Below are 93,833 nucleotides of genomic sequence, written 5' to 3'. Positions count from 1 at the left end.
ACCACAGCCTCGGGGTAAGATGGCGCCCCCACTCCGGTTTCGACGAGGGGGACCCCGCAAACCGTACCGACCCGGCGCGGTGCCGGGACCGGGCCCGCCGCCCCGGTTTTCCACCGCTACTGGCGCCACACCCACTGCTGGTTGGCGCCGCCGTGGCAGTCCCAGATGTGGATCTGCTGGCCGTCGGCGGGGTTGTTCTCCGAGACGTCCAGGCAGCGGCCCGACTGCGGGTTGCGCAGGGCGGTCCCCTCCACCGCCCAGCTCTGGGCGCCGCTGCCGTTGCACGTCCAGAGCTGCGCCTTGGTGCCGTTGGCGGTGCCGCCGCCGGCCACGTCGAGGCACTTGCCCGAGGCCGGGTTGCGGATCGCCGACCCGGACCGGGCCCACTGCTGGGCGCCGCTGCCGTTGCAGGTCCACAGCTGGATCTTGGTGCCGTCGGCGGTGCCGGCGCCGTTCACGTCGAGGCACTTGCCGGCCAGGCCGGTGACCGGTCCGGCGGCGGCCTTGACGAGGCCGAACTCGTCCACATCGAAGAGTCCGGCGCCGGTGCCGGCGAAGGTCAGATACAGCGTGCGTACGCCGGAGGGCGCCCCGGTCAGCGAGGTGCTGACGTCGGCGAAGGTCGTCCAGCCGCCGGTGTTCGGCACCGCCACCGAGCCGAGCACCGGGCCGGTCGGCGAGTCGGTGCGGACCTGGATCGTGCCGCCCGGCCCGCCCGAGACGACCCGGGCCCGGAACGACGTGGCGCCGGTCAGGTCGACGCCGCCGTAGGACGCCCAGTCCCCGGGGTCGATGTAGCCGAGGGTCCGGCCGCCCATCGCGCCCGCCTTGTCGAACGGCTGGACACCGCTGGCGGTGGTGAACTGCTCCGCCTGAACCGAGGTCGATGGCGTATTAATACGCTTTATCCGGATGTTGCGGAAGCTCGCCGTGTCGTCGGCACCGTGGTTCTGGATGCCGATGTGGCCGGCGAGCGAGCGCGCGGCGATCGTGTTGGTGTAGTCGTTGATCTTCACGCCGTTGAGGAACACCTGAAGGTGCTCGCCCTCGACCCGGATCTCGTAGGTGTTCCACTCCCCCGGCGGGTTCAGGGCGGCGTCGCGGGCCGCGAGGTCGGCGGAGTGGAAGCCGTAGACCGAACCGGTGGTGTGGTCGGGCGTGTCGGTGGCGTCGATCTGGATCTCGTAGCCGTTGTCGACCGCCGACCACGGATCGGACGACGGCGGGAACCCGATGAAGACGCCGGAGTTGTCGTCGCCGTCGAGTCGCCAGTCGAGCTTCAGCGAGTAGTCGGTGAACTGCTCGGCCGAGTACCAGAGCAGGCCCATGCCGCCGGTCGACGTCAAGGCGCCGTCGGCGTTGGTGAACGACCCCGGCCCCGCCTGCGACCAGCCGCTCGTCGAGCCGTTGTAGAGCGGCGTGTAGCCGGTCTCCGGGCGGCAGTCGGCGTGCGAGCGGCCGGCCGCGTACCGGATGCCGCCCAGCAGCATCCGGCGGAACGCGGCGTCGGCGTAGGACTCGATCGTGTGCCCGCCGCCGGTGTAGAACGAGCGGCCCGAGTCCAGCGTCTTGCACCAGATGTGCGGGTGGTCGGCGCCCATGCCGCCGCCGGAGTACGTCGACTCGTCCAGGGTGGCCAGCACGTGCGCGCTGTCCCGCGGATTCGTCCGGAAGTTGTACCACTCGTCGGTGCGCGGCCAGGCCGAGGGCAGGTGGGCGGTCGCCGCATTGGCGCGGTCCTCCACCCGTACGGTCGCCGGTTGAATCGCCGGATGGGAGGCGAACCAGGCGCCGACCAGCTGACCGTAGAACGGCCAGTCGTACTCGGTGTCGGCGGCCGCGTGCACACCGGCGTAACCCCCACCACCGCGGATGTACGACTCGAACGCCGTCTGCTGGGCGGCGTCCAGCACGTCGCCGGTGGTGTTGAGGAAGACCACCGCCTCGTACTGCGCGAGATTGGCCGTGGTGAACACGGAGGAGTCCTCGGTGGCGGTCACCGTGAAGGCGTTCGCGGACCCGATCTCCCGTACCGCCTGGATGCCGGCGGCGATGGAGTCGTGCCGGAATCCGGCGGTCTTGCTGAAGACCAGCACGTCGTACGGCTGGTCGGCGGCGCGGGCCGGGGCCGGCGCCGCGAGGACGAGGAGGAGACCGAGCAGTGCGGCCAGCTTTCTCATGACATCGCCCACTTCTGGTTGGCGGCGCCGAGGCAGTCCCACAGGTGGATCTGCTGGCCGTCGTCGGACTTCACCTCGGAGACGTCGAGGCAGCGGCCCGACTGCGGGTTCCGGACCGTGCCGTCGGACTGGACGACCCAGTTCTGGGCGCCGGTGCCGTTGCAGGTGTAGAGCTGCACCTTGGTGCCGTTGGCGGTGCCGCCGCCGGCGATGTCCAGGCACTTGCCGGAGCTCGGGTTGCGCCACACCTGGCCGGCGACCGACCAGGTCTGCGCGCCGGTGCCGTTGCACGTCCACAGCTGGATCTTGGTGCCGTCCGCGGTACCGGCGCCGTTGACGTCGAGGCACTTGCCGGCGAAGCCGGTCACCCGGCCGGTGCCGGTGCCGCTGCCGCCGCCGGTGGTGAGGGTGAACGCGTCCACGTCGTAGAGCGCGCCCGCGCCGCCGGCGAAGGTCAGGTAGAGCGGGCCGGTGGTGGCCGGCGGGTTGGTGATCGTGCCGGACACGTCGGTGAAGACGTTCCACGCCCCGGTCACCGGGACGGTGGCGGAGCCGAGCACGGTCCCGGTCGGCGAGCCGGCCCGGATCTGGAGGGTGCCGCCGGCGCCGGCCGACGAGACGCGGGCCTTGAAGCCGGTGGCGTTGACCGGGTTGTACGGCTCGAAGCCGATCCAGTCGCCGTTCTCGATGTTGCCGACGGTCTTGCCGCCCTCGGCCTCCGGCTTGTCGAAGGTGGCGATGCCGGACGAGGTCTTGAAGTGCTCGGCCTGCCGGTGCCGCGGTTGCAGGGTGTGCTGCGTGTGCGTGGTCAGCCCGCCGGCGTCGGTGTACTCGGCGTCGAAGATCGCGAAGATGTTCGCCGCCGCGTCGTGCTCGCCGTCGACCGGGATCGTGATCGAGCCGGTGCAGCCGGTGGTCGAGGTGATCTGGTGCCCGTGCTGGTCGTGGCCGAGCACGTAGGTCATCTTGACCTTGGCGCAGTCGATCGCGCCGTCCTCCGGGTCGGTCACGGTGATCGCGTAGGGCACGGTGTCGCCGAAGCTGACCAACTGCCCGTTGAGCGGCGTACGGATGGTGACCGCCGGCGCCGTGTTGCCGACCCCGATCTGGACGCCGCCGCTGCCGGTCGCGCCCTGCGGGTCGGTGACGGTGAGCCGGACGTTGTACGTGCCGTTGGCCGCGAACGTGTGCGCCGGGTTGGCCGCGGTCGACGTGCCGCCGTCGCCGAAGTTCCACGCGTACGTCAGCGCGCCGCCCTCGGGATCGGCGGAGCCGGCCGACGAGAACGTGACGGTCAGCGGGGCCTGCCCGTTGACCGGGCTGGCGGTGACGACCGCGGTCGGGCTCTTGTTGCCGCCACCGACGTAGTCGTAGCGGTAGAGCGCCGAGTTGGCGTCGCCGTTGAAATACCCGGTGCCGTAGTCGAGGACGTAGAGCGCGCCGTCCGGGCCGAACGCCATGTCCATCACCTGCTTGCCGCTCCACGCGAAGTTCGAGATCTCGCCGGGCGACCCGTCGGCGTTCAGGTGGATCGGCTTGATCCAGCCGCGGCCGAACTCGCCGGCGAGGAAGTGCCCGTCGACCGACTGCGGGAACTTCGTGGTCGAGGTGCTGGCGGCGTTGTAGCGGTAGACCGGGCCGCCCATCGGCGACTCGGAGCCGCCGCCGAACTCGGGCGGGCTGCCGGCGTCACCGCCGTAGCGGATCCAGGCCGCGCGGGCGGGCGGCAGCTTGGTCAGGCCGGTGTTGCGGAACGAGTTGTTGGCCGGCCCGCCGGCGCAGTCGTACTTCGCGCCGGCCGTGCCGGCGGCGAAGTCCCATTCCGCGTACGTCTCGGCGGCGGTGTTGGTGCCGGTGCAGTACGGCCAGCCGTAGTTGCCGGCCGAGGTGACCCGGTTGAACTCGACCTGGCCGCCGGGGCCGCGCGCCGAGCCGGCGCCCGCGTCGGGGCCGTAGTCGCCGACGTAGACGATCCCGGTGGCCTTGTCGACGCTCATCCGGAACGGGTTGCGGAATCCCATCGCGTAGATCTCGGCGCGGGTGCTCGCGGTGCCGGGCGTGAAGAGGTTGCCGGACGGGATCCCGTACGAGCCGTCGGCGTTGACCTTGATTCTGAGGATCTTGCCGCGCAGGTCGTTGGTGTTGCCCGCCGAGCGCTGGGCGTCGAACGCGGGATTGCGGTTGGTGCGCTCGTCGAGCGGCGCGTACCCGTCGGACTGGAACGGGTTGCTGTCGTCCCCGGTGGACAGGTAGAGGTTGCCGGCGGCGTCGAAGTCGATGTCGCCGCCGACGTGGCAGCAGATGCCCCGGCTGGCCGGCACGTCGAGGATCGCCTTCTCCGCGCTGAGCTTCCAGTCGGCGGTGAGCGTGAAGCGGGACAGCCGGTTGACGCCGGACCAGGCCGAGAAGTCGGTGCCGGTGTCCGGGGAGTCGCCGGCCGGGGTGCTCAGCGGCGGGGCGTAGTAGAGGTAGATGAACCGGTTGGTGGCGAAGCCGGGGTCGACGCCGACGCCCTGCAGGCCCTCCTCGTCGTGGGTGTAGACGGCGAGCGTGCCGACCACGGCGGTGGCGCCGGCGGCGTCGGTGCGGCGCAGCGTGCCGTTGCGGGCGGTGTGCAGGACCGAGCGGTCGGGCAGCACGGCCAGGCTCATCGGCTCGCCCATCTCGGGCTCGCCCTTCGCGAGCGTCACCTGCTGGAACTCGGCGGGATCGAGGTCGTGCGCGAGCGCGCGGACGGGCGAGACGAGAACGAGGGCGGCGGCCACGAGGGCGGCTGCGCCGGTGGCGGGCATGCGGAGAGACATGAAGCGACCCCTTTGCTGACGAGTACGCCGGCATGCCGACGCGTGGCCGCGCGCCGGCATGCCATGAGCGGGGAAGCACCGCCGAGATCACCTCGGCGCAACACTGCGGTGTTGAATCTGGAACATAGGCGCTTCTGAATGAAGAGTCCAGATCTTCTGTCGTACTCGCCAAAACTTTTGTCGCATGGAGCAAAAGAGCGAAACTAGCTCCTCATCGGACCGCCCACCGCTGCGCGCCCGTCCCGTTGCACGTCCAGAGCTGCACCAGCGTGCCGTTGCCGGTGCCGCCCTGGTTGACGTCGACGCACTTGCCCGAGCCCGCGCCGACGATCGTGCCGTTCGCGTTGACCGTGAACCGCTGCGCGGCCGTGCCGTTGCAGGTCCACGCCTGCACCTTGGTGCCGTCGGCGGTGCCGTTGCCGTTCACGTCCAGGCACTTGGCGCCGTAGACGCGGAGCTCCCCGGCCGCGGTGCGGGTCCACTGCTGGTTGGCGCCGCCGTGGCAGTCCCAGATCAGCGCCTGGGCGCCGTCGGCGGTGCTGCCGCCGGAGATGTCGATGCAGCGGGTCGACTGCGGGTTGGACAGCAGGACCGCGGTCCCGACCGGCGGCGTGGTCACCGGTTGCAGGCTGCCCGGCACCGACTGGAGGGCGGCGAACCAGCGGGCCGCCATCTTGTCGTAGCCGGCGGCGCTCGGATGCACGCCGTCGGCCAGGTCGGCGGTGGTCAGCGCCGAGTGCATGTCGACCAGGTGGGTGCGCGGGCCCTTCTGCGCCACGATGCCGGGCAGGGCGGCGTTGAAGGTCTGCGTCTTCGTCTCGTTGGCGGCGTTGCTCGTCGGGATGATCTGGGCGACGAAGACCTCGGACGCCGGCGCCAGGGTCCGGATGTGGTCGATGAGCGCGGACAGCCGGGCCGGCGCGTTGGCGACGTCGTAGTTCTGGCCGATGTCGTTGGTGCCGATGTGCAGCAGGACGGTCCGCGGGCCGTACGCGCGGAGCCAGCCGACGATGTTGGCGTCCAGCTGGTCGATCCGCCAGCCCGAGTGGCCCTCGTGGTCGTGGTCGCCGAGGGCGGCCGGCCCGTTGAAGCCGGAGCCGACGAAGTCGGCCGCATAGCCCCCGGCCGCCATCCGCTGCCACAGGTTGAGCCGGTAGCCGCCGGGCACGTTGAACCCGTCGGTGATCGAGTCGCCGAGCGGCATGATCCGTACCCCGCCGTTCGACTCGGCGAGCACGGGAGGCGGGGTCGAGCCGAGGGCCAGGACGAGACCGACCCCGGCCGCGATCATCCATCTACGCATAGCGGTCCTTTCCCGAGTCAGCGGAACCATTTCTGGTTGGCGGCGCCGTTGCAGGTCCACAGGACGAGCGGGGTGCCGTTGGTGGTGCCGTGCGCGGACGCGTCGAGGCACTTGCCGGAGCCGACGCCGACGACCGAGCCGTCCGTGCCGACGGTCCACTGCTGGTTGCCGCCGCCGTTGCAGTCCCAGATGTCGACGACGGTGCCGTCCGCGGTGCCGCCGCCCACGGCGTCCAGGCATTTGCCGTCGAAGACGGTCAGCCGGCCGTTCGCGGTCGACGTCCATTCCTGATTGGAGCCGTTGTTGCAGTCCCACAGCGCCGGCCGGGTGCCGTTGGCCTGGTTGGCGGCCGGGACATCGACGCACCTGCCGGACTCCTGGCCCCGGAGGATACCGGCGGTGTCGCCGCGAGCCCACTTCTGGTTCGCGCCGCCGTTGCAGCCCCAGACCCCGATCGCGGAACCGTTGGCGGTCTGGTGGCCGGTGACGTCGAGGCACTGGCCGGTGCCGGCGCTGACCACGCTGCCGTCGGCGTTGACCGTCCACTGCTGGCCGGCGCCGCCGGTGCAGTCGCCGATCGCCGCGGTGGCGGCGTCCAGGCACTTGCCGAGGATCTGCAGCTGCCTGGCCGGCGTCAGGGTCCATTGCTGGTTGGCGCCGCCGGTGCAGTTCCAGAGCGCGGGCTTGGTGCCGTTCGCCGTGGACCCGCCGGGCAGGTCGGCGCAACGGCCGGACTCCAGGCCCTTCAGCACGCCGGTGAGGTTGCCGGCCGCGTTCGGGGTGACGCTCAGGTTGTCGAACTGGTCGGTCTGGTAACCGGCGACCCCGAAACCGACCTGACCCGAGGTGTACGAGGTGTCGGTGACCCGGCCGGCGACGGCGCCGTCGATCGTGGCGGTGATGTCGTTGCCGGCGAAGCCGAGCGCGATCGTGTGCCAGGTGTTCAGGCCGAGCGCGGGACGGCTGCCGGTGAGCAGCGTGGTCAGGATCCCGCCGCTGCTGTTCTTGGCGATCGACCACGCCCCGGTGTTGCTGATCCGCAGCTGGTACGCGGCCTGATGGCTCTGCGGCCGGTTCTGCGTGCCGGCCCGGCCGAGCAGCGTCACGGTGCCGGCCTGCTGCATGTCCACATCGGTGCTGACCGTGTAGTTGCTCCAGGCCGGGTCGCCGACCAGCGCGTACGCGTCGCTGTCGTCCTGCCAGTTGATCGGCTGGACCGGCGCGACCTGCTGGAGGCAGTTGCCGGACCGGCCGGCCGCGCAGGCCCGCACCTCGTAGGCGCCCTGCATGGTCTGCAGGTACCGGGCCATGCCGCGAACCGGGTAGCCGTCGTAGTTGTCGGTGTAGGGCAGGGCCAGAGTGCCGCTCGACGGACCGGCCGCCGTGCCCTTGCCCTGCCCGGTGGTCGTGGTGACGGTGTAGATGCGGTTCGGCTGCAACGTCAGCGCGTACCGGCCGCCGCTGACCGCGACGTCGGCCTGTTTGACGAACCAGTCGGCGGCGTTGGCCGAGCCCATGTCGGTGGCCCAGACATGCACGGTTCCGGTGCTCAGGCCGCCGGCGACGGTGACGTTCACGGTCTGCGCGGCGGTGCTGCCGCTGGTCTCGTAGATCGTCGAGTAGTCGCCGGTGCTGGGCGACCGCAGCGACACGTAGCTGCCGTTGGCCCGGTCGCCGCCGAGATAGCCGCTGGCCGAGCTGTTGAGGTAGCGCCAGCCGGGCTGGGTGAACTGCGCGTAATGCGCGTTGGCCCACAGGTTCTTGCCGACCCGGTAGGCCCCGGACCAGGGCGAGCCGGCGTCCATGAGGCCGACCGTGGCGTACGGCAGATTGGGGGTGATCGCCGCGATGAGCGGCCAGTTCATGTACCCGGATATCTCGGCGTCGAGGTAGCCGCGGTTGACGGTGCGGATGTACGGGACCACGCCGGCGTTGTCGTCCTGCGAGCCGAACTCGCTGGCCCATAAGGGTTTCCCGGAGTTGCGGGCGTTGGTCGTGGTCGAGCAGGAGTCGGCCGGCGACAGGTAGCCGCACACGTAATGGTTGCCGAGCACGCCGACCGCGTTCTTGAGGGCCGCGTCGCCGAACTCGTCGGCCATGCCCCAGCCGCTGTCGTCGCCGACGATCTGCACCGCGCCGTAGCCGGCCGCGTTCAGCGCGGTGCGCAGGTTCTTGTACCAGCCGCTGTCGTGGCCGCGCTCGTTCCAGCCGCCGAGGTAGCTGATCGTCAGGCCGTGCTGCTTGGCGCAGTTCAGCCAGGAGATGTCGTAGTCGATCATGTCCGGCGACCAGAAGCTGTGGTTGCCGATCCAGCCGGGCGCGGCCCACGGCAGGGCGACCAGCTTGATGTTCGGGTTGCGGGCCACGGCCTGCTCGCCCAGCCAGAACTCGTAGCCGACGTTGCAGTTGACGTCGCCCCGGACGTGCTCGTGCGAGGGCTCGGCGCCGTCGGTGGAGTTGGCGTCGCCCCCGATCTCGAGCTTGAGCAACTGCACCGCGGCGCCGTAGCCGGGCTTGAACAGGTAGTCGAGGATCTGCGAACGCTGGGCGGCCGGATAGTCGATCAGCAGCCGGGAATTGCCCCCGCCTCCGCTGATCGCGCCGACACCGTCGAAGGTGCGGCCGGTGATGCCGCCGTCCAGGGTGATCGTCGTGGTGGCGGCCGACGCCGGGGCGGCGACGGCGAAAGCCGCGATGAGGGAGAGGGTGATCAGGGTGAGCAGGCTTCGGAATCGATGCATGGGGAGCACTCCAACCCGTCGATACATCGACCATCACAGATGTACGGCGGGATGGCAACGTTGTCAGGACGGCCTGCCCGTTTGGACAGTCAGCGACGGGTGATGACGTGCTTGGGCCGGGTGCACTCGAGCACGGGGTGCTTCAGCTGCCGTAGATCGCATTAGCCTGGGGGCGTGTCGCGACGAGTCGCGTTGGCTCTGGGGTCCGGTGGCGCGCGGGGGTTCGCGCACATCGGCGTCATCGAGGTGCTCGCCGAGCGCGGCTTCGACGTCGTCGCGGTGGCCGGCTCCTCGATGGGCGCGCTGGTCGGCGGCGTGCTGGCGGCCGGCCGGCTGCCGGAGTTCACCCAGTGGGTGACCGGGCTCCGGCAGCGGGACGTGGTGCGGATGTTCGACCCCAAGTGGTCCGCGCCCGGCGTGATCACCGCCGACCGCCTGATCGACCACCTCGACGCCTTCCTCGCCGAGACGCTGATCGAGGATCTGCCGATCCCGTACACGGCGGTCGCCACCGACATCACCGCCCGGCGCGAGGTCTGGTTCCAGAGGGGCTCGCTGCGCGCCGCGATCCGGGCCTCGATCGCCATCCCGGGGCTGATCACCCCGGTGGTCGCCGACGGCCGGGTGCTGGCCGACGGCGGGCTGCTCAACCCGGTGCCGATCGAGCCGACCGCCGCGGTGCCGGCCGATCTGACCGTCGCGGTCTCGCTGCTGGGCCGGCGACCCGATCACGAGTCGGCCGCGCCGATCCGCACCGCGGCCCGTCCCACCGAGTGGCGGGCCCGGCTGCGGCACGCGATGCAGCGGCCCGACGGCCCGGCCGAGCCACGCCTGGCCGGCGTCATCGCCGACTCGCTCGACGCCATGCAGGACATGATCGCCCGCTACCGGATGGCGGGCCTGCCGCCCGACGTGCACATCGCGGTGCCGGTCACCGCCGGCGGCGTGCTGGAGTTCCACCGCGCCGCCGAGATGATCGCGCTCGGCCGCGACCTCGCCACCAAGGCACTGGACGACGCCGGCTAGGTCTTGCGCGCATCGCCCGACATCGATACGGTCGCAGGCGTCGAATTGTTCGGCAGCTTTACTAACAGTTCCGCCGCGGACATCCCCCAGGCCGGAGCGCGCCCGGCCGTCCCCTCGTCCGCCCGTAGTGGGCGGACGTGTCCCGGGAGGACACATGAACCGCAAACTCGTGACCGCGTTCGCCGCGCTCGGGCTGATCCCCACGGTCCTCACGGCCGCCCCGGCCCAGGCCGCCGGCCCGACCGCCGCCCAACTGCTCGCGAAGGTCAGCTCCTGCACGGTCGCCTCGAACGGCAAGTACGCCACCGACGACGGCAACTCGTCGACCGTCAACATCTGCAAGAAGGGGTCGGCCTATTTCTGGAAGGCCGACATGGACATCGACTGCGACGGCGTTCGCACGTCGAAGTGCAACGAGAACACCGACCCCTGGTACCAGGACCAGACCTCGTTCGAGACGTCGGGCGGCAACCCGTTCCAAGCCGACAAGACGCACTATTTCGTGATTCCGCTGCCGAGCTCCCGGTTCAATTATTCGAGCAAGGGCATCAAACCGGGCAGCGTTGCGGCGATCATCTACAACAACAAGGTCGTGTACGCGGTCTTCGCCGACGAGGGCCCGAGCAACATCATCGGTGAGGCGTCGTACGCGACCGCGCAGGCGCTCGGCATCAACCCCGACCCCGAGAACGGGGGCGTCGACTCCGGCGTGACCTACATCGTCTTCCCGGGCAGCGTTCCGAGCCCGGTCGAGTCGAACAGCGCGATCGACAGCAAGGGCGCCGCCGCCGCGACGGCGTTCGTCAACAGCTGATTTTTCCTCGAGGAGGGGCGTCGTGTTCAAACTGGTCATGAGCCTGCTGCTGGCGGCCACCACAAGCGCGGCCACCACAGGCGCGGCCACCGGTGCCGCCGGGGCGCCGCCGGCCGTGCACGGTTTCATCCGCGTGGATCAGGCCGGCTACGCGCCCGGCGAGGCCAAGCAGGCGTACCTGATGAGCACGGCGCCCGCCCCCGGCGCCCGATTCACCGTCCTCGACGCCGCCGGCCGGGCCGTGCTCTCGGGCCGGGCGGCGACGTCGAGCCGCGGCGCCTGGAACGCCGCCTACCCGGCCGCCTATCCGATCGACCTCAGCAAGCTCCACCGCCCCGGCACCTACCGGGTCCGCGTCGGCGGCATCGTCTCGCCCGCCTTCCCGGTGCGGGCGCGAAGCGACCTCTACGGCGAGATCCTCCGCGACGGCACGACGTTCTTCGGCACCCAGCGCGACATCGCGCACCGCAACGACGCGCACGCCACCGTCTACGCGACGCCGCACTTCGCCACCGAGGACGTCATCGCCGACGCCGACCTCACCCGGATCGGCGGCCCGGTCGACGTGGCCGGCGGCTGGTACGACGCCGGCGACTATCTCAAGATGACCCACACCACCGCGTACGGCGTCATCACCCTGCTCGCCGCCGCCCGGGCGATGGGTCCGGCCGCCCCGCGCGCCCTGCCCGCCGCGGCCCGCACCGGCGTCGACTGGCTCGGCAAGGCGTGGGACGAGCGCACCGCGACGCTGCACCTGCAGGTCGGCATCGGCTCGGGCAACGAGGCCGGCACGTTCACCGGCGACCACGACCTGTGGCGGCGGCCCGGAGCCGACGACCGCGACACCGACCCCGCCGACCGGTACGCCGCCGCGCACCGTCCGGTCTTCGACGCCGCCGCGCCCGGCGCGCCGATCAGCCCCAACCTGGCCGGCCGGGTCGCCGCCGCCTTCGCCCTGGCCGCCCAGCAGGACGCCGCCCGCGATCCCCGCCGCGCCCGGGCCGAGCTGCGCGCCGCCACCTCGCTCTACGCCCGGGCCGACGTCGCGAGCCCGCCCGACCCGCTGGTGACCGCGCTGCCCAACGAGTTCTACCCCGAGGACACCTGGCACGACGACATGGAGCTGGGCGCCACCGAGATCGCCCTCGCCCGGCACCGGCTCGGCCTCCCGGGCGGCCGCGCCTACGTCCGCGACGCCGCCGGTTACGCCCGCGGCTACCTCGCCGCCGAGACCGGCGACACCCTCAACCTGTACGACGTGAGCGCGCTCGCCCACGCCGACCTGATCACCGCTCTCTCCCAGATGGGCGGCGGGGACGGGATCCGCGGCCGTCTCGTCGACGACCTGAGACGCCAGGTGCGCACGGGCGCCGACCGCGCGGCCCGGGATCCGTTCCACGCCGGCGGCATCTACACCGACTTCGACGTCGCCTCGCACACGTTCGGCCTGATCGCCACCGAGGCGCTGTACCGGTCGGCGAGCGGCGACTCCGCGTACACCGCGTTCGCTACCCGCCAGCGCGACTGGCTGCTCGGCGCCAACGCGTGGGGAACCAGCTTCATGATCGGCGTCGGCTCGACCTTCCCGCGCTGTCCGCAACATCAAACAGCCAACCTGAGCGGTCGTACGCTGACCGGCGCCGTCGTGAACGGACCCAATGACCCGGAGCTGTTCGCCGACGGCCTCGGCGACCCGATGGACGAGATGGTCACCTGCCCGGCCGACGGCCAGGACCGCTACGCGGCGTTCACCGGCCACGGCAGCCGCTTCGTCGACGACGTGCGCGCCTGGCAGACCGACGAGCCGGCGCTGGACATGACCGGCAGCGCCGTCCTAGCCGCCGGCCTCCAGTCCGCCCGCCCCCGGTCCGCCCGCCCCCAGTCCGCCGGCCCTCATTTCGTCGGCGTCCGGTAGCCAGTCCCGGCCGGGCTCGTAGGAGAGCCAGCGGCGGGCCCGGCCGGTCTCGGCGAACGCGCGCAGCAGCGGGCCGAGCCGCGGATGCTCGCCGGTGTCCCGCCAGGCGGCCGACCACGCGTACAGCGGAGTCGGCTCGACCAGCGGGATCGAGCGCAGACCGGCGTGGTCGGGCAGCGGCGCGTCGGCCGGGAACAGCGTGAAGCCGGCCGGGTCGTCGCGCACGCCGCGGACGAGATGGTCGAGGCCCAGGTTCGGGCCGTCCCGGCGGCGGGCGATCCCGAACTCGTCGGCGAACCGCCGCAGGAAGTCGAGCCGGGTCAGCTCGGCCGGCGACCAGAGAACGCCGTCGCGCAGGTCGGCCGGGCGCACCTGGGCCGACCCGGCGGCCGGATGCGCCGCGCCTACCACCACATCGACGGGCTCCAGCCGTACGAGCCGCCTGGTGAGCCCGGCCTCTCCCCCAGCCGGCAGCGGATGCACCCGGCCGAACCCCACATCGGTCTCGCCCTTCTGCAGTGCCCTCGCGACCGAGGCCCAGTCCCGCCCCGGCGACGGCTCGAGGCGCACCGCGGCGAGCCCCTCCGCCGCCAGGGCCACCGTCCGCATCGGCGCGTAGAGATGCCCCCACGTCTCGATCCGCACCACCGGCCCGTCCCCGGCGACCAGCGCGAGCGCGCGCTCCCCCGCCGCCAGCGCCGCCCGGGCGCCGGGCAGGAACCGCTCCCCCGCGCCGGTGAGCCGGACCCCGCCCACGCGCTCGAACAGGCGCACCCCGAGCCCCGCCTCGAGGCGCGCGACCCGCTTGGACAGCGCCTGCTGGCTGGTGCCCAGCCGCTCGGCGGCCCGGCCGAAATGCCGGGCCTCGGCGGTCGCGACGAACGCACGCACCAGAGCGAGATCCAGGTCCACGCCGCTGACCATAGGCGACAACCGGTCGTTGTCGGGGCGGCGGCCCGGTTGTTGGACCGTCCGGGGCCGGGCCCGCTGTGCTGGTTCGCATGAAGGCATTCCTCCCGACGGGAGACCCCGCCGAACCGGTCCGGCTGGCCGAGGTGCCCGAGCCGGCGCCGCGACCGAACGAGGCACTGGTCCGGGTCGAGGCGTACTCGATCAACCGCGGCGAGACGTTCAAGCTGGAGCGACCGGCGCCCGGCGATCGGCCCGGCAAGGACATCGCGGGCCTGGTGCTCCAGCCGGCCGCCGACGGCAGCGGGCCGCCCGGCGTCGCCCGGGTGGTCGCCCATCCGGCGGCGGGCGGCTGGGCCGAGTACGCGGCGGTGCCGTCGGACGCCATGGCGGTGCTGCCCGACTCGGTCTCCGCCGTCCAGGCCGCGGCGCTGCCGCTGGCCGGGCTCACCGCGCTGCGGCTGCTGCGCGCGGCCGGCCCGCTGATCGGCCGGCGCGTGCTGCTGACCGGCGCGTCCGGCGGCGTCGGGCACTACGTGACGGAGCTGGCCACCGCGGCCGGCGCGCAGGTCACCGCCGTCACCCGGCTCGACCGGCTCGGCGCGGCCGAGGTCGTCCCCGACGTGGCCGACGCCCGCGGCCCGTTCGACGTCGTGCTCGAGTCGACCGGCGGCCAGGCCCTCCCGGTCGCCCTGGCCCGGCTCGCCCGGCGCGGCGCGCTCATCTGGTTCGGGCAGGCCAGCCGCACCCCGGTCACGCTCGACTTCTTCGACTTCTTCGCCGGCCCCGAGTCCGCGGTCATCCGCCACTTCCACTACCTCGACGCCGGCACCCGCATCGACGACGATCTCGCCACGCTCGTCCGGCTCACCGCCGAGGGCCGCCTGCACCCCGAGATCGGCCGCGTCACCGACTGGGCCGGCACCGCGACCGCCCTCACCGACCTGCGCGACCGCCGCATCCGCGGCAAGGCCGTCCTCACCCTCTCCGGACAGGCACCGTCATGACCACGCCCCGCGATGTCGTCATCCGCTACGTCGAGGCCGTCCGCGACGGCGACGCCGGCGTCATCAACGACAGCTTCGCGCCGGACGCCACCTGGCACTATCCCGGCGATCTGCCCACCTCCAAGGTGTGGCGGGGTCGCGACGCCATCGTCAACGACTTCCTCGGCGGCATGGGGACGGTCTTCGTCCCCGGCACCATGAAGATCGAGCTGATCAGCACGATCGCCGAGGGCGACCGGGTGGTGGCCGAGTGGACGGCCAAGGCACGCACCGTGCACGGCGCCGACTACGACAACCGCTGCATCGGCGTCTACACCGTCGAGAACGGCAGAATCACCGCGGTCATCGAGTACGCCGACACGCGGCACGTGGCCAGGACCCTGTTCCCGGGTTCCTGATCAGCTGCTCGTGGTCGCGGGCGGTCTGGTCGGCGTACGACACGGCGAACTCGGTCATCGCCTCGTCGAAGCGCCGGCCCTTGCCGACGTAGCCCGCGATCGCCATCGCGTCGCCGGTGCGCGCGTGCGACCGGGCGAGGACATGCGCGCACCGCTCGGCGAACGGCACCAGAACGGGCGCGATGAGCTCGGCGTTCGGGATCACCTTCATGTCGCGGAACTGGCGCACGTAGAAGTCGAACCCCCGCACGCTGGTCCAGCCGAGGAAGATGTCGCTCGCCGCCTGGATCTGCCGCTTGCCCCGGATCACCCGCTCGCCGTGGCCCGGGTAGGGGCTGGGCCCCAGGAACTCTTCGTAGACGGCCGGCCCGGCCTGCTTGATCTGCAGAAACAGCGGTTCCGTGCCGTTGCGCCCCAGCAGCAGCAACAGGTACACCTGCATGCCCACGCTGCCGACGCCGACGACCTGCCGCACCACGTCGACGAGCGTGAACCGGTCGAGCAGCCCACGCCGCTCGTAGGGCAGGCTGTCGTGATACGCCTGCAGCGTCTCGGTCGCGTGCTCGGCCGCCTCGGGCAGGTGCACCCGCAGCGGAGGCTCCTCGACGATCCGCAGCCGCCCGTCCACCACGTGCGTGAGCTTCCGCGCCGCGCCCGCGCTCGTGCGCCGCCGGGCCCGTTTCGCCAGTCGCGCCGACCGCTCCTCCTGCTCCTCGGGCCCGAACAGCTCGAGCAGCGCGTCGGCGGTGATGACGTCGTACCAGATGGCCAGCTCGTCGGCGGCAGAGTAGAACGCGATCCGTTCCCGGTACGCCTTGACCGCCCCTCTGACCGCGGCCACCCCGGCTCGCTCGTCGAGCCCGGCGTCCCGCGCGAGGACGACCAGGCTCGCCAGGAACCGTTTGACGTCCCACTCGAACGGCCCCCGCAGCGTCTCGTCGAAGTCCCGCAGATCGAACGAGAGCTGCCGCTCGGGCGTGGCCCACAGCCCGAAGTTCAGCACGTGCGCGTCCCCGCACAACTGCACGTCGATCCCCGTGTGCGGCGCCGCCCCGAGATCCGCCGCCATCACCGCCGCCGCCCCGCGGTAGTACGTCCACGGCGAGGCCGACATCCGCGCCAGCCGCATCGGCACAAGCTCCGCGACGCGGCTCTCGTTCTGAGCGAGCACGGTGCCGAGCGCATCGTGGCCCCGGGTCGCCGCATCCCACCGCCCCAGACGCCCCAGCGGCACCCGGTCGCGAGCGGCACGCCCGTTCGCGCGCCGCTCGCTCAGGGGTGTCGCCGACGCCGAGACCGACCGCAGAGAGGCCATCAGCCGAAGCTAGGTCCGATCCGTCCCCGCCACATCACCTGCGCCGGGTGAAGCGAGCCCGAGCCGATCGTCCCGCCGTGCCCTTCCTTGGGCCCACGCAGCGTCTCGTCAAAGTCCCGCCGCGGCGCGGTCGTAGCTCCTGGAGGACCCCGCCATCCGCTCCATCGGGATCGACACCAGCTCCGGAACCCGGCATCCAGGGATCCGCCCGCGCTGGGATCGTCGCGGAAGGCCGGCCCGTTGCGGACCGTCGCGCTGGACCGGGGCGGCTTCGCCCGCGCGCTGGGCGGTCCCGGCGGCACCACCCTGTTCATCACCGCCGCCGAGTGGCGGGGCATGACCGAGCCGGGGACGGTGACGCCGGGCAGCGGCCAGGTGCTCACCGTCGAGGTCGACGTGCCCGGCGCCGGGTGGCCGTGATGCGGGGTGCGTCGAAGTCGCGGTTGTCGATGACGATGTCGGCCTGCCCGGCGGGGTGGATCTCGGCCAGGTAGAGCTGTTCACCGGGGATGTAGTACGAGCGGTACCGCTCCGCCGCGGCCTCGGCCGAGTCCATCCACGCCTGATCCCGGATCGGGCCGCGGCGCAGCACGTCCGCCACCTCGATGTGCAGGTAGATGAGCAGGTCCCAGTGCGGCGCCAGGGCCGGCTTCTGCAGGAAACCGCCGTCGGCCACCAGGATCGCGTCGGGCGGGGCCATCTGGACGCCGGCGTCGATGGGTGAACGGCCGGCGAAATCCATGATCTGGGTGCGGAAACGACGGTCGCCGCCCGGGCCGAGGGGCGCCAGCAGGTGGTCGCGGATGGCGTCGACGTCGAACATCTCGTGGTAATAGCTTTCCGGCGAGCCGGGCGGGTATCGGGTACGCAGGTCGACGTGCCGCTTGAACTGGTCGATCATGACCCGCAGCACCGGCCGGGCCGTCCTTCCGCGCAGGGTCGCGGCCAGCTCGTCGGCCAGAGTCGTCTTGCCGGCGGCGGAGTGGCCGTCGATCCCCACGCGGGCCGGGTGGGGCAGGCTCAGCGCGAGGATCCGGTCGGCCAGGTCCCCGAGCACCTGACGGCGTTTCATGGACATCGGAAGATGATGACAGCCGGTGGAAGCTAGGATTAATCGATGAAGCGGACCCGGTCGTGACCTCGGCCAAGCGCGCCGGACGGCGGGTCACTCTGCAGGACGTGGCCGATCGCGTGGGGATCACGGCGGCGGCCTGTTCGATGGCGTTGCGCGACAGCGACCGGATCAGCCCGACGACCAAGGAGCAGGTGCGCGCGGTCGCGGCCGAGCTCGGCTACGTGGGCAGTTCGGCGGCGCGCGCCCTGCGGCGGCAGCGCGCGGGAGCGGTCGCGCTGATCGTGCCGACCACCTCGAAGCACGTGTTCGGGCACAGCTACTTCATGCACGTGCTCAGCGGCGTCACCTCGGTGGCCAACGACCATGACACGCAGGTTCTGATCGCCACCAACGCCGACGAGGCGCGCGGGCTCACGGCGTACGAGCGGGTGATGCGCTCGCACAGCGCCGACGGGGCGATTCTGACCAGCGCGGCGATCGAGGACGAGACCGTCGACCGGCTGGTGGCCAGCGGGCTGCCGCTCGTGCTGATCGGGAACTTTCCGCAGCTGCCGGCGGCGATCACGGTGGGGGTGGACGACCGGACGGCCTCGCGGCAGGCGACCGAGCACCTCATCGAGACGCACGGCCGGCGGCGGCTGCTGCACCTGACCGGGCCGCTCGACCATCAGACCGGCGTCGACCGGCGCGACGGGTTCCACGACGCGGTGGCCGCGCACGGCCTCACAGGCGATGCGGTGGAGCTGGAGGGGGACTTCAGCGAGGACGCCGGGCGCCGGCTGATCGGCGGGCGGGAGGACGCGTTCGACGGGATCGTGGCGGCCAACGACGACATGGCGTACGGCGCCCTGACCGCCCTGCGCGAGCGCGGGCGCGACGTGCCGGGTGACGTCGCGCTGATCGGCTTCGACGACTTCGGGCTGTCCCGGGTCACCACCCCGGCCATCTCGACGGTGGCGGTGCCCGCCGAGGAGATGGCCGCGGTGGCGACCGCTCGGCTGCTGGAGCTGGTCGACGGCCGCACGACGGGCTGGACCCGCCGGCAGATGGAGGTCAGCTTCCGATTCCGCGCCTCATGCGGATGCAATGATTGATCGGAGGACCGCGATGTCCAGCTTCGGCTTGCGGTCGGCGGTGACCAGCCCGTTCGCCTCCTGCATCGTGTCGGTGAGCTGGGTGTAACAGGTGCCGGCCAGCGACGGCGACGCCCGCAACGCGTCGTAGATCGCCCGCAGCTGGGCCTCGAACTCGGCCGGCGACGTGGCCTCGGAATAGCCCCACGACGAGGAGCCGGGCGCGTACTTGATGCCGCCGAACTCGGTCAGCATGAGCGGCGCCGAAGGGTCGGTCTCGCCGCGCACGCTCATCCGCCGCCCGGCCGGCCCGATACCGGTGCGGTCAAAGACAGACGAGTACCGCGACCGCAGGACCGCCGGATCCGCCGCATAGTCGTGCACCGTGAAGATGTCGGAGCCCGCGTGCTCCCAGCCGTCGTTGGAGATCACCGGCCGGGTCCCGTCGGCGGCCCGGGTCAGCTCGGCCAGCCCCCGCACGAAGGCGGCCTGCCGCGGGTCGTGCGCGATGTGCTGGACGCCCCAGCTCTCGTTGTGCGGCACCCAGGTGACGATCGACGGATGGGAGCGGTCGCGCTCGAGCACCTCGAGCCACTCGCGCGTGGTGCGCCCGAGGGCGACCGGCGAGAACTCGTACGCGGCCGGCGCCTCGCCCCACAGCAGCAGGCCGTGCCGGTCGGCCCAGTAGAGGAAGCGCGGGTCCTCGACCTTCTGGTGCACCCGGGCGGCGTTGAAGCCGAGGTCGAGGATGAGCCGCACCTCGTCCTCCAGCGCCTGCGGGCCCGGCGCCGCGAGGTGCGACTGCGGCCAGAATCCCTGGCTCAGCACCGATCGCAGGTAGAGCGGCCGGTCGTTGAGCAGGAACCGCCCGTCGGCCACCGCCACCGATCGCAGCCCGAGGTAGGAGGCCACCTCGTCGTCGCCGACCCGCACGGCCGCGTCGATCAGCGTCGGACGCTCCGGGCTCCAGAGCATTTCCTCGTACGCCTGCCCGTTGGCCAGCCCGGGGAGGGTGACCGTGGCAACCGCCCGCTGGGCGTCCACCGGAAACCGGATCGCCCCGAGCACGGTGTCCTCGTGCCGCAGCTCGATCTCGCACGACGTGCCCGGTAACGGCGGCCGGTTGAGCCCGATCTCGGCCCGCACGGCCGCGCCCGGCAGATCGGCCGTCCACTGCAGACTCTCGACCGCCACGGCGGCGGTCGCCTCGAGCCAGACCGGTTGCCAGATGCCGGTCGTGCGGTCGTACCAGATGACGTGCGCGTCCCGTTGCCAGTCCTGCTTGCCGCGCGGCTGAGCGACATCGGCGGCGCGGTCCTCCGCCCGTACCGTGATAACTTGATCTTGGTTTTCCTCCAGGAAGCCGTCGATGTCGAAGCCGAACGGGGTGTGCCCGCCCTCGTGGTCGCCCAGGTGCACGCCGTTGAGCCAGACCGTGCAGCGATAGTCGACCGCACCGAAGCGCAGCACCAGGCGCGGCCGCCGCGCGGCGTCGAAGCCGGCCGCCGCGATGTCGTCCCGCGTCAGATTCCGTTGGTACCACACGACATCGTGGAAGCCGGTGTCGCCGATCCCGGAGAGCGGCGACTCCGGCGGGAACGGCACGACGATGGTCCGGTCCCAGGTTTCCGGGAGCGATTCGCCGTACGAGAAACGCCATTCGCCGGAAAGATCGGTCCAGCGTTCCCGGATCAGTTGTGGCCGCGGCGGCGGCGCGGTCTGGCGCGAGGCTTGCATCATGCGCCGGCCTCCTTGCTGAACGCGGCGGCCGCCTCGGTGTCGGTGCGGAGCAGAGCGTTCCCGGACAGCCCGATCATCCCCATCCGGCGCAGGAACGGCGTCACGCCCTCGGCCACATCGGCGTACGTCTCGGCGGCCGGAGTCGCGGCCGATTCCGGGTCGAGCACGAACTCCTCGACGTTACGGCCGCCGGACGCGTAGGACCAATCGACGAAGTCGAGCAGCGGCCACCAGGTGTAGCCGCGAATGTCCAGGCCCTCGGCCCGCAGCCGCCGCACGGTGGCGATCGACTCCTCGGCCCAGCTCCGGCGGGTGGCCTCGTCGCCCTCGATGCTGGTCTCGGTGACCATCATCGGCACGCCGAACCGCCCGGCCGCGGTGCGCAGCGCCTCCTCGAGACCGCCGGTCCAGCGGTTGGCGGTGACCTGGCGGATCCGGCCGCCGGCCCGCTCGATGACCCGCGGCGTGAGGTCGGGGTAGTAGTTCACCCCGAGGACGTCGAGCGTGGGCGGATCGGCCCGGAAGCCGTCGAGGGCCGCCTCATGCGCGCCGTGCGAGACAAGCCACGTCCACAGGGGATGGTCGGCGGTGACCCGGCCGAGCAGCAGCTCGGTCGGCAGGTGACCGATTCCGGCGAGCAGCGCGGTGTGCTCGTCCAGCTCCCGGTCCCGGGTCTCGTAGAGGGTGGCGGCCTCGACGTGGACGATCACCGCGTCCGGGTTGGCGGCGCGGACCCCGGCGACCGTACGGCGGATGCCCTCGACGATCGACAGGGTGACCGTGACCCAGCCCGCCCAGCCGGTGAGGGCGGGCGGCCAGACGCCGCGCAGGCCGCAGAACGAGGCGGTGGTGAGCGGCTCGTTCAGCGGGGTGAGGTGGTCGACCAGGCCGCGGTAGCGAGCGGCGAACGCGGACGCGAAATCGGCGATGGCATCGGGGTAGCGCGGGTCGGCGAACGAGCCGTCCAGCCAGGTCGGGGTGCCGTAGTGCACGAGGTCGGCGATGACCGTGAGGCCCAGCTCGCGGGTGGCGTGCCCGAGCCGTTCGTCGAGCTCGGCCCAGTCGTAGACGCCGGGCGCCGGGCTGACGCGGGGCCAGCTCACGCCGTACCGCAGACCGGTCGCACCGAAGCGCGCGGCGGCCGCCATGTCCTCCCGCCAGTCGCGGTCGTGCCCGGTCAGGGCGTGCTCGTCGAGCCGGGCCATGGCCGAGCCGGCCGGCGGATAGACACAGGTGTCCTCGATCCCCACCAGGAAGCGGAGATCGTCGTGGTTCAGATATGGCACGTGGCGCTCATTTCAAACCGCTGGTCGAGATGCCGGCAACGAAGTAGCGCTGCGCGAGGAAGAAGGCGACCGCGATCGGTAGGAGGGAGATGACGGCGCCCGCGAGCAGCACCGCGTGGTCGGTGACGTGCTGGCCGCCGAAGAGGGCGAGACCGGCCGGCAGCGTCTGCATGTCCGGCGAGCTGCTGACCACCAGCGGCCACAGCAGGTCGTTCCAGAGGTTGGTGAAGTTGAGCAGGGCGACCGTGGCGATGGCCGGCTTGGCCAGCGGCAGGATGACCCGCCAGTAGATGCGGAAGTGCCCGGCGCCGTCGATGCGCGCGGCCTCGTCCAGCTCGCGCGGGATGCTCATGAAGAACTGCCGGAACAGGAAGATGCCGAACGCGCTGGTCGCCCGGGGGACGATCAGGCCCTGGTAGGTGTTGAGCCAGCCGAGGTGGAACAGCTCGACGAAGACCGGGATGAGGGTCACCTGGAACGGCACCATCAGCGTCACCAGCACCAGCCAGAACGCGACGTTGCGGCCGCGAAAATCGAGGCGGGCGAGGGCGTACGCGCACATGGAGTCGAAGAGAACGGTCAGCGCCGTGGTGATGCCGGCGAAGACCACGCTGTTGCCGAGCAGGCGCAGGAACGGCAGCTGGCTCCAGACGCCCCGGTACCCGTGCAGCGTCCACTGGTGCGGGATGAGGCCGGCCGGGTGGCCGAAGAGGTCCTGCTCGGTGCGGAACGAGCCGGCCACCGTCCAGATGATCGGCACCAGGGCCAGGACCAGGCCGATCCCGACGTAGACCCACTTGAGCGTCTTAGTCGGCATCGTCGTACCTGAAGATCCGTAGCTGGAAGACCGAGACGAGCACGACCACGATGAACAGCACCCACGAGGTGGCGGCCGCGTAGCCGGTCTCGTAGTTGGCGAACCCGTCCCGGTAGAGCTTGGTGACCAGGGTGTCGGTGTGGAACAGCGGTCCGCCGCCGGTCATCACGTAGACGAGGTCGAACAGCTGGAGCGACTGGATCGTGACGATGAACGTCACGAACAGCAGCGTCGGGCGCAGCGCGGGCAGGGTCACGTACCGCAGCAGTTGCAGTCTCTTGGCGCCGTCCAGCGCCGCCGCCTCGTAGTACTCGCCGGGGATCGCCTTGAGGCCGGCCACCAGCACGATCATCACGAAGCCGGCGTTCTTCCAGACGTTGACGAAGATGACGGTGGGCAGGGCCAGCGCGGTCGACTGAAGCCAGTTGACCGCGCCCAGCCCGAGCGCCCGGGTCACCCCGCCGACCAGGCCGATGTCCGGGTCGAGCAGGAACTTCCACACCATGCCGACCGTGGTCAGCGAGATGACCGTCGGGAAGAAGAACGCCGACCGGGTGGCCCGGCTGACGATGTTCTCGCTCTGCAGGGCCAGCGCCAGGCCGAGGCCGACCACGACCAGGACGGCCGTGCTCGCGACCGTGATGATCAGCGTGTTGCCGAGCGCCCGCTGGAACTGCTCGTCGTGCAACAGCTTGGTGTAGTTGCCGAGCCCGACCCACGGCTGCTCGGCGGCGCCGACCGTCCATTCGTGCAGGCTGTACCAGAGCGACTGGACGATCGGCCACAGAACGAAGACACCGAGGATGGCAAGGCTGGGGCCCATGAACATCCAGGGGCGAGCCTTTGTCACTTGCCGCAACCGGTGAGGTCGTCGATCTGCTTCGCGGCCGCCGCGGTCCCGCCGGCGACGTCGCCGTCCCGGGTGATCTTCTGGATCAGCGGCACGTACGCGTCGCCGTCGACCTTGGTCGCGTTCGGCACCTGCGGCAGGTAGAGCTTGGCGTTCGGCACCTGGCCGGCGAAGACGCTGACCGTGGGGTCGGCCTTGAGCGTGGCGTCGTCGGCGAGATCGGTGCGCAGCGGCGGGAAGCCGGTCGACGTCGAGAACTTCAGCTGCGCGGTCTTGCTGGTCCAGTACGCGAGGAACTCCTGCGCCTGTGCCGGGTGCTTGGTCTTGGCGCTCACCGCCAGCGGCGCGGTCGAGCCGAGCGTCACCGACTGGCCGCTCGCGCCGGCCGGGATGGCGGCGATGCCGAGGTCGATGCCGGCCGACTTGTAGCCGGGCGCCGCCCACGGGCCGTTGATCTCCATGGCCGCCTTTCCCGCCGAGAAGATCGAGTCGGCCTCGGCGCCGGTGAGCCCGACCGGCGAGATCTTCTTGTTCTTGACCAGGTCGACCCAGGGCTGAAGGCTGGCCACGCCCGCGGGCGTCGCGATCGTGCTGCAGTTGTCGCCGCCGACGATGTCGCCGCCGCTGAGCCACTGCAGGACCGGCCACATCGCGATGGTGTTGTTGTCGGCCAGCACCAGGCCGTAGTTGCCGCCGGTGGTGGCCTTGGCCGCGTCGGCCTGGAACTCGGCGACCGTGGCCGGCGGCGTGGCGAGCAGCTTCTTGTTGTAGTAGAGGCTGAGCGTCGCGTAGTTGGCCGGCACCGCGTACAGCTTGTCGTTGTAGGTGAACTCCTTGACCAGCGCCGGCGCGAACTGGTCAGTGTTGATCTTGTCGTCCCCGGCGCCGGTCGCGGTGAGCGCGAGGACCGAGTTGGTCTTCACGTACTGCGCGATCGCGTTCGGGTCGGAGCTCGGAGCGGCGATGTCCGGGCCCTGGCCGGTGAGCCAGGCCGACGGCAGCTTCTGCTGGATGGTGTCCCACGGCTGCACGGTCATCGTGACCTTGATGTCCGGGTGCGCCGCGTTGAAGTCCTTCACGATCTGCTCGTAGCCCGGCCGGTCGCCCCCGGTGAAGCCGGTCCACACGCTCAGGCTCACCGGTCCCGACCCGGAATCGCTGCCTCCGCCGCCGCACGCGCTCAGCAGCAGCCCGGTGGCCGCGGAGGCGGCCAGGGCGGCCAGGACTCGCTTGTTCTTCATGGCTCTCCTTCGGTGACAGCCCAGCACATTCTTCGCACGGCTCGGGGTACGAATCCGCACGTCACGTCTGCTTCATCGATTAAGCAATGTCTGCGCAGAGGTTACGCCTCGTCGTGTTCACGGTTCAAGACTTTGTTTCCGGCGCTTTGCGTTTGCCGTCCCGCCCGTCGGCGCGGCGGAGGCACCCAAGGTCATCACCGTCGACGCCGCCCAGGACCGCGGGCCGCTGACCAAGGCCGGTCTCGGCACGCCGTTCGGTGTCGCCGCGGTGCCGGACACCCCGGCCACCCTCGCCGCCGGGAGCCTCATCTCGCTCAGCCAGCACCAGAGCGCGCAGGGCGACTGTCGTACCCGACCTCCACCGAGGCGGTCGTGGCCAAGATGCGGGCCCCGGCGACGTGCCGGAGGCCCTGAACCGCTACTACCGGCCCCTGGAGAACGAGCTCGGCGTGCCGGGCCGGCCGCTGCCGCTGGTGGTCGAGGAGTACGGGCCGGGCAGCGGCGACCTCGAGGGCGTGCCCGGCACGATGGTCAAGCACTGGGCCGAGTTCGAACGGGCGGGCGTGCGCTGGGCGAGCACGGGCATCCACACCGATCCGGGCCTCCTCGGGAACACGCTGCGGCGGACCGCCACCGGCCTGAAACCCATGGCGACGTCGACGTCCGGGTGAACGACCTGCGCGACAAGCTCGGCGGCTCGGTGCGGGTGCGGCTCGAGCAGGCGGCCGAACTCACCGTCGACGAGGTGCGGGCGCTCCATTGGTCGGGCCCTGTGCTCTTCGAAATCCGCGGCCGGTCCCGGATGGCCCGGCCGGAGCCGGCCGGGCCACCGATCTCACGGGGTCAGGGTGATGGCGTACGCATCCGTGGCGTTCGTCCAGTTGACCGGCACGGTGATCGCGCCGCCGCTGACGGTCACGCGGCTGTTCGAGACCACCGTCGGGGCGCTCACGTACGCGTTCGTCGACGGCATGCGCTCGAGTAGCACGTTGACCGAACCGTTTGTCGGCAGCCAGGACGGGATGCCCGTGTAGCGGACGTCGATCGCGCCCTGGGCTCCCCCGGCCCTGGCGCCCAGGACGGCCAGCGACTTTCGGGCGCCGGAGTCCTGGAAGACGATGCCGTCGTGGCTGGCGCTTGCGGTGATCTTCGTGCGCTGGCCGGACTGGTCGGCGTAGCGCTTGTAGACCCACCACTGGCCCATCGGCTGGTTGGCGTTCGCGGTGACCAGCCAGCCGAACGTGTCGTAGAGCGACGGCGTCTGGCCCACCATTCCCCAGTTCGCGCGGGCGCCGTCGCAGTTGCAGCGCTCCAGGCGGGAGATGTACCAGGCCGACGGGCCGGGCTGCTGCTCGTCGCCGAAGGCGCCGTACTCGTTGACCGACGTGCCGCTGATCGTGATGCCGCGCGAGGAGAGCATGCCGGAGAGGTTGGCGGCGTCGGTCGCCGGGTCGCCGGGCAGGTCGTGCCAGCTGATGATGTTCGGCACCACGTTGTTGGCCTTCACGTAGTTGAGGTACGTGGTCCACCACGAGTTGGACGACGACGGCACCCCGGCGTAGCTCGGCCCCTCGATCACGGCGCCGGGGATGGCGGCCCGGACCATCTGGGTGCCGCGCCGGATCATCTCCAGGTACTGGCTCTGGGTACGGCCCCAGAAGAAGATGTTCGGCTCGTTCCACATGTCCCAGCGCACGTCGGAGCCGGTCATCCCGTTCGCCTTGGCGTCGGCGATCAGCTGGTTGACGAACGCCGTGTACTCGGTCCAGTTGCCGCTGTCGCCGGGCCAGCGCGGCACGTTGCAGACGCCGTCCGAGCCCCACATGCCGGACAGCAGCATGCTGAACCGGGCGCCGGTGGCGCGGGCCCGGGCGTAGTAGGCCTTGATGAAGTTCCACCGGGCCGCGTAGCCGCCGTTCACGTAGCCGCCGTTGGGGCAGCCGATCTGCGAGCCGCCGGCCCGCATGACCTTGACCTTGATCTGGCTCTGCAACGACGACGAGGGCGTCGCGCCGTTCTGCGAGATGCCGTAGATGAAGCCGGACGCGCGGTAGGTCGGCGTCCCGCCGTAGGCGGTCATGTCGACGGTCAGGGTCTCCACCGCGGCCAGGGCCGGCACCGCGGGCTGGGCGACGAGGGCGAGCACGATGAGCACGGGCACGGCGAGCAGCCGGCCCAACCGCTTCAGCATTTGCCAACTCCTTCGGGGGAACCGCACGTCGTGGGAGTTGGCCGGTTGTGCGGCCCGACGGAAAACTGTTTCCAACATTCAAGGAGGCATATCTATCGATGTCAAGGGGGCTACAGGGGAGCCATGAAGGAAACGCGCAGGAAACAAGTTTCCTGACGTAGGGTCGAGGCATGATCTTCGATGTGGACCGGGTGCGGGGAAGCTATCCCGCCCTCGCCGAGGGGTTCGTGCACTTCGACGGGGCCGGCGGCACCCAGCCGGCCGAGCCGGTGATCGGCGCGATCGCCCGGGCGATGCGGACGGCGGTGTCGAACCGCGGCAGCGCGCACGAGCCGGCCCGCCGCTCCGGGGAGATCGTCGCGGCGGCGCGCGCCGCGGTGGCGGACCTGGTCGGCGGCGATCCGGAGGGCGTGGTGTTCGGTCCCAGCGCCACGGCGCTGACCTACCTGGTGGCGCGCACGATGGCGCAGGGATGGGGGCCGGGCGACGAGGTGGTGCTGTCGCGGTTGGACCATGACGCCAACGTACGGCCGTGGGTGCAAGCGGCCGAGACGGCCGGAGCGACCGTACGGTGGGCGGATGTCGACCTCGCGACCGGTGAGCTGCCGGTGGCGCCATACCGCGGGCTGATCGGTGCGCGGACGCGGCTGGTGGCGGTGACCGCGGCCAGCAACGCCACCGGGACGATGCCGGCAGTCCGGGAGATCGCCGACCTGGCGCACGCGGCCGGCGCCCAGGTGTACGTGGACGGCGTGCACGCCACCGCGCACCGGCCGACCGACGTGCGGGCGCTCGGCGCCGACTTCTACGTGACCAGCGCGTACAAGTGGTCGGGCCCGCACTACGCCGCCGCCGTCGCCGATCCCGCCGTCTGGGCGCCGCTGCGCCCGGCCAAGCTGATCCCGTCGCCGGAGCGGGCGCCGGACCGGTTCGAGTACGGGACGCTGAGCTTCGAGCTGCTGGCCGGCATCACGGCCGCCGTCGACCACCTGGCCGCCCTCACCGACGCCCCGGGCGACCGCCGCGCCCGGCTGCTGGCGAGCATGGCCGCCGCCACCGACCACGAGAACCGGCTGCTCGACCGGCTGCTGACCGGGCTCGCCGCCCTCGACGGCGTGACGATCTGCCCGGCCGGCGCCGACCGCTGCCCGACGGTCTCGTTCCGCATGAGCGGGCAGGCGCCGGCCGAGACCGCCACCATCCTCGGCGAGCAGGGCATCTGCGTCTCGCACGGCGACTACTACGCGGTCGAGTACTTCGAGGCGGCCGGACTGCGGGCCGGTGGGGGCGCCGTCCGGGCCAGCCTCTACCACTACAACACCGCGGACGAGGTCGACCGCCTCCTTCAGGCGCTCGGCAAGATCTCGACGTAGCCGTCGGTCCCGTGCACCCGGATGCGCTGCCCGTCGGCGATCAGCCGGGTCGCGTCGGGGACGCCGACCACGGCCGGCAGGCCGTACTCACGGGCGATCACCGCGCCGTGGGTCATCGTGCCGCCGATCTCCGTCACCAGGCCCGTGATCGCGACGAACAGCGGTGACCAGCTCGGGTCGGTGTAGGCCGTGACCAGGATGTCGCCCGCCTCGAGGTCGGCCTCGGCCATGTCCAGGATGACCCGGGCCCGGCCCTCGACCGTGCCGGCCGAGACCGGCACGCCGATCAGGGCGCCGGCCGGCGCGTCGTCCCGGCGGTACGCCCCGGAGAGCGCCTCGCCCTCGGAGGTGAGCAGCCGGGGCGTCCGGAGCGCCTGGTTCGACCGGAACTCCTCCTTGCGCCGCCGGACCAGCTCGTCGTCGGACCGGCCCGCGCGTACGACCTCGTGCAGCTCGTGAAAGGTGAGGTAGAAGACGTCCTCGCGGTCGGCCAGCACGCCGGCCCGGACGAGACGATCGGCCTCGGCCAGCAGCGCCTGCTTGTAGACGAAGTAGCGGGCGATGATGTGGTACTTCGGGTATTCGCGGTAGCCGATGAAGGCCCGGAGACGGTCGATCTCGCGTACGGTCTCCTCGGCCTTGTGATCTCCGTCCGGAAGCGACCGCAGGCGTTCCAGGACCTCCTCGCGCTTCTTCTCCGCCTCCTGCCGGCCCTGCTCGAAGCGCCGCTCGCCGGCGCCGGCCGCGAAGAGCTTGATGTTGTCGAGGATCAGCGGCACCAGCGTGGCCGGCCGTTCGCTCCAGCGCGGCCGGGTGATGTCGATCTCCCCGACGCAGCGCATGCCGTACTTGTCGAGGTAGTTCCGGATGGCGTCGCTCGCGAAGGCCGGCAGCTCGTCGAGGAACCGGGAGTCCGTGGCATTCCGCAGGACCGCCACCACCTCGGGGTGCGGGCGGATCACGTCGGCGACGTCGAGCAGCGCCAGCCCCATCTCGGAGGTGATGTTGCCGGGGGCGGACAGGGTGAGCGTGTCGGCCGCGTTCTTCTCGCCCAGCCACTCCTCGAGATGATCGTTGAGCCACCAGGTGGCGCCCATCCCCGCCATGATCGCCTGAATCGTGAGCGGGTCGCTGAGCACCCGCTTGTGCTCCTGGAAGGCCCCGAGCAGGAAGTCGAAGAGCTCCGGCCCGGACTTGCCGGCGATGTCGCGCCGCAGGGCGGCGAGGGACGCCTCGCTGCGCTCGATCAGCTCGGTGACGATGGCCGGATCGTCGGCCATCGGCGCGCCACCCCCGTGCGGCGGCGCGGCGGCGGCCGCCGGAGCCTCCTTGACGAAGCCCCGGTCGAGAACCGTGGTCAGCGCGTCCAGGGTCAGCGGGTCGCCCCGGCCGATCATCTCGAGGAAGGCGGCGCGGCCGGGCGAGGTCAGTTGCCGGGTGGCGTCGACGAACAGCCGGCCGCCGGCCTCGAGCATCGGCGCCATCGCGGTCAGCTGCCACATCGAGAAGCCCAGCGGCCGCATCGCGTCGGTCATCATCTGCTGGTGGCCGACGGAGAGGTAGACGTGGTTCTCGTCGTCCTTCGCCTCGGGTACGGGGAACAGCGTGGTGATCGGGCGGCTCTGCACGATCGCGAAGTCGTCGCCGGTCAGGCACCACTCGATGTCCTGCGGCGTGCCGAAGTGCGCCTCGATCCGCCGTCCGAGCTCGACGAGCCGAACCACCTGGGCATCCGTCAGCGCCGGTTGCTCCCGCCGGTCGGGGCCGACCGGGACGGTCTCGGTGCCGCCGCCGGGCAGCGCGCGGACTTCGATCTGTTTGGCGGCGATCGCCCGGTCCACGATCTCGCCGTCGCGCACCGTGAAGACGTCCGGGTTGACCAGGCCGGAGACCAGGGCCTCGCCGAGCCCGAAGCCGGCGTCGACGGTGGCGACCCGCCGGTTGCCGGTGACCGGGTCGGCGGTGAACAGAATGCCGGACGCCCGCGGGACGACCATCCGCTGCACGACCACGGCCATGTGCACCTTGCGGTCGTCGAAGCCGTGGCGCAGCCGGTAGGTCACCGCCCGCTCGGTGAACAGCGACGCCCAGCAGCGCCGGGCGTGCTCGAGGACCGCCGCCACGCCGATGACGTTCAGGTAGGTGTCCTGCTGGCCGGCGAACGACGCGGTCGGCAGGTCCTCGGCGGTCGCGCTGGACCGGACGGCGTAGGCCACGCTCCCGTCGACCGCTTTCCCGACCGCGTCCGCGATGTCGGCGGGGATCGCGACGCCCTCGATGGCCCGCCGGATCTCGGCGCTCAGCGCGGCGATCGCCGCCCGGTCACCCGGATCGAGGCGCGCCAGCCGGTCCAGCCGACCGTCGATCCCGGGCGCCTCCGTCATGATCCGCCGGAAGGCGGCGGTCGACAGGCAAAATCCGGGCGGCACGCGTACGCCGGGAAGCCGCGCCAGCTCACCCAGGTGCGCGCCCTTGCCCCCCACGACCGCGACCTGCCCGTCCCCGACCTCTTGAAGATCCAACACATACTGCTCGCGCAAGGCGATCGCTCCCCCGATTTCCGCAGGTCGTGGCCCTTCGAGGGACGATTCTGCGCTATCACCCCGGTCTTGCCGCAAGCCACCCATTGCGTTATACCTTGGAAAGGGAGGGACACGGGGGACCATGCGGACGTGGCACTGGATGACCGCGGCCGCGCTCGGGCTGCTCGCCCTCGGGTGCGCCCAGCCCGGCGCGCGGGACGGCGACTCCGCGCCCCTTCCCTCCGACAGCCCGTCGTCCGCGGCCCCCGCCTTCTCGGCCCAGGCCGCGCCGCCCGACGACACCGCTCCGCACGAGGCCGAGAACAACGGCTGGAAGCAGCGGCACGAGCTCACCTACGACGAGAAGCAGACCGGCGACGCCCTCGCCGCCCGCATCCGCCCGAAGCTCACGGCGTTGCGCACGGCCGGCGACTTCGCGCCCGCGTCGACCCGGGCCGCCCTGCTCGCCCTCGGCCTGCGCCCGGACGACGTCGAGGTCACCGAGATGCGGACGCCGCCGGGCGCGGTCTACGCGGTGCGCTTCCCCGAGGCCGGCTGCGTGATCGGCGACGTGCGCCCCGACCGGGTCCTGGTCGAGGTGACCGGCACCGGCGCCGAGTTCGGCTGCCTCGAGCCGTACACGCACTAGTCATTACTCTGGTACCCATGACGATCTTCGACGTGACGGTTCCCGGCGGGACCGACCCCTCGGCTCAGCTCGGCCCCCAGCCCGGTGTCGCCACCCTGGTGGTGAACGTGGCGTCCAAGTGCGGGCTCACGCCGCAGTACAACGGCCTCGAGCGACTCCAGGAGCGGTACGCCGGCCGCGGGTTCACCGTCCTCGGCGTGCCGTGCAACCAGTTCGGCGGGCAGGAGCCGGGCACGGCCGACGAGATCGCCGAGTTCTGCTCGGCCACCTACGGCGTCACGTTCCCGCTGACCGAGAAGATCGAGGTCAACGGTGACGGTCGTCACCCGCTCTACGCCGAGCTGGTGACCGTGCCCGACGCCGAGGGCTACACCGGCGACATCCGCTGGAACTTCGAGAAGTTCCTGGTCGCGCCCGACGGCACGGTCGTGCGCTTCGGTCCCCGCACCGAGCCCGAGGACGAGTCGGTGGTCGCCGCGATCGAGGCCGCCCTCCCGGCCTGACGCCGCGCGTTTCAGCGCCACGTCAGCCTCCTTCCAGCCGCCGATGCCACCTTCCGCGAAGGGACGGCGGCCGCCCTCCGCGCGGCCGCCCGGCAACGGAAGGAAAACCCATGTACCGCAAGCTCGGCAGCGCCACCGGCGCGGCGCTGGCACTGGTCCTCGCCGCCCCGGCGGCCGCGGTCGCGGCCCCGCCGGCCGAATACACGATGAACCTCAGCAAGAGCTCGGCCACGGTGACGGCCGGCAACCAGGCGTCGACGCTGATCACCTTCAACGCCGGGCCGAAGATCGAGAACAAGCGGGTGAAGCTGAGCGCGACCGGCCTGCCCAGCGGCGTCACCGCGCTGTTCCTCCCGCCCAAGCCGGCGCTCATCGGCAGCTCGATCCTGTTCCTGCGGACCTCGTCGTCGACGCCGGTCGGCTCGGCGACGATCACCATCACCGCGATCACGATCAGCAGCGACCCGATCGGCACCTCGACCACGTTCGCCCTGAACGTGGCCGCCGGCTGACGAACGACGACTATGTGATCTGGTCGCCGACCAGGGCGAGGCACTGGATGGCGGCCAGACCGTAGAGCGCGGTGGTGTTGGTGGACACCCAGGTGGCGGCGTCGGTCGGGGTGAGCGTCGCATTCACGCGCCGGCTCGTCCAGGGCAGGTCGGGCGCGTAGCCGTCGCCGGTGGCGAAGTCGCGCCAGGCGCGGGCGGCCAGGGCGGCGTCGCCGAGCCGGACGGCGGCGTACGCGGTGAGCCGGGCGTGCCCCTGCTTGAGGATCAGATTGCCGAAGTCGGCGCCGCACTCGGCCGCCTGCTCCTGCTTGGTCGCGTTGAACAGGCGGCAGTACTGCAGCCAGGCCGCCTCGAACGCGGGCAGGCCGACCAGGTCGATCACCTCGGCGCAGATCTCCACCTGCCCGAACATGGCGCTCAGGTGGGACACGCTCACCGTCTTCGCGGTCACCGGCGCGAACCGGCCGGTGTCCAGGTCGTAGAGGCCGCTGCCGGTGACGAAGCCGTTCGGCATGGCGCCGATCGTCTCCATGGTGCCGACCAGCTTGGACCGGGCCAGGGCGGCCTTCGGTCCCCGGCGCTCCCACTCGGCCAGCCACGCGGCGGCCAGACCGCTCCAGTCGGTGCCGAGCCCGATCGACAGCGCGTGCGGGTCCGGCGTGTACGGCTCGGTGCGGATCTTGCGGATCGGATCGAGGACGAGGAACGTACGGTCGGAGTCGACCAGCTCGCTGAGCAGCTCGCCGGTGCGCTCGTCAGCGGTCAGGTAGTAGTACATCCGCCGGTAGACGGCGGTGCTGATCCGCTGCTGCTTGGCGCTGTCGGCCCAGTGCTGCACGCCGTGCCGGGTGCCGAGCCCGGCCCATTTACCCAGGTGGTAGACGTCGACCTCGCCGGTGTGCCGGGTCATCGCCTCGGCGAAACGGAAGATGTCGGCGCGGCCCGAGCGCAGGAACGCGTACCACAGCCACAGGTCGGGCGAGAGCTCCGAGTTGTCCCAGGCGTACCCGCCCACGTCGTAGCGCCAGACCAGGCGGTCCTCGTCGAAGGTGTGCATGATGTCGCCGTAGTTCCAGAACCCGTACCAGTGCCGCTGTTCGACCTGCTTCCGGTAGTAGGCGAACAGGAAGTCGAGGTGGTCCTCGATGACGGCCTTGACCGGGTGGCCGCGGTCGACGGGGGCGAACAGGCCGCCGAACACCCGCGCCCCGACGAGGTGCGCGACCGGGTTGATCAGCTGTGGCGGCGTGCGGACCTGGGCGGCCATCGCGCCGAGCCGGTCGGCGGACGGGGTGGCGGCCAGCGCCCACAGGGTGAGCTCACTGGTCCGCGCGATGCCGTAGGGCGTGCCGAAGCCGGGCTCGTAGTCCTCGTACGTGATGTTGAGGCCCTCGAGCTGCTCGGCGTACGTGTCCTGGCCCATGCCGTCGTGGTAGAACCGCATGTCCATCGGGCCGGCCGCCGGCGACCACAGCCAGACGGTGACCTCGGCCCGGTCGGTGTGCGCGCCGCGGATGTCGAGCTGGGTCGGGTGCCGCTGCCAGAAGTCGCGCAGGCCGAACGCGAGGCCGCCGCTGACCCCGCCGACGTAGCCGAGGCCGGGCGCCCGCCGGCCCTGGTCGACGGCTATCCACCCGTACCCCCGCCTGGTTCGCTTCTGCAGGGTGAAGCCCTCGGCCGAGAGCTGGCTCAGCGTGTAGTCGCCCCACTCGGGGATGTATTGCAGGCGGGTCGTGACGCGCTGATCCCAGGTGGCGGGGTCGGGGAGCCGGGCGCCGGCGATCTGCGCGGCGCGGACGGCCGGGCCGGGATCGCGGCGCAGGCCGGTGATGCCCTGGACCGCCTCGGCCAGCTGGCCGCCGTTCTCCCCGGCGAACCGGATGTGCCGGTCGTAGGCGGCGTCGCGCATCGGCACCGAGAACCGCACGCCGAGCCCGGCGATGAAATCGCGGGAGCCGTCGCGGTCGTGGACGAACGTGTGCATCATCCGGACGTTCTCGGCGCCGGCGTAGAAGTAGAGCCGCACGGTGAACGGCAGCCACGACGTGTGCCGGCCCTCGATGCGCACGACCGCCCGGACCGGCCCGCGCTGCTCGACGGTGACCCGGTGGATCTCGCTTTCCTGCCGCTCGCGCCGGGCCGCCTTCTCCTCGTCCTCCTCGATCCGCTCCTGGCGCAGGCTCACCAGCACCCCCTGCCGGGCGATCTCGGTGTCGCCCCGCCACAGATGGCTGATCAGCTCGCGCCCGCGACGAGGGATGCGGGCCCGGATCACCCCGGTGTCGACGTCGACGTGGTCCGGCCGGGTGGTGACCGTGACCGCGGTGGCCGGCCTCGCCGGAACGCCGGCGGCCAGCGTGTACGCCTCGGCCGGAACATCGGGGGCCACCGCGTGCGCGCTCCACTTCAAGGTTCCGTCCGGCCAGTACGCGAGGGGCCAGCTCTGCATCGGGACGGCGCCGCCGTCGGGGGCGGTGAGGCGGAAGCTCTGGTCGGCCGGGACGGCGCCCCGCGGCCAGGGCGTGCCCCAGGTCGAGGTCGCGGCCGCGCCCGGCGTTCCCTCGAGCCACGTCAGGGTCACGTCCGGTGTGACGCCGGCGCGCCGGGCCGGGAACGAGGACATCGAGATGGCGGCCGCGCCGGCGAGCACCTGTCGACGGTTCACTGTCACTCCTTCACCGATCCGATGAGTACGCCCTTGGCGAAGTGCTTCTGGAGGAACGGGTAGAACAGCAGGATCGGGACCGTCGCGATCACGATGACCGCGAACTTCACGCCCTGCTCGGGGAACGCGTAGCCCTGCAGCGTCTCCAGGACGTTGGCCGAGTCGGCGTCCGGCGCGGTGAGCTGGCGGATCAGCATCTGCAGCGTCCACTTCCGGCTGTCCGAGAGGTACAGCAGCGGCGACATGTAGTCGTTCCAGATGGCGACCGCGTAGAACAGCGAGAACGTCGCGATGACCGGCTTGGAGAGCGGCAGCACGATCCGCCGGAAGACCGTGAGATCGTTGGCGCCGTCGATCCGGGCGGCCTCCTCGAGGGCCTCGGGCAGCGCCTGGAAGAACGTCTTCACGATGATCAGGTAGAACGGGTTGATGGCCAGCGGCAGCACCAGCGCCCAGTAGCTGTCGAGCAGCCCGAGGTCGCGCACCACGAGGTAGGTCGGGATCATGCCGCCGCTGAAGACCAGCGTGAAGATGACCAGGTTGAGGACCAGGGTGCGGCCGGGCAGGTAGCTCTTCGAGAGCGGGTACGCCATGGTCAGCGTCAGCATCACCTGGATCACCGTGCCGACGGCCGTCACCAGGACGGTCACGAGCAGCGCCCGGACGAAGGTGTCGGTGGCGAAGATGTAGTCGTACGTGGTGGTCACGAACCGCTTCGGCCACAGGAAGAAGTGCCGCGAGGCGATCTCCGACTCCCCGGCGAACGACCCGGCCAGCACGTACAGCAGCGGCAGCACGGTGATCGCGCCGAGCCCGAGCAGGAAGATCGCGTTCAGAAAGTCGAAGAGTCGCGAAGACCTCATCAGTACAGCCCCCTCTCGCCGAGGCGCTTGGCCAGCCAGTTCGAGCCGAAGATGAGCAGCACGCCGATCACGCCCTTGAACAGGCCGACCGCGGTGGCGTAGCTGTAGCCGCCCTGGGTGATGCCGACCTGGTAGACGAACGTGTCGAAGACGTCGGCCACCGAGCGGTTCAGCGACGTCGTCATCAGCCAGATCTGCTCGAAGCCGGTGTCGAGCAGGTGGCCCGAGGTGAGGATGGCCATCACCACGATCGCCGGGCGGATCGCCGGCAGCGTGATGTGCCAGAACCGGCGCCACCGGCCGGCGCCGTCGACCCGGGCCGCCTCGTACAACTGGGTGTCGACGCCGGCCAGCGCGGCGAGGTAGACGATCGTTCCCCAGCCGGTCTGCTTCCACAGCGACTGGAGCACGATGATCGGCCGGAACCACTCCTCCTGGGCCACGTAGTCGACCGGCCGGCCGCCGGTGATGCCGTGGATGAACTGGGCGATCACCCCGTAGTCGACGGAGAACAGCAGGTACGTCAGCGACGCCACGATGGTCCAGGACAGGAAGTGCGGGATGTAGATCAGCGACTGGACCGAGCGCTTGACCACGCCCTGCCGCACCTCGTTGAGCAGCAGGGCGACCACGATCGGCGCCGGGAAGACGAACAGCAGGGTGAGCACGGCCAGCACCAGGGTGTTGACCATGAGCCGGCCGAAGTCGGGGCCGGTGAACAGCTCCTCGAAGTGTGCGAGCCCGACCCACGGGCTGCCCGCGTAACCCAGGAACGGCAGGTAGTCCTTGAAGGCGATGGTCAGCCCGTACATCGGCCAGTACTTGAAGATCAGGAAGTACGCGAGGCCGGGCGCGAGCATCAGGTAGAGCCAGCCGTGGCGCCGCCACCTCCGCCGCGCGACCGGTGGCGGCGGGGTGGCGGCGGGCGCCGTCCGGGGCGCCAGTTCGGTCGCCATTACTTCAGGAGGTCGTTGATCTCTTGCGTGATCTTGGTGCCGCCCCCGGCGTACCACCGCTGGATCTCGGCCTTCAGGCCGTCCTCGGTGATCGCGCCGGACAGGTACTTCACCCGTGCGTCCGGAATGATCTTGTCGAGGGTCGGGCCCTGGGCGATGGCGGTCGGCGCGATCACGCTCAGCGCCGGGTTGTGCACGGCGGTCTTGAGGTCCTCGTCCTCCATCGGCTTGCGCTGCTCGATCAGCTTGAACTTCGCCTCGTCGGCCGGCTTCAGCGGGTAGTAGCCGCCGTTGACGCTGTACCGGGTGCCGAGCTGGATGAAGGCGTTGCTCACGTCGTTCTGCAGAATCTTGGTCGGCGGGTCGTCGAGGCCGATCGGCACCGCGTAGTTGCCGTCGAGCTTGAAGTTGCGGCCCTCGATGCCGTTGGTGATCAGGATCGAGCCCTCCTTGCCCTCGAGCTTGTCGAGCACGGTCAGCAGCTGGTCGAGCTGCTCCTGGGTGCGCACCCGTTGCTTCGAGATGGCCAGCACGCTGTTGTAGCCGGTGAACGGGGAGGAGAACTTCTGACCGTCGGCCCGCTTCAGGTTCCCGACCATGAGGACCTTGTCGGCGTCCTTGGCGTTCTTCTCGCGGAACAGGTCGTAGAGCTGGGTGGCGCGCACGTCGACGTCGATGATGATCCCGCCCTTGCCCTGCACGAACGGGTCCATCCAGTTGCCGGTGTCCAGGGTCGCGAAGTCGGGGTTGACCAGCCCCTCGCCGACCCACTTCTTCAGCTCCTTCTCGGCGGCCAGGAACTCGGGGGTGTCGAAGCCGGGCACGTACCTGCCGTCGCGCAGTCCCCAGCCGTTGGGCGCGCCGAACCAGGTCTCGAACACGTCGTACGGGCTCGCGGACGCGTACTTGCCGGTCCACTTCGGGATGATCAGGCCGTACGTGTCCTTCTTGCCGTTGCCGTCGGGGTCCTGCTCGGTGAACGCCTTGGCGATCCGGTAGAGGTCGGGGACGGACTGCGGCTCGGGCAGGCCCACCTTCGCGAGCCAGTCCTTGCGGATCGAGATCGCGGAACGGAGCAGCGGGCGTACGCGATAGATGCCGTAGGTCTTGCCGTTGGTCATCGAGTTCTTGGCGGTCTGCGCGTCGAGCGGCTTGAGGTTCGGGTACTTGTCGAGCTTGCCGGTCAGATCCCAGAACGCGCCGGCCTCGGCGGTCTTCACGAACGACGGGGACTTCTCGTCGGCGACCATCACGTCCGGCAGGTTGTTGGACGCCAGCGTCACGTTCGACTTGTCGGGGTAGCTGGCGTCCGGCACCCAGGTGATGCTGAGCTTCTTGCCGATCAGCCCCTCGACCGCCTTCTGCAGCTCGCCGTCCGGGTTGGGCGCGGTGCCGAACAGCTTCGACATCACCGTGATGGTGTCGCCGGTGCCCTTGGCGTCGTCGCCACCGCACCCGGCGACGGTCAGCCCGGTGGTGAGGGCCAGCATGGCCGCCAGAATTCGTGTTCTCATGAGATCTGCTCCGCTCGTAGACGCGCCTCGTTCTCGGCGAAGAACCGCAGACACAGCCACGTGTCCAGCTGGATCCACCCGCCGACGGAGATCACCAGGGCCAGGAAGGGGTACGTCACGGTCGTCGTGACGACCGCCAGGAAGATCAGCAGCAGAAGTGCGGACGAAGCCGGCCGGGTGAGGGCGAACAGCGACGCCTTGGGGAGACACGCGTGCGCCGGCAGGTCGAAGTGGACGAGCATGGGCATCAGGTAGGCGGCGATGACCACGACCGCGGCCAGCGCCGCCAGCGTGGCCAGCCGCGGGACGGTGGCCCTGGGCCCGAGCGAGGCGAAGAAGAGATAGTCGCCGACCAGGAAAACGCTTACCCCGAGGGCCGAAAAAAAGAGGGTGGTGCCGCGCACGAACTGGCGGCGGTAGATGGCGGCGAATGCCGGGACGGACTGAAATGATTCACCCTGGGCGTGCCGCCGAGCCAGGGTGTACGCCGCGACGGTGGCCGGGCCGGCGCCCAGCACCACCCCGCCGAGCAGGGTGAAGGCAAGCCACAGCAGGTTGAGCCGGGTCGCCCAGAAGACCTCGTCGGCGACTTCGTACAGCCGGATGACGGCCTGCGAACTACGTCGTGGATGCACCGCGGCCACCTCGGGTCTCCAGCACGAAACGTGAGCGTGACCGTAACTTTGAAACGTATCGATGTCAACGTTCATCAATATGTTGCACGGAAGAATTGCCACATACCGGTTTTCACGCTCCGTGCTGCCGCTCGAGAACGTGCCAAAACCCGCGAGTAACAAGAAGAGTGAGCAAAATGATGGCCGTCACGTGCGCGTTCGCGTGGCGGCGGGTCGTAAGATCGGGGACCGTCCGGATCGAACACCGTCACTTTGAGTGAACTTCCTTCGCGTACGGGATGGGTATGTCAACGACATCGGGGTGGGAGCACGTCCCATGACGACTAGGCCGCTGCGGCCCGGTGACCCGCGACGACTCGGTGACTACCGCCTGCTGTCCCGGCTCGGCGAGGGTGGGATGGGCACCGTCTATCTCGGCCGCGACCCGGAGGGCCGGCCCGTCGCCGTGAAGGCGATCCGGCCCGAGCACGCCAACAACGCCGAGTTCCGCGCCCGGTTCCGCAGCGAGGTGGAGCGGGCCCGGCAGGTCCCGTCGTTCTGCACCGCCGCCGTCCTCGACGCCGATCCCGACGACGCGACCCCCTACCTGGTCGTCGAGTACGTGGAAGGCCCCAGCCTCCAGGACGTGGTCGAGGAGCGCGGCCCGATGTCCCCCGGCGACCTGCACAGCGTCGCGGTCGGGGTGGCGGCCGCGCTGACCGCGATCCACGGCGCCGGCGTCATCCACCGCGACCTGAAGCCGAGCAACGTGCTGCTGTCGCTCGGCCTGCCCAAGGTGATCGACTTCGGCATCGCCCGGGCGCTCGAGGCGACGACCAAGCACACCCGGCCCGGCCGCTGGGTCGGCACGGTCGACTACATGGCGCCCGAGCGGCTCGACCCCGACGTCGGCCCGGTCACGCCGGCGGCCGACATCTTCGCCTGGGGCGGCGTGATCGTCTTCGCCGGCACCGGGCGCAACCCGTTCCACGGCGACACGCCGGTGGCGACCGCCGCCCAGATCCTCACCAAGGCGCCCGAGCTGCGCGGGGTGCCCGAGTCGCTGGTCGCGCTGGTCGGCCGCGCCTTCGCCAAGGACCCCGGCGACCGGCCGGCCGCGCCCGAGCTGCTGCAACAGCTGCTCGCGGTGAAGGTTCCGCATGCCACCCAGCCCCGCCGCCGCGCCGCGGGGCGGTTCGACGCCCGCGACCTGCTCGAGCAGGTGATCGCCGAGGGGCCCAAGCCGGCGGCCGGTCGCGCGCCGTTCAGCGATCTCCTGCCGGCGGCCTCGCCGCCGCCGGTCGGCTCCGGGCCGCCTGCGTTCAACGACCTCCTGCCGCCCGCGTCGCCGCCGGCGGCCGCCTCCGGGCCGCCTGCGTTCAACGACCTCCTGCCGCCCGCGTCGCCGCCGCCGGTCAGCTCCGCGCCGCTGATCGGCTCCGCGCCGCTGATCGGCTCCGCGCCGCCGGTCTCGGGGCCGCCGGCGTTCAACGACCTGGTGGATGCCGCGCCGGCCGCCGGTCCGGTGCCGCGGCAGCGGGCCGGCTCCACGACGCGGCGGCGGGCCGGCTCCACCACCCGGCGGCGGGCCGATTCGTCGACGCGACGGACGGCCGCCAGCCCGAGCCGGGTCACCACGCGACGCCTGATCTACGCGGTGGGCGCCCTCATGGTGGCCTCCGTGGCCGCGGCGACCGTCGCCTACGCCCGCACCACCGGCGACGACCCCAAACCCCAGGCGACCCAGGCGGAGATCAAGGCCGCCCCCGCCACGACGACGGCGGCGACGACGACCCCGCGCGGGCCGTCCTTCTTCGATCCGCTGAGCGGCCCGGGCCGGTTCCGGGCGAGCTCGGCGGCGTCCGGCAGCTGCTCGTTCCAGAACGGCCGCCTGCAGGCCAACGTCAACGGCCGGTCGACGTACCAATGCCCGGGCCCGGACGACGCCTTCGCCGGAAACCAGTCCATCTCGGTCAAGGTCGAGCTGGCCAACGCACACGCCTGCGCGATGCTCTGGTTCCGGTACTCCGGCGACCGGGGCTACCAGCTGACCGCGTGCGCCGACCAGGTCGAGCTCGAGGAGCTGGACGGCGTCCTGCTCACCTCGCTGGGCAAGACGAGGTCGGTCACCCTGCAACCGGGCGCCGCGCACGAGCTCGCGGTCGTGATCGCCGACCAGCACGCCGCCGTCACCATCGACGGCAAGGATGCCGTACAGGGCGCCGTGACCGACCCCGACCTGGCCAAGGGCAAGATCCAGCTCGGCGTCACCAGCACCGGCTCGGCCTCGTCGGCCCAGGTGTCGTTCGCCGACCTCGACGCCCGCACCGGCTGACCGGCGGGTGGCGGATCGCGATCTCCGCTGCTAGTTTTCCGGTAGCCGTGCGAGAGACCGAGGAGGTGGTACCCGTGAACGTTTCGACATGGGTGCTCCCCTGCGGGGTCACGGCCGGGCGATAGGTCGTCCGGGAGCGCCGTTTCGAGCTCTCCCGAAAGGCACGACCATGATTTTCACTGCTGAACAACGCTTCGACGACGGCGTCCTCGAACGCAAGTTCACCCTCGGCGACGTTCCCGGCATCCTGTGGACGCCCGGCGAGGCCGCCGCACCGGCCCCGCTGATCCTGCTCGGCCACCCCGGCGGGCTGCCCCGGATGTACCCGCGGGTGGCGGCCCGGGCCCGGCACTCCGCGGCGGAGGGCTTCGCCGCGGCCACCATCGAGCTCCCCGGAAGCGGCGACCGGCCCCGGTCCCCCGCCGCCGAGGAGGCCCGCGCCGACCTGCAACGGGCGATCCGAGCCGGCGGCCCGGTCGACGACGAGATCGTCGACCGCCTCGTCCTCCCCCTGGTCGAGCAGTCTGTCCCGGAGTGGCAGGCCGCCCTCGACGCCCTCCTCGCGCTGCCCGAGATCGGCGGCCCGGTCGGCTACGCGGGCGGCGTGATCGCCATCGGCATCCGGCTGGCGGTGGTCGAGCCCCGCATCGCGGCCGCCGTGCTGTTCGCCGGGAGCTTCGTGCCGCGGGCCATGTTCGACGAGGCCCGGCAGATCAAGATCCCGCTGCAGGTCCTGCTGCAGTGGGACGACGAGGGCAACGACCGGCAGATGGCCCTGGACCTGTTCGACGCCCTCGGGCCGGAGGAGAAGACGCTGCACGCCAACATGGGCGGTCACACCGGCGTCCCGCCGTGGGAGGCGGACGCCGGAAACCGCTTCTTCGCGCGGCACCTGAGGTGATGCCGGGCGGCGAGCGGTGATCATGCCGCTCGCCGCCCGCACCCCTAGCGCAGGGTGTCGACGTCGATCACGAAGCGGTACCGGACGTCGGAGGCGAGCACCCGCTCGTACGCCTCGTTGACCTGGTCGGCGCCGATGACCTCGACCTCGGGGGCGATGCCGCGCTCGGCGCAGAAGTCGAGCATCTCCTGGGTCTCGGCGATGCTGCCGATGCCGGAGCCGGCGAACGAGCGACGGTTGCCGAACAGGGCGAACACCGGCACGGCCAGCGGCTGCGGCGGGGCGCCGACGCTGACCAGCGTGCCGTTCAGGCGAAGCAGGCCGAGGTGGGCGGCCATGTCGATGGGCGCGCTGACCGTGTTGATGATCAGGTCGAAACGGTTCTTGAGCGCCTCGAACGTGGCCGCGTCGCTGGTCGCGTGGTAGTCACCGCCGCCGAACGCGAGCCCGTCGTCCTTCTTGCTCAGCGTCTGCGACAGCACGGTGACCTCGGCGCCCATCGCGGCGGCGATCTTGACGGCCATGTGCCCGAGACCGCCCATGCCGACGACGGCGACCTTCTTGCCGGGTCCGGCGTTCCAGTGCGACAGGGGCGAATACGTGGTGATGCCGGCGCAGAGCAAGGGCGCTGCCTTCTCGTACGGGATGTTCTCCGGCACCCGCAGCACGAAGTCCTCGTCGACGACGACGTGGGTGGAGTAGCCGCCCTGCGTGATGGTGCCGTCCCGGTCGCGCGCGGCGTAGGTGCCGGTGTTGCCGGGGATGCAGTACTGCTCCTGCCCGGCCTCGCAGTTCTCGCAGTCCCGGCACGAGTTGACCATGCAGCCGACCCCGACCCGGTCCCCGACCGCGTGCTTGGTGACCTCGGCGCCGGCCTCGGCGACCCGGCCGACGATCTCGTGGCCGACGGTCAGCGGATAGCGCACCTTGCCCCACTCACCGCGGACGGTGTGGATGTCGGAGTGGCAGATCCCGGCGTACCGGATCTCGATGAGAACATCGCGCGGCCCGAGATCGCGCCGCTCGATCGTGGTGCGCACGAGCGGTTCGGTGGCCGAGGTCGCGGCGATGGCGTTGACGGTAAGAATGGTGTTCTCCTCAGTTGGCTCAGCCCGGAGATGTTCCCCGACCAGACCACCCGAACCCTCGGCGGGGGTTCCGGAAACCACCGCTACGGGAACGTGACGACGACCTTCTCCGCCGCGCCCGGGGTGGCGGCCAGCGACAACGCCCGGTCGACCTCGGCGAACGGCACCCGGTCGCTGACGATCTGGGCGTACGTCTCCCAGTGCTCGACGAGATCGCCGGTGACCTCGAAGATCTCGGTCGGGTAGCCCATCGCCAGCGCGATGGTCAGCTCGCTCGTGAGCAGCGCGCCGAAGTCGACGCTGACCGGCTTCTTGTGCACGGCCACGATGCTCAGCCGCGCGCCGTGCCGGGCGGTGCCGAGCACCGTCTCGATGACCGCCGGCACGCCGGCCGCGTCCAGGTACAGCTCGGTGCCGGGCCGCCCGCCGCGCGAGAAGTGCCGCGGCGCGACGCCGTGCAGTTCGCGCAGCCGGTCGGCCACGTCCTCCTCGGCCGAGTTGACCACCGCGTCGGCGCCGATGCGCATCGCCTTCTCCAGCCGGTTGGGAACCACGTCGACCACGACCACGTGGGCCGCGCCGCGCAGCTTGAGGCCGATGGTGGCGCCCAGCCCGATCGGCCCGGCCCCGAAGACGACCGCGGTCTGGCCGGCCCGCGGTTCGAGGCGGTTGACGGCGTGGGTGGCGACCGCCATCGGTTCGTTGAGGGCGGCCACCTCGTACGGGATGTGCTCCGGCACCGTGACCAGGTGGCGGCCGGCCTCGGCGTCCTTGACCAGGACGAACTCGGAGAGACCGCCCTGCGCCCCGCCGCTGCCGATGATCCCGTCCGAGGCGGCCATCGGGTTGAGCACCACCCGGTCGCCGACGGCGATGCCCGTGACCCCGGCGCCGACCGCCGCGATCTCCCCCGCCGGCTCGTGACCGAGCGGCGTGGCGCCCTGCCGAGGCGGAATCCCCCCGACGGCGATGTACATGCCGTCGGAACCGCAGATGCCGCAGGCACGCATCCGGACCAGCGCGTCGGCCGGCCCGACCCGCGGCTCGTCGACCTCGACGATCGCGGTGCGCCCTGGTCCGGTCACCATCACGGTCTTCATCGAGGTTCTCGCTTCCGCCGGGGGGATGCATCGTCGCGCAGGTCGCCATCCACGGGCAAGAAATCGAGCCGATCCTCATTATCCTATTGAGCCCATGGGATATGAGGGTTAGCGTCACGGCATGCTCTCATCGAAGGCCATGACTCGCCGCGCCGTGCTGACGACCGCGGTCGGCGCGAGCGCCGCCGCCGTGCTGGCTCCGGCGCCGGCCGGCGCCACCGCGCCCCGGACCGACACGCTGCTCGCGTGGTACGACCTCACCGCCGCCGCCATCGGGGTCATCACCGGCCCCCAGCAGGTGACCAACAGCCGTACCTGGGCCATCGCCTGGATCGCCGCCTGGCGCGCCGTGTCCGCCGTCCGGCCCGGCGCCGACGCCGAGCTCGCGCTGGCCGCCGCCGTCCACGAGACGCTGATCGGCACCAACCCGGCCGCCGCGCCGGTGCTCGACGACGCGCTCGCCACCACGCTGGCCCGGCTGCGCGTCCGGCGCCCGGAGCGAGCCGTCGCCGCCGGGGCCGAGGCTGCCCGCGCGGTGCTCGCCGAGCGCGCCGGCGACGGGCTCGACCTGGCCTCGGTCAACCGTCCGTTCACACCGCCGGTGGCCGCGCCCGGCGTGTGGCAGCCGACGCCGCCCGCCTTCGCCACCGCGGTCCAGGCCGGGCAGGGCGACGGGCGGCCGTTCCTGGTGCGCGATGTCGAGCCGCTGCAGCCGGGGCCGCCGCCGGCGATCGGCAGCGCCGTGTTCCTCCGGGACCTTGCCGAGTCGCGCGCGGTCGGCGCGGTGGACAGCGCCGTGCGTACGCCCCGGCAGACCGCCGTGGCCCGGTTCTGGTCGCAGACCTCGCTCAACGGCTTCACCGGGGCCCTGCGCACCGCCGTCGCGGACCGGCGCCCGCTCGACCGGCGGATCGCGCTCATCGCCCTGTTCCACGCCGCGACGATCGACGCGCAGATCACCACCTACCGGGCGAAGTACCAGTATCTGTTCTGGCGTCCGGTCACCGCGATCCGCACCGGCCCGGTCGCACCCGACCCGGCGTGGACCCCGCTGATCGCCACCCCCGCGCATCCCGAATATCCGTCCGGGCACACCACCTACGCGGGCGCGGCACAGGCCGTGCTCGAGCGGCTCGCCGGGCCGCCGCCGGCCGCGTTCGCGCTGACCAGCGCCGCGGCGAGCGACGTGACGCTGACCTACCGGCAGTGGTCGGAGCTGACCCGGTACAACATCGACGCCCGAGTCGGGGAGGGCGTGCATTTCCGCCACACCGACGAGGTGGGCGCGGCCGTCGGACGGCGAGCCGCCCTGGCCGCGCTCGCGAGCTGGCGCGGGCGGCCGCTGTAGAGCCGGTCAGGGGGTGAGGACGATGCGCCCGAACACCTCGCCCGCGTCCATCCGGCGGTGCGCGGCGGCCGCGTCGCCGAGGGGCAGGACGTCGTGCACCACCGGGCGCAGCTCACCGCGGGCGGCGGCCGCGAACTGGGCGGCCCGGACCCGGTTGCGCTCGGCCACGGGCACCGTGTTGAGGCTGAACGTGGCGAACGTACGGGATCGCTGGAATGAGCGCATCAACGCCATGCCGAAGTCGGCCGGCGGGTGTCCGCCGACGACGCCGACCGCCACCAGGCGGCCGTTGTCGGCGAGCCGGTCGAGGAACGACGGGAGCGCCGGGCCGCCGATCACGTCGAGGACGACGTCGAACTCGGCCGGCGACCCCTCGCCGTTCCGGTCGAGTACTACGGTGGCCCCGAGTTCCCGGAGCCGCTTCCCGCGCTCGGCCGACGAGGTCGTCACCGCGACCGGGCCCGCGCCGCCGGCCGCGGCCAGCTGGACCGCCGTGATCCCGATGCTGCCGGCCGCCCCGCGGACCAGCACCGACTCGCCGGGCGCGAACCGGGCGTGGGCGAGGGCGAAGTGCGCCACCGGCCCGGCGCTGCCCAGCGCCACCGCGTCGACCGGCGCGAGGCCGTCCGGCAGCGGGGTCACGTCGTCGAGGCGGGCGACCGCGCGCTCGGCATAGGCGCCGCCGACGCCGGTGAACGCCCACACGCTCCGCCCGAGCCACGAGGCGCCGACCCCGTCGCCGACGGCGACCACGCGTCCGGCCACCTCGCTGCCCGGGACGATGCCGGCCCGGAAGCCGTAGCCGCCGAGCGTGCCGCGCCGGATGACGGCGTCGACGCCGCCCACCCCGATCGCCTCCGTCGCCACGAGCACCTGACCGGGCGCCGGATCGGGCGCGGGCGCGTCGACGACCGCCATGCCGTCCGGATCCCCGAACTCTCGAATGATCACTGCCTTCATGCCGCGACCGTAGCGGACGCCCCCGTCCACTTGGCTAAAGTGAGAGGCCATGGCCGATCAGTTGCCTCACCTGCTGCGCGCGGACGCCCGGGACAACCGCGACCGCGTCCTCGAGGCGGCGCGGGCATTGTTCGCCGAGCGTGGCCTGGACGTGCCGATGCGCGAGATCGCTCGCCGGGCACGGGTCGGTCCCGCGACGCTCTACCGGCGGTTCCCTACCAAGCAGGCGCTGGTCGACGAGGCGTTCCGCCAGGAGGTGACCGAGTGCGGCGCGATCGTGCGGGCCGGATGCGCCGACCCGGATCCGTGGCGCGGGCTGAGCGCGGTGATCCGCGGACTGACCGAGCTGAACGCGCAGAACCAGGGATTCGTCGACGCCTTCCTGTCGTCGTACCCCGGTGCCGCCGACTTCTCGGGGCACCGAGCGAGCATGCTGCGACTGCTCGCGGACCTGTGCCGGCGCGCGAAGAAGGCCGGCACGCTGCGCGCCGACTTCGTGCTCGACGACGTGATCCTCGTGCTGCTGGCCGGGCGCGCGCTGGCCGCCACTCCCCCGGACCGGCGGCTCGCGGCGGCGCGCCGCTTCGCGACGCTGACGCTCGACGCCTTCCGCGCCCGCCCCGAGGCACAGCCCGATGCGCGTATAGGTAAGCAGAGCTCCCGAACCCAGTCCGCACCCCAAGCCCCACCGCGAGGCCACAGCCCGACGCGCGTATAGGTAAGCAGAGCTCCCGAACCCAGTCCGCACCGCAAACCCCACCGCGAGGCCACAGCCCGACGCGCGTATAGGTAAGCAGAGCTCCCGAACCCAATCCGCACCGCAAACCCCACCGCGAGGCCACAACCCGACGCGCGTATAGGTAAGCAGAGCTCCCGAACCCAGTCCGCACCCCAAGCCCTACCGCGAGCCCGCACCGGAAGCCCGGCGGTGGGGCGCCCGCTATCGTGGCGTCGCGGTAGCGGGAATGTGGTCGTCGCCGGGCGTTTCGCTTCGCCCGAGCCGGGCCCGCAGCGGAACGGTGAGGAAAGCGGCCCCCGCCACCAGCGCCAGGACCAAAACCATCGCCCCGCGCAGGCCGTAGTGGTCGCCGAGGAAGCCGAGTGCGGGCGGCCCGACGAGGAAGGCGACATAGCCGGCCGACGCGACGATCGAGACGCGGGCCGTGGCGTTCGGGCCGGAGTCGCCCGCGACGGAGAGCGCGACCGGGAAGCCGAGGGCCGCGCCGGCTCCCCAGAGCAGGACGGCGGCGCCGGCCACGAGCGCGTTGTCGGCGAGCACGACCAGGGCGAGGCCGATGCCGCCGACGACGGCGCTGCCGCCGAGCACCGCGGGGCGGCTGAACCGGGCGAGCAGCGGTCCGCCGGCGAAGCGGCCGGTGGTCATGGCGACGTTGAAGGCTAGGTAGACGCCGGAGCTCACGGCGGCGCCGAGGCCGTGCCCGTCGACCATGATCAGCGGCAGCCAGTCGTTGGCCGAGCCCTCGGCGAGCGCGAGGGCGAGCACGATGCCGCCGATGAGCAGCAGCGTCGGGTCCCGCCAAAACGCCGGCGCCGGCGCCGGCGCCGGCGCGGCGGCTCCGGCGGCTCCGGCGGCTCCGGCGGCTCCGGCGGCTCCGGCGGACGGCGTACGGCGTGGCTGCTTCCCGACGCCCCAGGGCAGGCGCCGGACCGACCGGTATGCCACCGGCGCCGAAAGCACGCTCACCAGGGCCAGGTGCCAGACGACCGGAAGGCCGGCCAGGGTGAGCACCGTCCCGGTCGCGGCGCCGAGGACGGTGCCGAGGCTGTAGAAGCCGTGCAGGGTCGGCAGCACGATCCGGCCGGTGACCCGTTCGACGTCGGCGCCCTCGACGTTCATGGCGACCTCGCCGCCGCCGATCCCGAATCCGCACAGGAACAGGCCCGCGGCGACCAGGACGCTCTGCGAGAGGTACGCGCCGAGCCCGATCACCGGCATGCTGAGCAGCACCACGCAGATGCCGACGGTGATGACCGGCCGGGCGCCGAACCGGGAGACGAACGGCCCCGAGCCCAGGACGCCGAGCATCGAGCCGGCCGACAGGCCGAACAGCACGAGACCCATCTCGGCGGTCGACGCGCCGAGCATGTCCCGGACCTCGGGGGTGCGGGTGACCCAGGACGAGAGCAGGAGACCGGGGATGAAGAACAGCAGGAACAGCGCCGCCCGCCGGGCGGTGATCGGAGTCATCGGTCAGGCGCCGGCTTCCTGCTGGCGCTTGTAGTTCTCGTTCTGCCGGAGGGCCTCTTCGAGCTGGTCCTCGAGGATGATGATCCGGCAGGCGGCCTCGAGGGCGGTGCCCTGCTCGACCATCTCGCGGGCCCGCGCGGCGAGGCGCAGCTGGTAGCGCGAGTAGCGGCGGTGGCCGCCGGCCGACCGGAAGGGGCTGATCAACTTGGCTTCGTCGAGCCGGCGGAGAAAGTCCTGCGAGGCGCCGGTGATCTCCGCGGCGCGGCCCATCGTGTAGGCGGGGTAGTCGTCGTCCCCGAACATGTCGTCGGTTGGGGCCATACATCCTCTCCATGACGAGGGCCCCGGCGCGGAAGCGCCGGGGCCCAGGGTTTACGGGTTACAAACACCATCTACCGACAGGCTCGTCGGTTTGTCGTATCCGCACCGGCCGCCGTCGGCGGCGTCGGGTGCGAGGATCGCATAAGCGTGACCGGAGACCACCTCTCGTTCGATGGAAACTGCGGTGTCCGCCCCGGGCTCAACAACGTCCTGGTGGCGGGCGATCCAACGGTGTTCAGCCCTCCCTTTCCTCTGCTTCTCATTTTCGGTCGTGCTACTTCACATCTCGTGCTGCCCGCCGGTGCCGAAGCCCACGCAACTTCACGGCCTCAACACGTGCGGCGAGCCAACTGCCGGTCGCCGAGCGAGCCCGCGACATGGGTGCAGGCCCTGCGTAACGCTCGGTCGATCTGTCAGCGTCTTTCCGCGATCTCGTCTGTCAACACCAGGAACTCTAACCGAAGCCGGCAAGTAAATCTAGTTACTTGGACCCAGATTTTGTCGGCGTGTCGCCGAGCTTCGTCACCGTGACGGTCGCCTTCGCCTCGCCGTGCCGGGTGGTGGTGCACGTGTAGCGGCCCGGCTCGTCGAGGGCGAGCAGCTGCGTCTCGCCCTTCGCCAACGGCGAGTCGTCCTTGCCGCAGACCACGGTCTGGGCGGCGCCGGACCGGTTCGTCACGGCGAAGTTCTCGGTCGCGGCCACCGTGACCCTCGCCGGCACGAACGCGTAGCCGCCGGACGTGGCGACGATGGCCAACGTGTGCGCCGGCGCCCCGCACCCGCTGTCGCCGGCGACGGTCAGCCGCAGCACGGCGCCGGCGCTCTCCACCCGGAAGGCGCCCTCGTCCGGGAACTGGATGACCTGCCGCTCGCCGCGATCGACCACGCTGGTGACGATGCCCGCGTCGGGGCTCGACGAGAGTGTGCGGGCGGCGTCCGACCCGTTGGTGACGGCGAGCGCTGACCCGCGCTTGATCGTGAGGCGGGACGGGCTGAACGCGTACGACCGCCCGGTTTTTATGATCTTGACCTTGGTTGCCTTGGTGCATGTCGGGTCGATACCGGTAAGCGCCGGCTCGGGCTGAGGCCCGCTGGTGACGCCGGGCGCGGGCTGAGGCCCGCTGGTGACGCCGGGCGCGCAGGCCGCCAGGGCCATCACCACGACGCAACCGATCAACCAGGGACGGCCCATCTCCAGCGCTCGGCGCACCATGCTCCCCCATCGAGACTCGGATCGATTCGACGGGTAATACGCACCGGCGGCGCCACCGGATGACCGGTCATTTGCCGTACACGGACCGGATGACGCGCGCCGGGTTGCCCACCGCGACCACATCGGCGGGGATGTCCCTGGTCACGACGGCGCCCGCGCCGATCACCGAGTTGTCGCCGATGGTCACGCCGGGGCAGATCACCGCCATGCCGCCGATCCACACGTTGTCGCCGATCGTGATCGGCAGGGCCGCCTCCCACTTGGCCCGGCGCGGCTCCGGATCGATCGGATGGGTCGGCGTCAGCAGTTGCACGTTCGGCCCCATCAGCACGTCCTGGCCGATCCGGATCTCCGCCACGTCGAGGGCCGTCAGCCCGAAGTTGACGAACGTCCGGTCCCCGACGTGCAGATGACTGCCGTAGTCGACGTGCAGGGGCGGCCGGATGTCCACCTCGTCGCCGAGCGTGCCGAGCAACTGCCGCAGCAGCGCCCGCCGGCCGGCCGTGTCACGCGGGTCGCTGTCGTTGAACGCCTTGCTCAGCACCATCGCGTGCCGCATCTCGGCTTCCAGCTCCGGATCGGCGCCCCGATAGAGATCGCCGGCCAGCATGCGCTCCCGCATGGACCGCGCGTCACCGTCGACCGGCTCCACAGAAGTCATGCGTACGATCGTACGCATCGCCGGGCCTCAGCGTGCGGTCAAACCGCGCCCCAGGTGGTCGGCGGCGTCCCGGACCCCGGGCAGGATCAGGAAGTACCCGCCGCCGAACGGCTGGATGTAGTCGGTCAGCGGCTCGCCCTCCAGGCGCTTCTGGGTCGCCGCGAACTGCCGCCCGATGTCCTGCTGGTAGCAGCAGAACACCAGCCCCATGTCGAGGTTGCCGACCGCGTCGACACCCCGGTCGTAGTTGTACGGCCGCCGGTGCAGGCGGCTGCCGGCGGTGTCCGGCGTGCGCGGGTTGGCCCGTCGCATGTGCGCGGTCAGCGGGATCGCGGCGCCGACCGGGTCGGCCGCGTAGTCGGGCACGTCGTCCTCGTGGTCGCCGTCCAGCGGCGCGCCCGAGTCGCGGCGGCGGCCGAACATCTTCTCCTGCTCCGTGATCGACACCCGGTCCCAGAACTCGACCAGCATGCGAATCATGCGGATCACCTGGTACGACCCCCCGGCCGCCCAGGGCCGGCCGGTGGCGCCCGGGATCCACACCATCCGGTCCATCAGCCCCGCATCGGCGGTGTCGAGCTTGCTGATGCCGTCCTTGAAGCCCATCAGGTTGCGCGGGGTGCCCGCGGGCCGGGGCGGCGAGGCGAACCCGTCGATCTTCCAGCGGATCTGCATGCCGCCGCGGGTGTGCCGGGCGATGTCGCGCAGGGCGTGCAGCACGGTGTCCCGGTTGTCGGCGCACAGTTGCAGGCTCAGGTCGCCGTGGGTCTGTGCGTCGTCGAGCCGGTCGCCGGGGAACGCCGGCATGGTGGTGAGCTCGGCCGGCTTGCGCGCGGCCAAACCGTACCGGTCGTCGAACAGCGAGGCGCCCACGCCGACGGTGATCGTCAGGTGGTCGGCGGGCACGATCGGGCCGAGCACGCCGGAGTCGGCCGGGGGCGCGGTGATCCCGGGGTCGGGCGGGGCGCCGCCGGCGGTGAGGAAGCGGGCCCGATCGGTGATCACGCGGAACAGGTCGGTCAGCCCGGCCCGGTCGGCCGCGATCACATCAAAGGCGACATGGATCCCGTACGGCTGAAGCGCCGTGAGCACCCCGGCCTGGTGCTCGCCGTGGAAGTCGACGGCCGGGACGGCGCGGGACGGCCCGTTCAGCGCGGCGGCCAGGCCGGCGGCGCCGACACCGCGCAGGAACGTGCGCCGGTCGGCGGTCACCCCGTCCTCCGTACCTCGCCGATGACCGCGATCGGGGCCAGGTCCTCCAGCAGTTGGCCGAGCGCGCCGTCGAGCCGCTGCCGGTCGGCCCGGCCGAGCGCCGCGGGCGCGGTCCAGCGGCCGTGGCGGTTCTGCGCCCCGACCAGCCGGCGCAGCGCGTCGAGCTCGCCGATCGCCGTCGTCCAGCGGGGATAGCGGGGACGCAGCACGGGGGCGAGCGCGTCGAGCACCATGCGCGTGCCGTCCAGGTTGGCCGACATGATCGCGAGCCCGGCGCCGCCGCCCTGGTCGGCCGCCCCGGTGAGCTCGAACTGCAGCGTGTTCTCGAGGATCTCGTGGGCTCGCAGCGGCAGGTCGTTCGGGTCGGTGCGCTCGGCCGCGAACGTCGTGCGCAGCCCGGCGACGTCGGCGACCAGCCGGTCGGCGATCCCGGTCAGCGACGGCAGGGACGCGCCGTGCCACAGGCCGTGCTCGATCCGGCGCAGGCCGGTGAAGTCCGGATCGTGTGCGCCGGCCGGCAGCCCGTCGATGGCGTCCGCCGCGTCGCCGAACGTGTCGTACGCCGCCCCGAGCCGGCTGTAGGCCAGTTGCGCGGTCAGCCACGCCCGCTCGGCGGCCACCCGGTCGCCGTCGCCCAGCGCGGCCCGCAACCGGGCGACGCCGGTCGCGAGCGTGGCCAGCCCGGCCGCGACCCGGCCGCGGTAGACCCGGACGGGACCGGCCAGGTCGTTCTCCGAGACCGGGACGACGGCGGGCATGCCGTGCGCCGGGCCGTCGGTGATGGTGACCACCGGACCGGTCTCCGCGTCCGAGCCGTCGGGGTAACAGGTGAACGCGTACCGCCCGGGCGCGAGGGTGACCGGCATCGGCCGGGTCGCGTTCGGGGCGAGCGACTCGATCTCGGCGTAGACGCCGCGGGTGGCCGGGTCGACCAGGTCGACCTCCATGGTCACGATGCCGACGTTCTTGACCGCGATGCTCTGGTCACCGCCGTGCGGGCGGCTCCAGCCGGTGCCGCAGCCGCCGCGGGTGACGTGCACCGCGCCGTCCGGCGACGGCGGGGAGGCGCCGGTGCAGGCGGCCGTGACCAGCGCCGCGGCCGCCACCAGCACCGTCCCGGGCCTCACCCGCGAACCACTGCTCCGGACGCGGCGTCGAGGATCACCGGCCGGGTGTGCGCGCGGCCGCGCAGATCGAGCATCCCGCCGAGACCGCCGGCCCGGGCGTCGTACGAGAAGTCGCCGATCCGGCCGAGCCCCCAGTTGTCCTCGATGAACCGCAGCACCGAGGTCTGGTCGGTCAGCGTGTGGTCGACGTGGTTGACCCGGCTGTACGGGCTGATCACCAGCAGCGGCGTGCGGGGGCCGTAGCCGCACCGGTCGGCGTACCCGCCGGCGGCCGGCCGCGAGCGGCACCACGGCTGGTCGGTCGCGGGGTCGTCGGAGCCGTTGACCAGCGGCGGCATCACGTGGTCGTACCAGCCGTCGGAGTCGTCGTAGGCGATCACGACGGCGGTCGAGGCCCACTGCGGCGAGCGCTGGATCGCGTTGATCTCCCGGACCAGGAAGGCCTGCTCGTCCAGCGGGTCCGAATAGCCGGCGTGCCCGTCCTGGTACTGCGCGGCCTTCAGGTAGCTGACCGAAGGCAGGTTCCCCGAGGCCAGCGCGGCGTCGAAGTCGGCCAGGTCGTAGTTGTGGTTGGCCCGGTCGGTGTGCCCGATCGCCGCGACCGAGGTGGGCGGCAGGTGTTTCGGGTTGCTGGTCGACGCGTAGTACGAGAACGGGTTGTGGTGCGGGCTGTAGTCGACCACCGCGTTGCCGCCGATGTTGGTGTGCGTCGACCCGCACACCGCGTAGCCGCCGGCCGTCCCGGTCGGCCGGAAGCCGCCTTGGAACCAGCCCCACGAGACGCCGCGCGCGTTCATCAGGTCGCCGACGTTGCGGCCGGTGAACACGCCGAGCGCGGACGTCGCGGTGTGGTTGCTGTCGGAACAGTCGTCGTACGCCGGATCGGGGTCATTGATCATGGTGCCGACCCCGTGCGCGTCGGGGGCGGCCACGGCGTAGGTGTCGGTCACCGGCTCACCGGTTCGCGAGTCCACGGCGTGGATGCCGTGGGTGTTGCCGGAGATCAGGTTGATCGCGCCGGGCGAGGACGGCCCGTAGTTCGAGTCGTACGAGTTGTCGTTGAGCGCGAAGTGCTGCGCGTAGTTCCACATCGCGGTGACCGTGTTGCCGTCGTAGTAGTCCATCACCAGGCCCGGCCGGCCGTAGAGGATCGGCTGGCCGGTGCACGTGTCGTGGTTGGTGAACTCGACGAACTTGTCGACCCGGCCACCGTTGTACGCCTTCTGCTCATTGGCGTACGAGTGGTCCTGGTCGCAGGTCAGCGCCTGCTCGTGGCTGAGACGGCCGGGGTTGTACGCGTTGGGGTTGTGCGTCAGCAGCCGTGGGGACAGCCCGTTGACCCGCGGCGTGCCCCGGGCCGGGGTGAATCGCGTGCCGTCGGTGTTGGCCGCCCGCGGGTACGTGCCGAAGTAGTGATCGAACGAGATGTTCTCGTCGAAGATCACCACGACGTGCCGGATCGGCGATTTGGCGGCGGCCGGGGCCGGCGGCTGATGGGGCCGATCGTTCGCCGAGCGGCCGGTGGCCCAGGTCGGGGAGCTCGCCGCCAGTCCGAGGGTGAGCGCGGTGACGGCGCCGACGGCCGCGCGGCGACCGCTGATCGCGAACGGTTTGAGCCCCATGCCAGCCTCCTTGCCGCATGCACGTATCCAGAACGTTAGATGAACGGACGGTGAATGAGGCAAGGCTTAGTTGTGACGCTCAGCCCCGGCCGCGCGCCGCGAGCGGCCGCCGGGTGGCCACCGCGGCCAGGCTCAGCGCCGTCGCCGCCGCCGCGCCGAAGACCAGGACCAGCACGTACGGGTCGACGATCTCGATCCGGCTCTCGCTGACCCGGTGGCCGGGCAGGGCCGCCGGCGTGATCGCCGGAATGATGCTGTCCGGTCCCCAGTTCGCCAGTGCCACCACCGCGGCGAAGATCAGCACCAACGTGGCGGCCGTGGCGATCAGCCCGGCCAGCAGGCGTCCCGGCATCGTGCCGGACGGCACCGAGCCAGCCGGCACCGAGCCAGCCGGCACCGAGCTCGCCGCCACCGCCACGACGGCGGCCACCACGGTCAGGGCCAGCGCCCGGCCGACCGAGGTCGGGATCGGCGGGACGAGCATCACCAGGACCACCCAGGCCGACGTCGCGACCAGCGCGCTGCCGAAGCCAATGACCAGCACCCGCGCGGTCGCCGCCGATCGCCTCGCGGTCACCGTGGTCAGCCCGATCAGGATGCTCGCGGCGATCGTGGACAGCACCAGGAGGCCGATGCCGGCATCGGTGGCCTCAAGCGTGGCGGGATGGGCATGGGCGAGGGCGACCACCCCGATCGCGACGGCGACCAGGTAGCCCCCACCGCGCAGCACCCACGCGACGACGCCGCCGCCGGTCGGCCCGAGCATGCCGGCCCGGCGCGCCTCCCAGCTCACCACCGTCAGGACCAGCAGCACCGGGTACAGCACCCAGGCCAGCGGCGGGTAGTCGATGGTGGCGGCCCAGGCGAGCAGCGTCACCAGGACGCCGGCCGTCACGATCAGATGAATCGCCCCGCGCACGAGGTGGAACTGGACCGCGGCGGTCCGCAGGCAGCCCTGGGCGAAGCTGCGCCGCTCCGACCGGTCGTCGATCGCGGCCAGCTCCGCCTGCATCGCCCGGCCCCACTCGCGGCGCCCGGCCGGCATGATCAGCACCGCGGCGCTGAGCAGCCGGGCCGGCCGGTCCTGGTCGGTCGTGGTCATCACGCCTCCCCCAGCCGAGGACGGACGGCGGCACGACGCGGCGCCGACACGGGCGCCACCACGGCGGCCCGGTCCCCGGCGGCCCGGCCCTCAGCTGCTCGGCCCTCAGCGGCCCGGCCCTCGGCGGCCCGGCCCCCGGCCGCCCGCTCCTCGGCGGCCCGGCCCTCGGCGGCCCAGCGCACGCCGGCCTCGGTCAGCCGGTAGAGATGCCGCGGCGGCCGGCCCGGCGCCGGGTCGTCCTCCCACGCCGCCTCGAGCAGGCCGCGGTCGCGCAGCCGAATCAGGATCGGGTAGAGCGAGCCGGCCTTGAGCCCGACCTGCTGCCCGAGCTCATAGCCATACCGCCACGCGCCGCGATCCGCGGCCAGCGCGTCGACAATCTGCAGGGTCTGCGCCGAAGGGCGCCTCGGTCGAACCATGGCCGAAACTCTATATACATAGAGAACGAGCCGGACATCATCCGATCGGTTGCCCGCCAACGGAAATCGCGGGTGCGCGCAGCCGGTCTCGGACCGCCTGTGCGGTCAGCCCGGCCGCGGCCACCGCGCCGAGGAACAGCAGGCCGACGTAGGGGTCGATCGCCTCGGCCCGGTTCTGCTCGATCTGACCTTGGACGGTCAGCGGTCCCGGGCCGGCGTACGGCATCCAGGCGTCGGGCCCGTAGTGGTAGAGCACCGCGGCCGCGAAGAACAACGCCTGACAAGCCGCGACCGCGGCGAAGAGCCCGGCCCGGGCGCCGACCTCGACCGGCCGGTTCAGCCATCCGGCGCCGACCCCGGCCGCGGCGATCAGCAGGAAACCCAGCCACCAGGCGAGGGCCGGCCACACGAGCGGCACCGCGCCGGCGAACAGGGCGGCGGCGAGCAGCCCGAGACCCGTGCCGGTCAGCATCGCCCGAGGCGGAAGCCCGGCGTCGCGCCCGGAGACCGCCAGGAACGCCCCGAGGTACGCCGCCAGCACCACCACGGCCGCCGGGATGCCGCCGGCGTCCCGTTGCGCCACGGAGCTCCCGTCCACCAGGCCGGTCGCCACCACCACGACACCGACGCCGGCCAGCACGACGCCCACCGCGGCCACCGCCGCCACGATCAGCAACCGGTGGACCCCGGCGCCAGCGACTCCTCTCTCTCTCTTCGCCGTGGCTTCCGGCGGCACCGCCAGATGCTTCTCCGGGAGCCGGTGGATCTCACCCGCCAGGGATGAAATCCGGTCGCCGCCGGGCTGGTTCAGTGGGCTGATGTCCAAGCCGCCCGTGTGGCCGTTCTTCGCCGCCGTCGTCGTCGTGGTGGCGGTCGGCGCACTCCTGCTGATGTTCCTGCGGGCGCTGCTGGTGCTCGGTTCCTGACCGGGCCGCGGCGGGTCGCCGCCAAGGCATGTCCTCGCCAGGCCCGGAGCATTCCGGAACGGGGACACCGGCCGGTAGACCGTTGCCATGAATCTCGCCCAGCGTGCGGCCGGCGTCGTCGCCGTGCTCCTGCTCTCCGGCGCCGCCGTCCCGGCCCGGCCCGCGGCGGCCACGTCCGCCGCCCCGGTCACCCCCGCCGCCCGGGCCACCCCGGGCAGCGCCCACACCGTCACGCTGGTGACCGGCGACGTCGTGCGCGTGTCCGACGCCGGCGGCGGCAAGCACACCGTCGACGTCACCCGCCCGCACGGCGCTCGCGGCGGGGTCCGGGCCGAGACGATCGGCAAGGACCTCTACGTCCTGCCCGACGAGGCCCTGCCGTACCTGGCCGCCGACCGGGTCGACCGCCGGCTGTTCGACGTGACATCGCTGATCGAGCAGGGCTACGACGACGCGCACAGCGACGGCGTGCCGCTGATCCTGTCCTCGCCCGCCGCGGCCGCCCTGCCGGCCGTCCCGGCCGGGGCCAGCCCGGTCCGCGCGCTGCCGAGCATCCACGGCCGGGCCGTGCGGGTCGCCAAGGACCGCACCCGCCAGGCGTGGACCGCATTGGTCGGAAAACCCGCGAAGCCCGCCAAGGTGTGGCTCGACGCCCGCAAGCACGCCGACCTCGCGCAGAGCACGGCCCAGATCGGCGCCCCGGCCGCGTGGGCGGCCGGCATCGACGGCGCCGGGGTCAAGGTCGCCGTGCTCGACACCGGCGCCGACCTCGACCATCCCGACCTCGCGGGCCGGGTCAGCAAGGCGGTCAGCTTCGTGCCGGGCGAGACCGCCCGCGACGGCAACGGCCACGGCACGCACACGCTGTCCACCGTCGGCGGCAGCGGCAGCGCCTCGGGCGGCGCCGAGCGTGGCGTGGCGCCGGGCGCCGACCTGCTGGTCGGCAAGGTTCTCTCCGACGCCGGGTTCGGCGAGGACTCGTGGATCATCGCGGGCATGGAGTGGGCGGCCGGCCAGGGCGCCCGCGTGATCAGCATGAGCCTCGGCGGCTCGTCCCCGAGCGACGGCAGCGACCCGCTCAGTCAGGCCGTGAACCGGCTGACCGAGCAGACCGGCGCGCTGTTCGTCGTCGCGGCGGGGAACGCCGGCAACGAGGCCACCATCTCGGCGCCGGGCGCGGCGGACGCTGCGCTCACCGTCGCCGCGGTCGATTCCGATGATCAGCTGGCGTACTTCTCGTCGATGGGCCCCCGCATCGGCGACTACGCCCTGAAACCGGACATCGCCGCGCCCGGCGTCGACATCCTGGCCGCCAAGGCGGGCGGCAACCAGGACTCCGGCTGGTACGAGACCATGAGCGGCACGTCGATGGCGACGCCGCACGTGGCCGGGGCCGCCGCGCTGCTCGCCGAGCAGCACCCGCAGTGGAAGGCGGCCCAGCTCAAGGACGCGCTGATGAGCCGCTCCAAGGCGCTGTCCGCCACCGCCTACCAGACCGGCGCGGGCCGGGTCGACGTCGGCGCCGAGCTGCACGCGACGATCAGCGCGACCGGCTCGGCCTACCTCGGCTTCGACGCGTGGCCGCACGGGGACGGCACGACGGCCGAGAAGACGGTCACGTACGCCAACGACGGCGCGGCGCCGGTCACCCTCGATCTGCGGGAGACGGTGGCGGTGGCCGGCGGCCCGTACGACACCGACCCGCAGGCGGACGCCGGACAGCCCGCCCCCGACGGCATGTTCGGCCTCTCGGCCGCTTCGGTGACGGTGCCGGCGCACGGGACGGCGGCGGTCACCGCGACCGCCCGGCCCGACCTCGCCGCCGCTGGACGCCGGTACCTCGGCCAGATCGTCGCCACCGACCGGGCGACCGGCGCCGCGGTTCGCACCCAGGTCGGGCTCTACCGCGAGGACGAGCGGTACAACCTGCACCTCGACGTGAAGGACCGGGCCGGCGCGCCGGTGTCCGGATACGTCGAGATCCAGCAGGCCGGCGTCACCGACCCGGCGTACGTCTACGTCGAGGGCACCGCCGATCTGCGGTTGCGCGGCGGCACGTACAGCGTGGTGTCGTACGCCGACGTGGCCGGCAGCCACGGACCGGACTCCGAGGGCCTGGCCCTGCTCGGCGCGCCCGAGGTCGTGCTCGACCACAGCCAGTCGCTGGTGCTCGACGCCCGGCAGGCACGCGAGGTCACCGCCCAGGTGCCGCGCACCACCGAGGACCGCATGCTGTACCTCGACTGGTACCGCTCCTTCGGCGCCGACAGCGTGATCGCGAGCCAGTACATGCTGCCCGCCGTCTACGACACCATGTACGCGCTGCCGACCGCCCCGGTCAAGACCGGCGCCTTCGAGTTCGAGGCGCGCTGGCGCAAGGCGTACCCGCTGCTCACCGTGGCCGACCGCGGCCGGCAGCTGATGGCCCTGGGTCTCGCCGGATCCGCGCTCTTCGACGGGCACGCCGAGCTCGGCGCGGTCTACGCCGGCGCCGGAACACCGGACGACTACGCCACGATCCAGGCAACCGGGCGGGCCGTGCTCGTGACCCGGTCGGACGCGCTGACCGGCGCCCAGCGCGCCCAGAACGCGGCGGCGGCCGGGGCGAGGCTGCTGGTCGTGGTCAACGACGGGCCGGGCAAGCTCCCCGACTACGTGGGCACCGACGAGGGCGGCTACAGCGCCGTTCCGGTCGTGTCGGTGACCGCTCGCGAGGGCGCGACGCTGGTTCCGCGGGCGCGGCAAGGCCGGTTGCGCCTGACCGTGGCCGGGACGCCCGACTCGCCGTACGTCTACGACCTGGTCGACCCGCACCCCGGCCGGATCCCGCAAAATCTCGCGTACCGCCCGCGGCCGGCCGACCTGTCGACCGTCGACATGCGGTTCCACGGCATCGACGGGCACACCCGCTACCCGAGCGGCGAGTTCCGGTGGGACTACCGGCCGTACCGCACGTACGGCCTCGGCGCGATGCTGCGGGCCACGATGCCCGGCACCCGGGTCGACTACACGTCGGCCCAGCCCGGCACCGAGTGGGCCGAGAGCGCGGTGACCGGCCCCGGCCTGAACCTGGTGTCCAGCGCCGACGTGCACGCCCTGCGGCGCGGCGCCCGCACGGTCGACGACTGGTTCGGCCCGGTGGTCCGGCCGCGTGACGGCGGCGGTTTCTGGTCGTCCACCCGCGACGACCTCTCCATCGCGATCAACGTGCAGCCGTGGGCGGACGGCGGCGCGGGGCACGCCGGGTACATCCAGGACGGTGACACCAAGCAGATGAAGGTGTACGAGGACGGCAGGCTCGTGAGCACGTCCGAGTGGGCCTCGGCGTCGCTGTACCCGATCCCGGCCGGCCCGGCGACGTACACCCTGGATCTGGTCGCGAGCCGCGACCCGGCCGTCTTCCGCCTGTCGCCGCGCACGCACACCGTCTGGACCGTCAAGTCGCTGCCGGCGGCGCCGGGCAAGGTCGAGCTGATGCCCGTCCTCCAGCTGGACTACCGCGTCGGCGCCGACCTGGCCGGCGACGTGCCGGGCGGCCGGCAGTCGATCGGGCTGAGCGCCGTCCACCTGCCGGGCGCGGTCGGGGCCGGGCGGATCGCCGGGGCGACGCTCTCGGTCTCCTTCGACGACGGCGTCACCTGGCGCCCGGCGGCGGTGGCCGGTGGCACGGCGACCTTCACGGCGCCGCGGCACGGGTACGTGTCGCTGAAGGCGCGGGCCTGGGACAGCCGGGGCAACGCGGTCACGCAGGAGGTGATCCGGGCGTACGGCCTGCGATGAGGTTTGGCGGGCGCGGCCTCCGCTCGTACCCTCGGAGCATGCTCGCCGCCCTGGGCCTCGATCCCGCCGAGGAGCAGGCCTATCGCCTGCTCGTCGCGTGCGGCGTCGCCACCGTGGACGAGCTGCTCGGCGAGGCCGGCCTCACCCGGGCCGAGCTCATCGACTCGCTGGCCGGGCTGGTCGGGCGCGGCCTGGCCACCGCCCAGACGCCGGCGGCCGGGGACGAACCCGTGCGGTTCGCCCCGGCGCCGCCCGCGATCGCCCTGGCCGGCCTGCTGCGCAGCAGGCACGACGACCTGCGCGCGGCGGAGCTGGCCATCGCGGCGCTGGCCGAGACCTATCGGTCGGCGAGCGCCGGGCGGACGGCGGCCGACGTCATCGAGGTGATCACCGACGTCGGCGCGGTACGGCACCGGTTCGCCCAGCTCCAGGAGGCGGCCCGCGAGGAGGTGCTGTCCCTCGTGGTGCCGCATCTGTCGGTGGTGCCGCACCGGGAGAACGCCGCGGGCGAGGAGTGCCTGCGCCGCGGCGTCCGCTACCGGGCGATCATCGACCGCCGGGTGCTGGACGCCCCGGGCGTGGTCGACGACGTGGTCGCCAGCGCCGCCGCCGGGCAGGAGATCCGGGTGGTCGACCGGGTGCCGGTCAAGGCCGTCATCGTCGACCGCGAGGTGGCGATGCTGCCGCTGCGGCACAACCAGCACACCGCCGCCGCCTCGGTGCTCATCCACCCGAGCGGGCTGCTCGACGCGATGCTCGCCTTCTACGACGTGCTCTGGGAACGCGGCTATCCGCTGCTGCCCGGCACCGGCGCCGAGATCGACGAGGTCGACCAGCGCATCCTGGCGCTGCTGCTCAGCGGGCTGACCGACCAGGCCGTCGCCGGCAAGCTCGGGCTGTCGCTGCGCACGGTGCAGCGCCGCATCCATCAGCTCATGGCGCGCGCCGGCGTCGGCACCCGGGTGCAGCTCGGCTGGCACGCCGCCCGCAAAGGCTGGGCCTGATCAGAAACGGCCTGATCAGAAGACGGTCTCCCAATCGTCGCGGACGCTGACCACTGTCCAGCTCTGCCGCTCCGCCTCCTTCAGCGCCTCCTCGGAGCCGGCGACGTAGTCGAACTCCCGCTCGGCGTCGTCGTGCTTGACGAGCAGTCGCAGCGACGGCCGGCCGGCCCGCTGGGCGAAGTTGAGCATGGCGATGTCGCCGTTGGAGTTGCCCGCGGCGAGCAGCGGGCGGCGGCCGGTGCGGCTCCAGATCCGGATCGGCTTCTCCGGGCCGTCGTCCAGGTAGTCGGCCTCGGCCCGGTGGACGATCGTGCCGCCGCTCTCGTCGCTTCGATACTCGAGCGCCGCGGTGCTGCCGATCACTCGCTCGCGCGGGATGCCGTACGCCTCGTAGCTGATCGGCCGCATGAAGTCCCGGCCGCCGCCGGACGCGATGTAGCTGGTGAAGCCGTTGGCGGCGAGATGATCGAGCAGGCCGATCATCGGCGCGTAGGTGCAACGGAGATACTCGCGGCCGAGCGTCGGGTGCCGGACCTCGCGGAGGAACCGCTCGGACCGCACCTCGAAATCCTCGACAGTGATTCCCTCGTACGCCGCGAGAATGCCCGCCGCGAGGACCCGTACATTGCGATCGTCGCCGGCGTAATGCTCGTCCAGGACGGCGGCGAGCCAGCCGTAATCCCGCTCGTACGCGGCCCGCCACGGCTGGCGGTCGCGGAGAGCCGGGTCGGCCTCGGCCATCCCGGCCAGCCGGCGCAGGATGAAGTCCAGCTGGATCGGCATCGGCTTCTCGCACCACAGCGTCCCGTCGTTGTCGAAGACGGCCACCCGCTCCTCGACCGGCACCTCCGCCACCGCCCGCCGGACGAAATCCAGGATCGCGCTCCGGGCGTTCCCGTCCCGCCAGCCGGCCAGCTCGTCGTTCGTCATCCACCGACCATCGGCCATCCGGCCCGGCCGGTGCCTCACCCGCGCGGGATGAGGCGACCGGGTGGCGGCGCCGCTTGACTCGGCGGCAAGGACACGACGCGACGCGGAGGTCAGCGATGCCGACGGACCGGCCCAACATTCTGGTCATCTGGGGCGATGACATCGGAATCTCCAACCTGAGCTGCTACAGCGACGGGTTGATGGGGTACCGGACGCCGAACATCGACCGGATCGCGGCGGAGGGCGCCCGGTTCACCGACTACTACGGCGAGCAGAGCTGCACGGCCGGGCGGGCCGCCTTCATCTGCGGGCAGAACCCGATCCGTACCGGCCTCACCAAGGTGGGCATGCCCGGCGCGACCGTGGGCATCCAGGCCGAGGACCCGACGATCGCGACGGCGCTCAAGGCGCACGGCTACGCGACCGGCCAGTTCGGCAAGAACCACCTCGGCGACCGCGACGAGCATCTGCCGACCGTGCACGGCTTCGACGAGTTCTTCGGCAACCTCTACCACCTCAACGCCGAGGAGGAGCCCGAGCTCGAGGACTACCCGCTGCCCGAGGAGTTCCCCGAGTTCCGCAAGCGGTTCGGGCCGCGCGGCGTCATCCACTCCTGGGCGGGCAAGGACGGCACCCAGCGGATCGAGGACACCGGGCCGCTGACCAAGAAGCGGATGGAGACCGTGGACGACGAGTTCGTCGCCGCCGCCTCCGTCTTCATCCGCGACAAGGCAGCCGCCGAGCAGCCGTTCTTCGTGTGGTTCAACGCCACCCACATGCACCTCCGCACCCATGTCAAGCCGGAGAGCCGGGGGCAGGCCGGACGGTGGCAGTCCGACTACCACGACACGATGATCGACCACGACAAGCTCGTCGGTGAGCTGCTGGCGCTGCTCGACGAGCTGGGCATCGCCGACAACACGATCGTCACGTACTCGACCGACAACGGGCCGCACATGAACACCTGGCCGGACGGCGGGATGACCCCGTTCCGCGGCGAGAAGAACACGAACTGGGAAGGCGCCTACCGGGTGCCCTCGGTCGTGCGCTGGCCCGGGCGGATCGCCGCGGGCACCGTGTTCAACGACATCATGAGCCACAGCGACTGGTTCCCGACCCTGCTCGCCGCGGCCGGCGTACCCGACATCGCCGCGCAGCTCCGGGCCGGCGTCGACCTCGGCGGCACCCGGTTCCACGTCCACCTCGACGGCCACGACCAGCTCGCGTACCTGACCGGTGAGTCCCCGGTCAGCGCCCGCCAGCACTTCTTCTACGTGTCCGACGACGGCGACCTGACCGCCGTGCGGTACGGCAACTGGAAGATGGTCTTCCTGGAGCAGCGCGCCCCGGGCACCCTGCGGGTGTGGGCCGAGCCCTTCACCGAGCTGCGCGTGCCCAAGATATTCAACCTGCGCACCGACCCGTACGAACGGGCCGACATCACCTCGAACACGTACTACGACTGGCTCCTCGACCACGCGTGGCTCTGCGTGCCGATGCAGTCGTTCGTCTTCACCATGCTGCAGAGCCTCGGGGAGTTCCCCCGCCGCCAGGCGCCCGCCAGCTTCAGCCTCGAGCAGGTGCTGGCGAAGCTGCAGGCCGGGATGCCCAGCGCGTGAACGATGACGACCTGGTCCTGGTGCCCGGCGGCGCGTTCCGGATGGGCTCCGACGACCACTACCCCGAGGAGGCGCCGGCCCGGAAGGTCGAGGTCGGCGATCTCCGGGTGGGCCGGACCACGGTGACGAACGCCGCCTTTGCCGCGTTCGTCGCCGCCACCGGCCATCGGACGGTCGCCGAGCGGCCGCTGGACCCGGCCGTCTTCCCCGGCGCCCCGGCCGAGAACCTGGTGCCCGGCTCGATGGTGTTCGTCGGCACGCCGGGACCGGTCGACCTGCGTCACCTGAGCCAGTGGTGGGTGTGGGCGCCGGGCGCGTCCTGGCGCCATCCGGAGGGACCGGGCAGCGACCTCCACGGCCGCGCCGACCATCCGGTGGTGCACGTCGCCTACGAGGACGCCGAGGCCTACGCGTCCTGGGCCGGGCTCATGTTGCCCACCGAGGCGCAGTGGGAGCACGCGGCCCGGGGCGGCCTCGACGCGGCCACCTACACCTGGGGGAACGATCCGGAGACCGCGCGCCGGCGGCGGGCGAACTACTGGCACGGCGACTTCCCGTGGCGGGCCGAGAGCGGATACGGCCGCACCACGCCGGTCGGCACGTTCCCGCCCAACGGCTACGGCCTCGCGGACATGGCCGGCAACGTCTGGGAATGGACCCAGGACTGGTACACCGAGGACCGCTGGGCCGGCCTCTCGTCCTGCTGCCTGCCCCGCGACCCCCGCGGCGGGCGGTCCGAGGAGAGCTTCGACCCGGCGCAGCCCCAGGTGCGGATCCCCCGCAAGGTCATCAAGGGCGGCTCGTTCCTCTGCGCGGACTCCTACTGCATGCGCTACCGGCCGGCCGCCCGCCGGCCGCACATGGTCGACACCGGCATGAGCCACATCGGTTTCCGCTGCGTCGCGCCGCCGGACTGAGGGCGGGCGTCACGCCGCGGTGTCCTCGGCGTGGTACTCGGCGAGCAGCCGCTCCTCGGCTTCCTTCCGGGGGAAGAGGAAGAACACGATCAGCGCGCCGAGCAGGATCGCGCTGATCCCCGCGGTGTACGCCCAGTCCGCGCCGTCGAGGAACGACGACTTGGCCGCGGCGACGATCTGGCTGGAGTACTGCGGGTACTGCTGGGCGGCGTCCGCGGCGCTCGAGAACGACTTGGTGAGCTGGTTCTCCATGCTGGTGGAGATGTGCTGCCGATCCGGTGAGGCCGCGACGGTGGCGGCGAAGGCGGTGGCATACCCGGCCGAGAGCAGTGCCCCGAAGATCGACTGCAGGACCGCGCCGCCGAGGTCCCGCTGCAGGTCGGCGGTGCCCGACGCCATGCCCGCGCGCTGCACCGGCACCGAGCCGGTCAGCGAGTGCGAGGCCGGCGTGCCCGCGAAACCGACGCCGATCCCGATGAAGACGTAGGCGACCCCGATCTGCCAGTACGAGCTGCCGTCGTTCCACAGCAGCAGCATCCAGCCGAACGCGAGAAGCAGGAAGACGTAGCCGACGAGCAGGGTGAACCGGGCGCCCCGGGTCTCGATGAGCTTGGCCGACCGCGGGGCCACGAGGACCATGAAGACGACGGCGGGCAGGAAGGCGGCGCCCGCCTCCAGCGTCGAGTAGCCGAGCACGTTCTGCAGGTACTGCTGGCTGACGAACGCCGAGCCCATCAGCGAGCCGAACACGATGATCCCGGCGCAGGCCGCCACCCAGAACACCCGGCGCCCGGCGATGTGCAGGTCGTAGAGCGGGTTCCGGGCCCGGCGCTGGCGGATGACGAAGCCGGCCAGGGCGGCCAGCGCGATCGCGGCGGCGCCGATCGCGAGCGTCCCCTTGTTCGGCACCGGCGCGAAGTTGATCGCGACGATCGCCGACCCGACCAGGACGATCGACAGGATGCCGCCGAGGTTGTCGACCGGCTCCGAGGTCTCGTTGACGTGTCCCGGCACGGCGAAGTACGCGAGCAGCAGGGCCAGTACGGCGAGCGGCAGCGTGATCAGGAAGACCGATCCCCACCAGAAGTTCTGCAGCAGGGCGCCGGCGGCGAGCGGCCCGAGCGAGGCGACTCCCCCGCCGATCGACGACCACAGCGCGATCGATTTGGTCCGCCCCGGCCCCGACCACAACGCCGTGATCAGGGCCAGGGTCGTCGGGTAGGCCATGCCGGCCGACACGCCGCCGAGCACCCGCGCCGCGAACAGCACCCCGTCCGAGGGCGCGTAGGCGGCCAGCAGGCAGGCGGGGATCGAGAGCAGCATGCCGAGCAGAAGCATCAGCTTGCGCCCGTAGCGGTCGCCGACCGCGCCGAGGTAGAGCACGGAGGCGGCGAGGCCGAGCGAGTAGCCGACCGCGATCAGGTCCAGCGTGGTCTGCGAGGAGTCGAAGGCCCGGCCGATCGAGGGCAGGGCGACGTTGGCGACCGACAGGTTCAGGTTCGCGACGGCCGCGACCGTGATCAGCGAGAAGAGCACCAGGCCGGCCCGGGCCGGGGCGGCGACTGCCGGCCGGCCGGTGACATCGGTGTTCGCGGGCATGGCGCTCAATCTTGCGTAAATCCCGGCGGCCCGTCTCCTCCCGAGCGGATGATGCCGGGCGCGCGGCGCCACGCCGACAATGACGGCGTGGCGATCGCCGGGCGGCCCAGGCGCTGGTTGCGGCGGGTGGCGCCGGCACGGGACACCATCCGCAAGGATCTGGTGGCCGGGTTGCCGGGAGCGATCAGCGGCGTCCCCGACGGCATGGCGGCGAGCGTGCTGGCCGGCGTGAACCCGGTCTACGGGCTGTACGCCAGCATCTTCGGCCCGATCGGCGGCGGGCTCACGGCGAGCACCCGGCTGATGGTCATCACCACGACCAGCGCCGCCGCCGTCGCCGCCGGCTCGGCGCTGGCCGACGTGCCGGCCGCGGACCGCCCGCGCGCGCTGTTCCTGCTGACCCTGATGGCCGGGGCGCTGATGGTCGTGGCCGGCCTGGCCCGGCTCGGCCGCTACATCCGGTTCGTGCCGCACTCGGTCATGATCGGGTTTCTGTCCGGGGTGGCGGTCAACATCGTCCTGGGCCAGCTCCCGGATCTCGCTGGGGCCACCGCGAGCGGCCCGTTCGCCCTGGCCAAGGCGTGGGACCTGGTGCTGCACCTGGGCCGGGTGAACGTCGGCGCCCTGCTGGCCGGGCTGTTCGCCCTCGGGGTGCTGGCGGCGCTGCGCCCCACCCGGTTCGCCGCGTACTCGACACTGGTCGCGCTGATCGTGCCCAGCGTGGTCGTCGCCGTCGTTCACGCCGACTCGATACCGGTGGCCGGGGACGCCGGCGGCATCCCGAGCGGCCTGCCGGCGCCGAGCCTGCCGCACCTCGCGGACTTCTCGTTCAGCCTCCTCGCCGGGGCGTTCGCGGTCGCCGCCGTGATCCTGGTGCAGGGCGCCGGGGTGAGCGAGTCGGCGCCCAATCCGGACAAGACCCGATCGGACCCGAACCGCGACTTCCTCGCGCAGGGAGTGGGCAACTTGCTCGCGGGGCTGTTCCGCGGCCAGCCGGTCGGCGGCTCGGTCGGCCGCACCGCGTTGAACGTCGCCTCCGGCGCGGCCGACCGCTGGGCCGCGATCTTCTCCGGCCTGTGGATGGCGGTGCTGCTCCTGCTCTTCTCCGGCCTGGTCGGCGCCGTGGTGATGTCGACCCTGGCCGCGGTGCTGATCATGGCGGCGATCGGCGCGTTCCGGGCCGCCGACGTGCGGGCGATCCTGCGTACCGGCGCCATCTCGCGGGTCGCGGTGTTCGTGACCTTCCTGGCCACGCTGTTCCTGCCGGTCGCGGCCGCGGTCGGGATCGGGGTGGCCCTGTCGCTGCTCATGCAGCTCAACCGCGAGGCGGCGGACCTGCGGGTGGTACGGCTGACGCCGCGCGGCGACGGCGCCTTCGTCGAGCATCCGGCGCCGCCGCGGCTGGCGTCCCGCGAGGTTGTGCTGCTGGACGTGTACGGAAGCCTGTTCTACGCCGGCGCCCGCACCCTGCAGGCCCGGTTGCCCGAGCCCGGCCCGGCCGAGCGGCCGGTCGTGGTGCTGCGGCTGCGGGGCCGGGCCATGCTCGGCTCGACCGCCTTCGCCGTCCTGTCCGACTACGCGGAACGGCTGGCCGACGCGGGCGGGCGGCTCTACCTGACCGGCGTCGACCCGGCGGTGCTGCGCCAGCTCCACCGCAACCGGACGGTCGAGCGGGTGGACGGCGTCCGGGTCTTCGAGGCGACCGACGTGGTCGGCGAGTCGAGCCTCGAGGGTTACCACGCGGCCCAGCGATGGCTGGCGAGCGAGCTCACGTGAGACCCGGCCGCACCTCGCGGCGGCGGGCATGTGATCACGACCGGAGCACCCTCACTTGCAGGCGGACAGCCCGTTCAGCACCCCGTTGCGGTAGGAGGCGATGCGCTCGAACCCGGTCGCCCCGGATCCGGCGGTGGCCCGGCCGAGGGCGAGCAGCGCGGCGACGGCCTCGTCGAGGTCGCCGGGCGACAGCTTCTTCTCGTGCAGCAGGTTGTTCGTCCAGGAGCCGTTGAGGCAGTCGACGGCGAGCTGGCCGGCGCTGCCGTCGGTCGACTGGCCCCGGCGGTGCTGGGCGGCCCGCGCGAACAGGTCGCCGAGCAGCAGCCCGACCGCGTTGTCGCCGAATTCGTCGTACAGCGCCCGCAGCTTTTGATCGTCGTACGCGATGAAGTCGCCCTCCGGGCAGTAGAAGGCGGCCCCGCCGGCGATGGCGTCGGGATTCGCGCACGCCGGCGCCGAGGCCGGGTCGTACGGCTGCACCGTCAGTGGTTTCCACGTCTGGCCGGTGAGCTGCGAATACGCCTTGGCCCAGTACGCCTCGGCGTCCTTGACGATGGTGTCGACCGCCTCGTCGTAGGGCAGGTTGCCGCCGGTCGCGGCGTCCGCGTCCTGGGTGAACGGCACCTCGGTGATCGGGAGGTTGTCGGTGCTGTAGCCGGCGCACTTGGTGGCCCCGTTCTCCACGCCGTCCTGCAGGGCCCGGATCCGGTCGAAGGCGTTGCCGTGGGCCCCCGGGTTCGCCGCCGACGTGCCCGGTTGATCCCGCAGCTGCAGCATGCCGGCGAGCGCGTCGTCGATCTGCGCCGGCGTGATGCCCTTGAACGAGCCGGAATGGCCGGCCATCGCGTCGGCGAGCCAGGACCCGGCGAAGCAGTCCGCCTGCTGCTCGAGGACCACCGTGGGCTGATCCGTCGTCCCCAGCCGATGCTGGACGGCGTGCCCGTACTCGTGGGCCATGACCAGCGCCACCAGCAACTGGCCGAACTGCGTCTGCAGCTGCGGGATCAGCTTCTCGGCGTCCCAGGCGATGAAGTCGCCGTCCGGGCAGTAGAACGCGTTGGGCTGGTAGACACCCTCCTCGCCACCGCAGGCCGGCGGCGGCGTGCTCTGCGTGTAGGGGTGGAAGCCGCCCTGCAGCGGCTGGAACGGCTTCCCGTCGGCGATCGTGGGATAGGTGGTGGTCCAGTACCGTTCGACGTCGCTCAGCGCGCGGTCGACGACCTGAGCCGGCGGAAGGGACGCCGCCGGGCTGGTCGCCCCCGACGGCGATGCGTTCCCGCCGCCGCATGCGGTCAGGCCGGCGAGCACGACTGCTCCGCCGGCCAGCACGCTCTTCGCCCGGTGCCCGATCATCAGGTCTGCCCTCCACGGTCGACGACGTTTCAGCGTCGCAGCCCCGCACCCTGGTTCTCTTCATCCCGCGCAGATGAGCCGATCAGGTATCGAAGGTGCCACGTTGTGGACATCCGACGACCGTCATCAGGGGGCACTTGTGGCCGACGATCAGCACGTCGACGTCATCGTGGTCGGCACCGGAGCCGGCGGGGGCACGCTCGCACACCGGCTGGCCGACACCGGGAAGAAGGTCCTTCTGCTCGAGCGCGGGGACTATCTGCCGCGCGAGCGGGACAACTGGGAATCCACCGCCGTCTTCGTCAAGGGCAAGTACCGCGCGCCCGAGTTCTGGCTCGACCAGCACGGGCACGAGTTCCCGCCCGAGGTCAACTACTACGTGGGCGGCAACACCAAGTTCTACGGCGCGGCACTCTTCCGCCTGCGGCCGGAGGACTTCGGCGAGCTGCGCCACCACGGCGGCATCTCGCCCGCCTGGCCGATCCGGTACGAGGATCTGGAGCCGTACTACACCGCGGCCGAGCATCTGTACCGGGTGCACGGGCGGCACGGCGAGGACCCGACCGAGGGACCGGCAAGCGCGGACTACGCGTTCCCGCCGGTCCGGCACGAGGCGCGCATCCAGCAGCTCAGCGACGACCTCGAGAAGCAGGGGCTGCACCCGTTCCACCTGCCGATCGGGGTGAACCTCAGCCAGGACGACGAGGGCGGCGCCACGCACGGCAGCGCCTGCATCCGCTGCGACCGGGTGGACGGCTTCCCCTGCCTGCTCGACGCCAAGTCCGACGCTCAGGTCATCTGCGTCGAGCCGGCGTTGACCCACCCGAACGTTCAAATGATCACCAACGCGTACGTCGAGAGGCTGGAGACCGACCCGACCGGCCGGACGGTGACCACCGTCGTCACGAAGCTCGGCGACGGCACGACCGCCCGGCTGAGCGCCGACATCGTCGTCGTCGCCTGCGGCGCGGTCAACTCGGCCGCGCTGCTGCTGCGCTCGGCGAGCGAACGGCATCCGGACGGCCTGGCCAACAGCTCCGGCGTGGTCGGCCGGTACTACATGCGGCACAACAATCTCGCGCTGATGGCGGTGTCGAAGGAGCCGAACCCGACCCGCTTCCAGAAGACGCTGGCCCTGCACGACTGGTACCTGGGCGCCGAGGACTGGGAGTACCCGCTCGGCGGCATCCAGATGCTCGGCAAGTCGGACGCCGAGCAGATCAAGGCCAACGCGCCCCGGGTGGCCGGCAAACTGTCGCCCGAGATGCCGTTCGAGGTGATGGCCCACCACGCCGTGGACTTCTGGCTCTGCGGCGAGGATCTTCCGCAGCCGGACAACCGGGTCACCCTCGACCGGGACGGCCGCATCACCCTAGCGCTCGACGAGACGAACAACATCGAGGGGCTCAAGCGGTTGCGGCACAAGCTCCAGGGCATGCTCGGTCACCTCGGCATGCACGAGCACCGCCTCGTCGACCACAGCATCTACCTGCACAAGGGCATGCCGATCGGGGCGACCGCGCACCAGGCCGGCACCGTCCGGTTCGGCGCCGACCCCAGCAGCTCCGCGCTCGACCCCGACTGCAAGGCGCACGACCTGGACAACCTGTACGTGGTCGACACCAGCTTCTTCCCGAGCATCGGCGCCGTGAACCCCTCGCTCACGGCCATCGCCAACGCGCTACGCGTCGGCGATCACCTGGCCGGGCGGCTCGGCTGACGGCTCGCGGGACGTGGTGGGGTCCTCGCCCACCGCGTCCCGCTGGTCGAGGAGATAGAGGAGGGTGAGCGCCGGCCCGACGGTGAGCAGCGCCACCACCGCGCAGCCGAGGACCCACTTCAGCGTGAGCGGGGAGCCGGCGGCGTCGTCGATCGTCACGGAGAACGGCAGCAGGTACGGGTACTGGGCGATGCCCCAGGCCACGACCAGGGCCGCGACCCCGGCCGCGGCAACCAGCCGCAGCCCGCGGTCGACCCCGCGCGCGGCGAGCCAGAACGTGACCGCGAGGGCCAGCACGCCGAGGAGGAGCAGCGGCCAGCTCCGGCCGATCACCCGGTCGAACATGGTCCGCTCGTCGGCGAGCAACGTGGCCAGGGCGATCGCGCCCGCGACCAGGCCGCCGGCGCCGGCCACCAGCGCCCGGCGCCGGAAGTAGCCCTGGAGGTCGGGCGCGCCGCGCCGGCGGGACTCGGCCACCAGGTACACCGCCGACAGGAACGCGCCGGTCAGCAGCACGAGCAGGCCGGTGGCCAGCGACGTCGGGTTGAACCAGCTGGTCAGCTCGTTGCCGGCGGCGTTGCCCTCGGGCACCCGCGCGGTCAGCAGCCCGCCGAGGCTGGCGCCCAGGAAGAACGGGGTGAGCACCGATCCGGCGCCGAACAGGTAGCCGGCCACGTGCCGGGCGCCGGCCCGGGCGGCGTCCTTGCGCATGGCGAAGCTCGCCGCCCGCAGCACGATGCCGAGCAGGGCCAGCGCCAGCGGCACGAACAGCGTCGTCGTGATCGACGCGAACGCCGGCCCGAAGGCCGTCCAGCTCAGGATCAGCAGGAAGATCAGCCAGACGTGGTTGGCCTCCCAGACCGGCGTGACCGCGGCGTCGATCAGCTCCCGCGGCCGGCGGCCTCGCTCGCGGCCCCCGGCGGTCAGGTCCCAGAAGCCGGCCCCGTAGTCGGCGATTCCGGTGCAGGCGTAGACGGTGATGGCGAGCAGCAGCAACGCGGCGACGACCTCGGCCGTGGTCACGAGACGACCTCCTCGGCGCCGGCGGGCGGTGGTGACACGCCCGGCCGCGGCCCGTACGGCGCGGTCTCGTCCAGCGGCTCGTCCTGCCGCCGCCAGCGCCGCGACATGGCGCGCAGGACCATGACCGTGCCGACGCCCAGCACGAGATAGAGCACCACCACGACGGTGAAGGTGATCCAGAGCCCGCCCGGCGCGGTGTCGGTCACGGCGTCCGAGGTACGCAGGATGTTGTAGACGATCCACGGCTGCCGGCCGACCTCGGTGACGATCCAGCCCGCCTCGACCGCGACGAACGTCAGGAAGCCGGCGGCGGTCGCGGCGATCAGGAAGATCCGGGAGGAGGGCACCTCGCGTCGCCGCCAGTAGGCGATCGCGTACCAGATGACCAGCAGGAGCAGCAGGCTGGCGATGCCGACCATGATGTCGAAGGCCCAGTGCACGATGGTCACGTTGGACGGGTGGTTCGCGACCGGGATGTCGGACAGCCCCTGGACGAAGGTCCCCCGGCTGCCGCCCGCCAGGTACGAGTCGAGGCCCGGGATGCTGATCCCGCCGGACACCGTGTTGGTCGCGCTGTCGTACCGGCCGAAAAGGATCTCGGGCTGGTTCGTGCCGGACTGGGTGACCACTTCCATCGCCGCGAACTTGGCCGGCTGGTCCTGGAACACCGCCCGCGCCACCGTGTCCCCGACGACGAACTGCACCGGCGTGAGCACCGCGGCGACCGTGAACGGGATCAGGAAGCCCAGCCGGTGGTAGCGGTCCCGCCGGCCGCGCAGCCAGCCCACGGCGTAGATCGACGCCACGGTGAACCCGGCCGCCATGTACGCCGCCACGATGAAGTGCCCGAGCTCGTACGGGAGGGCCTTGTTGAAGATGACGCCCAGCGGATCCACGTCGGCCGGCGTGCCGTCCGGGCCGAGCGTGAAGCCCGCGGGCATGTTCATCCAGGCGTTGGCCGAGATGATCGACACCGTGCCGAGCAGGGCGATGAACGGGATCGGCAGGCCGAGCCAGAAGTGCGTCCAGGGTTTGAGCCGGCGCCACCCGTAGATGTAGATCGCGACGAAGATCGCCTCGAGGAAGAACGAGATGCCCTCCACGGCGAACGGGATGCCGAAGGCGTCGCCGAACCTGCCGGTCAGCCCGGGCCAGAGCAGGCCCATCTCGAACGACAGGACCGTGCCCGACGCCGCGCCCACGGCGAAGAGCAGGGCGGCCGCGTGCGACCAGCGGCGAGCCAGCTTGAGCGCCGCCGTGTCGCCGTGCTTGAGGCCCTTGTAGTTGGCGATGAGCATCAGCGCCGGCAGGGCGACGCCCATCGGAACCAGGATGATGTGGAACATCAGGGTGAACGCCATCTGCTCGCGCGCGGGCAACAGTTGCGCCGGCGCGGCGAGTTCCATAGTGGTCACCGCATCACCGTCCACGGCGCCGGGCGGGCGGCCATCATTCCCGCGGGATGAAATCCGGGCGGCCCATTCACCCCTCTCGGATGAGGCATCGCCGGGCCGCGGCGCGCGAGGCTGGCGCCACCAGGCCCCCGCTGCGGCGGCGGTGGCCGAACGCCGTGGGAGGGAATCGCATGCCCGGCACTGCCGAGGTCGTCATCGTGGGCGGCGGATTCGCCGGGATCGCGTGCGCGAAGCGGCTGGCCACCGAGCCCCGCGCGCACGTGACACTGCTCGACCGCACCGGCTACCACCAGTTCCAGCCGCTGCTGTACCAGGTCGCGACGGCCGAGCTCGCCGCCGCGGACATCCGGTTCGACCTGACGTCGATGTTCCGGCGGCACGACCACATCGACACGCGTACGGCCGAGGTCGTCTCGATCGATCCCGGCGCGCGGACGGTCGGCCTCGCCGACGGCACCACCCTCGCGGCCGACGCCCTGGTTCTCGGCGTCGGCGCCCAGCCCAACTTCTTCCACACGCCCGGCGCCGACGAGCACGCCGTGCCGCTGTACAGCCTCGACGACGCCGAGCGCGTCCGGCGCCGGCTGCTGGAGCTGTTCCGCGACACGGCCGAGAAGCCCGAGCGGGCCGACGACGGCACGCTGACGTTCGTGATCGTCGGGGCCGGCCCGACCGGGGTGGAGACCGCGGGCGCCGTCGCCGAGCTGGTCCACAACGTGATGCCGCACGTCCATCCGCAGCTCGCCACGGCCGGCGCCCGGGTGATCCTGGTCGACCTCGGGCACACCGTGCTCGGCGCCTTCTCCGACGAGGCACACGCCTACGCGGTGAAGCAGCTGCACCGCCGCGGCGTCGAGCTGCGGCTGGGCGTCTCGGTGACGAAGGTCGAGGAGGACCGGATCACGCTGGGCGACGGCACGACGATCAAGACCCATCTCGTGGTCTGGGGCGGCGGCGAGATGGCCGCGCCGCTTGCGTTCCGGTCCGGGCTCGGCCAGGGCCGCGGCGGGCGCATCGACGTCCGGCCCGACCTGACGGTGGAGGGATTCCCGGGGGTGTACGTGCTCGGCGACGCCGCCAACATTCCCGGCCCCGACGGCGAGGCGCTCCCCCAGCTCGGCAGCGTCGCCCAGCAGGCGGGCCACTGGGCGGGCGGCAACATCATCGCCGATCTGGAGGGCGGCGGCCGGCAGTCGTTCCACTACAACGACAAGGGAATCATGGCGATGATCGGCCGCAAGGCGGCGATCGCCGAGCTCGGCGCGCACCGGCACGAGCTGAACGGGCGGTTCGCGTTCGCCGCCTGGCTCGGGGTCCACGCCCAGCTGCTGGCCAACGCCGGCGCCGAGGTGAAGGCGTTCGTCGCCTGGGCCGAGGACTTCTACGTACGCCCGGCGCACCGCACGGCGGCGCTGCTGGACCCGGGGACGGTCGACACCCCGCGAATCGGCTGGAGCAATCCCGAGTGAGGAGTAGACCCGTGTCAGGCAACCCCGCGGACGTTCTGGTCATTTTCGGCATCACCGGCGACCTGGCGAAGGTGATGACCTTCCGGTCGCTGTACCGGCTCGAGGCGCGGGAGCTGCTCTCCTGCCCGATCGTCGGGGTGGCCGTCGACGACTGGAGCCAGGACGACCTGGCCCAGCACGCCCGCGCCGCGATCGAGGCGACCGGCGAGAAGATCGACGACGGCGTGTTCCAGCGCCTCACCGCGCGCATGAGCTACCTGAACGGCGACTTCGGCGACGAGGCCACCTACCGGAAGGTGGGCGCGGCGATCGGCGACGCCGCCACCCCCGTGTTCTACCTCGAGATCCCGCCGTTCCTGTTCGGCCGGGTCACCGAGGGCCTGGCCGGCGCCGGCCTGATCCGGGCGGGGCGGGTCGTGGTGGAGAAGCCGTTCGGCCACGACCGCGAGTCGGCCCGGGCGCTCGCCGCGGAGATGCACGAGCACCTCCAGGAGTCGCAGCTGTACCGGATCGACCACTTCCTCGGCAAGATGGGGCTGGACGAGCTGCTCTACTTCCGGTTCGCGAACCAGATGCTCGAGCCGATCTGGAACCGCAACTACGTCGAGTCGGTCCAGATCACGATGGCCGAGAGCTTCGGGGTCTCGGACCGCGGGCACTTCTACGACGCGGTCGGCGCGCTGCGCGACGTCGTGGTCAACCACCTCATGCAGGTCGTCTCCGCGGGGGCGATGGAGGCGCCGGCCGGCCGCGATCCCGACACGATCAAGAACGCTCAGGTCGCCGTCTGGCAGGCGACCGACGAGGCCGACCCGGCGAACTACGTGCGCGGCCAGTTCACCGGGTATCTCGGGATTCCGGGCGTCAAGGCGGGCTCGACCACCGAGACGTACGCCGCCCTTCGTCTCGACATCGACAACTGGCGCTGGTCCGGGGTGCCGTTCTTCATCCGCACCGGCAAGCTTCTGCCGGCCACCCAGACCGAGTTCCGCCTGGTGTTCAAGCGTCCCCCGCGGCTCGGCCTGCAGTTCCCCGGCTCCCGCCGCCCCGGGCAGAACGACCTGGTCATCAAGCTCGATCCGTCGACCGGGATCCGCCTGCAGCTCGAGGCCCGCCGGTCGGACACGCCCGGTCCCGAGGAGGTCACCCTCGACATGGAGTTCGCCGACGAGGGCGGCGAGGGCGCGACCCCGTACGAGGTGCTGCTCACCGCCGCGATGGCCGGCAACAGCCTGCGCTTCACCCGGCAGGACGGCGTCGAGGAGACCTGGCGGATCATGCAGCCGCTGCTCGACTCCCCGCCGCCGGTCAACCCGTACCAGCCCGGGTCGTGGGGGCCGCCGGCCGCGGACGATCTGGTGGCCGGCTTCGGCGGCTGGCGCGATCCGTGGATCACGCGCTGACCCTTGCCGTCGGCCGGCGGCGAGCCGGCGCCCGGAAGGGGCGCCGGCTCCGCGCATCGGATCAGGAACCGGCCCCGTTGAAGTACTGGTTCGGGCCGCCGTTCCAGTACCAGGTGTCGATCGCCGCGCCGCGCGCGCCGCTGTTGCCGGCCACCTCGAGATAGAGGCCGCTGGCGACGCTCTTGATCGAGTACGAAATGAGGTTGTTGGCGACCAGCGAGGTGTCCCAGAGCTGGTTGTCGGTCCCGTTGCAGGCCCACTGGTAAACCTGGTGGCCGGCGACGCGGTCGGTGGTGACGCATTTGCCGGTCGCCTTGTTGACCAGCTCGAAATGGCTGCCCGAGGGCTGCATCGTGAAGAGCTGGTTGTCGCCGGAGAGCGTCCACTGGATGATCGGGGCGCCGTCGCCGTGCGATCCGCCCTGCACGTCCAGGAAGAGGAACGGGTTGGACAGCGGCGACAGCCGGACCTGGGGACCGTTGGCGTGGGCCGCGCCGGGGGCGGCCAGCAGCAGTCCGGCGAAGGCGGCGGCAACGGCGAACGTCTTGCGGAACGGGATTCGAAGCATTTCTGCGCGTCCTTTCGGCAGTCCCGCCGGATTGGCGGTGGCATGCCGAAAACGCTACGGAATCGGTCTCCCACCGAATATTGGGCAAGCGCCGTATTTACCATTCCGCCAGGTACCTCAGACCGGGGGCGACCGACATAGAAGAATTTCGGGAAAGACGCAATGGCGCGGCCCGGCGCCGTCCTGTCCCGTTCCGGACAATCGCCTAGGCCGGCTACCTCAGATTCGCCGGACTGTTACCGATGTCGATTTGCGGACACAGTCGTCTCGGCGATCGGGGCCCGCCCGGCCGGCCCCTAGCTTGGTGTGGTGAGTCGTGACGTCGTCAGCCCCGTCCTCGTCGGCCGTCGCACCGAGCTGGCCCGGCTGCTCGCCCTGCTCGATCGGGCCGCCGGCGGCAGTCCCGCGGTGGTGCTGCTCGGCGGCGAGGCCGGCGTCGGCAAGACCCGGCTGGTGGACGAGATCAGCCGCGCCGCCGCCGACCGTGGGCTGCGCGTGCTCGGCGGCGGCTGCGCCGAGCTCGGCGGCGAAGGTCTCCCGCTCGCGCCCCTCGTCGACATCCTCCGCACGATCACCCGGGCCACCCCGGAGCGCGAGCTCGACCGCTGTTTCGGCCCGGCCCGCCGGGAGCTCGCCCGGCTGCTGCCCGAGCTCGACCCGTCGGTGGCCGGGGCATCCGCCGCCGACGGTTCGCCGGCCCAGCTGCTGGAGCACGTCCTCGGGCTGATCACCCGGCTGGCCGCGCGGCAGCCGCTGCTGCTGATCATCGAGGATCTCCACTGGGCCGACCGGTCCACCCGCGACCTCGTGGTGTTCCTCGCCCGGACCCTGCGCGAGCTCGGCGTCCTGCTGCTGCTGACGTACCGCTCGGACGAGCTGCACCGCCGCCATCCGCTGCGGCCGCTGCTGACCGCCTGGGAGCGGGTGCGGTCCGTCGAGCACATCGGGCTCGGCCGCTTCACCCGCGACGAGGTCGTGGCCCAGCTGCACGCCATCCGGGAGACTCCCCCACCGGAGGCGTTCGCGACCGTGGTGTTCGAGCGCTCGCAGGGCAACGCCTTCCTGGTCGAGGAGATCGTCGCCGCGGTGGACGGCGGCGCCGACCCGGGCGAGCTGCCCCCCTCGCTGCGCGACGTGCTGCTGACCCGCACCGAGACGGTGTCGGAGCCGGCCCAGCGCGTTCTGCGGGCGGCCGCGGCGGCCGGGCCCCGCGTCGGCCACCGGCTGCTCGAGACGGTGGCCGGCATGGCCGAGGCCGACCTGCGGGCCGCCCTGCGCGAGGCCGTCGAGCACCACCTGCTGGTCGTCGACGACACCGGGCACGGGTACGCGTTCCGCCACGAGCTGACCCGCGACGCGATCTACGACGACATGCTCCCCGGGGAACGGGTCCAGCTGCACGCCGCGTACGGCGCCGCCCTCGCCGCGGAGCCCACCGGCGACGACGGCGGCGTGGCGGCGACGCTCGCTCACCACTGGTACGCGGCGCTGGACCTGCCCCGGGCGCTCGCCGCGTCGGTGCGCGCCGGCCGCCAGGCCGCGTCGGCGTACGCGTCGGCGGAGGCCGGAAGCCACCTCGAGCGGGCACTGCGGATCTGGTCCCGGGTCCCGGACGCGGAAACGGTCGCGGGCGTGGACTGGATCCAGCTCACCCTGCTGTCGGCGGAGGCGGCCTGGGCGGCCGGCGATCCCGGCCGCGGACTGTCGATCGTCGACGGCGCCCTGGCCACGACCGGAACCGGCGCCGGGCCCGAGCGACGGGCCGAGATGATCGAACGGCGCGCGTTCATGCTGCGCGGTCTGGGTCGCGAGAAGGAGGCCGCCACCCAGTTGCGGGAGGCGCTGGCGCTGCTGCCGCCGGAGCCGGCCACCGTGACCCGCGCCGTGGTGCTCGCGTCGCTGGCCACCTCGATCAGGTGGGCCGGGCGGCCCGAGAAGGCCTGCGCCGTGGCCACCGAGGCGGCGCGCACGGCGGCCGCGGTCGGCGCGACGGCCCAGCAGGCGGACGCCTTGATCACCCTGGGCAGCGTCTCCGGATACGTGCACGGCGAGGTGGGGCTCGGCGCGCTGCGCGAGGGCATCGCCCTCGCCGAGAAGCACGACATCGTCGACGTGGCGCTCCGCGGGCACATCAACTACGCGGACATCCTGGAGACGCTGGGGCGGCACGCGGCCGCCGCCGAGGATGCCGAGGCCGGGATCGAGCTGGCCGCCCGGCTCGGCCACACCCGGCCCTGGGCCGCCATGCTGACCGGCATGCTGGCCGAGCCGCTGTTCCGGCTCGGCCGGTGGCGCCGGGCGCTCGACCTGATCACGGAGGCGCTCGCCGACGAGCCCACCGGCATCGTCGCGTACACGCTGCTGCTGATCCGGGGCGGGCTGCGGGTGTGGCAGGGCGACGCGGCCGGCGCCGTGCAGGACGTCCGGGATGCCCGCCGGCACATCGGCCACGGCGGCGAGGCGCGCCTCACCGCACCGATGATCTTCATCCGGTCGGAACAGAGCCGCGGCGAGGGCCGGTACGCCGAGGCCCGCGACCTGATCCGGTCCGGTCTCGAGGGCCCGATGACCGCGCTCAACGCGCGCTTCGTCTGGCCGCTGACCTGGCTGGGCGCCCGCGTGGAGGCCGACGCCGCGGCGACCGGGCAGCACGACCCGGCGGGGTCGGCGCGAGCCGGGACGATCCGAGCGGTCGCGGCGACGACCGGCGCGACCACGCCGCCGATGCGCGCCTACCGGGCGATGGCCGAGGCCGAGGATGCCCGCCGGCGGCGGGCGGGCGAGCGGGAGGCCTGGCGGGCAGCGGTCGATGCCGCCCGGGCGGCCGAGGAGGCGTACCCGCTCTGTTACTGCCTCTTCCGGCTGGCCGAGGCCGAGTGCTCGGGCCCGCGCCCGGATCCCGGCGCCGCGATCGAGACCGCCCGGGAGTGCCTGCGCCTGGCCGACGATCTCGGGTCGGTCACCGCGACGGACGTGCGCGCGCTGGCCGGCCGCGCCCGGTTGCGCCTGGCGCCGTCCGCGACGGTCCCGGCCGAGCAGTCGGCGCGCCTCACCGGACGCGAGCGGGAGGTGCTGGCGCTGGTCACGGAGGGCCGCTCGAACGGTCAGATCGCCAGCGCGCTGTTCATCAGCCCGAAGACCGCGAGCGTGCACGTGTCCAACATCCTGGCCAAGCTGAGCGTCTCCAGCCGGACCGAGGCCGCGACCACCGCGCACCGGCTCGGTCTGGTGGTGGTACCGGGGTACCAGTAGCGGCGGTGAAGTGCCGCCCGTGGTACCACGATCTTGGCGCCGCGGAAACCTAGCGTCGAGAGCATGATTCAGGTACGCGAAGTAACCAAGCGGTACGGCGCGAAGACGGTCGTCGACCGCCTGTCGTTCACCGCGAAGCCCGGTCAGGTCACCGGCTTCCTCGGCCCCAACGGCGCCGGCAAGTCGACCACCATGCGGATGATCGTCGGCCTCGACGCGCCGACCGCCGGCGACGTGCTGGTCAACGGCGCCCGGTTCGAGGACAGCAAGGCCCCGCTCCACGAGATCGGCGTCCTGCTCGAGGCCAAGGCCGTGCACCCCGGCCGCAGCGCGGTCGGCCACCTGCTCGCGATGGCCCGCACGCACGGCATCCCCCGCTCCCGCGTCGACGAGGTGCTCGGCCTGGCCGGGCTCGAGAAGGTCGCGCACAAGCGGGTCGGCGCCTTCTCCCTCGGCATGGGCCAGCGGCTCGGCATCGCCGCCGCGCTGCTCGGCGACCCGGCCGTGGTGATGCTCGACGAGCCGGTCAACGGCCTCGACCCGGAAGGCGTCCTCTGGGTGCGCAACCTGCTCGCCGGCCTGGCCGCCGAGGGCCGCACCGTGATGCTGTCGTCGCACCTGATGAGCGAGGTCTCGCTGGTCGCCGATCACCTGGTCATCGTCGGCCGGGGCAAGCTGCTCGCCGACACCACCGTGGCCGACTTCGTCACCGTGGAGGGCGTCCGGGTCGTCACCGCCGCCCCCGACGCGCTCCGCACGCTGATCGGCGGGGCGGGCGTCACGGTCACCTCGACCGGCGCCGAGGAACTGCTCGTCACCGGCCGCTCCGCCCGCGAGATCGGGCTGGCCGCGGCCACCCGCGGGATCCCGCTGTTCGAGCTCACCCCGCAGAACGCCTCGCTCGAAGAGGCGTTCATGGACCTGACCCGCGACGCCGTCGAATACGAGGCCGCCCGATGAAGATCACCGCGGGCGGCGTCGTCGCCGCCGAATGGACCAAGTTCTCCTCGCTCCGCTCGACCTGGATCACGACCGGGGTCTCCGCCGTCCTGCTGATCGCGTTCGGCATGATCGCCTCGGCCTCGTTCGCCGGCGACAGCCTCGACGCGATCGACCTCGCGCTGTCCGGCAGCACCCTGGCGGCCCTCGCGGTCGGCGTCCTCGGCGTGCTGCTGGGGGCGGGCGAGTACACCACCGGCATGATCCGCTCGACGTTCGCCGCCGTGCCGCGGCGGCTGCCGGTGCTGTGGTCGAAGAGCCTCGTCGCCGGCGCGGCCGCCTTCGCCGTGATGACCGCCGGGGCTTTCGTCGCGTTTTTTGCGGGATCGACGGTGCTGAACGACAAAATCGGCGGGCTCTCCCTCGGCGATGACGGCGTGCTGCGGGCCCTGGTCGGCGCCGGCCTTTACCTCGGCCTGGTCGCGGTGCTGGGCGTGGCGCTCGGCATGCTGGTCCGGTCCAGCGCCGGCGCCATCGCGATCCTGGCCGGTGCGCTGCTGATCGTGCCCGGCCTGGCCGGCCTGCTGCCGCACGCGATCTCCGAGGCGATCACCCCCTACCTGCCCAGCAACGCCGGCAGTGCGGTCATGGCGCTGACCCACGGGGACGGCACGCTGGCGCCCTGGGCCGGCCTCGCAGTTTTCACCGGATATGTCGTCATAATTTTGGGAGCGGCCGCGTTCCGGCTCAAGAAGAGCGACGCGTGAAGGGCAGAATCGGCTGATGACCACGCAGGGATGGCTGGTGGATCGGCGGGCGCGCGTGGGCGCGTTCGACCGGCGCCGCCCGTGGGTGCTGGACACCCTGGTCGCCGTCCCGATCGTGCTCTTCAGCATCCCGAACCTGATCGAGAAACCGCTCTCGGCGACGATCGCGACCCTGCTCCTGCTGCCGCCGTTGTACTGGCGGCGGCGGCAGCCGTTCGCGGCGTTCCTGGTCGTCGCCGCCACCGACCTGATCGAGGGATTGCTCAAGGCCGACGTCGGGGCCGGCGTGATCCTGCTCGTGATGCTGTTCTCGGTGGCGTCCCGCGCCACGGGGCGGGCGCTGGCCTGGGCCACCGGGATCGCCCTCGCGCTGCTGGTGGCCGAGGTCTACTGGATCGAGCCGGTGACCGAGCACCGCACCACCACGCTGTTCCTGGCGCTCGGCACGACGGCCGCGGCGGTCGCGTTCGGTCTCGTGGCGCGCACCCGCCGGGCGTACCTCACCGCTCTCGAGGACCGCGCCGCCCGCCTCGAGGTCGAGCGGGACCAGCGCGGCCGGCTCGCCGTCGCCGACGAGCGGGCCCGGGTCGCCCGTGAGATGCACGACCTCGTCGGCCACCACGTCTCGGTGATCGTCGGTCTCGCCGACGGCGCCGCCGCGCTCGCGAGGTCGCGCGACGAGCAGACGGCCGAGCCGCTCCGGCTGATCGGGGAGACCGGCCGGCAGGCGCTCGCCGACCTGCGCCGGGTGCTGGGCGTGCTGCGCGACGAGGACGCCGATCCGCAGCTGAGCCCGCAGCCCGGCATCGACGATCTCGACCGGCTGCTGCCGAGCGTGCGGGCCGCGGGGCTGCCGGTCAGCTACTCCACCTCGGGTGACCTGCACATGCTCGGCCGGGGCGTGCAGCTCGCGGTCTATCGCATCGTGCAGGAAGCGCTGACCAACACCCTCAAACACGGGGGTGGCGGCGCGGCGGCGGAGGTCACTCTCGCCGCCTCCGAAGGGGAGGTACGGGTGCGCGTACGCGACAACGGCCGTGGCGCGCCGGCGACCGAGAACCATGGACTGGTCGGCATGCGGGAACGGGCCGCCATGTACGGGGGCGTGCTGGCCGCGGGACCGGTCGAGACCGGCTGGCTGGTCGACGTCGTCCTCCGGGAGCCGTCGTGACCACCGTGCTGATCGCCGACGACCAGCCGTTGCAGCGCATGGGTTTCCGGATGCTGCTCGACGGCACGCCCGGGATGAGCGTGGTCGGCGAGGCGTCGGCCGGCGCCGAGGCGGTGCGGATGGTCGAGCAGACCCGGCCCGACGTGGTGCTGATGGACGTGCGCATGCCCGGCATGGACGGCATCGAGGCCACCCGCCGGATCACGGCGGCCGGGTCGCGTACCCATGTGCTGATCCTGACCACCTTCGACCTGGACGAGTACGTCTATGCCGGGTTGCGCGCCGGGGCGAGCGGTTTCCTGCTGAAGGACGCCCGCCCGGAGGAGCTGATCGCCGGCATCCGGGCGGTCGCGAGCGGGGACTCGGTGGTGGCGCCCAGCCTGACCCGCAAGCTGATGGACGCGTACGTGCAGGAGTCCGCCCCGTTGGTGACGAAGGATCCGCTGCTCGCCACGCTGAGCGAGCGGGAGCGGGAGGTCCTCGAGGCGATCGGGCAGGGCGCCACCAACACCGAGATCGCCGAACGCTTCACGCTCACCGAGTCGACCGTGAAGAAGCACGTCGGCCGGGTCCTCGCCAAGATCGGGGCACGGGACCGCATCCAGGCCGTCATCTACGCGTACGACAACGGCCTGGTTCAGCCGCGCGGCTAGCCGCTGATGCCGGCCACCAGCCGGGCGATGTGCTCGGCTCGCTGTTCCGGAGTGTCCGGACGGCCCGGCACGCCCGGGCGACGCTGCCAGGGGCGGGGCCCATCGGCGTGCCGGTATTCCACGCCGAGCGCGTCCAGCCGGGCCAGGTGGGTCCGCAGCCGTTCCTCGAAGTCGGCGAAGTCGCGCCCGGCCGGTCCCCAGAGCGCCTCGGCCGCCGCGCACAGGCGGGGGAACGCGAGGAAATCGACGGTACGGGGCGAGTCGGCGTGCTCGGTCCAGATGTTCGCCTGACCGCCGAGGACGTGGCGCGCCTCCGCCTCGGTCAGCTGCGGCGGCACCGGATCGAAGGCGTACACGTCCCGCACGCTCAGCGGGATCGCGACCGGGATGGGCTCGTCCGGCGAGTCGGACTGGCGATAGTCCAGGTAGACGCGGTCATCCGGGCAGGCGACGACGTCGTATCCGCGGCGTGCGGCGGCGACCGCGCCGGTCATCCCCCGCCAGGAGGCGATGGTGGCGCCCGGCGCCAGGTCCCCTTCGAGAATCTCGTCCCAGCCGAACAGCCGGCGGCCCGCGGCCGAGAGGTGGTCGTCGAGGCGCCGGATGAACCAGGCTTGCAGATCCTCCTCCCGGTCGATCCCGAGCTCGGCCATGCGGCGCTGCGTTCGCGGGTCGGCGCGCCACTGGTCCCGGGGGCACTCGTCGCCGCCGACGCCGATGTAGCGGGACGGGAACAGCTCCATGACCTCGTCGAGCACGCCGGTGAAGAAGTCGACGGTCGACTCCTCGGCATTGAGCACGTTCGGGTTGATTCCCCAGCGGGTGAAGACCTCCAGGGGGCGGCCGGTCACGCCGAGCTCGGGGTAGGCGGCGAGGGCGGCCTGGACGTGGCCGGGCGACTCGATCTCGGGAACGACCGTGATGAAACGCCCGGCGGCGTACGCGACGATCTCGCGTACGTCGTCCTGGGTGTAGTAGCCGCCGTGCGGGCGGCCGTCGCCGGCGGCATCGGGCGCGGCGCCGACCTGGCTCTCCCGCCGCCACGCCCCGATCTCGGTCAGCCGCGGGTATCGCCGGATCTCCAGCCGCCAGCCCTGGTCGTCGGTCAGGTGCAGGTGCAGGATGTTGAGCCGGTGCACGGCCATCAGGTCGATGAACCGCAGCACGTCGTGCTTGGGCATGAAGTGGCGGGCGACGTCGAGCATGACGCCGCGCCAGCCGAACCGCGGGGCATCGGTGATCTCGGCCGCCGGGATCGCCCACCGTTGCCCGGCCACCGGCGCGCGGCGGTAGATCGCCGGCGGCAGCAGCTGGAGCAGAGCCTGGCCGCCGTGGAACACCCCCGCCGCCGCTCCCCCGGTGATCGTGGCGCCGTCCGGCGTCACCCGCAGCCGGAAGCCCTCGGGCGCGAGGTCCCCGGCGAGCGCGAGCGAGATGGTCGGCCTCTCATCGATGCGCAATGGCAGGCCGGTCGCGGGACGTAGCGCCTGCTGCAGCCACGCGAGCACGCCGCCGAGCTCGTCGGGGGCGGCCAGCGTGGTGCTCCGGTCGAGCACGAGCTCGCCCGGGCCGGGAACCCAGGAGCGGGGGCGGGGAATCAACAAGGCGGAACCTAGCCCTTCACCGCGCCGGCGGACATGCCGGCGACGAGATTGCGCTGAATGAACAGGAAGAACACGACGACGGGCACGGAGAACAGGACCGACGCCGCCATCTGCCCACCGAAGTCCGTGCCGGTATGGGGGTTGGAGAAGGACGCGAGCCACACCGGCAGCGTGTAGTGGCTCTCGTCCTGCATGAACGTGTACGCGAACAGGTAGTCGTTCCAGGCCGCGATGAAGGCGAAGATGCTGGTCGCGATCACCCCGGGGGCGACCAGCGGGAACAGGACGTGGAACAGGATGCGCCAGGTGCCCGCCCCGTCGATCGCGGCCGCCTCCTCGACCTCCTTGGGGATGGCGACGAAGAAGCCGCGCATCACCCAGATCGAGAACGGCAGCACGGTCGCCACGTACGCCAGCACCAGGGCGGCGTACGTACCCAGCAGGTCCACGCTGTTGAACATCGCGAACATCGGGATCAGCAGCGCCGTGCTCGGCAGCATCTGCACCGCCAGGATGACGACCATGATCGTCCGCCGGCCGCTGAACCGGAACCGGGACAGCGCGGCGGCGGCGAAGATGCCGAGCACGATCGACGCCGCCACGGTCGCGGCGACCACGATGACGCTGTTGCGCAGGTTGGCGAGGAACTGCTCCTGCGTCACCGCGCGTACGAAATTGTCGAAGGTGGGGTGTTCGGGGAGGAAGTGCGGGGTCGGGGTCATCACCTCGGGACGCGGCTTGAACGCGGTGTTGACCATCCAATACACCGGGAACAGCCACACCACGCAGAAGAGCGCGGCGATCGAGTTGGCCAGCCGGCGACTGCGCCCTCTCCCAGCAACTCGGTTCACAGGTCCTCCCCCGCGCGCAGCAGATTGCGGATGTACATCGCGGTCAGGCCCAGCAGCAGCAGGGTGGTGACCACCGAGATCGCCGCCCCCTGCCCGATCCGGAAGCCGACGAACGCGGTCTTGTAGGTGAAGACGCCCAGCGTGGAGGTGGCGTCGCCGGGTCCGCCGCGGGAGATCAGCCAGATCTGGTTGAAGACGTTGTAGTCCCAGATCACCGACAGGATCGTGACCAGCAGCAGCGTCGGCCGCAGGAACTGGAGGGTGATCATGCGGTAGACGGCGAACTCCCGTGCGCCGTCGAGCCGGGCCGACTCCTGATATTCCGCCGGCACCTGGGTCTCGGCGGCGTTGAGCGTCAGGGCGATGAACGGGACCGCCTGCCAGACGATCAAGAGCCAGATCGAGGTGTACGCCAGGGCCGGGTCCTGCGCCCAGTTGAGGTTGGTCGTGTCGCCGAACACGTGCAGCTGGTCGAGCATCCAGTTGAGGACGCCGTAGCCGGGCTGGAACAGCCAGTTCCACACCAGCGACGACGCCACGTTCGGCATCGCCCAGGACACGATCAGCACGAGCGTGACCGCGTACCGCCAGAACCGGCCGAGCCGGGTGAGCAGATGCGACACCCCCATCCCGATCAGCACGCTGCCGGCCACCATGGCCGCGGTGAACAGCACCGTGCGCACCAGCGAGATCCAGAACGCGCTGTCGCCGAGGAGCGTGGCGTACTGGTCGAAGCCGACGCCGCGGTACGCGCCGGTGAACAGCGTCCGCTGGTTGTAGTTGGTGAAGGACGTGAAGACGAGAAAGCCGATCGGCGCCAGCGTGACCGCGGCGAGCACCAGGCCGGCGGGGCTGAGCAACCACAGCGGTGTCAGGTTCCGCCGCCGCGCCCGCGAGGCGACCGTCGACGTCGATGGAGGGCGGGTCGCGTCGCGGGACGCGGTGGCGGTGCTCACCTCACTTGCCTCCGGCCAGCGTGGACTCGAGGTGCGAGTCGAAGTCCTTGGCGGCGGCCTCGGGCGTCTTGGATCCGGAGGCGACCGCGGCGAACACCTGGTTGATGCTCTTGTCGCCCTCGACCGTCGACCACTGGGCGGCGGCCGGGGTCGCCTTCGACGTCAGCGCGGCGGCGAAGAAGCCCTGCTGCTGCTCGCTGAGCGAAGCCTGGGCGGCCTTGATGCCCTCGGTGCTGTTCGGGATCCAGCCGTCCTTGCCGAAGACCCACTTGTCCTGGGCGTCGGGCCCGGCGGCGATCTTGACCCACTGGAGCGCCAGGTCGGTGTCGTCGCTCTTGGTGGCGATGCCCCAGTCGGAGCCGCCGAGCATCACCGGCTGCGCCTTGCCCGAGACGCCGGGGAACGGGAACGTACCCAGGTCCTCAGTTTTGATCTTGGGGTTGGCCTTCTGGATCAGGCCGATCGCGCCGCCGGTGGCCAGGATCGTGGCGGTCTTGCCGTCGGCGAACAACTGCTGCTGGTCCGGCTGGATCGTGTCCAGGGTGCGCGAGGCGGCCGTCGAGTACTTGTTCTGGAAGGTCTTGAAGTCGTTGAGGCCCTTCTGCGCGGCGGCGCTGGAGAAGCCGCCCTTCCACGCGCCGCCGTCGCTGGTGGCGATGTCGCCGCCCGCGTCCCAGATGAACTGCATGCCGCCGTACCAGTACTGCCCGGGCAGGTAGAACGGCGAGAAGTCGGCCGCCGCGTTGGCGCCCTTGAGCTTGTCGAGGTCGGCGGTCAGCTCCTCGTACGTCTTCGGGGCCGCGGTGATGCCGGCGGCGGCCCAGGTCTTCTTGTTGTAGATGACGGCCCGGGCGCCGGCGAAGCCCGCGGCCGCGTAGAGCGCGCCGTCGACGGTCGCCGGCTCCTCCAGGCCGGCGAGCCAGGTGCGGCCCTGCTTCAGGTCGTTCCGGTACTTGGTCAGGTCGAGCAGCCCGCCGTTCGCCGCGTAGCCCGGCACCTGCGTGTTGCCGAGGTCGAGGATGTCGGGCGTGCCGGAGGTGGACAGGGCGGTGCTGATCTTGGTGGTGATGCCCTCCCACTGCTGGATCTGGAGGTCGACCTTCGCGCCCGTGGCCTGGGTGAACTGGGTGTTGATGGCGGTCAGGGTGTCGTTGGTGTAGTCGCCGTCCATCACCCAGACGGTGATGGTCTTGCCTTCGCCCCGGGTCGTGGGGACGGTGCCGGAGGCGTTGCCGCCGTCGCCGCCGCTGTCCGACCCGTTGCTGCAGGCGGTCAGTAACAAGATGCTCGCCGCCGCGGCGGCCGCGATATACCGGTGATGCCGCATTTATGCTCCTCGAATCAGGCGTGGTTCATCGACCGGCCGACCTGTCGCGTCGCCCGGCTCTGCTTGTTCAGTCGGTTACTTCGCCCGCCCGCGCTTACGGGTCGGGATCTTCTCGGGCAGCCGGTGAGCTTCCACCGCCCGCACCGTCAGCTCGAGCGCGTCGGCCGTGCGCTCGTAGGTGCTCTGGGCCACCGCGACGTAGATCATGTCCAGCACCAGCAGCTGGGATTGCAGGGCGGAGAGCGCGGCCAGCCGGAACGTGGTCTCCTGCACCACGGTGGTGAAGACGATGTCGGCGACCTCGGCGAGCGGGGACCGGCCGTGGCTGGTGACGGCGACGGTGAGCGCCCCGTGGTCGGCGGCCTCGGCCAGGGTCTCGATCACCTCGCGGGTACGCCCGGAGTGCGACAGGCCGATCGCCACGTCGCCGGGCAGGTGGAGGGCGGCATTGGTGAGCGCGGTGTGCGAGTCGCCCCGGTACCAGACCGGGACCCGGATCCGCTCGAGCCGGAACGCCATCTCCCGGGCGGCGGTGCCGCTGCTGCCGAGGCCGAAGATCTCGACCCGCTTGGCTTCGGCGATGGCGAGGGCGACCCGTTCGACCGCGGTGACGTCGAGGCCGGCGGCGGTGTCCTGGATCGCCCGGGTGTCGGCGGCGGTGACCACGTTGAGCACGTCGGCGAGCGGGTCGTCGGGGGCGATGTCGCCGCTGATGTCGGTCTCCCAGCGCGCCTGCTCGGCCCGGCCGGTCTCGGTCGCGATCGCGACACGCAGGTTGGCGTAGCCCTTGAAGCCGAGCGTGCGGCTGAACCGGGTCACGGTCGCCGTGCTCGTGCCCGACCGCTCGGCCAGGTCGACGATGCTCGCGTGGGTCGAGGACTCGGGATCGGCCAGGATGGTCTCGGCGATCCGGGCCAGCGCCTCCGGCATCTGGGGGCCTTCGCTTCGCAGTCGCCCGAGAAGGCCGCCGCTCTCACCGCTCACCGTAGTCATCCTTTTCATAGCCGTTCGTTAGTGATGAAAATTACGACCGACGGTGGCTTTCCGTCAACAGCTTCTCTTCTTGGACGTTTGTTGGGGCGGGCCGATCGCTGGGCGCGACCGGCCCGCTTCACCGTGGGATCAGCAGCGGCCGAGGTCCTGCCACTGGTCGGTCCAGCCGGGCTCGGAGCCCTTCGTCCAGTACTTGGCCTTCCACAGGTGCTTGCCGTCACCCGAGGCGGGGCCGTTGGGGTCGCCGTACTTGCTCCGCTCGTGCTTCACCAGGTTGCCGCCGGTGTAGATCGAGTTGAAGTTCCACTCGGGGGCGTTCGAGCAGTTGGTGGCCGGCGGCGTGGTCGGCTGCGTCGTCGGCTGCGTGGTCGGCGGGGTCGTGGTGGGCGACGTCGGCGGGGTGGTCGGGGTGGTGCAGCCGCCGCTCGACGCCGTGCTGTCCAGGTACGCGGTGCCGGCCGTCCGGTAACCGGAGGTCTGCGCCGCGATCTGGGCCGGGGAGAGCACCTGGTTCTTGGCGAACAGCAGCCAGTCGACCTGCTCGTTGTAGGTGCTCGTGCCGCCGCTGTGGGTGGCCGTGTCGATGAACCACAGGTTCCAGTTGATGGTCATCGTCTGGCGCGGGTAGAACTTGCCGGAGTGGTCGCCGACCTGGACGCCGTCGATGAAGTAGATCATGTGCCCGTTCGCGACCTGGGCGACCAGCGTGTGCCAGCCGTCGTAGCTCTGCCGCTCCTCGGAGTGCACGTTGTCGGCGTACCAGGGCTCGTTCTGGTACGTGTACCAGCTCGTCTGGTAGTTGATCGGCCCGGTCTCGCCCCAGCCGCCGTTCGGCAGGTACTCGGAGATGTCCAGCTCCGAGTAGGTCGGGTCGAGGTCCCCGTTCAGCGGGCTGATCGTGAAGAACGTCTGGTTGATGTGGTCGCCGTCGTTGCCGGCGGCCGGCGTGTCGGAGAAGCGGATCCGGCTGGCGTACGTGCCGTCCAGGAACTTCTTCTGGGTCGAGTAGAGCTCGGCGTGCTTGGTCCCGGCCGCGGTCCCGTCCGTCGACGCAGTCAGCTGCATCACCTGGTCGCCGCCCGAGCTCGGGAACGAGATGTTGTTCGGCGACCAGTTCGCGCCGGCCACGCCGGGCCCGCCCTGGTAGCTGCGCGGCGTCCAGCCGTGCCCGGTCAGGTTGGAGTCGGCCGACGAGCTGTAGTGGAAGTCGTCGAACAGGTAGCCGCAGTCGGCGGCCGCGGCCGACGTGCCGGAGGTGAGGGCGACCGCGCCGGAGGCGGCCAGCACCGCCACGGCGAGACCCGCCAATCGACGTTTGTCGATTAACATGGGGATGATCCTCCCAAGGGAGTAGGGGATTTCCTTACCGCGCCGGGGCCTTCCCGGCGCGGGGGCTTCCTTTTAGGCGATCCGCCGGATCCGCCCGGCGTAGCGGGCTTCGAGGTCGGCGTTGTGGTTCTTGCCGCCGTCCACGTTGTCCGACCGGTAGAGCGGGGGCTCCTCGCCCGCCTCGACGAGCGCGGCGACGACGTCGGTGACGAGCTGCTGCGCGAGCAGCGCGGCGGTGATCGAGCTGACCGCCCCGACCGCCCCTCCCCCGGGCAGCGCCAGCGCCGCGTCGCCGTGCGGCGCGCCGTTGTCCAGGACCACGTCGGCGATCTCGCCGAGCTTGCGGCCGCTGGGATGCCGGGACGCGACCCCGGCCGAGTGCTCGGCCGAGGTGATCGCGATCAGGCCGTGGCCGCGCTCCTTGACCAGCAACGCCATCTCGACGACCGCGCCGTTGATGCCGGAGTTGGAGGCGATCACGAACACGTCGTCGGGTTTGATCGGGGCCAGGTCGTAGAGGCGGTGCGCGATGTCCGTACGGCGCTCGACCAGGGGATCGGCGAGGACGTCGAGGGGGTCCCCGCCGTAGAGGACGACGTCGCGCAGGGCGATGCGGTTGGTGGGGACCAGCCCGCCGGCCCGGCCCGCGATCTCCATGGCCACGGCCTCCGAGTGGCCGCAGCCGAAGGCCTGGATCACGCCGCCGTTGCGGACCGACTCGGCGAGAAGGGCGACGGCCCGGCGCTTCTGCTCCACCTGGCCCTCGCCGACGCGGTCGACCAGAACCCGGACCACGTCCAAGAAGCCACTGCTCGTGAGACTCACTGCTGTCCTTTCGCACGACCGTCCGGCGGTCAACGTTTTCATCCGGTGCAACTGACGATGAAAATTACGACCGATGGCGCAGCTAGTCAATAACAAGTTTTTATGTTTCGATCGTGACCATGGGAGACGGGCTGGTGATCGGGGTCGATGCGGGCGGCACGACCTCGCGTGCCGTCCTCGCCACCACCGACGGCGAGATCCTCGGACGCGGGGGTGGTGGTCCCGGCAATCCCGTGGCCGAGGGCCCCCGGGCCGCAGCCGGGATCGGCGCCGCGATCGAGGCCGCCCTGTCCGGACGAGATCCGTTGGCGGTGATGGCCGCGACCCTCGGTATCTCCGGCACCAGCGTCGCGTCGAACCCGGCGATCGTCGGCGCGTTCGCCGCCATGTGGGCCCACGCCGGCCTGACCTGCCCGATGACCGTCGTCGGCGACGTCGTCACCGCGTTCTCGGCGGGAACACCGGCGGCGGACGGCGTGGTGCTCATCGCCGGCACGGGCGCGATCGCCGCCGAGATCCGGGCCCACGCGATAACCCGAACCGTCGACGGCCACGGCTGGCTGCTCGGCGACGAGGGCGGCGGGCGGTGGATCGGCCTGCAAGCCGTACGCGCTGCTGTCCGGGATTGGTCCTTGCCCTTTGCTCACCGGATCGCCGAACACGTCGGCGTCGAGACCGCGGATCAGCTGGTCCAGTGGGCCCAGGCTCTGCCGTTGGCGGCGATCGGCGACCTGGCTCCCCTGGTCTGCGCCTCCGCCCGATCCGGCGACCCCACGGCCGGGCGCATCGTCACCGACGCCGTCGCCTGCTTGCTACGAAGTCTCGGTGCCCTGTCCGCGCCCGGCCCGACCGTCCTGGCCGGCAGCCTCCTGGTCGGCGACACTCCGGTCCGCGACGGGGTGGTGGCCGCCCTGGCCGAGCGTGGCACCACCGTCGGCACCGCGCACGATCCGGCCGCGGCGGCGGCCTGGCATGCGGCTCGCCCGCACAGCGATCTGGCGCCCGCCCAGCTGCACAAGGCCCTTCTCGGCGCCTGACGTACAGGTCGTGGTCGGCGGCCCGGTCGGCCGGCTCGGATCCGGTGCGGTGGGCGCACAACGCCTCGTCGAAACGGCGAAGGTTCAGCCAGGCCGGTCCCACCGCACCGAGCGCGCGGCCCTGTTCCTGGAGGTCACCGATCGACTGGGCGA

75 protein-coding genes are annotated in these 93,833 nt (G+C 71.8%); 30 read left to right on the top strand and 45 right to left on the bottom strand.

All coding sequences use genetic code 11. The annotated features are described in order from the left end of the window. Nucleotides 1-116: 116 nt before the first annotated feature. The 4 genes from ACZ6TB_RS41835 to ACZ6TB_RS41820 all read right to left on the bottom strand — a co-directional run bounded on the left by ACZ6TB_RS41835 (nt 117) and on the right by ACZ6TB_RS41820 (nt 9,028). Complete coding sequence (locus ACZ6TB_RS41835; RefSeq protein WP_465565086.1) at nt 117-2,180, bottom strand: ThuA domain-containing protein; 2,064 nt, start codon at nt 2,178-2,180, stop codon at nt 117-119. After that, nucleotides 2,177-4,984 (bottom strand): PQQ-dependent sugar dehydrogenase, encoded by a 2,808-nt coding sequence (locus tag ACZ6TB_RS41830; RefSeq protein ID WP_465565084.1) that lies wholly within the window; start codon nt 4,982-4,984, stop codon nt 2,177-2,179. The genes ACZ6TB_RS41835 and ACZ6TB_RS41830 overlap by 4 nt, the downstream gene beginning before the upstream one ends. A gap of 211 nt (nt 4,985-5,195) precedes the next feature. Beyond that, entirely contained in the window at nt 5,196-6,287 is a 1,092-nt protein-coding gene (locus tag ACZ6TB_RS41825; protein ID WP_465565082.1) for a ricin-type beta-trefoil lectin domain protein, read from the bottom strand. Nucleotides 6,288-6,304: 17 nt separating this feature from the next. Continuing rightward, the gene (locus ACZ6TB_RS41820) at nt 6,305-9,028 is read right to left on the bottom strand and encodes a ricin-type beta-trefoil lectin domain protein (protein WP_465565079.1); all 2,724 of its coding nucleotides are present in this window, start codon (nt 9,026-9,028) and stop codon (nt 6,305-6,307) included. A 174-nt stretch (nt 9,029-9,202) separates the two neighbouring features. On the opposite strand from ACZ6TB_RS41820, the gene ACZ6TB_RS41815 reads away from it, so the two are divergent. The 3 genes from ACZ6TB_RS41815 (at nt 9,203) to ACZ6TB_RS41805 (ending at nt 12,783) form a co-directional block, all read left to right on the top strand. Further along, a complete protein-coding gene (locus ACZ6TB_RS41815; RefSeq protein ID WP_465565077.1) occupies nt 9,203-10,054 on the top strand; it encodes a patatin-like phospholipase family protein in 852 nt (283 codons plus the stop codon). Nucleotides 10,055-10,208: 154 nt separating this feature from the next. Beyond that, on the top strand, nt 10,209-10,868 hold the full coding sequence (locus ACZ6TB_RS41810) for a glycoside hydrolase family 75 protein (protein ID WP_465565075.1): 660 nt from the start codon (nt 10,209-10,211) through the stop codon (nt 10,866-10,868). 22 nt (nt 10,869-10,890) lie between these two features. Next, entirely contained in the window at nt 10,891-12,783 is a 1,893-nt protein-coding gene (locus ACZ6TB_RS41805; RefSeq protein ID WP_465565073.1) for a glycoside hydrolase family 9 protein, read from the top strand. Here ACZ6TB_RS41805 and ACZ6TB_RS41800 read toward each other — a convergent pair. Next, nucleotides 12,703-13,695, bottom strand: coding sequence for a LysR family transcriptional regulator (locus ACZ6TB_RS41800; RefSeq protein WP_465565070.1), 993 nt, complete (start codon nt 13,693-13,695; stop codon nt 12,703-12,705). The genes ACZ6TB_RS41805 and ACZ6TB_RS41800 overlap by 81 nt on opposite strands. A gap of 89 nt (nt 13,696-13,784) precedes the next feature. Here ACZ6TB_RS41800 and ACZ6TB_RS41795 point away from each other — a divergent pair, with 89 nt between their 5' ends. Beyond that, complete coding sequence (locus ACZ6TB_RS41795; protein ID WP_465565068.1) at nt 13,785-14,699, top strand: zinc-binding dehydrogenase; 915 nt, start codon at nt 13,785-13,787, stop codon at nt 14,697-14,699. After that, nucleotides 14,696-15,097: a nuclear transport factor 2 family protein gene (locus ACZ6TB_RS41790; RefSeq protein ID WP_465565066.1), complete on the top strand. Its 402-nt coding sequence runs from the start codon at nt 14,696-14,698 to the stop codon at nt 15,095-15,097. The genes ACZ6TB_RS41795 and ACZ6TB_RS41790 overlap by 4 nt, the downstream gene beginning before the upstream one ends. Here the strand turns inward: ACZ6TB_RS41790 and ACZ6TB_RS41785 are convergent. Next, a complete protein-coding gene (locus tag ACZ6TB_RS41785) occupies nt 15,042-16,412 on the bottom strand; it encodes a DUF2252 domain-containing protein (RefSeq protein ID WP_465565063.1) in 1,371 nt (456 codons plus the stop codon). The genes ACZ6TB_RS41790 and ACZ6TB_RS41785 overlap by 56 nt on opposite strands. A gap of 240 nt (nt 16,413-16,652) precedes the next feature. Between ACZ6TB_RS41785 and ACZ6TB_RS41780 the strand changes: the two genes are divergently transcribed. Then, on the top strand, nt 16,653-16,832 hold the full coding sequence (locus ACZ6TB_RS41780; protein WP_465565060.1) for a hypothetical protein: 180 nt from the start codon (nt 16,653-16,655) through the stop codon (nt 16,830-16,832). Here the strand turns inward: ACZ6TB_RS41780 and ACZ6TB_RS41775 are convergent. Continuing rightward, complete coding sequence (locus tag ACZ6TB_RS41775; RefSeq protein ID WP_465565058.1) at nt 16,792-17,490, bottom strand: nucleoside/nucleotide kinase family protein; 699 nt, start codon at nt 17,488-17,490, stop codon at nt 16,792-16,794. The genes ACZ6TB_RS41780 and ACZ6TB_RS41775 overlap by 41 nt on opposite strands. 101 nt (nt 17,491-17,591) lie before the next feature. On the opposite strand from ACZ6TB_RS41775, the gene ACZ6TB_RS41770 reads away from it, so the two are divergent. Beyond that, nucleotides 17,592-18,581: a LacI family DNA-binding transcriptional regulator gene (locus tag ACZ6TB_RS41770; RefSeq protein WP_465565056.1), complete on the top strand. Its 990-nt coding sequence runs from the start codon at nt 17,592-17,594 to the stop codon at nt 18,579-18,581. On the opposite strand, the gene ACZ6TB_RS41765 is transcribed toward ACZ6TB_RS41770, so the two are convergent. Genes ACZ6TB_RS41765 through ACZ6TB_RS41745 form a run of 5 tightly spaced genes read right to left on the bottom strand, consistent with a single transcriptional unit; the run spans nt 18,561 to nt 24,494 of the window. Further along, nucleotides 18,561-20,300: a glycoside hydrolase family 2 protein gene (locus ACZ6TB_RS41765; protein ID WP_465565054.1), complete on the bottom strand. Its 1,740-nt coding sequence runs from the start codon at nt 20,298-20,300 to the stop codon at nt 18,561-18,563. The two genes, ACZ6TB_RS41770 and ACZ6TB_RS41765, sit on opposite strands and share 21 nt — an antisense overlap. Beyond that, the gene (locus ACZ6TB_RS41760; protein ID WP_465565052.1) at nt 20,297-21,586 is read right to left on the bottom strand and encodes a family 1 glycosylhydrolase; all 1,290 of its coding nucleotides are present in this window, start codon (nt 21,584-21,586) and stop codon (nt 20,297-20,299) included. Before ACZ6TB_RS41760 ends, ACZ6TB_RS41765 begins: the two co-directional genes overlap by 4 nt. A gap of 7 nt (nt 21,587-21,593) precedes the next feature. Then, on the bottom strand, nt 21,594-22,403 hold the full coding sequence (locus tag ACZ6TB_RS41755) for a carbohydrate ABC transporter permease (protein WP_465565050.1): 810 nt from the start codon (nt 22,401-22,403) through the stop codon (nt 21,594-21,596). After that, nucleotides 22,393-23,226 (bottom strand): carbohydrate ABC transporter permease, encoded by an 834-nt coding sequence (locus ACZ6TB_RS41750; protein ID WP_465565048.1) that lies wholly within the window; start codon nt 23,224-23,226, stop codon nt 22,393-22,395. The genes ACZ6TB_RS41755 and ACZ6TB_RS41750 overlap by 11 nt, the downstream gene beginning before the upstream one ends. A gap of 23 nt (nt 23,227-23,249) precedes the next feature. Continuing rightward, nucleotides 23,250-24,494 carry an ABC transporter substrate-binding protein gene (locus tag ACZ6TB_RS41745; protein ID WP_465565046.1) on the bottom strand — a complete coding sequence of 415 codons (1,245 nt, stop codon included), beginning with the start codon at nt 24,492-24,494 and terminating at the stop codon, nt 23,250-23,252. A gap of 398 nt (nt 24,495-24,892) precedes the next feature. Here ACZ6TB_RS41745 and ACZ6TB_RS41740 point away from each other — a divergent pair, with 398 nt between their 5' ends. Next, entirely contained in the window at nt 24,893-25,165 is a 273-nt protein-coding gene (locus ACZ6TB_RS41740; protein ID WP_465565044.1) for a hypothetical protein, read from the top strand. Between the two features lie 164 nt (nt 25,166-25,329). Here the strand turns inward: ACZ6TB_RS41740 and ACZ6TB_RS41735 are convergent, their stop codons facing one another. Then, nucleotides 25,330-26,685 carry a beta-xylosidase gene (locus ACZ6TB_RS41735; RefSeq protein ID WP_465565042.1) on the bottom strand — a complete coding sequence of 452 codons (1,356 nt, stop codon included), beginning with the start codon at nt 26,683-26,685 and terminating at the stop codon, nt 25,330-25,332. Nucleotides 26,686-26,855: 170 nt separating this feature from the next. Between ACZ6TB_RS41735 and ACZ6TB_RS41730 the strand changes: the two genes are divergently transcribed. Further along, nucleotides 26,856-28,058 carry a cysteine desulfurase-like protein gene (locus tag ACZ6TB_RS41730; RefSeq protein ID WP_465565039.1) on the top strand — a complete coding sequence of 401 codons (1,203 nt, stop codon included), beginning with the start codon at nt 26,856-26,858 and terminating at the stop codon, nt 28,056-28,058. Here the strand turns inward: ACZ6TB_RS41730 and rph are convergent. Next, nucleotides 28,031-30,598, bottom strand: coding sequence for a rifamycin-inactivating phosphotransferase (gene rph, locus ACZ6TB_RS41725; RefSeq protein WP_465565037.1), 2,568 nt, complete (start codon nt 30,596-30,598; stop codon nt 28,031-28,033). The genes ACZ6TB_RS41730 and rph overlap by 28 nt on opposite strands. 124 nt (nt 30,599-30,722) lie before the next feature. Here rph and ACZ6TB_RS41720 point away from each other — a divergent pair, with 124 nt between their 5' ends. The 3 genes from ACZ6TB_RS41720 (at nt 30,723) to ACZ6TB_RS41710 (ending at nt 32,244) form a co-directional block, all read left to right on the top strand. After that, a complete protein-coding gene (locus tag ACZ6TB_RS41720; RefSeq protein WP_465565034.1) occupies nt 30,723-31,229 on the top strand; it encodes a hypothetical protein in 507 nt (168 codons plus the stop codon). Between the two features lie 17 nt (nt 31,230-31,246). After that, nucleotides 31,247-31,732: a glutathione peroxidase gene (locus tag ACZ6TB_RS41715; RefSeq protein ID WP_465565032.1), complete on the top strand. Its 486-nt coding sequence runs from the start codon at nt 31,247-31,249 to the stop codon at nt 31,730-31,732. Between the two features lie 110 nt (nt 31,733-31,842). After that, on the top strand, nt 31,843-32,244 hold the full coding sequence (locus ACZ6TB_RS41710) for a hypothetical protein (protein WP_465565030.1): 402 nt from the start codon (nt 31,843-31,845) through the stop codon (nt 32,242-32,244). A 10-nt stretch (nt 32,245-32,254) separates the two neighbouring features. Here the strand turns inward: ACZ6TB_RS41710 and ACZ6TB_RS41705 are convergent, their stop codons facing one another. The 5 genes from ACZ6TB_RS41705 to ACZ6TB_RS41685 are packed head-to-tail and all read right to left on the bottom strand — an operon-like array spanning nt 32,255 to nt 38,877. Continuing rightward, on the bottom strand, nt 32,255-34,909 hold the full coding sequence (locus ACZ6TB_RS41705) for an exo-rhamnogalacturonan lyase family protein (protein ID WP_465565027.1): 2,655 nt from the start codon (nt 34,907-34,909) through the stop codon (nt 32,255-32,257). Between the two features lie 2 nt (nt 34,910-34,911). Then, complete coding sequence (locus ACZ6TB_RS41700; protein WP_465565025.1) at nt 34,912-35,772, bottom strand: carbohydrate ABC transporter permease; 861 nt, start codon at nt 35,770-35,772, stop codon at nt 34,912-34,914. Then, nucleotides 35,772-36,728, bottom strand: coding sequence for an ABC transporter permease (locus tag ACZ6TB_RS41695; protein ID WP_465565022.1), 957 nt, complete (start codon nt 36,726-36,728; stop codon nt 35,772-35,774). The genes ACZ6TB_RS41700 and ACZ6TB_RS41695 overlap by 1 nt, the downstream gene beginning before the upstream one ends. Beyond that, nucleotides 36,728-38,242 (bottom strand): type 2 periplasmic-binding domain-containing protein, encoded by a 1,515-nt coding sequence (locus tag ACZ6TB_RS41690; protein WP_465565019.1) that lies wholly within the window; start codon nt 38,240-38,242, stop codon nt 36,728-36,730. The genes ACZ6TB_RS41695 and ACZ6TB_RS41690 overlap by 1 nt, the downstream gene beginning before the upstream one ends. Then, entirely contained in the window at nt 38,239-38,877 is a 639-nt protein-coding gene (locus ACZ6TB_RS41685; RefSeq protein WP_465565016.1) for a YesL family protein, read from the bottom strand. Before ACZ6TB_RS41685 ends, ACZ6TB_RS41690 begins: the two co-directional genes overlap by 4 nt. Nucleotides 38,878-39,193: 316 nt before the next feature. On the opposite strand from ACZ6TB_RS41685, the gene ACZ6TB_RS41680 reads away from it, so the two are divergent. Together ACZ6TB_RS41680 and ACZ6TB_RS41675 are read left to right on the top strand one after the other, a co-directional pair. Continuing rightward, nucleotides 39,194-41,191 carry a serine/threonine-protein kinase gene (locus tag ACZ6TB_RS41680; protein ID WP_465565014.1) on the top strand — a complete coding sequence of 666 codons (1,998 nt, stop codon included), beginning with the start codon at nt 39,194-39,196 and terminating at the stop codon, nt 41,189-41,191. Nucleotides 41,192-41,360: 169 nt separating this feature from the next. Continuing rightward, on the top strand, nt 41,361-42,092 hold the full coding sequence (locus ACZ6TB_RS41675; RefSeq protein ID WP_465565011.1) for a dienelactone hydrolase family protein: 732 nt from the start codon (nt 41,361-41,363) through the stop codon (nt 42,090-42,092). A 44-nt stretch (nt 42,093-42,136) separates the two neighbouring features. Here ACZ6TB_RS41675 and ACZ6TB_RS41670 read toward each other — a convergent pair whose 3' ends face one another. Both ACZ6TB_RS41670 and ACZ6TB_RS41665 read right to left on the bottom strand, forming a co-directional pair. Beyond that, a complete protein-coding gene (locus ACZ6TB_RS41670; protein WP_465565162.1) occupies nt 42,137-43,180 on the bottom strand; it encodes an NAD(P)-dependent alcohol dehydrogenase in 1,044 nt (347 codons plus the stop codon). An 83-nt stretch (nt 43,181-43,263) separates the two neighbouring features. After that, nucleotides 43,264-44,280, bottom strand: coding sequence for a zinc-dependent alcohol dehydrogenase (locus ACZ6TB_RS41665; RefSeq protein WP_465565008.1), 1,017 nt, complete (start codon nt 44,278-44,280; stop codon nt 43,264-43,266). A 121-nt stretch (nt 44,281-44,401) separates the two neighbouring features. Here ACZ6TB_RS41665 and ACZ6TB_RS41660 point away from each other — a divergent pair, with 121 nt between their 5' ends. Then, nucleotides 44,402-45,628 carry a vanadium-dependent haloperoxidase gene (locus ACZ6TB_RS41660; protein WP_465565006.1) on the top strand — a complete coding sequence of 409 codons (1,227 nt, stop codon included), beginning with the start codon at nt 44,402-44,404 and terminating at the stop codon, nt 45,626-45,628. Between the two features lie 6 nt (nt 45,629-45,634). On the opposite strand, the gene ACZ6TB_RS41655 is transcribed toward ACZ6TB_RS41660, so the two are convergent. Then, on the bottom strand, nt 45,635-46,588 hold the full coding sequence (locus ACZ6TB_RS41655; protein WP_465565004.1) for a zinc-binding dehydrogenase: 954 nt from the start codon (nt 46,586-46,588) through the stop codon (nt 45,635-45,637). Nucleotides 46,589-46,637: 49 nt separating this feature from the next. Here ACZ6TB_RS41655 and ACZ6TB_RS41650 point away from each other — a divergent pair, with 49 nt between their 5' ends. Then, nucleotides 46,638-47,306, top strand: coding sequence for a TetR/AcrR family transcriptional regulator (locus tag ACZ6TB_RS41650; RefSeq protein ID WP_465565001.1), 669 nt, complete (start codon nt 46,638-46,640; stop codon nt 47,304-47,306). Nucleotides 47,307-47,528: 222 nt separating this feature from the next. Here the strand turns inward: ACZ6TB_RS41650 and ACZ6TB_RS41645 are convergent, their stop codons facing one another. From ACZ6TB_RS41645 to ACZ6TB_RS41600, 10 genes are all read right to left on the bottom strand, one after another. Further along, nucleotides 47,529-48,797: an MFS transporter gene (locus ACZ6TB_RS41645; RefSeq protein ID WP_465564998.1), complete on the bottom strand. Its 1,269-nt coding sequence runs from the start codon at nt 48,795-48,797 to the stop codon at nt 47,529-47,531. A gap of 3 nt (nt 48,798-48,800) precedes the next feature. Continuing rightward, nucleotides 48,801-49,118, bottom strand: coding sequence for a helix-turn-helix domain-containing protein (locus ACZ6TB_RS41640; protein ID WP_465564995.1), 318 nt, complete (start codon nt 49,116-49,118; stop codon nt 48,801-48,803). A gap of 481 nt (nt 49,119-49,599) precedes the next feature. Beyond that, complete coding sequence (locus ACZ6TB_RS41635) at nt 49,600-50,331, bottom strand: cupredoxin domain-containing protein (RefSeq protein ID WP_465564993.1); 732 nt, start codon at nt 50,329-50,331, stop codon at nt 49,600-49,602. Between the two features lie 67 nt (nt 50,332-50,398). Beyond that, the gene (locus ACZ6TB_RS41630; protein WP_465564990.1) at nt 50,399-50,992 is read right to left on the bottom strand and encodes a sugar O-acetyltransferase; all 594 of its coding nucleotides are present in this window, start codon (nt 50,990-50,992) and stop codon (nt 50,399-50,401) included. Nucleotides 50,993-51,019: 27 nt separating this feature from the next. Continuing rightward, complete coding sequence (gene efeB / locus ACZ6TB_RS41625) at nt 51,020-52,204, bottom strand: iron uptake transporter deferrochelatase/peroxidase subunit (protein ID WP_465564989.1); 1,185 nt, start codon at nt 52,202-52,204, stop codon at nt 51,020-51,022. Beyond that, a complete protein-coding gene (locus tag ACZ6TB_RS41620; protein WP_465564987.1) occupies nt 52,201-53,331 on the bottom strand; it encodes an imelysin family protein in 1,131 nt (376 codons plus the stop codon). Before ACZ6TB_RS41620 ends, efeB begins: the two co-directional genes overlap by 4 nt. After that, nucleotides 53,328-54,953, bottom strand: coding sequence for a phospholipase C (locus ACZ6TB_RS41615; protein WP_465564983.1), 1,626 nt, complete (start codon nt 54,951-54,953; stop codon nt 53,328-53,330). Before ACZ6TB_RS41615 ends, ACZ6TB_RS41620 begins: the two co-directional genes overlap by 4 nt. A gap of 79 nt (nt 54,954-55,032) precedes the next feature. After that, nucleotides 55,033-56,055 carry a hypothetical protein gene (locus ACZ6TB_RS41610; RefSeq protein WP_465564980.1) on the bottom strand — a complete coding sequence of 341 codons (1,023 nt, stop codon included), beginning with the start codon at nt 56,053-56,055 and terminating at the stop codon, nt 55,033-55,035. Further along, nucleotides 56,055-56,474: a PadR family transcriptional regulator gene (locus ACZ6TB_RS41605; protein WP_465564979.1), complete on the bottom strand. Its 420-nt coding sequence runs from the start codon at nt 56,472-56,474 to the stop codon at nt 56,055-56,057. Before ACZ6TB_RS41605 ends, ACZ6TB_RS41610 begins: the two co-directional genes overlap by 1 nt. A gap of 37 nt (nt 56,475-56,511) precedes the next feature. Continuing rightward, nucleotides 56,512-57,150 carry a hypothetical protein gene (locus tag ACZ6TB_RS41600; RefSeq protein WP_465564977.1) on the bottom strand — a complete coding sequence of 213 codons (639 nt, stop codon included), beginning with the start codon at nt 57,148-57,150 and terminating at the stop codon, nt 56,512-56,514. A 337-nt stretch (nt 57,151-57,487) separates the two neighbouring features. Here ACZ6TB_RS41600 and ACZ6TB_RS41595 point away from each other — a divergent pair, with 337 nt between their 5' ends. Together ACZ6TB_RS41595 and ACZ6TB_RS41590 are read left to right on the top strand one after the other, a co-directional pair. After that, complete coding sequence (locus ACZ6TB_RS41595; protein WP_465564975.1) at nt 57,488-61,180, top strand: S8 family peptidase; 3,693 nt, start codon at nt 57,488-57,490, stop codon at nt 61,178-61,180. A 38-nt stretch (nt 61,181-61,218) separates the two neighbouring features. Next, on the top strand, nt 61,219-62,184 hold the full coding sequence (locus ACZ6TB_RS41590; protein WP_465564973.1) for a helix-turn-helix domain-containing protein: 966 nt from the start codon (nt 61,219-61,221) through the stop codon (nt 62,182-62,184). A 15-nt stretch (nt 62,185-62,199) separates the two neighbouring features. On the opposite strand, the gene ACZ6TB_RS41585 is transcribed toward ACZ6TB_RS41590, so the two are convergent. Then, nucleotides 62,200-63,114, bottom strand: coding sequence for an HAD family hydrolase (locus tag ACZ6TB_RS41585; protein ID WP_465564970.1), 915 nt, complete (start codon nt 63,112-63,114; stop codon nt 62,200-62,202). Between the two features lie 116 nt (nt 63,115-63,230). Here ACZ6TB_RS41585 and ACZ6TB_RS41580 point away from each other — a divergent pair, with 116 nt between their 5' ends. Together ACZ6TB_RS41580 and ACZ6TB_RS41575 are read left to right on the top strand one after the other, a co-directional pair. After that, nucleotides 63,231-64,733 carry an arylsulfatase gene (locus tag ACZ6TB_RS41580; RefSeq protein WP_465564968.1) on the top strand — a complete coding sequence of 501 codons (1,503 nt, stop codon included), beginning with the start codon at nt 63,231-63,233 and terminating at the stop codon, nt 64,731-64,733. A gap of 41 nt (nt 64,734-64,774) precedes the next feature. Then, on the top strand, nt 64,775-65,650 hold the full coding sequence (locus tag ACZ6TB_RS41575; RefSeq protein WP_465565160.1) for a formylglycine-generating enzyme family protein: 876 nt from the start codon (nt 64,775-64,777) through the stop codon (nt 65,648-65,650). Nucleotides 65,651-65,659: 9 nt separating this feature from the next. Here the strand turns inward: ACZ6TB_RS41575 and ACZ6TB_RS41570 are convergent, their stop codons facing one another. Continuing rightward, complete coding sequence (locus ACZ6TB_RS41570) at nt 65,660-67,249, bottom strand: MFS transporter (protein ID WP_465564965.1); 1,590 nt, start codon at nt 67,247-67,249, stop codon at nt 65,660-65,662. A gap of 87 nt (nt 67,250-67,336) precedes the next feature. Between ACZ6TB_RS41570 and ACZ6TB_RS41565 the strand changes: the two genes are divergently transcribed. After that, on the top strand, nt 67,337-69,025 hold the full coding sequence (locus ACZ6TB_RS41565) for a SulP family inorganic anion transporter (RefSeq protein WP_465564963.1): 1,689 nt from the start codon (nt 67,337-67,339) through the stop codon (nt 69,023-69,025). Between the two features lie 51 nt (nt 69,026-69,076). Here ACZ6TB_RS41565 and ACZ6TB_RS41560 read toward each other — a convergent pair whose 3' ends face one another. Next, nucleotides 69,077-70,378 carry a neutral zinc metallopeptidase gene (locus ACZ6TB_RS41560; RefSeq protein ID WP_465564960.1) on the bottom strand — a complete coding sequence of 434 codons (1,302 nt, stop codon included), beginning with the start codon at nt 70,376-70,378 and terminating at the stop codon, nt 69,077-69,079. A gap of 139 nt (nt 70,379-70,517) precedes the next feature. Between ACZ6TB_RS41560 and ACZ6TB_RS41555 the strand changes: the two genes are divergently transcribed. Further along, on the top strand, nt 70,518-72,098 hold the full coding sequence (locus tag ACZ6TB_RS41555) for a GMC oxidoreductase (protein ID WP_465564958.1): 1,581 nt from the start codon (nt 70,518-70,520) through the stop codon (nt 72,096-72,098). On the opposite strand, the gene ACZ6TB_RS41550 is transcribed toward ACZ6TB_RS41555, so the two are convergent. After that, nucleotides 72,060-73,121 carry a cytochrome d ubiquinol oxidase subunit II gene (locus ACZ6TB_RS41550; protein ID WP_465564956.1) on the bottom strand — a complete coding sequence of 354 codons (1,062 nt, stop codon included), beginning with the start codon at nt 73,119-73,121 and terminating at the stop codon, nt 72,060-72,062. The two genes, ACZ6TB_RS41555 and ACZ6TB_RS41550, sit on opposite strands and share 39 nt — an antisense overlap. Then, nucleotides 73,118-74,527 (bottom strand): cytochrome ubiquinol oxidase subunit I, encoded by a 1,410-nt coding sequence (locus ACZ6TB_RS41545; RefSeq protein WP_465565157.1) that lies wholly within the window; start codon nt 74,525-74,527, stop codon nt 73,118-73,120. The genes ACZ6TB_RS41550 and ACZ6TB_RS41545 overlap by 4 nt, the downstream gene beginning before the upstream one ends. A gap of 179 nt (nt 74,528-74,706) precedes the next feature. Here ACZ6TB_RS41545 and ACZ6TB_RS41540 point away from each other — a divergent pair, with 179 nt between their 5' ends. Further along, nucleotides 74,707-76,005 carry an NAD(P)/FAD-dependent oxidoreductase gene (locus ACZ6TB_RS41540; protein ID WP_465564953.1) on the top strand — a complete coding sequence of 433 codons (1,299 nt, stop codon included), beginning with the start codon at nt 74,707-74,709 and terminating at the stop codon, nt 76,003-76,005. Nucleotides 76,006-76,016: 11 nt separating this feature from the next. Further along, the gene (gene zwf / locus ACZ6TB_RS41535; protein ID WP_465564949.1) at nt 76,017-77,408 is read left to right on the top strand and encodes a glucose-6-phosphate dehydrogenase; all 1,392 of its coding nucleotides are present in this window, start codon (nt 76,017-76,019) and stop codon (nt 77,406-77,408) included. A gap of 61 nt (nt 77,409-77,469) precedes the next feature. Here the strand turns inward: zwf and ACZ6TB_RS41530 are convergent, their stop codons facing one another. Next, on the bottom strand, nt 77,470-77,976 hold the full coding sequence (locus ACZ6TB_RS41530) for an RICIN domain-containing protein (protein ID WP_465564947.1): 507 nt from the start codon (nt 77,974-77,976) through the stop codon (nt 77,470-77,472). A 309-nt stretch (nt 77,977-78,285) separates the two neighbouring features. Here ACZ6TB_RS41530 and ACZ6TB_RS41525 point away from each other — a divergent pair, with 309 nt between their 5' ends. The 5 genes from ACZ6TB_RS41525 to ACZ6TB_RS41505 all read left to right on the top strand — a co-directional run bounded on the left by ACZ6TB_RS41525 (nt 78,286) and on the right by ACZ6TB_RS41505 (nt 84,758). Then, nucleotides 78,286-81,228, top strand: a complete 2,943-nt coding sequence (locus ACZ6TB_RS41525) for a helix-turn-helix transcriptional regulator (protein WP_465564945.1) — start codon at nt 78,286-78,288, stop codon at nt 81,226-81,228. 63 nt (nt 81,229-81,291) lie between these two features. After that, the gene (locus ACZ6TB_RS41520) at nt 81,292-82,188 is read left to right on the top strand and encodes an ABC transporter ATP-binding protein (protein WP_465564942.1); all 897 of its coding nucleotides are present in this window, start codon (nt 81,292-81,294) and stop codon (nt 82,186-82,188) included. Then, the gene (locus ACZ6TB_RS41515; protein WP_465564940.1) at nt 82,185-82,934 is read left to right on the top strand and encodes an ABC transporter permease; all 750 of its coding nucleotides are present in this window, start codon (nt 82,185-82,187) and stop codon (nt 82,932-82,934) included. The genes ACZ6TB_RS41520 and ACZ6TB_RS41515 overlap by 4 nt, the downstream gene beginning before the upstream one ends. 16 nt (nt 82,935-82,950) lie before the next feature. Then, a complete protein-coding gene (locus ACZ6TB_RS41510; RefSeq protein WP_465564937.1) occupies nt 82,951-84,105 on the top strand; it encodes a sensor histidine kinase in 1,155 nt (384 codons plus the stop codon). Beyond that, on the top strand, nt 84,102-84,758 hold the full coding sequence (locus tag ACZ6TB_RS41505) for a response regulator (RefSeq protein WP_465564934.1): 657 nt from the start codon (nt 84,102-84,104) through the stop codon (nt 84,756-84,758). Before ACZ6TB_RS41510 ends, ACZ6TB_RS41505 begins: the two co-directional genes overlap by 4 nt. On the opposite strand, the gene ACZ6TB_RS41500 is transcribed toward ACZ6TB_RS41505, so the two are convergent. From ACZ6TB_RS41500 to ACZ6TB_RS41470, 7 genes are all read right to left on the bottom strand, one after another. Beyond that, nucleotides 84,755-86,362, bottom strand: a complete 1,608-nt coding sequence (locus tag ACZ6TB_RS41500) for a beta-N-acetylhexosaminidase (RefSeq protein WP_465564932.1) — start codon at nt 86,360-86,362, stop codon at nt 84,755-84,757. The two genes, ACZ6TB_RS41505 and ACZ6TB_RS41500, sit on opposite strands and share 4 nt — an antisense overlap. An 8-nt stretch (nt 86,363-86,370) precedes the next feature. After that, nucleotides 86,371-87,213: a carbohydrate ABC transporter permease gene (locus ACZ6TB_RS41495; RefSeq protein ID WP_465564929.1), complete on the bottom strand. Its 843-nt coding sequence runs from the start codon at nt 87,211-87,213 to the stop codon at nt 86,371-86,373. Further along, nucleotides 87,210-88,169, bottom strand: a complete 960-nt coding sequence (locus ACZ6TB_RS41490; protein ID WP_465564926.1) for a carbohydrate ABC transporter permease — start codon at nt 88,167-88,169, stop codon at nt 87,210-87,212. The genes ACZ6TB_RS41495 and ACZ6TB_RS41490 overlap by 4 nt, the downstream gene beginning before the upstream one ends. Nucleotide 88,170: 1 nt before the next feature. After that, on the bottom strand, nt 88,171-89,496 hold the full coding sequence (locus ACZ6TB_RS41485) for an extracellular solute-binding protein (protein ID WP_465564924.1): 1,326 nt from the start codon (nt 89,494-89,496) through the stop codon (nt 88,171-88,173). Nucleotides 89,497-89,571: 75 nt separating this feature from the next. Beyond that, the gene (locus ACZ6TB_RS41480) at nt 89,572-90,489 is read right to left on the bottom strand and encodes a MurR/RpiR family transcriptional regulator (protein ID WP_465565155.1); all 918 of its coding nucleotides are present in this window, start codon (nt 90,487-90,489) and stop codon (nt 89,572-89,574) included. A 129-nt stretch (nt 90,490-90,618) separates the two neighbouring features. Then, on the bottom strand, nt 90,619-91,818 hold the full coding sequence (locus tag ACZ6TB_RS41475; protein WP_465564922.1) for a glycosyl hydrolase: 1,200 nt from the start codon (nt 91,816-91,818) through the stop codon (nt 90,619-90,621). 72 nt (nt 91,819-91,890) lie between these two features. After that, the gene (locus ACZ6TB_RS41470) at nt 91,891-92,643 is read right to left on the bottom strand and encodes a sugar isomerase domain-containing protein (RefSeq protein WP_465564920.1); all 753 of its coding nucleotides are present in this window, start codon (nt 92,641-92,643) and stop codon (nt 91,891-91,893) included. 119 nt (nt 92,644-92,762) lie between these two features. Between ACZ6TB_RS41470 and ACZ6TB_RS41465 the strand changes: the two genes are divergently transcribed. Continuing rightward, on the top strand, nt 92,763-93,680 hold the full coding sequence (locus ACZ6TB_RS41465) for an N-acetylglucosamine kinase (protein ID WP_465565152.1): 918 nt from the start codon (nt 92,763-92,765) through the stop codon (nt 93,678-93,680). Nucleotides 93,681-93,833 lie beyond the last annotated feature (153 nt).

This window comes from Actinoplanes sp. NPDC051537, assembly GCF_055586105.1.
Note: the sequence above shows the minus strand (reverse complement) of the source record. Positions and strands in the feature narration are given on the sequence as shown.

What these genes read in the sequence shown, in the direction of transcription:
- ACZ6TB_RS41835 (WP_465565086.1), bottom strand. Translation starts at nt 2,180, where the DNA reads ATGAGAAAGCTGGCCGCACTGCTCGGTCTCCTCCTCGTCCTCGCGGCG.
- ACZ6TB_RS41830 (WP_465565084.1), bottom strand. Translation starts at nt 4,984, where the DNA reads ATGTCTCTCCGCATGCCCGCCACCGGCGCAGCCGCCCTCGTGGCCGCC.
- ACZ6TB_RS41825 (WP_465565082.1), bottom strand. Translation starts at nt 6,287, where the DNA reads ATGCGTAGATGGATGATCGCGGCCGGGGTCGGTCTCGTCCTGGCCCTC.
- ACZ6TB_RS41820 (WP_465565079.1), bottom strand. Translation starts at nt 9,028, where the DNA reads ATGCATCGATTCCGAAGCCTGCTCACCCTGATCACCCTCTCCCTCATC.
- ACZ6TB_RS41810 (WP_465565075.1), top strand. Translation starts at nt 10,209, where the DNA reads ATGAACCGCAAACTCGTGACCGCGTTCGCCGCGCTCGGGCTGATCCCC.
- ACZ6TB_RS41795 (WP_465565068.1), top strand. Translation starts at nt 13,785, where the DNA reads ATGAAGGCATTCCTCCCGACGGGAGACCCCGCCGAACCGGTCCGGCTG.
- ACZ6TB_RS41790 (WP_465565066.1), top strand. Translation starts at nt 14,696, where the DNA reads ATGACCACGCCCCGCGATGTCGTCATCCGCTACGTCGAGGCCGTCCGC.
- ACZ6TB_RS41785 (WP_465565063.1), bottom strand. Translation starts at nt 16,412, where the DNA reads ATGGCCTCTCTGCGGTCGGTCTCGGCGTCGGCGACACCCCTGAGCGAG.
- ACZ6TB_RS41775 (WP_465565058.1), bottom strand. Translation starts at nt 17,490, where the DNA reads ATGTCCATGAAACGCCGTCAGGTGCTCGGGGACCTGGCCGACCGGATC.
- ACZ6TB_RS41765 (WP_465565054.1), bottom strand. Translation starts at nt 20,300, where the DNA reads ATGATGCAAGCCTCGCGCCAGACCGCGCCGCCGCCGCGGCCACAACTG.
- ACZ6TB_RS41755 (WP_465565050.1), bottom strand. Translation starts at nt 22,403, where the DNA reads ATGCCGACTAAGACGCTCAAGTGGGTCTACGTCGGGATCGGCCTGGTC.
- ACZ6TB_RS41750 (WP_465565048.1), bottom strand. Translation starts at nt 23,226, where the DNA reads ATGGGCCCCAGCCTTGCCATCCTCGGTGTCTTCGTTCTGTGGCCGATC.
- ACZ6TB_RS41745 (WP_465565046.1), bottom strand. Translation starts at nt 24,494, where the DNA reads ATGAAGAACAAGCGAGTCCTGGCCGCCCTGGCCGCCTCCGCGGCCACC.
- ACZ6TB_RS41735 (WP_465565042.1), bottom strand. Translation starts at nt 26,685, where the DNA reads ATGCTGAAGCGGTTGGGCCGGCTGCTCGCCGTGCCCGTGCTCATCGTG.
- ACZ6TB_RS41730 (WP_465565039.1), top strand. Translation starts at nt 26,856, where the DNA reads ATGATCTTCGATGTGGACCGGGTGCGGGGAAGCTATCCCGCCCTCGCC.
- ACZ6TB_RS41720 (WP_465565034.1), top strand. Translation starts at nt 30,723, where the DNA reads ATGCGGACGTGGCACTGGATGACCGCGGCCGCGCTCGGGCTGCTCGCC.
- ACZ6TB_RS41715 (WP_465565032.1), top strand. Translation starts at nt 31,247, where the DNA reads ATGACGATCTTCGACGTGACGGTTCCCGGCGGGACCGACCCCTCGGCT.
- ACZ6TB_RS41710 (WP_465565030.1), top strand. Translation starts at nt 31,843, where the DNA reads ATGTACCGCAAGCTCGGCAGCGCCACCGGCGCGGCGCTGGCACTGGTC.
- ACZ6TB_RS41700 (WP_465565025.1), bottom strand. Translation starts at nt 35,772, where the DNA reads ATGAGGTCTTCGCGACTCTTCGACTTTCTGAACGCGATCTTCCTGCTC.
- ACZ6TB_RS41695 (WP_465565022.1), bottom strand. Translation starts at nt 36,728, where the DNA reads ATGGCGACCGAACTGGCGCCCCGGACGGCGCCCGCCGCCACCCCGCCG.
- ACZ6TB_RS41690 (WP_465565019.1), bottom strand. Translation starts at nt 38,242, where the DNA reads ATGAGAACACGAATTCTGGCGGCCATGCTGGCCCTCACCACCGGGCTG.
- ACZ6TB_RS41680 (WP_465565014.1), top strand. Translation starts at nt 39,194, where the DNA reads ATGACGACTAGGCCGCTGCGGCCCGGTGACCCGCGACGACTCGGTGAC.
- ACZ6TB_RS41675 (WP_465565011.1), top strand. Translation starts at nt 41,361, where the DNA reads ATGATTTTCACTGCTGAACAACGCTTCGACGACGGCGTCCTCGAACGC.
- ACZ6TB_RS41665 (WP_465565008.1), bottom strand. Translation starts at nt 44,280, where the DNA reads ATGAAGACCGTGATGGTGACCGGACCAGGGCGCACCGCGATCGTCGAG.
- ACZ6TB_RS41660 (WP_465565006.1), top strand. Translation starts at nt 44,402, where the DNA reads ATGCTCTCATCGAAGGCCATGACTCGCCGCGCCGTGCTGACGACCGCG.
- ACZ6TB_RS41655 (WP_465565004.1), bottom strand. Translation starts at nt 46,588, where the DNA reads ATGAAGGCAGTGATCATTCGAGAGTTCGGGGATCCGGACGGCATGGCG.
- ACZ6TB_RS41650 (WP_465565001.1), top strand. Translation starts at nt 46,638, where the DNA reads ATGGCCGATCAGTTGCCTCACCTGCTGCGCGCGGACGCCCGGGACAAC.
- ACZ6TB_RS41645 (WP_465564998.1), bottom strand. Translation starts at nt 48,797, where the DNA reads ATGACTCCGATCACCGCCCGGCGGGCGGCGCTGTTCCTGCTGTTCTTC.
- ACZ6TB_RS41640 (WP_465564995.1), bottom strand. Translation starts at nt 49,118, where the DNA reads ATGGCCCCAACCGACGACATGTTCGGGGACGACGACTACCCCGCCTAC.
- ACZ6TB_RS41635 (WP_465564993.1), bottom strand. Translation starts at nt 50,331, where the DNA reads ATGGTGCGCCGAGCGCTGGAGATGGGCCGTCCCTGGTTGATCGGTTGC.
- ACZ6TB_RS41630 (WP_465564990.1), bottom strand. Translation starts at nt 50,992, where the DNA reads ATGACTTCTGTGGAGCCGGTCGACGGTGACGCGCGGTCCATGCGGGAG.
- ACZ6TB_RS41615 (WP_465564983.1), bottom strand. Translation starts at nt 54,953, where the DNA reads ATGGGGCTCAAACCGTTCGCGATCAGCGGTCGCCGCGCGGCCGTCGGC.
- ACZ6TB_RS41610 (WP_465564980.1), bottom strand. Translation starts at nt 56,055, where the DNA reads ATGACCACGACCGACCAGGACCGGCCGGCCCGGCTGCTCAGCGCCGCG.
- ACZ6TB_RS41605 (WP_465564979.1), bottom strand. Translation starts at nt 56,474, where the DNA reads ATGGTTCGACCGAGGCGCCCTTCGGCGCAGACCCTGCAGATTGTCGAC.
- ACZ6TB_RS41595 (WP_465564975.1), top strand. Translation starts at nt 57,488, where the DNA reads ATGAATCTCGCCCAGCGTGCGGCCGGCGTCGTCGCCGTGCTCCTGCTC.
- ACZ6TB_RS41590 (WP_465564973.1), top strand. Translation starts at nt 61,219, where the DNA reads ATGCTCGCCGCCCTGGGCCTCGATCCCGCCGAGGAGCAGGCCTATCGC.
- ACZ6TB_RS41585 (WP_465564970.1), bottom strand. Translation starts at nt 63,114, where the DNA reads ATGACGAACGACGAGCTGGCCGGCTGGCGGGACGGGAACGCCCGGAGC.
- ACZ6TB_RS41580 (WP_465564968.1), top strand. Translation starts at nt 63,231, where the DNA reads ATGCCGACGGACCGGCCCAACATTCTGGTCATCTGGGGCGATGACATC.
- ACZ6TB_RS41575 (WP_465565160.1), top strand. Translation starts at nt 64,775, where the DNA reads ATGGGCTCCGACGACCACTACCCCGAGGAGGCGCCGGCCCGGAAGGTC.
- ACZ6TB_RS41570 (WP_465564965.1), bottom strand. Translation starts at nt 67,249, where the DNA reads ATGCCCGCGAACACCGATGTCACCGGCCGGCCGGCAGTCGCCGCCCCG.
- ACZ6TB_RS41560 (WP_465564960.1), bottom strand. Translation starts at nt 70,378, where the DNA reads ATGATCGGGCACCGGGCGAAGAGCGTGCTGGCCGGCGGAGCAGTCGTG.
- ACZ6TB_RS41545 (WP_465565157.1), bottom strand. Translation starts at nt 74,527, where the DNA reads ATGGAACTCGCCGCGCCGGCGCAACTGTTGCCCGCGCGCGAGCAGATG.
- ACZ6TB_RS41540 (WP_465564953.1), top strand. Translation starts at nt 74,707, where the DNA reads ATGCCCGGCACTGCCGAGGTCGTCATCGTGGGCGGCGGATTCGCCGGG.
- ACZ6TB_RS41530 (WP_465564947.1), bottom strand. Translation starts at nt 77,976, where the DNA reads ATGCTTCGAATCCCGTTCCGCAAGACGTTCGCCGTTGCCGCCGCCTTC.
- ACZ6TB_RS41520 (WP_465564942.1), top strand. Translation starts at nt 81,292, where the DNA reads ATGATTCAGGTACGCGAAGTAACCAAGCGGTACGGCGCGAAGACGGTC.
- ACZ6TB_RS41515 (WP_465564940.1), top strand. Translation starts at nt 82,185, where the DNA reads ATGAAGATCACCGCGGGCGGCGTCGTCGCCGCCGAATGGACCAAGTTC.
- ACZ6TB_RS41510 (WP_465564937.1), top strand. Translation starts at nt 82,951, where the DNA reads ATGACCACGCAGGGATGGCTGGTGGATCGGCGGGCGCGCGTGGGCGCG.
- ACZ6TB_RS41485 (WP_465564924.1), bottom strand. Translation starts at nt 89,496, where the DNA reads ATGCGGCATCACCGGTATATCGCGGCCGCCGCGGCGGCGAGCATCTTG.
- ACZ6TB_RS41480 (WP_465565155.1), bottom strand. Translation starts at nt 90,489, where the DNA reads ATGACTACGGTGAGCGGTGAGAGCGGCGGCCTTCTCGGGCGACTGCGA.
- ACZ6TB_RS41475 (WP_465564922.1), bottom strand. Translation starts at nt 91,818, where the DNA reads ATGTTAATCGACAAACGTCGATTGGCGGGTCTCGCCGTGGCGGTGCTG.
- ACZ6TB_RS41465 (WP_465565152.1), top strand. Translation starts at nt 92,763, where the DNA reads ATGGGAGACGGGCTGGTGATCGGGGTCGATGCGGGCGGCACGACCTCG.